This is a genomic window from Sphingobacterium sp. Lzh-3 (genome assembly GCF_046764375.1).
Classification (GTDB): Bacteria; Bacteroidota; Bacteroidia; order Sphingobacteriales; family Sphingobacteriaceae; genus Sphingobacterium.
Genome location: NZ_CP177226.1, coordinates 519,043 through 634,385 on the forward strand (window position 1 = coordinate 519,043; position 115,343 = coordinate 634,385).

The 115,343-nt window shown below is 39.5% G+C and carries 106 protein-coding genes, 1 pseudogene and 2 riboswitches (2 of these 109 only partly in view); of the genes and pseudogenes, 77 read left to right on the forward strand and 30 right to left on the reverse strand.

Features of this window, described 5'->3' with window-relative positions:
• From ureB to groL, 22 genes and pseudogenes are all read left to right on the forward strand, one after another.
• Positions 1-57 (forward strand): annotated as a pseudogene (gene ureB, locus ACLCDV_RS01995) (urease subunit beta) (its annotated part extends 240 nt beyond the left edge of the window); the annotation flags it as partial.
• A 77-nt stretch (positions 58-134) separates the two neighbouring features.
• A complete protein-coding gene (ureC, locus tag ACLCDV_RS02000; RefSeq protein ID WP_411972813.1) occupies positions 135-1,985 on the forward strand; it encodes an urease subunit alpha in 1,851 nt (616 codons plus the stop codon).
• A gap of 10 nt (positions 1,986-1,995) precedes the next feature.
• The gene (locus ACLCDV_RS02005) at positions 1,996-2,508 is read left to right on the forward strand and encodes an urease accessory protein UreE (RefSeq protein WP_317668631.1); all 513 of its coding nucleotides are present in this window, start codon (positions 1,996-1,998) and stop codon (positions 2,506-2,508) included.
• Positions 2,509-2,574: 66 nt separating this feature from the next.
• Positions 2,575-3,279: an urease accessory protein UreF gene (locus tag ACLCDV_RS02010; RefSeq protein WP_411972814.1), complete on the forward strand. Its 705-nt coding sequence runs from the start codon at positions 2,575-2,577 to the stop codon at positions 3,277-3,279.
• A gap of 17 nt (positions 3,280-3,296) precedes the next feature.
• The gene (ureG, locus tag ACLCDV_RS02015) at positions 3,297-3,917 is read left to right on the forward strand and encodes an urease accessory protein UreG (protein ID WP_317668629.1); all 621 of its coding nucleotides are present in this window, start codon (positions 3,297-3,299) and stop codon (positions 3,915-3,917) included.
• 12 nt (positions 3,918-3,929) lie between these two features.
• Positions 3,930-4,868, forward strand: a complete 939-nt coding sequence (locus ACLCDV_RS02020; protein WP_411972815.1) for an urease accessory protein UreD — start codon at positions 3,930-3,932, stop codon at positions 4,866-4,868.
• The gene (locus ACLCDV_RS02025) at positions 4,861-5,343 is read left to right on the forward strand and encodes an urease accessory protein UreE (RefSeq protein WP_317668627.1); all 483 of its coding nucleotides are present in this window, start codon (positions 4,861-4,863) and stop codon (positions 5,341-5,343) included. Before ACLCDV_RS02020 ends, ACLCDV_RS02025 begins: the two co-directional genes overlap by 8 nt.
• Before the next feature lie 42 nt (positions 5,344-5,385).
• A complete protein-coding gene (gene mutY, locus ACLCDV_RS02030; protein WP_411972816.1) occupies positions 5,386-6,435 on the forward strand; it encodes an A/G-specific adenine glycosylase in 1,050 nt (349 codons plus the stop codon).
• A 19-nt stretch (positions 6,436-6,454) separates the two neighbouring features.
• Positions 6,455-6,913 carry a single-stranded DNA-binding protein gene (locus tag ACLCDV_RS02035; RefSeq protein WP_046674796.1) on the forward strand — a complete coding sequence of 153 codons (459 nt, stop codon included), beginning with the start codon at positions 6,455-6,457 and terminating at the stop codon, positions 6,911-6,913.
• A 245-nt stretch (positions 6,914-7,158) separates the two neighbouring features.
• Positions 7,159-8,199: a phenylalanine--tRNA ligase subunit alpha gene (gene pheS / locus ACLCDV_RS02040; protein ID WP_333576911.1), complete on the forward strand. Its 1,041-nt coding sequence runs from the start codon at positions 7,159-7,161 to the stop codon at positions 8,197-8,199.
• 125 nt (positions 8,200-8,324) lie between these two features.
• Positions 8,325-8,900 carry a TetR/AcrR family transcriptional regulator gene (locus ACLCDV_RS02045; protein ID WP_317668625.1) on the forward strand — a complete coding sequence of 192 codons (576 nt, stop codon included), beginning with the start codon at positions 8,325-8,327 and terminating at the stop codon, positions 8,898-8,900.
• Positions 8,901-9,171: 271 nt separating this feature from the next.
• Positions 9,172-10,581: a 23S rRNA (uracil(1939)-C(5))-methyltransferase RlmD gene (gene rlmD, locus ACLCDV_RS02050; RefSeq protein WP_411972817.1), complete on the forward strand. Its 1,410-nt coding sequence runs from the start codon at positions 9,172-9,174 to the stop codon at positions 10,579-10,581.
• An 11-nt stretch (positions 10,582-10,592) separates the two neighbouring features.
• Positions 10,593-10,991 carry a hypothetical protein gene (locus ACLCDV_RS02055; RefSeq protein ID WP_317668623.1) on the forward strand — a complete coding sequence of 133 codons (399 nt, stop codon included), beginning with the start codon at positions 10,593-10,595 and terminating at the stop codon, positions 10,989-10,991.
• A gap of 205 nt (positions 10,992-11,196) precedes the next feature.
• The gene (locus ACLCDV_RS02060) at positions 11,197-11,949 is read left to right on the forward strand and encodes a hypothetical protein (RefSeq protein ID WP_317668622.1); all 753 of its coding nucleotides are present in this window, start codon (positions 11,197-11,199) and stop codon (positions 11,947-11,949) included.
• A gap of 201 nt (positions 11,950-12,150) precedes the next feature.
• A complete protein-coding gene (locus ACLCDV_RS02065; RefSeq protein WP_411972818.1) occupies positions 12,151-12,840 on the forward strand; it encodes an OmpA family protein in 690 nt (229 codons plus the stop codon).
• A gap of 314 nt (positions 12,841-13,154) precedes the next feature.
• Positions 13,155-14,591 (forward strand): tRNA (N6-isopentenyl adenosine(37)-C2)-methylthiotransferase MiaB, encoded by a 1,437-nt coding sequence (miaB, locus tag ACLCDV_RS02070; protein WP_317668620.1) that lies wholly within the window; start codon positions 13,155-13,157, stop codon positions 14,589-14,591.
• Between the two features lie 36 nt (positions 14,592-14,627).
• Positions 14,628-15,902, forward strand: coding sequence for a sigma-54 dependent transcriptional regulator (locus ACLCDV_RS02075; protein WP_317668619.1), 1,275 nt, complete (start codon positions 14,628-14,630; stop codon positions 15,900-15,902).
• Between the two features lie 63 nt (positions 15,903-15,965).
• Positions 15,966-16,427: an LptE family protein gene (locus ACLCDV_RS02080; RefSeq protein ID WP_317668618.1), complete on the forward strand. Its 462-nt coding sequence runs from the start codon at positions 15,966-15,968 to the stop codon at positions 16,425-16,427.
• Positions 16,428-16,440: 13 nt separating this feature from the next.
• Complete coding sequence (locus ACLCDV_RS02085; protein ID WP_411972819.1) at positions 16,441-17,511, forward strand: hypothetical protein; 1,071 nt, start codon at positions 16,441-16,443, stop codon at positions 17,509-17,511.
• Between the two features lie 12 nt (positions 17,512-17,523).
• Positions 17,524-17,937: a preprotein translocase subunit SecG gene (secG, locus tag ACLCDV_RS02090; RefSeq protein WP_120333071.1), complete on the forward strand. Its 414-nt coding sequence runs from the start codon at positions 17,524-17,526 to the stop codon at positions 17,935-17,937.
• A gap of 300 nt (positions 17,938-18,237) precedes the next feature.
• Entirely contained in the window at positions 18,238-18,513 is a 276-nt protein-coding gene (gene groES, locus ACLCDV_RS02095) for a co-chaperone GroES (protein WP_028070710.1), read from the forward strand.
• A 165-nt stretch (positions 18,514-18,678) separates the two neighbouring features.
• The gene (gene groL, locus ACLCDV_RS02100) at positions 18,679-20,316 is read left to right on the forward strand and encodes a chaperonin GroEL (RefSeq protein WP_070561631.1); all 1,638 of its coding nucleotides are present in this window, start codon (positions 18,679-18,681) and stop codon (positions 20,314-20,316) included.
• A 140-nt stretch (positions 20,317-20,456) separates the two neighbouring features.
• On the opposite strand, the gene ggt is transcribed toward groL, so the two are convergent.
• The 4 genes from ggt to ACLCDV_RS02120 all read right to left on the reverse strand — a co-directional run bounded on the left by ggt (position 20,457) and on the right by ACLCDV_RS02120 (position 25,596).
• Positions 20,457-22,157 carry a gamma-glutamyltransferase gene (gene ggt, locus ACLCDV_RS02105; RefSeq protein WP_317668616.1) on the reverse strand — a complete coding sequence of 567 codons (1,701 nt, stop codon included), beginning with the start codon at positions 22,155-22,157 and terminating at the stop codon, positions 20,457-20,459.
• Between the two features lie 61 nt (positions 22,158-22,218).
• Complete coding sequence (locus ACLCDV_RS02110; RefSeq protein WP_317668615.1) at positions 22,219-22,545, reverse strand: nucleotide pyrophosphohydrolase; 327 nt, start codon at positions 22,543-22,545, stop codon at positions 22,219-22,221.
• 16 nt (positions 22,546-22,561) lie between these two features.
• Positions 22,562-23,020, reverse strand: a complete 459-nt coding sequence (gene dtd / locus ACLCDV_RS02115; protein WP_120333195.1) for a D-aminoacyl-tRNA deacylase — start codon at positions 23,018-23,020, stop codon at positions 22,562-22,564.
• A 140-nt stretch (positions 23,021-23,160) separates the two neighbouring features.
• Positions 23,161-25,596 (reverse strand): TonB-dependent receptor, encoded by a 2,436-nt coding sequence (locus tag ACLCDV_RS02120; protein ID WP_317668614.1) that lies wholly within the window; start codon positions 25,594-25,596, stop codon positions 23,161-23,163.
• A gap of 54 nt (positions 25,597-25,650) precedes the next feature.
• Positions 25,651-25,776: riboswitch (TPP riboswitch) on the reverse strand.
• A 228-nt stretch (positions 25,777-26,004) separates the two neighbouring features.
• Between ACLCDV_RS02120 and ACLCDV_RS02125 the strand changes: the two genes are divergently transcribed.
• The 3 genes from ACLCDV_RS02125 (at position 26,005) to ACLCDV_RS02135 (ending at position 29,093) form a co-directional block, all read left to right on the forward strand.
• Positions 26,005-27,180, forward strand: a complete 1,176-nt coding sequence (locus tag ACLCDV_RS02125) for an amidohydrolase family protein (RefSeq protein WP_317668613.1) — start codon at positions 26,005-26,007, stop codon at positions 27,178-27,180.
• Positions 27,181-27,297: 117 nt separating this feature from the next.
• Positions 27,298-27,579, forward strand: a complete 282-nt coding sequence (locus ACLCDV_RS02130) for an acylphosphatase (RefSeq protein WP_317668612.1) — start codon at positions 27,298-27,300, stop codon at positions 27,577-27,579.
• A gap of 44 nt (positions 27,580-27,623) precedes the next feature.
• Positions 27,624-29,093 carry a lipopolysaccharide biosynthesis protein gene (locus ACLCDV_RS02135; protein WP_411973923.1) on the forward strand — a complete coding sequence of 490 codons (1,470 nt, stop codon included), beginning with the start codon at positions 27,624-27,626 and terminating at the stop codon, positions 29,091-29,093.
• Between the two features lie 67 nt (positions 29,094-29,160).
• Here ACLCDV_RS02135 and dusB read toward each other — a convergent pair whose 3' ends face one another.
• The 6 genes from dusB to trmD form a co-directional block, all read right to left on the reverse strand.
• Complete coding sequence (dusB, locus tag ACLCDV_RS02140) at positions 29,161-30,156, reverse strand: tRNA dihydrouridine synthase DusB (RefSeq protein ID WP_317668611.1); 996 nt, start codon at positions 30,154-30,156, stop codon at positions 29,161-29,163.
• 185 nt (positions 30,157-30,341) lie between these two features.
• Positions 30,342-31,124: an indole-3-glycerol phosphate synthase TrpC gene (trpC, locus tag ACLCDV_RS02145; RefSeq protein WP_411972820.1), complete on the reverse strand. Its 783-nt coding sequence runs from the start codon at positions 31,122-31,124 to the stop codon at positions 30,342-30,344.
• 11 nt (positions 31,125-31,135) lie between these two features.
• Positions 31,136-31,711, reverse strand: coding sequence for an anthranilate synthase component II (locus tag ACLCDV_RS02150; protein ID WP_070561612.1), 576 nt, complete (start codon positions 31,709-31,711; stop codon positions 31,136-31,138).
• Positions 31,698-31,991, reverse strand: coding sequence for a chorismate mutase (locus ACLCDV_RS02155; RefSeq protein WP_075990830.1), 294 nt, complete (start codon positions 31,989-31,991; stop codon positions 31,698-31,700). Before ACLCDV_RS02155 ends, ACLCDV_RS02150 begins: the two co-directional genes overlap by 14 nt.
• On the reverse strand, positions 31,988-33,391 hold the full coding sequence (locus ACLCDV_RS02160) for an anthranilate synthase component I family protein (protein ID WP_336835476.1): 1,404 nt from the start codon (positions 33,389-33,391) through the stop codon (positions 31,988-31,990). Before ACLCDV_RS02160 ends, ACLCDV_RS02155 begins: the two co-directional genes overlap by 4 nt.
• Before the next feature lie 258 nt (positions 33,392-33,649).
• Positions 33,650-34,327 carry a tRNA (guanosine(37)-N1)-methyltransferase TrmD gene (gene trmD / locus ACLCDV_RS02165; protein WP_088160046.1) on the reverse strand — a complete coding sequence of 226 codons (678 nt, stop codon included), beginning with the start codon at positions 34,325-34,327 and terminating at the stop codon, positions 33,650-33,652.
• An 84-nt stretch (positions 34,328-34,411) separates the two neighbouring features.
• Here trmD and ACLCDV_RS02170 point away from each other — a divergent pair, with 84 nt between their 5' ends.
• The gene (locus ACLCDV_RS02170) at positions 34,412-36,043 is read left to right on the forward strand and encodes an ABC-F family ATP-binding cassette domain-containing protein (RefSeq protein ID WP_075994613.1); all 1,632 of its coding nucleotides are present in this window, start codon (positions 34,412-34,414) and stop codon (positions 36,041-36,043) included.
• Between the two features lie 40 nt (positions 36,044-36,083).
• Here the strand turns inward: ACLCDV_RS02170 and ACLCDV_RS02175 are convergent, their stop codons facing one another.
• Entirely contained in the window at positions 36,084-36,263 is a 180-nt protein-coding gene (locus ACLCDV_RS02175) for a hypothetical protein (protein ID WP_343568525.1), read from the reverse strand.
• 180 nt (positions 36,264-36,443) lie between these two features.
• On the opposite strand from ACLCDV_RS02175, the gene ACLCDV_RS02180 reads away from it, so the two are divergent.
• The 9 genes from ACLCDV_RS02180 to ACLCDV_RS02220 all read left to right on the forward strand — a co-directional run bounded on the left by ACLCDV_RS02180 (position 36,444) and on the right by ACLCDV_RS02220 (position 47,563).
• Positions 36,444-37,955, forward strand: a complete 1,512-nt coding sequence (locus ACLCDV_RS02180) for a gluconokinase (protein ID WP_411972821.1) — start codon at positions 36,444-36,446, stop codon at positions 37,953-37,955.
• A gap of 16 nt (positions 37,956-37,971) precedes the next feature.
• Positions 37,972-39,294, forward strand: coding sequence for a gluconate:H+ symporter (locus ACLCDV_RS02185; RefSeq protein ID WP_411972822.1), 1,323 nt, complete (start codon positions 37,972-37,974; stop codon positions 39,292-39,294).
• A 180-nt stretch (positions 39,295-39,474) separates the two neighbouring features.
• Entirely contained in the window at positions 39,475-40,959 is a 1,485-nt protein-coding gene (locus ACLCDV_RS02190) for a TPM domain-containing protein (RefSeq protein ID WP_411972823.1), read from the forward strand.
• A 162-nt stretch (positions 40,960-41,121) separates the two neighbouring features.
• Positions 41,122-41,724: a CDP-alcohol phosphatidyltransferase family protein gene (locus ACLCDV_RS02195; RefSeq protein WP_317668604.1), complete on the forward strand. Its 603-nt coding sequence runs from the start codon at positions 41,122-41,124 to the stop codon at positions 41,722-41,724.
• The gene (locus ACLCDV_RS02200) at positions 41,717-42,547 is read left to right on the forward strand and encodes a phosphatidate cytidylyltransferase (protein ID WP_411972824.1); all 831 of its coding nucleotides are present in this window, start codon (positions 41,717-41,719) and stop codon (positions 42,545-42,547) included. The genes ACLCDV_RS02195 and ACLCDV_RS02200 overlap by 8 nt, the downstream gene beginning before the upstream one ends.
• A gap of 50 nt (positions 42,548-42,597) precedes the next feature.
• Complete coding sequence (locus ACLCDV_RS02205) at positions 42,598-43,626, forward strand: patatin-like phospholipase family protein (protein ID WP_411972825.1); 1,029 nt, start codon at positions 42,598-42,600, stop codon at positions 43,624-43,626.
• Positions 43,623-44,378 carry an SDR family NAD(P)-dependent oxidoreductase gene (locus ACLCDV_RS02210; RefSeq protein WP_411972826.1) on the forward strand — a complete coding sequence of 252 codons (756 nt, stop codon included), beginning with the start codon at positions 43,623-43,625 and terminating at the stop codon, positions 44,376-44,378. The genes ACLCDV_RS02205 and ACLCDV_RS02210 overlap by 4 nt, the downstream gene beginning before the upstream one ends.
• A complete protein-coding gene (locus ACLCDV_RS02215) occupies positions 44,360-45,796 on the forward strand; it encodes a hypothetical protein (RefSeq protein ID WP_411972827.1) in 1,437 nt (478 codons plus the stop codon). Before ACLCDV_RS02210 ends, ACLCDV_RS02215 begins: the two co-directional genes overlap by 19 nt.
• 63 nt (positions 45,797-45,859) lie before the next feature.
• Positions 45,860-47,563 (forward strand): bifunctional alpha/beta hydrolase/class I SAM-dependent methyltransferase, encoded by a 1,704-nt coding sequence (locus ACLCDV_RS02220; protein WP_411972828.1) that lies wholly within the window; start codon positions 45,860-45,862, stop codon positions 47,561-47,563.
• 104 nt (positions 47,564-47,667) lie between these two features.
• On the opposite strand, the gene ACLCDV_RS02225 is transcribed toward ACLCDV_RS02220, so the two are convergent.
• The 7 genes from ACLCDV_RS02225 to ACLCDV_RS02255 all read right to left on the reverse strand — a co-directional run bounded on the left by ACLCDV_RS02225 (position 47,668) and on the right by ACLCDV_RS02255 (position 58,302).
• Positions 47,668-52,512 (reverse strand): DNA repair ATPase, encoded by a 4,845-nt coding sequence (locus ACLCDV_RS02225; RefSeq protein ID WP_411972829.1) that lies wholly within the window; start codon positions 52,510-52,512, stop codon positions 47,668-47,670.
• Between the two features lie 22 nt (positions 52,513-52,534).
• Positions 52,535-53,968, reverse strand: coding sequence for a serine hydrolase domain-containing protein (locus ACLCDV_RS02230; protein WP_411972830.1), 1,434 nt, complete (start codon positions 53,966-53,968; stop codon positions 52,535-52,537).
• 84 nt (positions 53,969-54,052) lie between these two features.
• Complete coding sequence (locus ACLCDV_RS02235; RefSeq protein ID WP_317668596.1) at positions 54,053-56,167, reverse strand: flotillin family protein; 2,115 nt, start codon at positions 56,165-56,167, stop codon at positions 54,053-54,055.
• Between the two features lie 115 nt (positions 56,168-56,282).
• Complete coding sequence (locus ACLCDV_RS02240; RefSeq protein WP_411972831.1) at positions 56,283-57,008, reverse strand: hypothetical protein; 726 nt, start codon at positions 57,006-57,008, stop codon at positions 56,283-56,285.
• Between the two features lie 11 nt (positions 57,009-57,019).
• On the reverse strand, positions 57,020-57,214 hold the full coding sequence (locus ACLCDV_RS02245) for a DUF4177 domain-containing protein (RefSeq protein ID WP_088160062.1): 195 nt from the start codon (positions 57,212-57,214) through the stop codon (positions 57,020-57,022).
• The gene (locus ACLCDV_RS02250; RefSeq protein WP_411972832.1) at positions 57,201-57,908 is read right to left on the reverse strand and encodes a PspA/IM30 family protein; all 708 of its coding nucleotides are present in this window, start codon (positions 57,906-57,908) and stop codon (positions 57,201-57,203) included. Before ACLCDV_RS02250 ends, ACLCDV_RS02245 begins: the two co-directional genes overlap by 14 nt.
• 4 nt (positions 57,909-57,912) lie before the next feature.
• Positions 57,913-58,302 (reverse strand): YbjN domain-containing protein, encoded by a 390-nt coding sequence (locus ACLCDV_RS02255; RefSeq protein WP_411972833.1) that lies wholly within the window; start codon positions 58,300-58,302, stop codon positions 57,913-57,915.
• Between the two features lie 90 nt (positions 58,303-58,392).
• On the opposite strand from ACLCDV_RS02255, the gene ACLCDV_RS02260 reads away from it, so the two are divergent.
• Together ACLCDV_RS02260 and ACLCDV_RS02265 are read left to right on the forward strand one after the other, a co-directional pair.
• Positions 58,393-59,052, forward strand: a complete 660-nt coding sequence (locus tag ACLCDV_RS02260) for a helix-turn-helix transcriptional regulator (protein ID WP_333626846.1) — start codon at positions 58,393-58,395, stop codon at positions 59,050-59,052.
• 378 nt (positions 59,053-59,430) lie between these two features.
• Positions 59,431-59,838: a hypothetical protein gene (locus ACLCDV_RS02265; RefSeq protein WP_411972834.1), complete on the forward strand. Its 408-nt coding sequence runs from the start codon at positions 59,431-59,433 to the stop codon at positions 59,836-59,838.
• 55 nt (positions 59,839-59,893) lie between these two features.
• Here the strand turns inward: ACLCDV_RS02265 and ACLCDV_RS02270 are convergent, their stop codons facing one another.
• Complete coding sequence (locus ACLCDV_RS02270) at positions 59,894-60,289, reverse strand: single-stranded DNA-binding protein (protein ID WP_317668591.1); 396 nt, start codon at positions 60,287-60,289, stop codon at positions 59,894-59,896.
• 174 nt (positions 60,290-60,463) lie between these two features.
• Here ACLCDV_RS02270 and ACLCDV_RS02275 point away from each other — a divergent pair, with 174 nt between their 5' ends.
• Complete coding sequence (locus tag ACLCDV_RS02275) at positions 60,464-60,829, forward strand: hypothetical protein (RefSeq protein WP_317668590.1); 366 nt, start codon at positions 60,464-60,466, stop codon at positions 60,827-60,829.
• A gap of 31 nt (positions 60,830-60,860) precedes the next feature.
• On the opposite strand, the gene ACLCDV_RS02280 is transcribed toward ACLCDV_RS02275, so the two are convergent.
• The gene (locus tag ACLCDV_RS02280) at positions 60,861-61,451 is read right to left on the reverse strand and encodes a helix-turn-helix transcriptional regulator (RefSeq protein ID WP_317668589.1); all 591 of its coding nucleotides are present in this window, start codon (positions 61,449-61,451) and stop codon (positions 60,861-60,863) included.
• A gap of 422 nt (positions 61,452-61,873) precedes the next feature.
• Here ACLCDV_RS02280 and ACLCDV_RS02285 point away from each other — a divergent pair, with 422 nt between their 5' ends.
• Positions 61,874-62,404, forward strand: coding sequence for a hypothetical protein (locus tag ACLCDV_RS02285; RefSeq protein WP_333626844.1), 531 nt, complete (start codon positions 61,874-61,876; stop codon positions 62,402-62,404).
• Between the two features lie 100 nt (positions 62,405-62,504).
• Here ACLCDV_RS02285 and metE read toward each other — a convergent pair whose 3' ends face one another.
• From metE to ACLCDV_RS02300, 3 genes are all read right to left on the reverse strand, one after another.
• On the reverse strand, positions 62,505-64,817 hold the full coding sequence (metE, locus tag ACLCDV_RS02290; protein ID WP_411972835.1) for a 5-methyltetrahydropteroyltriglutamate--homocysteine S-methyltransferase: 2,313 nt from the start codon (positions 64,815-64,817) through the stop codon (positions 62,505-62,507).
• Between the two features lie 78 nt (positions 64,818-64,895).
• Positions 64,896-64,999: riboswitch (SAM riboswitch) on the reverse strand.
• 186 nt (positions 65,000-65,185) lie between these two features.
• On the reverse strand, positions 65,186-65,875 hold the full coding sequence (locus ACLCDV_RS02295; RefSeq protein WP_172840643.1) for a response regulator transcription factor: 690 nt from the start codon (positions 65,873-65,875) through the stop codon (positions 65,186-65,188).
• A 102-nt stretch (positions 65,876-65,977) separates the two neighbouring features.
• Positions 65,978-67,810 (reverse strand): sensor histidine kinase, encoded by a 1,833-nt coding sequence (locus tag ACLCDV_RS02300; RefSeq protein WP_411972836.1) that lies wholly within the window; start codon positions 67,808-67,810, stop codon positions 65,978-65,980.
• Positions 67,811-68,188: 378 nt separating this feature from the next.
• Here ACLCDV_RS02300 and ACLCDV_RS02305 point away from each other — a divergent pair, with 378 nt between their 5' ends.
• Positions 68,189-68,518, forward strand: a complete 330-nt coding sequence (locus ACLCDV_RS02305; protein WP_317668585.1) for a hypothetical protein — start codon at positions 68,189-68,191, stop codon at positions 68,516-68,518.
• A 48-nt stretch (positions 68,519-68,566) separates the two neighbouring features.
• On the opposite strand, the gene pyk is transcribed toward ACLCDV_RS02305, so the two are convergent.
• On the reverse strand, positions 68,567-69,994 hold the full coding sequence (gene pyk / locus ACLCDV_RS02310) for a pyruvate kinase (RefSeq protein ID WP_317668584.1): 1,428 nt from the start codon (positions 69,992-69,994) through the stop codon (positions 68,567-68,569).
• 134 nt (positions 69,995-70,128) lie between these two features.
• Positions 70,129-70,623, reverse strand: coding sequence for an IPExxxVDY family protein (locus ACLCDV_RS02315; RefSeq protein ID WP_317668583.1), 495 nt, complete (start codon positions 70,621-70,623; stop codon positions 70,129-70,131).
• Between the two features lie 287 nt (positions 70,624-70,910).
• On the opposite strand from ACLCDV_RS02315, the gene ACLCDV_RS02320 reads away from it, so the two are divergent.
• The 8 genes from ACLCDV_RS02320 to ACLCDV_RS02355 all read left to right on the forward strand — a co-directional run bounded on the left by ACLCDV_RS02320 (position 70,911) and on the right by ACLCDV_RS02355 (position 79,649).
• On the forward strand, positions 70,911-71,147 hold the full coding sequence (locus tag ACLCDV_RS02320) for an acyl carrier protein (RefSeq protein ID WP_028070665.1): 237 nt from the start codon (positions 70,911-70,913) through the stop codon (positions 71,145-71,147).
• A 27-nt stretch (positions 71,148-71,174) separates the two neighbouring features.
• Entirely contained in the window at positions 71,175-72,428 is a 1,254-nt protein-coding gene (gene fabF, locus ACLCDV_RS02325; protein ID WP_317668582.1) for a beta-ketoacyl-ACP synthase II, read from the forward strand.
• 84 nt (positions 72,429-72,512) lie between these two features.
• Positions 72,513-73,253 carry a ribonuclease III gene (rnc, locus tag ACLCDV_RS02330; RefSeq protein ID WP_317668581.1) on the forward strand — a complete coding sequence of 247 codons (741 nt, stop codon included), beginning with the start codon at positions 72,513-72,515 and terminating at the stop codon, positions 73,251-73,253.
• Between the two features lie 55 nt (positions 73,254-73,308).
• Positions 73,309-74,691: a histidine--tRNA ligase gene (gene hisS, locus ACLCDV_RS02335; RefSeq protein WP_317668580.1), complete on the forward strand. Its 1,383-nt coding sequence runs from the start codon at positions 73,309-73,311 to the stop codon at positions 74,689-74,691.
• Positions 74,692-74,934: 243 nt separating this feature from the next.
• The gene (gene pdhA, locus ACLCDV_RS02340; RefSeq protein WP_046674850.1) at positions 74,935-75,930 is read left to right on the forward strand and encodes a pyruvate dehydrogenase (acetyl-transferring) E1 component subunit alpha; all 996 of its coding nucleotides are present in this window, start codon (positions 74,935-74,937) and stop codon (positions 75,928-75,930) included.
• A gap of 29 nt (positions 75,931-75,959) precedes the next feature.
• Positions 75,960-77,597, forward strand: a complete 1,638-nt coding sequence (locus ACLCDV_RS02345; RefSeq protein ID WP_411972838.1) for a 2-oxo acid dehydrogenase subunit E2 — start codon at positions 75,960-75,962, stop codon at positions 77,595-77,597.
• A gap of 383 nt (positions 77,598-77,980) precedes the next feature.
• Complete coding sequence (locus tag ACLCDV_RS02350) at positions 77,981-79,171, forward strand: serine hydrolase domain-containing protein (RefSeq protein WP_411972839.1); 1,191 nt, start codon at positions 77,981-77,983, stop codon at positions 79,169-79,171.
• 118 nt (positions 79,172-79,289) lie between these two features.
• Positions 79,290-79,649, forward strand: a complete 360-nt coding sequence (locus ACLCDV_RS02355) for a CoA-binding protein (RefSeq protein WP_317668577.1) — start codon at positions 79,290-79,292, stop codon at positions 79,647-79,649.
• Here the strand turns inward: ACLCDV_RS02355 and ACLCDV_RS02360 are convergent.
• The 3 genes from ACLCDV_RS02360 to ACLCDV_RS02370 form a co-directional block, all read right to left on the reverse strand.
• Complete coding sequence (locus ACLCDV_RS02360; protein ID WP_317668576.1) at positions 79,646-80,896, reverse strand: ROK family transcriptional regulator; 1,251 nt, start codon at positions 80,894-80,896, stop codon at positions 79,646-79,648. The genes ACLCDV_RS02355 and ACLCDV_RS02360 overlap by 4 nt on opposite strands.
• Positions 80,897-81,047: 151 nt before the next feature.
• On the reverse strand, positions 81,048-84,449 hold the full coding sequence (locus ACLCDV_RS02365) for a DUF1080 domain-containing protein (protein ID WP_411972840.1): 3,402 nt from the start codon (positions 84,447-84,449) through the stop codon (positions 81,048-81,050).
• 12 nt (positions 84,450-84,461) lie between these two features.
• Positions 84,462-85,730: a Gfo/Idh/MocA family oxidoreductase gene (locus ACLCDV_RS02370; RefSeq protein ID WP_411972841.1), complete on the reverse strand. Its 1,269-nt coding sequence runs from the start codon at positions 85,728-85,730 to the stop codon at positions 84,462-84,464.
• A 384-nt stretch (positions 85,731-86,114) separates the two neighbouring features.
• Here ACLCDV_RS02370 and ACLCDV_RS02375 point away from each other — a divergent pair, with 384 nt between their 5' ends.
• Both ACLCDV_RS02375 and ACLCDV_RS02380 read left to right on the forward strand, forming a co-directional pair.
• A complete protein-coding gene (locus ACLCDV_RS02375; RefSeq protein ID WP_411972842.1) occupies positions 86,115-88,256 on the forward strand; it encodes a glycosyl hydrolase family 95 catalytic domain-containing protein in 2,142 nt (713 codons plus the stop codon).
• Between the two features lie 169 nt (positions 88,257-88,425).
• Positions 88,426-89,673 (forward strand): glycoside hydrolase family 88 protein, encoded by a 1,248-nt coding sequence (locus tag ACLCDV_RS02380; protein WP_411972843.1) that lies wholly within the window; start codon positions 88,426-88,428, stop codon positions 89,671-89,673.
• A 195-nt stretch (positions 89,674-89,868) separates the two neighbouring features.
• Here the strand turns inward: ACLCDV_RS02380 and ACLCDV_RS02385 are convergent, their stop codons facing one another.
• Positions 89,869-93,744: an ATP-binding protein gene (locus ACLCDV_RS02385; protein ID WP_317668572.1), complete on the reverse strand. Its 3,876-nt coding sequence runs from the start codon at positions 93,742-93,744 to the stop codon at positions 89,869-89,871.
• Between the two features lie 136 nt (positions 93,745-93,880).
• On the opposite strand from ACLCDV_RS02385, the gene ACLCDV_RS02390 reads away from it, so the two are divergent.
• From ACLCDV_RS02390 to ACLCDV_RS02410, 5 genes are all read left to right on the forward strand, one after another.
• Positions 93,881-97,153 carry a TonB-dependent receptor gene (locus tag ACLCDV_RS02390; protein ID WP_317668571.1) on the forward strand — a complete coding sequence of 1,091 codons (3,273 nt, stop codon included), beginning with the start codon at positions 93,881-93,883 and terminating at the stop codon, positions 97,151-97,153.
• 12 nt (positions 97,154-97,165) lie between these two features.
• Complete coding sequence (locus ACLCDV_RS02395; protein ID WP_317668570.1) at positions 97,166-99,010, forward strand: RagB/SusD family nutrient uptake outer membrane protein; 1,845 nt, start codon at positions 97,166-97,168, stop codon at positions 99,008-99,010.
• 162 nt (positions 99,011-99,172) lie between these two features.
• Positions 99,173-100,441: a DUF2264 domain-containing protein gene (locus tag ACLCDV_RS02400; RefSeq protein ID WP_411972844.1), complete on the forward strand. Its 1,269-nt coding sequence runs from the start codon at positions 99,173-99,175 to the stop codon at positions 100,439-100,441.
• A gap of 42 nt (positions 100,442-100,483) precedes the next feature.
• The gene (locus ACLCDV_RS02405; RefSeq protein ID WP_411972845.1) at positions 100,484-101,758 is read left to right on the forward strand and encodes a glycoside hydrolase family 88 protein; all 1,275 of its coding nucleotides are present in this window, start codon (positions 100,484-100,486) and stop codon (positions 101,756-101,758) included.
• Between the two features lie 533 nt (positions 101,759-102,291).
• Positions 102,292-103,245 (forward strand): helix-turn-helix transcriptional regulator, encoded by a 954-nt coding sequence (locus ACLCDV_RS02410; RefSeq protein WP_411972846.1) that lies wholly within the window; start codon positions 102,292-102,294, stop codon positions 103,243-103,245.
• Positions 103,246-103,397: 152 nt separating this feature from the next.
• Here ACLCDV_RS02410 and ACLCDV_RS02415 read toward each other — a convergent pair whose 3' ends face one another.
• Positions 103,398-103,868 carry a DinB family protein gene (locus tag ACLCDV_RS02415; RefSeq protein WP_411972847.1) on the reverse strand — a complete coding sequence of 157 codons (471 nt, stop codon included), beginning with the start codon at positions 103,866-103,868 and terminating at the stop codon, positions 103,398-103,400.
• Positions 103,869-104,205: 337 nt separating this feature from the next.
• Between ACLCDV_RS02415 and rplC the strand changes: the two genes are divergently transcribed.
• From rplC to map, 22 genes are all read left to right on the forward strand, one after another.
• Positions 104,206-104,823, forward strand: a complete 618-nt coding sequence (rplC, locus tag ACLCDV_RS02420; protein ID WP_046674864.1) for a 50S ribosomal protein L3 — start codon at positions 104,206-104,208, stop codon at positions 104,821-104,823.
• 5 nt (positions 104,824-104,828) lie between these two features.
• Positions 104,829-105,458, forward strand: a complete 630-nt coding sequence (gene rplD / locus ACLCDV_RS02425; RefSeq protein ID WP_070570413.1) for a 50S ribosomal protein L4 — start codon at positions 104,829-104,831, stop codon at positions 105,456-105,458.
• A gap of 1 nt (position 105,459) precedes the next feature.
• Positions 105,460-105,750: a 50S ribosomal protein L23 gene (gene rplW, locus ACLCDV_RS02430; RefSeq protein ID WP_046674866.1), complete on the forward strand. Its 291-nt coding sequence runs from the start codon at positions 105,460-105,462 to the stop codon at positions 105,748-105,750.
• Positions 105,751-105,756: 6 nt separating this feature from the next.
• Complete coding sequence (gene rplB, locus ACLCDV_RS02435) at positions 105,757-106,584, forward strand: 50S ribosomal protein L2 (RefSeq protein WP_070570410.1); 828 nt, start codon at positions 105,757-105,759, stop codon at positions 106,582-106,584.
• Positions 106,584-106,850: a 30S ribosomal protein S19 gene (gene rpsS / locus ACLCDV_RS02440; protein WP_002997495.1), complete on the forward strand. Its 267-nt coding sequence runs from the start codon at positions 106,584-106,586 to the stop codon at positions 106,848-106,850. The genes rplB and rpsS overlap by 1 nt, the downstream gene beginning before the upstream one ends.
• A gap of 6 nt (positions 106,851-106,856) precedes the next feature.
• Positions 106,857-107,291 (forward strand): 50S ribosomal protein L22, encoded by a 435-nt coding sequence (rplV, locus tag ACLCDV_RS02445; protein WP_070570408.1) that lies wholly within the window; start codon positions 106,857-106,859, stop codon positions 107,289-107,291.
• Positions 107,292-107,302: 11 nt separating this feature from the next.
• The gene (gene rpsC, locus ACLCDV_RS02450) at positions 107,303-108,097 is read left to right on the forward strand and encodes a 30S ribosomal protein S3 (protein WP_046674869.1); all 795 of its coding nucleotides are present in this window, start codon (positions 107,303-107,305) and stop codon (positions 108,095-108,097) included.
• A gap of 59 nt (positions 108,098-108,156) precedes the next feature.
• Positions 108,157-108,579, forward strand: coding sequence for a 50S ribosomal protein L16 (gene rplP / locus ACLCDV_RS02455; RefSeq protein WP_046674870.1), 423 nt, complete (start codon positions 108,157-108,159; stop codon positions 108,577-108,579).
• Positions 108,580-108,671: 92 nt separating this feature from the next.
• Entirely contained in the window at positions 108,672-108,890 is a 219-nt protein-coding gene (rpmC, locus tag ACLCDV_RS02460; protein ID WP_046674871.1) for a 50S ribosomal protein L29, read from the forward strand.
• A gap of 14 nt (positions 108,891-108,904) precedes the next feature.
• Positions 108,905-109,159 carry a 30S ribosomal protein S17 gene (rpsQ, locus tag ACLCDV_RS02465; RefSeq protein WP_046674872.1) on the forward strand — a complete coding sequence of 85 codons (255 nt, stop codon included), beginning with the start codon at positions 108,905-108,907 and terminating at the stop codon, positions 109,157-109,159.
• 1 nt (position 109,160) lies between these two features.
• Positions 109,161-109,529, forward strand: coding sequence for a 50S ribosomal protein L14 (gene rplN, locus ACLCDV_RS02470; protein ID WP_046674873.1), 369 nt, complete (start codon positions 109,161-109,163; stop codon positions 109,527-109,529).
• A gap of 2 nt (positions 109,530-109,531) precedes the next feature.
• Positions 109,532-109,876 (forward strand): 50S ribosomal protein L24, encoded by a 345-nt coding sequence (gene rplX, locus ACLCDV_RS02475; protein ID WP_070570406.1) that lies wholly within the window; start codon positions 109,532-109,534, stop codon positions 109,874-109,876.
• A complete protein-coding gene (gene rplE / locus ACLCDV_RS02480) occupies positions 109,876-110,445 on the forward strand; it encodes a 50S ribosomal protein L5 (protein ID WP_046674875.1) in 570 nt (189 codons plus the stop codon). Before rplX ends, rplE begins: the two co-directional genes overlap by 1 nt.
• On the forward strand, positions 110,438-110,707 hold the full coding sequence (rpsN, locus tag ACLCDV_RS02485) for a 30S ribosomal protein S14 (RefSeq protein ID WP_028071569.1): 270 nt from the start codon (positions 110,438-110,440) through the stop codon (positions 110,705-110,707). Before rplE ends, rpsN begins: the two co-directional genes overlap by 8 nt.
• A gap of 136 nt (positions 110,708-110,843) precedes the next feature.
• A complete protein-coding gene (gene rpsH, locus ACLCDV_RS02490; RefSeq protein WP_223584601.1) occupies positions 110,844-111,245 on the forward strand; it encodes a 30S ribosomal protein S8 in 402 nt (133 codons plus the stop codon).
• Between the two features lie 21 nt (positions 111,246-111,266).
• Positions 111,267-111,821 (forward strand): 50S ribosomal protein L6, encoded by a 555-nt coding sequence (rplF, locus tag ACLCDV_RS02495; RefSeq protein ID WP_070570404.1) that lies wholly within the window; start codon positions 111,267-111,269, stop codon positions 111,819-111,821.
• Positions 111,818-112,180 (forward strand): 50S ribosomal protein L18, encoded by a 363-nt coding sequence (rplR, locus tag ACLCDV_RS02500; RefSeq protein WP_172462327.1) that lies wholly within the window; start codon positions 111,818-111,820, stop codon positions 112,178-112,180. Before rplF ends, rplR begins: the two co-directional genes overlap by 4 nt.
• A 12-nt stretch (positions 112,181-112,192) precedes the next feature.
• Positions 112,193-112,711 carry a 30S ribosomal protein S5 gene (gene rpsE, locus ACLCDV_RS02505; RefSeq protein WP_070570402.1) on the forward strand — a complete coding sequence of 173 codons (519 nt, stop codon included), beginning with the start codon at positions 112,193-112,195 and terminating at the stop codon, positions 112,709-112,711.
• Positions 112,712-112,716: 5 nt separating this feature from the next.
• Positions 112,717-112,896 carry a 50S ribosomal protein L30 gene (gene rpmD / locus ACLCDV_RS02510; protein WP_046674880.1) on the forward strand — a complete coding sequence of 60 codons (180 nt, stop codon included), beginning with the start codon at positions 112,717-112,719 and terminating at the stop codon, positions 112,894-112,896.
• A gap of 118 nt (positions 112,897-113,014) precedes the next feature.
• Positions 113,015-113,461 (forward strand): 50S ribosomal protein L15, encoded by a 447-nt coding sequence (rplO, locus tag ACLCDV_RS02515; RefSeq protein WP_070570400.1) that lies wholly within the window; start codon positions 113,015-113,017, stop codon positions 113,459-113,461.
• Positions 113,462-113,464: 3 nt separating this feature from the next.
• Positions 113,465-114,802, forward strand: coding sequence for a preprotein translocase subunit SecY (gene secY / locus ACLCDV_RS02520; RefSeq protein ID WP_070570398.1), 1,338 nt, complete (start codon positions 113,465-113,467; stop codon positions 114,800-114,802).
• A gap of 9 nt (positions 114,803-114,811) precedes the next feature.
• Positions 114,812-115,343, forward strand: partial view of a type I methionyl aminopeptidase gene (gene map / locus ACLCDV_RS02525; protein WP_411972848.1) — the 5' portion only. The gene runs 251 nt beyond the window's last position; 532 of the gene's 783 nt are visible here — the first part of the coding sequence; its start codon is at positions 114,812-114,814; the stop codon falls past the right edge of the window.

A 115,343-nucleotide genomic window follows, 5' to 3' on the forward strand; every position in this document is an offset into this window, starting at 1 on the left:
CTGGTTGAATTTGGCGGAAGTAAGGAAATCCACGGTTTTAATGGATTGACAAATGGGAAGTATACAGATCAATCGGTGAAGACCAAAGCCATTGATAAAATGAAAAAATTGAAATTCAGACAATCTAAATAAATATGGGAGGATGGAATAGACGCGAATGGATTAAAGTTGTAGGGCTCACTACTTTGGGTACTACGGTTGGTCTACATGCGCTTGGTTTAGATAAACTAGGTTTAGATAAATCTTCAGTGAAATATATTGATGGAGAACTTTATATTCCCCGAGAAAAATATGCGGCTCTTTTTGGTCCCACTACAGGCGATAAAGTGCGTTTGGCCGATACGGAACTGTTTATCGAGATTGAGAAAGATTTCAATGTTTACGGTGAGGAGAATAAATTTGGCGGTGGGAAAACTATCCGCGATGGTATGGGCCAGTCTGCCCGTGCACTGCGCGATGAAGATGTGTTGGACTTCTGTATTACCAACGTCATTATCATTGACCACTGGGGTATTGTAAAAGGCGATATTGGTATTAAGGACGGTAAAATTGTCGGTATTGGTAAAGCTGGAAACCCAGATGTGCAGGATGGAGTAACCCAAGGTATGGTGATTGGTGCTTCTACAGAGGTGCACGGTGGTGCAGGCTATATCCTGACGGCAGGAGGTATTGATACGCACATTCACTTTATCTCGCCGCAACAGATTGAAACAGCGCTATATTCTGGTGTAACTACTTTTATTGGTGGCGGTGCGGGACCAGCAGATGGAACACTGGCAACGACAGTGACCTCAGGAAAGTGGTATATCGAGCGTATGTTTGAAGCTTTTGAAAATCTTCCGATCAATGTTGGTTTTTTTGGAAAAGGCAACGTTTCCACCACAAAACCAATCGAAGAGCAGATTGAAGCGGGTGCATTGGGCGTGAAAATCCATGAGGATTGGGGGGCAACTCCTGCTACTATTGATGCGGCATTGAAAGTTGCTGATAAATACGATGTACAGGTTGCTATTCATACAGATACACTTAACGAAGCTGGTTTCCTTGAAGATACAGTTGCAGCAATTGATGGTCGTGTCATCCATACCTTTCACACGGAAGGTGCAGGTGGTGGGCATGCGCCGGATATTATAAAGATTGCGATGTACCCTAATATCCTCCCTGCATCTACCAACCCAACAAAACCTTTTACGGTAAATACTGCTGAAGAACACTTAGACATGTTGATGGTCTGCCATCACTTGGATAAAAATGTAAAAGAAGACGTGGCATTTGCTGATTCACGTATCCGTCCACAGACAATCGCTGCCGAAGATATTTTACAGGATATGGGCGTATTCTCCATTATGAGTTCCGATAGCCAAGCAATGGGACGTGTGGGTGAGGTTATCTCCCGTACATTCCAAACGGCTCATAAGATGAAGATTCAACGCGGGCCCTTAACCGAGGATCAGGGAAAAGGAAATGACAACTTTCGTGTTAAACGCTATGTGTCCAAATTTACGATCAATCCAGCCAAAGCACATGGTATCGATCAGTATATCGGATCAATTGAGAAAGGGAAATATGCCGATCTGATTCTGTGGAAACCCGAACTATTTGGTGTTAAACCCGAACTTGTAATCAAAGGCGGGATGATCCTGGGAGCGAAAATGGGCGATGCCAATGCGTCTATTCCTACACCGCAACCAATTATCTATAGGCCGATGTTTGGAAATTATGGCAAAGCAGTATCAAAATTGTGCTTTAATTTCGTTTCTAAAGTGTCTTTAGAAAACGGAAATATTCAAAAATTGAACTTATCGCGTAAGTGCCTGCCGGTAGAAGGGTGCCGTACCGTGATGAAGAAAGATATGGTACACAATCATGCTACACCAAATATCGTAGTGAATCCAGAGACCTATGAGGTTACAGTAGATGGTGTATTGGCGACCTGTGAGCCGTTGAAAGAACTTCCAATGGCACAACGTTACTTTTTGTTCTAATTAGGTAGTTATGTTGTTAGCAAGAGACATTAAGGGAAATATTTGGGCCGATGGTACGGACAAAGAAGCTGTAGTACTTGACTTTTTGGAGCTCGAATGGTTTGATACCGAAAAACGTGTGATACGCGGCTTTACAGTCCAAGGTCGAGAAATTGGATTTAAAAATTTAAGGAAAGAGTCTTTGTTTGATGGAGATATTTTGTTCGAAACAGAGGCTGTGCGTATTGTTGTCCGAATATTACCCTGTCCTTGCCTTGTTGTGCGTCCGAAAAATAGACTGGATATGGCACGCATATGCCTGGAGATTGGTAATAAGCATATTCCAGTGTTTATTAATCCAGCAAATGAAATTATTGCTGCTTATGAAAACCCGCTATGGGAAACATTGGAGCGTGCGGGATTCAGGCCTACTAAAGAGTCGCGGGTTATCGAACGTACACATACCTTACGGATTCATCAGTATGCGGTGGTCCAAAATAAAATTGCATTGGCAGGGGTTCTAAGGAAAACAGCATCGCAGTAGACGGATTGGGCTTACGGGTTTATAAAATATATGTGATGGATGCCTGCATACCCTAAGAAAAACTAAATGAATAATAATTTGCTTATGAATCCATTGTTGACATTGATGCAGATCAATGACTCTGTATTCCCAATTGGAGGGTTTACACATTCCTATGGACTGGAAACTTATATCAATAAGGAGATTGTACATGATTCCAAGACTGCAAAGGAATATGCGCAAACGCTATTGGAGCATAGTTTCTATTACAACGATGCTGCTTTTTTTCATAAGGCTTGGCAACTTTGTGAATCGAGAGCGACAAAGAAGAAAATCGCTGAATTGGACGCTTTGATTTCAGCATTTAAGGCTCCTTATGAGATTCGGGATGCGAGTAAAAAATTGGGAATACGTTTCCTGAAATTGACGGAAAAGCTAAAGCCCGTCAAACGTTGTTCGGCATATCTGAAAGCGATTAATGCGCAGGAGCTTCATGGCCACTATGCGATGGCATTTGCCATGTTTGCCCATGCACAGGGAATTAGCTACACAGACGCTTTGAGTGCCTTTTATTACAATTCATTGAATGGGATTATGACAAACTGTGCAAAATTGGTCCCTATTAGCCAGATGGATGCGCAGCAGATCCTGTTTAAGCTGCAAACCTTAATTAATAAATTGGTGGCACTGCAGCCAGCGTTAGATGATGATCTGATTGGAAACTGTTGTATTGCCCAAGATATTCGGTGCATGCAGCATGAGAAATTATATACACGAATTTACATTTCGTAAAAAGGAGGAAAAAATAGATGTCAAAAAGAAATTATGTGAAAATTGGTGTTGCGGGTCCGGTGGGATCTGGTAAGACAGCACTTATTGAGCGTCTGACACGTTCAATGTCTGCAGATTATAGTATATGTGTAGTCACAAACGATATTTATACACGTGAGGATGCGATGTATCTGCAACAGAATTCGGCATTACCAGCTGAACGGATTATAGGTGTTGAAACTGGAGGTTGCCCACATACCGCTATTCGTGAAGATGCGTCGATGAATATTGAAGCTGTGGAAGAATTGGCCAATCGTTTTGAAGACGTTGAACTGATTTTTGTTGAGAGTGGTGGGGACAATCTGACGGCAACTTTCAGTCCAGATTTGGCTGATTTGACCATCTTTGTACTCGATGTTGCCGAAGGGGAGAAAATGCCTCGAAAAGGTGGTCCGGGTATTACGCGTTCCGATTTACTGTTAATCAATAAGATTGACCTTGCGCCGTATGTACATGCCGACCTGGAAGTCATGCGTCAGGACACCATTCGTATGCGTGGAGAACGGCCATTTATTTTTACTAATTTAATGTCTTTGGAGGGTCTGGAAGACGTAAAGGCGTGGATCAAAAAGTATGCTTTGTTGGAACCTGTTGGTTAAAATTTATCGTATATGGATAGTAAAATCGTATTAAACGTAGCCAAAGAAGAGGGTAGAAGCAGGTTGAAGGAAAGTTATCACAACGCACCGTATAAACTGACCCATTATGGTGCGGCAGGGCTAACGGATCATCTCGAGATGATTATTATGAGTGCGTCGCCGGGTATCATGGATTCCGATTACCTACATATTGATGTGCATGTAAAAGAAGACGCACAACTGAAACTTTTTACGCAGTCTTTCAATAAGCTGCACCCCATGAAAACTGGTGCTAAACAACATACTGATGTGCGTGTGGGGCTAGGAGGGATCATTCATTATATTCCACATCCTGTTACACCGTTTAAGGATTCTATTTTCAAAGCAACGAACCACATTCATTTAGCTGAAGATGCGGTTTTAATATGGGGCGATATCATCAGTGCAGGAAGGATCCACATGAAAGAAGCTTTTGAATTTGATAGGTTACATACACAGACAAAGATTTTTAGGGACGGTAAGCTGTCCTTTATTGACAATCAACTGATGACCCCCAAAAACCAGCCTATTCAGAAAATGCTGTTTTTTGAAGGTTATACCCATCAGGCGACTTTCTTATTCTCTTCTCTATTTGCGAAGGAACTCAAACAGGAGCTCGATGAAATCTTGACCGTTGAATACAGCGATATTTCTTATGGTTTCACTCAAGCATCAACGGATGTCGTTGTTTTGCGGGCACTGGGAACAGATGGAGAACTGCTGTATGACTTTTTACACATGTTGGGGCAATTGTGCTGGGATTTTACCCTGCACAAGCTTTCAGAAGGAAAAGATGATGCACGAGCGGGGCAAATAGTGTCGGTAGAGAAGAACCAAGAAGAAGCTACGGCTGTTACAGATAAAATAACTAGTCGTAAAAGGAGAAGAAAAATGGCTAGAGTCAAGGAAGAGGAGGAGTTGAACTATGCTTAGAAGAGATTCTTCCAGTGAAATATGGATTGATTTTATACCAAGCTTCGACAATGTTAAGTTGGGACGCGATTCGGATATTCTGGATCTCTCCTATTATGAGGTGAATAAGCGTGTTATTCAGCGAAAAACAAGAAAGGGTAATACTGTGCGAATCCAGCGTGATGATAGTACAGCATTGCATTCAGGTCAATGTATTTATCATGAGGGGGATTTATTTATACAGGTGAATATTTTACCTTGCCTGTGTGTGCTGTTGGATAGTCAGAGTCTGTCGGTAGTGGGAGAGTTCTGTTTTGATGTCGGAAATCGGCATTTACCTGTTTACCTGAAAGCGGATGGGCGACTTGCTGTTTCTTATGATGGACGACTTTATCAGGCATTAAAAGAAAAATACAATGGCTCGATCGCGTTAGAGAATACCGTTTTGGAACCGGATGAGCAGATTACATCTATTCTTCGTCCCATCCTAGGATGACGCGATGCTCGGAATAGGGAAAAATTATGCATTTTTGTTGCTATGATATTTGGTGAGGAACTGCAGGCATGGTATCAACTACATAAGCGAGATTTACCATGGAGAGAAACAAAAGATGCGTATAAAATATGGCTTTCGGAGATTATATTACAACAGACACGTGTAGAGCAGGGTTTGCCATACTACTTGCGTTTTGTCGAACGATTTAATACCGTTGTAGACTTTGCGAATGCCGATGAAGATGATATTCTTCACCTCTGGCAGGGGTTGGGGTATTATTCGAGGGGTAGGAATATGCATAAAGCCGCTCGAATTGTCCGAGATCAATATAATGGTGTTTTTCCTGTAGATTATAAGACTTTATTAAGTCTTCCAGGAATAGGGGAATATACGGCAGCAGCGATATCTTCTTTCGCTAATAATGAAGCTCAGGCTGTTTTGGACGGCAATGTTTTTCGGGTGCTCGCGCGATATTATGGGATAGAAACTCCGATAAATTCTACTGAAGGAAAGAAGATTTTTACGGCTGTGGCCAAAGAAAATTTAGATCAGAATCACCCAGCCCTTTACAATCAGGCTATCATGGATTTTGGAGCAATCCATTGCAAGCCGAAGCAACCTTTGTGCGAGCAATGTATGTTCCGACTTTCTTGTTATGCCTTAACACGGAATGAGGTGGATCAATTGCCTGTCAAGCTTAAAGGAAAGGCAAGCAAAGATAGATATTTCAATTATTTTATTCTGCGCGATAACGATAAGATTCTTATGTCTAAGCGAGGTGAGGGCGATGTTTGGCAAAATTTATACGAATTTCCACTGTTGGAGTCGAATCATACGATGGATATTCCAGAAATTCTTGATGATGATTGGTTTGTGTCATACTTTGGGCATGGTACTCATCTGAATATCTTGCAGAAGCAGACAAAACATATTTTAAGCCATCAGAATATCTATGCCACATTCTTTGAAGTGCGGTTAAAAGGCGATTTAATTCAAAAAAAATCCAATTGGGATTATGTAATTCTAAAAGATTTGGATAAATTAGCTAAACACAAGTTGATCTTTACTTTTTTGGAAAGGTCAAATTTTTAACCATTTATGCTTTTAAATTATGTCAGGAGTTAACAAAGTCATTTTAGTGGGACACCTTGGAAAAGATCCCGAAATTCGCTATTTAGAAGGCAATGTCTCTGTTGCCAGTTTTCCATTGGCAACATCAGAAACGTATAACAAAGACGGAAAAAGAGTAGAACAAACCGAATGGCATAATATTGTTATGTGGCGAGGTCTAGCTGACGTGGCTGTAAAATATCTAACAAAGGGGAAGTTAGTTTATATTGAAGGTCGACTGAGAACACGTACGTATGAGGATAAGGAAGGTATTAGGCGATATGCTACGGAGGTTGTTGCCGAAACTTTTACACTTTTGGGTCGTAAATCAGATTTCGAACCAAACGCAGGAGTAAGCGCTGGTAATACAGCGAATACGCAGGCGCAAAAGGTCGAAGATAAAGAGGTGGAAGTTGATTTCACTGAAAATGACCAGGAGGATAATCCATTACCATTTTAATTAGAAGAAAGTTCTAATGATGTAAAAACTTTACTTTGATAGTCAAATCGATGATATAACGAAGAGCAGACAAATGAGTTTGCTCTTTTTGTTTATTGTACATTTTTTGCTGCCATTATCGCTTAATGCACAAATGTTCGAAATGCGTTTCGTTTTTATTTATCTTTTATCTGAAGTTTTAGTACACATTGGGCAATAGCCAAAATTTCTTTTTCGCGGAAATTTTGGCTATGTTTGCTTTAATTATGTTGCAAGATAGAATTACGCAGTATACTGAAGAAATTAAGGCATTTGCGCCAACTTCTTCAGCCGATGTAGAAAATTTCAGATTGAAGTTTTTGGTTTCCAAAGGGATTGTGAAAAACCTTTTTGATGAATTCAAAACAGTTACGCCTGAAGAGAAACGTACTTTAGGAAAAGTGTTGAACGAATTTAAGCAATTGGCAGAAAATACGTTCAAGGAAGCGCAAGAAAAGTTTGGATCTGAAGAAAAGCAAAAATCACAACAACTTGAAGGCGATTTAACATTACCAGGACAGGGTTTTCAGTTAGGATCTAGACACCCAATCTCATTGGTTCGGAAAGAAATCGTTGAAATCTTCAAGAAGTTAGGTTTTATTGTTTCAGAAGGTCCTGAAATCGAAGATGACTGGCATAATTTCTCAGCTTTAAATTTCCCGCCTGAACATCCTGCACGTGATATGCAAGACACTTTCTTTATCAAAAAACAAGAGGGTAATGATATTACGTTAAGAACGCATACTTCTTCCGTTCAGGTTCGTTTAATGGAAGCCGGTCAGCCACCTTTCCGTGCGATTATGCCCGGACGTGTTTATAGAAATGAGGCTATTTCGGCCCGTGCACACTGTTTCTTTCATCAGGTGGAAGGTTTGTATGTAGATGAGAATGTCTCTTTTGCTGATTTGAAACAAACTTTATATCATTTTGTCCAAGAAATGTACGGTGAGGGTACTAAAGTACGTTTCCGTCCTTCATATTTCCCATTTACGGAGCCCTCGGCAGAAATGGATATCTCGTGTACTATCTGTAAAGGTGCTGGATGTAATTTGTGCAAATACTCTGGTTGGGTAGAAATTTTAGGCTGTGGTATGGTGGATCCGAACGTGCTTGATAATTGTGGTATTGATAGTAAAAAATACTCCGGTTTTGCTTTTGGTATGGGTATCGAGCGGATTACTAATCTGAAATATGTGATTAAAGATTTACGCCTTTTCTCTGAGAATGATACACGTTTCTTGTCTCAATTTGAGACGGAATTAATATAAATTAATATTCGTAAAGATTATGGCATCACATTATTCTCCATTATGACGAGGTATGAGAATAATGTGATGCTTTTTGGTCTTTCATCTTTATTGCTGACATTCAGTATCCGTATTATCAAAATTACATGGAACCAGATCATATCATTGAATCCATAAAAAGAACTGCACGAGAGCTTTTTCGCCAAAATGGTTATCATAAAACCAGTGTGAATACATTGGCAAAAAAAGCCAGAATAGCGAAAGCAACTGTGTACAAGTATTTTGAAAGTAAAGAGATGATTTTGCATGCCATTTTGATGGACTATCTTCGTGCAAGTTTGCAGGATATTTTGAAAACGACCAAATATGAAGATGATATGGCTTCCTTTTTGGCGTCGACTATTTTGCGTGTAAGCCGATTGACGTATACGGCGTGCAATGAGTTGATCGGATGGGAATTTATTCGTGAGTCTGCCAACGCACAAGAATACCTAAAAACACTTTCTGAGGATTTGGAATTTTTGCTCCTAAGTACATTCATTCAGAATGAGAAAATTAATGAAGCAATTAGTGAAGAAAAACTAACCTTTCTGATCAAATCCAGTAAAAGTATCGTGTTTTCTTTTGCATTTACGGCTGTCTCAGATGCCGACGTGCGTAAAAATTTTATTTCCTTTCAAAAGGAAATCCTTCCCTATCTTGTTCAGGCAACGGTTCAATAACGTATTCAATTCTTTCTCTGTTTTATTTCTGAGCCTTACATAAGTCAAGTTTGAAGTGCACTGACTGTTCTCCTATTGAGTTGTTTCCAGAAAGTAGTTTTATGTTGATCGGATCAATTGCTGGGCTTTGTCTGCTTTGGATAATCTTGGTCCCGCTTGTCATCATTAACAAAAAGGAGTGTAGCTGGCTTATTTATAGTTGTGATAATCAACGTGTGTAAATAATTTATGCAGATGAAAAATCATTATAAAAATTGTATTTTTGCAGCCTATGAGTAGAAGAATTCCGCAAGAGAAAAAGTTCTTGAAAGATATTGCCATCATTGATATTGCCGAAGAGGGTAGAGGTGTTGGAAAAACCGAAGATTTGGTTTTGTTTGTAGAAAAAGCTGTTCCGGGTGATGTTGTCGACGTGGAGCTTATGCGCAAGAAAAAGAATTTTGCTGAAGCTCGTGTGACTAGTTTAAAAGAGGCATCATCTTATCGGGTAGATCCATTTTGCGAGCATTTTGGTGTGTGTGGTGGATGTAAGTGGCAGCATATGACATATGATGCCCAATTAAAATTTAAACAACAATCTGTCGATAATGCCTTGTCGCGTATAGGGAAAGTAGATACTTCCACGATGGAAAGTATCTTGGGTTCGGCGCAAACTGAATACTACAGGAATAAATTAGAATATACTTTTTCCAACAAAAAATGGTTGACTTCTGTGGATGAAGATGCATCCAAATTGGAAATGAATGCGTTGGGCTTTCACGTACCGGGGCGTTTTGATAAAATCCTCGATATTGATCATTGCTTTCTTCAGGAAGATCCTTCGAATGAGGTGCGCAATGCTATTCGTGATTTTGCACTTAGTCAAGGTATGACTTTCTACGATTTGCGTGAACACACGGGCGTGTTGCGTAATTTGATAATTCGTATTTCTTCTACTGGAGAAATGATGGTGATCGTTGTTTTTGCTTATCCGGAGGATGGGCAAATAGAGGCACTGATGGATTTTGTGAAAGAGAAATTTCCTCAAGTCGCTTCCTTATTGTATATCGTAAATCAGAAACGCAATGATACGATCTTCGATCAAGATATTCACGTATATGCTGGCCGTGATTTTATTTACGAAGAGATGGAAGGCTTGCGCTATAAAGTCGGGCCAAAATCTTTCTATCAAACGAATTCTGCACAGGCGTATGAGTTGTATAAAATCACCCGTGATTTTGCTGATCTGAAGGGAGATGAATTGGTATATGATTTGTATACTGGTGCCGGTACGATAGCGAATTTTGTGGCCAAGAATGCAAAAGAAGTTGTTGGGGTAGAGTATGTTCCAACGGCTATTGAGGATGCAATAGTCAATTCGTCAATCAATGATATTACGAACACAAAGTTCTACGCTGGTGACATGAAGGATGTATTGACTCCTTCGTTTATTGCTGAGCACGGTAAGCCAGATGTTGTAATTACAGATCCTCCACGTGCAGGAATGCATGCAGATGTTGTGGCGCGTTTGTTGGAAATGGAATCACCTCGTATTGTCTACGTTAGCTGTAATGCGGCAACACAAGCGAGAGATCTTGTGTTATTGGCGGAGAAGTACGAAGTAAAACGTATCAAACCGGTAGATATGTTTCCACATACACAACACGTTGAGAATGTCGTTTTATTGGAATTAAAAAAGTAATCGTATACATTATGGAATTAGAAGATTTATTTGCGGGATCTGCAAGAGAAGAAAATACGACGTCTACAGCGCAAAGTCCATTGAAGAGTCTGCAGGTAGATCTCGATTTTTATAGTGAATCAATTCGCGAAGTAGCATTAGAGATTGTCGAAGAAGGCTATTCCGAATATCCCATTTTTGTAGCTCATCAACATGAGGTATCTGTGGGGGAGGTGATATTGGATCGCAAGGAACTGAATACAAAATGGACAATTAATGCTTCTACATTGGAGGAGTTTGTAGAGATGAATATAGTACAGGAGGATCGTAAATCGTCTTTTATTCAAAACTATAAACCAGCCAAAGACTTTATGTGTTTGTTTGTTGTCGTTGCGGAAGGTGCTAATTTTGTTTTTTATCCATACAAATAGCGGACTTAAGAATATTTAAACTTTTTTAACAGTACAAGTGTCAAACTATTATTATTTTTAGCAAATAGGTAACGTGTATAAAGCGAATCATAAGATTAAAAATAAGTGCACATGTTATCTTTAAAAGTTGTACTGTGGGCCCAATTAATGGCTGTGAACTGTAATCAATGTAAAGCAATTGGGATAATTGAAGTGAAATAATAGGATGAAAATATTACAAATACATATACTAGGGCTTTTTTTGCTGTTATTTACCGGTTTCGGCGCGACTGCACAACAACAGCAGAAGGTTTCGGGGATGGTATTGCAAAAGGGGAACGGAAATCGGATTGGGGATGCTGTGGTACTTAATATGCGTACGCACAGGTCGACATTAACCAATTCTTTTGGTGTTTTTACAATTGATGCATCGGTGGGGGATTCCCTGTCTTTTACCAAAGTTGGGTATTCGCCTGTTAAAACTGTGTTGACAAACCTAAACGAGTTTTATGTGGAATTGCAGGAGGGGATACGTTTGGAGACAGTCATTGTTGAGCGGAAGACGAAGGAAGCTGAGTTAAATGATGCCATGAATAATTACTCGAAAAAGGGTGTTTATAATGGAGGTAAAAATAAGTTTGGAACTTACCTAGGTAGTCCGGCAACTGCATTGTATAATCTTTTTGGACGGGAAGCAAAGAATGCGAAGCGTTTTGGACGGTTTATGGACCGAGAAAAAGAGGAGCTGCAAGTTGATCGTATTTTTTCTCGTGAAGCTGTTAAAAATCTGACGAAACTGGACAGTACGGAATTGGATGCTTTTATGATACGTTATCGTCCATCTTTTGATCTTGCTGAACATTGGGGGCAATATGATCTGATGCATTATGTACAACAGTCGATGGAAGATTTTAATGCTAAAGGGAGGCCAAAGGGTTCGCTATTGCCGGATATTGAAGTAAAGACGCAGGAGAAATAAAACAATTTGTTTCTGTAGCTGTTAGCTTGTTGTAAACAAAGATAGCAAAGTTTGTAGCGCATTGGCTGCATTTGGGAAGTTTCACTTACCTTTTTTTCTGTTTCGTAACAAAAAAGTTGAGAAAAATATCTTTTGGCACTTTGTTTGATTTTAGTAGAACGGTATTTAGTTTGAATATTAAAAGTCTTAGATAGCATACATATGAAAATGAATAGAAAATTGGCTGTATTTGGTTTGACTGTTGCAACCTCAGCTATGTTATTTGGAAGTTGTTCTACCATCCAAAATACGAACAATACAACTAAGGGTGGAGTAATCGGTGGTGTTGCCGGTGGTGCATTGGGTGCGTTGATCGGCGGTAAAGCTGGTAATACGGCTATCGGTACGTTGGCTGGTGCTGCGATCGGTGGTGCTGCGGGTGTATTGATTGGAAAAAAAATGGATAAGCAAGCTGCTGAGATTTCTAAAACTGTTGAAGGAGCGGAGGTTACGCAATCTGCAGAAGGTATCGTGGTTAAGTTTGATTCAGGTATTTTATTTGATTTTAATAAATCAGACTTAAAAGCATCGGCTAAGGATAATATTGCGAATTTAGTAACTACTTTGAATAAAGAACAGGGGACTGAAATCTTGGTTATCGGACATACAGATAATGTAGGTACACTTGCTGCAAATGAAAAAGTATCTTTGGATCGTGCGAATTCGGTACGCGCATTTGCCGTATCTAAAGGTTTAGCGTCATCGCGTATCAGAACAGAAGGTAGAAATTTCTCTGAACCAATTGCAAGCAATGATACTGAAGCGGGACGTGCACAAAATCGTCGTGTCGAAATTGTGATTGTAGCTGGTGATCAAATGAAGAAAGAAGCAAAACAACAAGCAGGTCAATAAATAGCTTTTCGGGACTATGGTCTTTCGGAATCTATTTTTTTGATTATAAATCATAGAAAAAGCGTTGATAAACTCAGCGCTTTTTTTTTGAATGCCTGAGATTAGAATTCTTCGAGTTATCCATTTACTCCTAAAATTTGACAAAGGATAAACCATATTTCTGTCTGACAAACTGTCATTTTATGGATTTAAATTTCTAACTTTGTAGTCTTTGAAATAACTAAGAGCATAAAATTAGATCAACAAAAGATTGGTCATTGCTTTGGTTACGCCATTGAAAATAATAAAAATTATATTCTATTGAATATCGAGCTATGCTAGATTTAACACATACCACTAAAGAACACGACGAATCTCGTCAGGGTGAGGCATTATTATTAGAACAGGATCCGACGTTAAGTAATGGACGTAAACTGTATATTGAAAGTTACGGTTGCCAGATGAATTTTTCGGATAGTGAGATTGTTGCTTCTATTTTGTTGGATAAGGGATTTGAAACAACCAAGAATTATCAGGAAGCTGATGTCGTTTTTATTAATACCTGTTCAATCCGCGAAAATGCAGAACAGCGTGTGCGTAACCGTCTAAAGGAATTTGAAGCTGCTAAAGCAAAAAATCCCGGAATGATTGTAGGTGTGTTAGGTTGTATGGCTGAGCGTTTAAAATCGAAATTCTTAGAGGAGGAAAAATTGGTTGATGTTGTTGTAGGGCCAGATGCTTATCGCGATCTACCAAATTTGATTGATAAGGTGGACGATGGCGCTAAAGCTGTAAACGTTTTATTATCTAGAGAGGAAACGTATGCTGATATTAATCCTGTCCGTTTGAATTCAAACGGTGTAACAGCTTTTATTTCAATTATGCGTGGTTGCGATAATATGTGTTCTTTCTGTGTTGTTCCTTTTACACGTGGTCGTGAACGTAGTCGTGACCCACAATCTATCGTGAAGGAGGCCCAAGATCTTTTTAATGCAGGCTATAAGGAGGTTACGTTGTTGGGACAAAATGTGGATTCTTATAAATATACTGTTCCAGTAGTTGAAGGGGAGGAACCGGGTGAAACGATCACATTTGCTAACTTGCTTACAATGGTTGCTGAAATCAGTCCGCTTTTACGTATTCGCTTTTCTACTTCCCATCCCAAAGATATTACAGATGAAGTTTTATATGCAATAGCTTCGCATGAAAACATCTGTAATTATATCCACTTGCCAGTTCAATCAGGGAACTCTAGAGTATTGGAATTGATGAACCGTACCTATGATCGTGAGTGGTATATGGAGCGAGTAGATGCCATTCGTCGTATTATACCGGATTGTGCTATTTCCACAGATGTTATTACAGGCTTCTGTACTGAAACAGAAGAGGAGCATCAGGAAACATTGTCTATGATGGATTATGTTAAGTACGATTTCGCCTATATGTTTGCTTATTCGGAAAGGCCAGGTACTTTGGCTGCGAAAAGATATGCAGACGATATTCCGGAGGAAGTGAAAAAACGTCGTTTAACAGAAGTGATCAATAAACAGCGTGATCATAGCTTATATCGTTATCAACATTTTGTTGGAAAGGTATGTAAAGTACTTATTGAAGGATTTTCGAAAAGATCTGAGTTCGATTTCTGTGGCCGTAATGACCAAAATGCATTGGTGGTCTTCCCAATAGATCCTCGATTTAAGCAAGGTGATTATGTGAATGTACTTGTTGAATCATGTACTTCTGCGACCCTTTTAGGGAAAATTGTTGATTAAGAGAACTTAGATTGTTGTATTTCCAACTGGAAATTTATGGATAACCAAGATATAAAGAATAGATTTGGAATTATCGGTAATTCGCCGTTGTTGAATCGTGCTATCGATATCGCACGACAAGTGGCGCCCACCGATATTTCTGTATTAATACAAGGTGAAAGTGGAAGTGGTAAAGAGGTTTTTTCGCATATTATCCATCAATTGAGCTCACGTAAGCATGGCCCTTTTATAGCTGTCAACTGTGGAGCGATACCGGAAGGAACCATTGACTCTGAGTTGTTTGGTCATGAGAAGGGCTCTTTTACTGGTGCTCATGAAGCCAGAAAAGGCTATTTTGAGGTCGTTGATGGCGGAACAATCTTTTTAGATGAAGTCGGTGAGCTACCTTTGGGTACGCAAGCGAGGTTGTTACGTGTGTTGGAGTCCGGTGAATACATAAGGGTGGGATCATCCAAGGTGCAAAAAACAAATGTACGTGTGGTTGCCGCAACAAATGTGAATGTTTTTGAAGCCGTACAAAAAGGTAAATTTCGCGAAGATCTTTATTATCGTTTAAATACTGTGCCGTTGCGTGTGCCGTCATTGCGTGAACGACCTGAAGATATCAACTTATTATTTCGTAAGTTTATTGTGGACTTTTCTGAAAAGTACCGTACACCCGGAGTTCAATTGACAGAGGATGCTCAGAATATGCTGCGCAACTATAGCTGGCCAGGAAACGTGCGTCAGCTGAAAAATGTTGCGGAACAAATTGCGGTTTTGGAGAAAGAACGTGTTGTGGATGCATATACACTTCAGAATTATTTACCCAATGAATCCCGAACGAGTTTACCGGCGGTAGTTCCTTCAAACAATGGTGGAAAAGAGGATTTTTCAGAAAGAGATTTGCTGTATAAAGTCCTATTTGATATGAAGAAGGATATGGTTGATCTGAAGAAACTGGTAGTTGAATTGATTCAGAAAGGAGTCGATTCCAGTACATTTGATCAAAATTCTCCTTACATTAATCAATTATATCAGGAGATCGAACCACAATTGAAATCAGAACCAGAAAACTATAATACAACACCAACTTTAACCATACATTCGCCGGCAAATACTGCAAATGTATTGAAAAGCCCTGTTTCACAAGATGAATATCTGCAGGATGCCCAAGAAGTCGAGGAATCGTTATCGCTTGTTGATAAAGAATCTGATCTGATCAAGAAAGCATTGAAAAAGCATCGTGGTAAGCGTAAGGCTGCTGCGCAAGAGCTGGGGATTTCTGAAAGAACTTTGTATAGAAAAATTAAAGACTTAAATTTAGATTAAGGTTTACAGATGTTGTCAAAAAAAATTTTATATACTTCTCTCACGACAATCTTTTTGTTTATAATGAATAGTTGTGGGGTAAAATATGGATTTACGGGTGGGTCCATTCCTGAGGGAATGAAAACAGTCAATATTCAATATTTCGAAAATATAGCTCCTTTGGTTTATCCGACATTAAGTCAGAATTTTACGGAGGCACTCAAAGAGCGTATCCGTAATCAATCTCGATTGAGTCAGGTGAATCAAGACGGTGACGCTACGTTTGAGGGGTTTATTACAGAGTATACGATAAGCCCTGCTGCTGTTGAAGCCGGTACAGATCGCGCAGCTATGAATAGATTGACTATTACGATTAAGGTTGCTTACCATAATAAAATTAATCCAAAGGATGATTTTGAACAACCTTTTACTCGGTTTAAGGAGTTTGCAGGAAATCTTCAGAGTTCACAAGAAGAGACCTTGGGTAAAGAAATCATTCAAATGTTAACTGAGGATATTTACAATAAAGCGTTTGCTAATTGGTAATTCTATTTATAAGATGAATCTTAATCTAACATTACCCAATAACGAGCTTTTTTTTCAAGCAATTAACCATCCAGATGCTGTCGAAGAAGACATCATTTTGGCCTTGATTGAAAAATACCCTTATGCCCAGAGCTTACGATTCGTCTATGAGCGTAAAGTTTTTGTAAAGCATCATGTTGTTCAGAATTTATCGACTACATTACTTTATGCTTCTTCTCCCAGTTGGCTGTATGAATTTATGCATAGTAAATCAGCGGTAGCTTCTTTGCCAGTAATACAATCGGATGAACTTCTAGGGGGAGAGGAACTTAGCGGCGATAGTGGATTTGTAGAAGTTGTAGATGAAGAAGAAATGGCGGCTGAGCCAGTTTTAACTAAAGTAGAGGTTGATGAATTGGATCGTTTAATCCAAGCGGGGGTTGCAAAAGATTATTTTCGGTCAAACGATCAGCAACAGGATGTTATTGTCGATTCAGAGGGATCATCAGTTGTAATATCTACCCCAGAGGAGTCTGTTATCGATGCAAAGAACGAAGGTCAAGAACGTATTTCGGTCTATGATGATGATACCATGCCATACAGTTTCTTATGGTGGTTGCATAAGACGAGATTAGAATATGCTGATACCTATCAGCCCTATGTTAAATCCCCATTAGGGCCAATGAAGCCCTCCAATGACGATATTGCTAAAATTCATGAGAAACTAGATACTCAGCTACTCGATCAACAGATCCGGGAGAATATTTTTCATTTACAATCGCCTGAAGCAAAGTTGAGTGATGAGGTTAAAACGACAATCTCTTTTCAAATACCGCGTAAAACTGATGAGGTGATCGAAAAGTTTATTCGTGAAGAGCCTATGATTCAGCCTTTACAAGCGGAAAAATTAGACTTGGAGAATAAAGCTAGGAAAAGTTCGGAAGATCAACATACACTTGTTACCGAAACGCTCGCAAAGATCTATGTGGAACAAGGCTTATATCCAAAAGCAATAGAGGTTTACAAAAAATTAGTTTTGAAATATCCAGAAAAAAATGCTTACTTTGCGGCACGCATAACAGAATTAGAAAAGAAATTAAATTAATAACATAAAGAGATGCAAGGATTATTAATCGGTCTAATCATATTAGCTAGTATTATTTTAGCGTTTTTGGTTTTAATCCAAAATCCAAAAGGAGGTGGTTTGTCATCTGGTTTTTCAGGTGGAACGAATCTTATGGGAGTAAAACGTACAGGTGACTTTTTGGAAAAAGGTACTTGGATCATGGTTATTGCCATTATGGTGTTTAGCTTAGGTGTAAATATTATTGGCACATCACCAAGTACATCTAAAGGTGGATTGGGCGGTCAAATTGAAGCGCCTAAACAACAAGGTCCATTGAATTTGGGTACTGGACAACAACCTGCTGGTACTCCTGCGGGACAAGGGCAAGCTGCTCCGGCTCAATCGCAAGAAAAGGCCCCAGTGACTACACCGGCAACAAAACCAGCAGAAGAAGCTAAGAAATAGTTATCAATAAAGAATTATGAGCCCCGTTTGTTTCACAGACGGGGCTTTTTTATGTTGGATATTTTGTTTATGGCAGGCCTTCGCTATTAAATTTATTAGCATGTCGGTCGACAAAGTAAGACTGGCAGATTTGGAATGACAGTGTGACAGCAAAATGAATTTTTGTCGATGTAGATATTAACTTTTCTGTGAAAAATTGTCTTATAAGCTGCTTTATTTACAATTGGCATAAAAGATGATGGGTTTATAACGATTATAACATAAAAATAAATTCAATAACAGATAAAAAGTAAATTAATTATGGCATTAAGTATCAAACCTATCGGAGACAGAGTAGTAGTAGAAGCTGCTCCAGCAGAAGAAAAAACAGCTTCAGGGTTGTATATCCCCGATACAGCAAAAGAAAAACCATCTCAAGGTACAGTAGTTGCTGTAGGTACAGGTAAAGTTGACGAACCGTTAACTGTGAAAGTTGGTGACAAAGTATTATACGGAAAATACGCAGGTACTGAAATTACTTACGAAGGAAAAGAGTACTTAATAATGCGTGAGTCTGATATTTACGCGGTTATCTAATTAATAAGAAGAGGTTATTTAAAAAGAGCTTACTGGCTCAATTAAGAATTCAATAGGTTATTTTAATGAAGCTTTAAAAATAGACGTATTAAAGATAGAATTTATTTACAGTTCAATACTAACGTCTGATGATGCTTCTTGGAAATACTAAATACTCATAAAAAAATGGCAAAACAAGTAAAATATAACGTTGAGGCTCGCGAGGCCCTTAAAAAAGGTGTAGATACTTTAGCGAATGCAGTTAAAGTAACATTGGGTCCTAAAGGACGTAACGTAATTATTGAGAAAAAATTTGGTGCTCCAGTAATTACTAAAGATGGTGTTTCGGTAGCGAAAGAAATCGAATTGAAAGACGCTTTAGAAAATATGGGTGCACAAATGGTAAAAGAAGTAGCTTCCAAAACGGCTGATCAAGCTGGTGACGGTACTACAACTGCTACTGTATTAGCACAAGCAATTGTTGCTCCAGGTATCAAATCTGTGGCTGCAGGAGCTAATCCAATGGATCTAAAACGTGGTATTGACAAAGCTGTTGCAACTGTGGTTGCTAACTTGAAATCTCAGTCTCAAGAAGTTGGTCAAGACAATAATAAAATTAAACAAGTTGCTACTATTTCAGCGAACAACGACGAAGTAATTGGTGCTTTGATTGCTCAGGCAATGGAAAAAGTAGGTAACGATGGTGTTATCACTGTTGAAGAGGCAAAAGGTACTGAAACAGAAGTAAAAACTGTAGAAGGTATGCAATTTGACCGTGGTTATTTGTCTCCATATTTTGTGACAAATTCTGACAAAATGGAAGCAGAATTAGATAACCCATACATCTTGATCTACGACAAGAAAATCAGCAATATGAAAGAATTGTTGCCTATCTTGGAGAAACAAGTTCAAACTGGCAAACCATTATTGATCATCGCTGAAGATTTAGATGGTGAGGCATTGGCGACATTAGTTGTTAATAAAATCCGTGGTTCATTGAAAGTTGCTGCTGTTAAAGCTCCAGGTTTCGGTGACCGTCGTAAAGCAATGTTAGAAGATATCGCTATTTTAACTGGCGGTACTGTTATCTCTGAAGAAAGAGGTTTCAAATTAGAGAATGCTGAATTATCTTACTTGGGTCAAGCTGAAAAAGTTCAAGTTGACAAAGATAACACAACTATTATCAATGGTTCTGGTAATGTAGAGGATATCAAAGCACGCGTTGCTCAAATCCGTTCACAGATCGAAACAACAACTTCTGATTACGATCGCGAAAAACTACAAGAACGTTTGGCAAAATTGTCAGGTGGTGTAGCTGTATTATATGTAGGTGCAACTACTGAGGTTGAAATGAAAGAGAAAAAAGACCGTGTTGATGATGCTTTACATGCAACTCGTGCAGCTGTTGAAGAAGGTATTATTGCTGGTGGTGGTGTTGCATTCATTCGCTCAACTGAAGCTTTGGTAAACCTTAAAGGTGATAACGAAGATGAGCAAATCGGTATTGACATTATTAAACGCGCTATCGAAGAACCATTACGTCAGATCTGTAATAACGCTGGTATCGAAGGTGCGGTAATCGTTCAAAAAGTGAAAGAAGGAACTGCAGATTTCGGTTACAACGCACGTACAGACCGTTACGAAAACTTAATCGCTGCTGGTGTAATCGATCCAACTAAAGTATCTCGTGTAGCATTGGAAAATGCAGCTTCAGTTGCTTCAATGTTATTGACTACCGAGTGTGTATTAGCTGACGAAGCTGAAGAAAACCCTGTAGGTGCTGGTGCTCCTCCAATGGGTGGCGGTATGGGTGGAATGATGTAAGATTCATCCTTATAAAAAAAAACCTGTTATCTTAGATAACAGGTTTTTTTTATGCCTTGTACTTAATGACGCCTTCTATATTTCTCGTAATAATGATCGTACTCTCGAGGTGAATAATTAATAGTTTAATCATTTTTAATCTAATAACCTTTCGCTGTATCGTCTCCACGTGGATCGGCTCCTGTCTGTAATTTACCATTTGGTAAGACAAGTATATTCTCCACACGGCCGATTGCCCCTCTCGGATTTATCGTATAGCCATCTTTTGTCAATTGGTCACGTAAATTGGCATTGATAGCGTTATTTTCGACATCAATGCGATCAGGAAGCCATTGATGATGAAATCTTGGCAGGCTCACTGCCGATTGTGCATTTTGTCGGAAGTCAATAACGTTGAGGATAGTCTGAAAAACAGAGGTAATGATGGTTGATCCCCCGGGGGTTCCCACAACCATGAATAGTTTGCCATCTTTTTCTACAATAGTGGGTGTCATTGAGCTGAGCATTCTTTTGCCGGGCTGAATCTCGTTCGCTTTTTCCCCTGTAAGCCCATACATGTTTGGGACACCGGTCTTCACAGAGAAATCATCCATTTCATTGTTTAGGAGAAAACCTGCGCCGGCCACAAATACTCCCGAGCCATAAGAATCATTGAGTGTTGTTGTAATGGATACTGCATTCCCTTGCTCGTCTACGATATTGAAATGTGTCGTTTGTTCACTTTCATAGCCAGGAATGACATCTGCATTGACATCTTTGCTTAATGTCGCTTTACGGAAATTGAATGAATTGAGTTTATGTGCATTTGAGCTGGAGTCAATAAGCTGTTGGACAGGTACCCTAATAAAATCAGGATCTCCTAAATATTTGGCCCGATTGGCATATACATAACGTTCAGCTTCGACCATGACACGAATGGTTGAATCGGTTTGAAAGCCCCAGCGTTGAAGTGGAAACTGTTCGACTGATTTGAGCAGGGCCAAAAGAGATGTTCCCCCACTCGAAGGCGGCGGCATGGAAATAACTTTGTGCCCCCTGTAATTTGTGGAAATTGGGGTACGCCAAAGTGCCTGATAATCCAGTAGATCTTGATGATTGATAATGCCTTTCCCTTTGTCCATTTCGGCAACAATTAAGTCGGCCGTTTTACCTTTATAGAAGCCGTCTCGCCCTTCTATTGCGATTCTTTCCAGCGTTTTCGCGAGTTCCTCCTGTATAAATAGGTCACCGGTTTTCCAAGCTGTGGTTTTGATAATTGCAGCACCAGAGGGATTCAGCTTGACAAAACGATCTTTATGGCTTTCAAACTCATTGGCTTGTCGTTGACTGATTTTAAAACCTGTTCTGGCGAGCTGTATTGCCGGGAGTACGAGATCCTTCCATTGCAACTTGCCATACTTTTTGTGTGCTTCCCACATACCGGCAACAGACCCAGGGATGCCTGAGGCCAATTGACTGTAAAGACTCAACTCAGGAATAACATTACCTTGGGCATCGAGATACATATCCCGGGATGCTTTTAGAGGGGCTTTCTCACGAAAATCTAAGGCATCTAAATTACCCCGATGATCGCGGTAGAGCATAAAGCCGCCACCACCAATATTTCCTGCATTTGGATAAACAACTGCAAGAGCAAATTGGACGGCAACTGCAGCATCTATTGCATTCCCACCTTGTTTTAAAATCTTTACGCCCACTTCTGAAGCCAAAGGATGCGCTGTGACTACGGCAGCCTTATTAAAAGTACTGGCCTGCTCGACCTTAGAATTTAGCTGTTGTTTCGTCGCACAAGAGGCAAGGCATATGCTCGCTATGAGCGAATAGGTTATGAATTTATACATCGTATTCGATTTAAACTTTAAATATTATCACAAAGAGTTGTACAAACAATACGATCTCCAATTATTTAAGTTTTTCGTTGTTTTTATGGCGGTCGGCATCGCGAATTGATTTCTTTTGAAGATTTTGTTCCAGAGCTTCTGTTAGATCAATTCCCGTTTGATTGGCAAGACATATCAAAACGAATAATACATCGGCCATTTCATCTGCTAAATTGACTTCTTTGTCTGATTTTTTGAAAGATTGCTCTCCGTATTGCCGAGCCATTATTCGGGCAACCTCACCGACTTCTTCCATGAGTATGGCGGTGTTTGTCAGTTCGTTGAAATAACGTACTCCGGTACTATTGATCCACTTGTCAATAACTTCTTGTGCTTCTTTAATTGTCATCTTGTTCAATAAAAAATTAAAAGTTGTCCTTATCTTTTGTATCCATGACGATGGTAACTGGGCCATCATTCAATAGGTCGATTTTCATGTCTGCTCCGAATATGCCAAGTTGAACCTCTTTTTGGAGCAATTGACTTAACAATAAAGCCATCTCTTCATACATTGGTTTGGCTTTATCCGGTTTTGCTGCTCTGATAAAAGAAGGTCTGTTTCCTTTTTTTGTTTGAGCAAAGAGGGTGAATTGTGAGATGAGTAAGATATTTCCGTCTATATCCTGTATCGATTTATTCATCAGGCCCTGTTCATCCTCGAAGATGCGTAAGTTGATGAATTTCTGTCCTAACCATTTCAGATCTTCTGTTGTGTCTGCTTCTTCAACTCCTAATAAAATCATTAAACCCTTCTGGATCTGGCCTGTAATCTGATTATCTACCGTACAAGAGGCGTTTTTCACTCGTTGTATAACTGCGCGCATAATGAAAAGTATAAAACCAAAGGTAAAAATTCCGATTGTTAAACACGATGTAATGTGCAATTTATCCGCCATATTAAATGAAAAACGTCTCTTGCTTCCTCAGGAAAAAAGAGACGTTTTTTTATTTAAATAAATTGTTTCTAAAATTTGAAATTCAAGCCCAATAGGAAATTTGTTGGTGCCTGAGGGAAATAGAAATTATAATATTTTCGGGTATCACCTTCCATCCAGCCAAAGGTGTAGCCATTGGCTTCGTACTTCTCGTTGAGTATGTTGTTGACCTGTAAAGTTGCACTGATGTTTTTGATACCTAAAGCTGTAAAGCTATAGTTTGCTAACAGATTGTTGACAAAATAAGAGGAAATGCTCCTCTCTTTCGCAGATGAATTATCTAGATATTGTCTTCCTACAAATTTGGATAGAAGAGAGAATGTAAGTGATGTTATCGGACTATAAGAAAAATTACTTGACAAAATCGTTCCCGGAGATAAAGCAATGTCTGTTTTTGAATAAAATATCCTTGTATTACCTATAACCTCTTCAAAATCTTTAATTTTATTTTGGCTGAAACTAGCTGTTGCTTTCCAGTTGAACTGTTTGCTGATGTTCCATGATCCATCGAATTCAAGCCCCATTCTATAGCTATCTTTGACATTTTGTCGAATTGGAGAGCCCGTATCACTGATTTCGCCTGTTGGGATCAATTGATCTTTGTAAAACATACCATATCCATTCAATCCGATGTTGAATTTTTCATTTGTAAAGCGATAGCCAAATTCGATGTCCTGCATTTTCTCTGGGCTAGGGTCTGGTAAGGCGCTATTTTTCTCTATAAAATCCTTGCGAACAGGTTCTTTTTGTGCAAAGGCATAAGAAGCGTATACATTTGAATGGTCATTTAGCAAATATGTTGCCCCAGCTTTAGGATTCAAGAAATTAAACTTAGGATGATAATTATAATTTTTTACCTTATCGTCATCACCATACATGTGGTAATCTACATTCCGATATTGAATATCGGCCATTAATATCCACTTGTCTAGTTTGTAATCGACCTTTAAGAAATTACTGAAATCATTTTTTTGTGATTTCCCGAAGTAATATTTGTCGTCGAGAAAACCGGTTGATGCATATTGTGCCCAAATCACCTGGCCATAATGTTTTCCTTTGTATTGATTATAAGCTCCACCCCAAGTAATTTCAAGCTGATCATTCGGTCTGTAATTTAGGGCATAGGTCATGCCATAAAAATAATTATCAAGCCATCTCCTACGGACGAGATCTGTTTTTTGTATGGTATCTTTACCAATGATGACGTTAGGCAGACCGTATTTACTTAGTTTATCTCCCGGTCTCATTTCTTCATAGTAACCATAACCTCTTGTATAGTGTAGGGCTGTATTGAGTGTCAATTTGTCGTTCAGGATATTGGTATAATGAAGTTGATGATGTTTCTGCGTATAATTATCTGTTTGATTCTGATACGTATATAGATTATAATTCCGGCCTGCGTTCATGAAACGATCCTTCTCTGCGCCCGAGATTTCGAGTGCATTATCTGCATAGTCATCCATGCGCGATCGATCGCCAGTAATCAATGGTTCAGGAACGCCATTCCAGGCTTGATATGTCTTTTCTTTTCCCCAGAATACAATCCCTTTTAAAATATGTTTTTTGCCATAATAGCCTCCGTCCACATAGAAAGACTGTAAGTCTGAACTACCTCTCTCGATATAACCGTCGCTGCTGATACGGGATAATCTAGCATTGAAGGCAAATTTGTCGTTGATTAGTCCGGTACCTACCTTGACTGTATTTTTCCAGGTATTGTAAGAGCCAAATGAATTGTTGAGTTCTGCGTAAGGGGTTTCGACTAACGTATTGGACTGAATATTTAATGAGGCTCCAAATGATCCGGCACCATTCGTCGAAGTCCCAATACCGCGCTGAACTTGGATGCTCTCGGTAGAAGAGGCAAAGTCGGGAAGGTTTACAAAAAATGAACCCATACTCTCCGCATCATTTAAAGGGATTCCATTTAATGTTACGTTGATTCGTTGATTATCCGATCCCCTGATTGTCATTCCGGTATAACCAATGCCTGCACCGGCATCGGAATTGACCTGCACGGATGGAGTCTGATTTAAAAGGAATGGGATATCCTGGCCGAGGTTGTTACGCGTTATTTCTTCTTTGGAGATGTTTTTAAAGGTTGTAGGAGCATTTCTTTTGGCACGGGTAGATTGAACAAGCACCTCTTCCATTTGAATAGTACTTGGTTCTAATGCTACCGTAAGCTCCAAATTGTCTTTAACATCCACATTTCGACTCCATGTCTTATAGCCAAGTGATGATACCTGGATCTGGTGCTTACCTGCATTGATACGATATAGTTTAATCAGTCCATTTTTGTCCGATTGGCCAGTGATGGGTGCCTGTCCATCTATGGACACCGAGACATTCTGTAAGGGATTTTGATTGCTCTTGTCTATAGTTCTAATTGTCAGATTTTGTTGCGCAATGGCAATTTGGCTTGAAATAGTAGCTAAGGAGCTACAAATCAAAAATTTGATCATGGTAATGTATTTTGTTTGAGTTAAACAAATCATAGCAAGGGGTTACTATGACCGCACTATTTAACTAACCTCTCCCTACGCCAGCATTATCTGGATCAGGTGCACAGAATTTAATCTGTTGGGTATAATCTCAGCCTTTATTTGTGTTCCTGACAAAACAAGGCACCCCTATTCGACGTTGCGAATATATAAATTTAAAATTGAAATGAAGTATAAAGAAGTAATTTATGACAAATGGAAAAGTGCGGATTTATGATATTATTTCCTTTTGGTTAAAAATTTATGGAAATTGTTGTTTTTGGTATATATTGTTCTTTTTAGGTACCTTGGCATGAATTTTTCTACTAGAGGTATGTATTTATACAGGTCAAAAAATTTTAGTTACTAAATTGATAGTGAGGAGATAAAATGTTAAAATATTTAAGCGCTAATTATATTCTACCGATTACTTCAATGCCGATAAAAGACGGTATTGTTTCGGTAGATGAGGAGGGAGTAATTCAAGGTATCTATGACCCAACTTCATTTACACCTGCAGATAAAGTTAAGGTTGAGAAATATGAAGGAGTGATAATTCCAGGTTTTATCAATTCACATTGCCACATTGAATTGTCGCATATGAAAGGTATTGTTCCTAAAGGGACAGGACTTCCAAGCTTTCTGAGTAAGGTGATGACTACGCGATCGGCATCGATGAAGAAAATCGACGATGCGATGGCTAAAGCCGATAGAGAGATGTACGAAAATGGTATTGTCGCAGTCGGAGATCACGCCAACACTGATAATTCATCAAAATTAAAGGAAGATTCTCAGATCCTGTATCACACGTTTGTGGAGGTGCTTGGAATTGAACCTGATGAAGCGGACTTTAAATTAAAGGAGGCTAAATCATTGACCCAGGAGTTTAGGAATGGCCATGTATCGATTACGCCACATGCCCCATACTCGTGTTCGAAGGTACTTTTCAAAAAGTTCAAGAAGATGGTTTCGGAAACAAATATTATCAGTATTCACAATCAAGAAAGTGAAGAGGAGAATAAACTGTTCCGTTATAAAATGGGTGAGTTCTTGGACTTTTATAAAAGTATAGGGAAAAATGCTGATGCGATTAAGGCGCAGGCAAGAAATTCGATTCAGTCTTATCTTCCTTATTTGCCTTATCCAAATAAATTATTGTTGGTTCATAACACCTATACCTCTCTTAAAGATTTGGATTTTGTAGAACGTATGGACCGTGATGTGATGTGGTGTCTCTGTCCAAAGGCCAACCTTTATATTGAGGGAACATTACCAAAGGTTCAGAATTTTATGAATGCCGGACAGCGTTTAGTCATCGGAACAGACAGTTTAGCTTCAAACGATACATTGTCCATTTTGGAGGAGCTAAAAGTGTTGCATGCGCACTTTGAGGATCTCGACTTCTTGCAGACCATTCAATGGGCCACAATCAATGGTGCTATCGCGTTGAACATTGAGGATGAATTTGGGTCACTCGAAGTGGGTAAAAAACCTGGGATTGTGTTGTTGGAAGGGATGGAACACATGCGCCTCAATGAAGATGTTAAGGTAAAACGTTTAGCGTAGTATTTAATTCCCCAAACTTCTGTACTTTTGCTCTTATTGAACCGTTCATGACTTTAATAACAACACTATAGTCATGGTAAATTCCATCTGACCGATGGAAGAAAAAATAAGTTACAGATGAAACATTTGAATATTTCAATAAGAGGTAAAGTACAGGGAGTCTTTTTTAGATTGACAGCCAAGGCGGTTGCAGATCAAGTGGGTGTTAGGGGCTTTGTTGTCAATTTAAAAGATGGTTCTGTTTATATCGAGGGCGAGGGCGACGATTTTGCACTAGATTCACTGTTGGAGTTCTGCCAAGAAGGGCCCGAGGGTGCAATCGTTGAAAGTGTTGAGGTAAAGGAAGGCGAAATGAAGGGCTTTTCCAATTTTGAAGTAGTTAAAAGAGTTCAATCTTAAGCCGTTTCGCCTTGTCAGTACTTAAAAAATTCGCCGGACAGACCATGATTTATGGACTGAGTACGATTATAGCCCGTATGCTGTATTTCGTCATGACGCCATTGTATGTCCTCAAATACCCACCTGCTTCTTACGGAATATTTACCAACATGTACGCCTGGGCATCCATGATCAATGCTGTTTTGGCATTTGGTATGGAAACTACTTTTTTTAGGTTTCTCCAAAAAGTCGAAGAAAAGGATAAAAAGCAGGTTTTCAATAATAGTTTTATCGTCATTGCCTTTTTGGCTACATTATTTTTTATAACGGCCATTGTCTTTGCGGGCACCATTGGTAGTTGGTTGAATAAGGGAACTTACAATGCCGATTACGAGAGTTATGTAAAATATTTCGCCCTCATATTGGCATTGGATGCATTAGCTATTGTTCCTTTTGCGAAATTGAGATCGGAGGGAAGGCCTATTCGATTTGGTACTATCAAATTGGCCAACATCGGTATTATGGTTCTTCTTAACCTATTCTTTATTGCGCTAGTTCCCTATCTGATAAAAGATGGTGGTACTTTGGGTACTTGGTGTTCCGGTTGGTATAGAAATGAATGGATAGGTTATGTATTTATTTCTAATATTGTGGCAAGTGCAGCAACCTTTCTATTGCTCCTTCCTGAAATGAGGGGTTTCTATTTTAAACCGGAAAAGCAGCTAATCTTAAAGATGCTATCGTATAGCTTTCCGATTTTAGTAGCTAATATTTCTTATATCATCAACGAAAATTTAGATAAAATTGTGTTGCCAATCTACCTGCCTAAGGATATTGGTGATCGCGATCTGGGGATCTATGGGGCCGTTGGGAAATTAGCAATGTTTCTGAGCATTTTTGTTCAGGCTTTTCGATTGGGCGCCGAACCATTTTTCTTTTCTTATGCAAAAAATGCTAATGCAAAGAAGACCTATGCGTTGATTATGGAATATTTCGTAATTGCCATGATGTTAGTTATGCTGGGGATTACAGCTAATATTGACTGGCTGAAGTATTTTATTAAAGGAAATGTGGAAACTCGTGACTTATATTGGTCTGGACTTTTCATCGTTCCGCTATTACTATTCAATTATGTGCTGTTGGGAATCTATATGAATCTTTCGGTCTGGTATAAGCTTTCTGACCAAACACGTTACGCTTTGTATATTTCATTGGTAGGCGCAGGAATTACCATCGTTGCAAATTATTATCTGATCCCAAGATACAGTTATGTGGGCGCATCAATAGTCACATTTCTGGCCTACTTTTCTATGGTTGTGCTATCTTATGTATGGGGGCAAAAACATTATCCTATACCTTATAAATTGGGCAAGATCCTGATGTATATATTCGCGGGAATATGTTTCTCCTACCTTTCTTACTTTGTGTTTAATCATAATGTCTTCGTTGGTAATGGGCTTTTAGTTGCTTACATTGGAGGTGTATTTTTGATGGAACGAAATCAGCTCAAGCGATTCGTAAATAAAGATGCTTAACAGAAAAAAGGTCGTGCTAATGTTAACTTAGCACGACCTTTTTCCTTATAAATTGTGGACTTCAGGATTATACCATTTCTGTTGAGAAATTGTGTTCAATTTCATGAAGTACCTCAAGAATCTCAGCTTGGCTTTGTAAGCTGACCAACTTCATTCGGTGTTCTTTAAAGTTAGGGATTCCTTTGAAGTAATTCGCATAATGCCTGCGCATTTCAAAAATACCCAATTTGTCACCTTTCCATTCAATGGATTTGTTCAGATGAGTTCTGCAAACCTCGACACGTTCGGCAATAGTTGGTCCTTCTAAACGCTCACCAGTATTGAAAAAATGTTTTATTTCTCTAAAGATCCAGGGGTATCCGATTGCTGCACGGCCAATCATAATGCCATCCACTTCAAACTCCTGCCGCCATGCCGCAGCTTTTTCGACAGAGTCTACATCGCCATTGCCAAAAATTGGAATCTTGATGCGCGGATTGCGTTTGATATCACGAATCATAGACCAGTCCGCCTGACCTTTATACAGCTGCGCGCGCGTACGTCCATGAATAGCAAGTGCTTTGATCCCCACATCTTGTAACCTTTCGGCAACTTCGTATACATTTTTTGTGTTGTCATCCCAGCCAAGACGTGTTTTCACCGTTACGGGTAAATCCGTAGCCTCAACGACAGCTTTTGTCATTGCAACCATTTTATCGATGTCCTGTAGTAAGGATGAACCAGCTCCTTTACAGACTACTTTTTTAACTGGACAGCCGTAATTGATGTCGATTAAATTAGGCCCTGCTTTTGTGCAGATCTCAGCAGACTGACGCATACTTTCAATATCTCCACCGAAGATCTGAATGCCAATAGGACGTTCATATTCAAAAATATCTAGTTTTTGAATTGACTTTGCAGCATCCCGAATTAAGCCTTCCGAAGAAATAAATTCAGTATACATTAAATCAACACCATTCTGTTTGCACACATAGCGAAACGGAGGATCACTTACATCCTCCATCGGAGCTAATAACAATGGGAATTTACCCAAATCAATATTTTCACCAATCTTGACCGACATCTTCGATAATTTTTTACAAAGGTACAAAATTTGGCATTAGTATAAAGTTAGCTAACTGTCACGAGTTTAGAGCCGATTTTTGATCTCTACAAATCCTGTCGAACGTTGACCGTTCGAATCGCCAACCCCACTAAATTCATAGTTATGTGAAAGTATAGTCTTCCTATCGTCAGGGTTTGATTTCCTTATATTTCTTTTACAAATTCTTTGATAGCTTGTCCAGGATCGGCTGTCTTCATGAAATTTTCACCAATTAAAAATCCTTGGAATCCAGCTTTTTTTAAGGCTTTAATTGTCGAAGGATCAGATATACCGCTCTCAGATACTTTAATATATTCTGTTGGTATTTTGTTCAGGAGATCATAAGAATGCTGAATGTCGACTGAAAAATCTTTAAGGTTTCTATTATTGACACCAATTGCATCAATGTCATCGAAAAGATTATCCAACAGTTCCTGTTCGTTGTGCACTTCAAGTAAAACATTTAAACCCAATTGGTGTGCATAGGCTGCAAATTCCTGTATTTCCTCCTTTTTCAGACATGCTGCAATTAAAAGGATGATATCTGCTCCATAAGCTTTCGCTTCGGTGATCTGATATTTATCCACGATGAATTCTTTTCTTAAGATAGGAATGCTAATAGCCTCACGTGCTTTCGATAGATCTTCTAAATTGCCTTTGAAAAATTCGCCATCAGTAAGAACCGAGACTGCCGAAGCACCTGCCTCCTCGTATGCCTTTACAACATCTTCCACTGCTGAAGTACTATTGATGTCTCCTTTTGATGGCGATGCCCTTTTGTATTCCGCTATAATTCCTGTTTTTTCAGGATCAAGAATAGATTCTCTCAACGATAGACAAGCCACACTGAAATAGGGATAGTTTAATAGTTCCTCAAAAGGAACTAAAGCTTTTGCTTTTTCTACTTCTATTTTTTTTCGTTCAATGATTTTATCAAGTATAGTCATTTTTTTAGATGTTAGATTCCCAACCAGTTTTCAATTAATTTTTTACCATTTGTGGTCAATACCGACTCTGGGTGGAACTGCATTCCCCTTACATCGTATTCGGTATGGGTTAAGGCCATAATGATGCCATTCTCGTCGATCGCTGTTACCTTTAGGCTAGCTGGTAGAGTGTCTTTGTTTACAGCCCAAGAATGGTAGCGTCCAATTTTGGAATCTTTTGGGAAGTCCCGAAACAATTTCTCTGACTCATCCACAACAGTAATATTTGTTGCTACGCCATGCAAAGGTTTTTCCATATTGAATAGTGTACCACCAAAGACTTCTGCAATAGCCTGTTGGCCTAAGCAAATACCTAATATACTTTTATGTGGAGCGTAGGTACGGATAACATCAAGTAATAATCCAGCTTCTTCTGGAATACCTGGACCTGGCGAAAGAAGTATTTTATCGAAAGCATCAATATCTTCCAGTTTAAATTTATCATTTCTCCATACAACATATTCTTGATCTAATTCCTGTAACAAATGGACCAAGTTGTAGGTGAACGAATCGTAGTTGTCTATAACGACTATTTTATTGTTGCTCATAACCTTTTGCTATAAAATCTTGATTAATATAATTTTCAATTTCCTGGAATATGGACTGAATAAATTCGATTGGCAAATGAAATCTTTTTGCCAGTAGGACATAATTACTGTCCAGGTTCCGAATGATATTCTGCTCTTCGTTTTGCTCATCCTCGAAGGACTTGCCTTTGCCGATATAGGTTTTTCGTAATGCCAATAGCTCAACGATGCGGTTGTCAATGGTGTCTACCGAATCATGGATATGTTGCTTGTTGACACAGTATTCCAATGGTCTGATCATAATGTTTCTGCTAATTGTAATGCTTTTCGTAGCGCAGCAATTTTGTTATTTACTTCTTGTAGCTCCATTTCGGGGTCTGAATCTAATACGATACCGCCACCGGCCTGATAATGTAAGGTGTTTTGTTTACTTAGGAAGGAACGAATCATAATGGCATGATTAAAGTCTCCGTTAAAACCCATGAATCCGATTGCACCCGAATAAAATGAGCGTTGTAATCCTTCGTAACGATCAATCAATGTCAACGCCATATGTTTTGGAGCTCCTGAAAGCGTACCTGCTGGATAAGTATCACCTACGATGTCAAATGGGTTGATATTATCTTTTAAGGTGCCCGTTACTTTGGAGACCAAGTGGATAATATGCGAGTAATATTGTGGTTCCATGTAGGACTCAACTTTAACTTGGGTGCAATGTCTACTTAAGTCATTGCGGGCAAGATCGACGAGCATAACATGTTCGGAAGTCTCTTTTGGGTCTTCTTTGAGCTTGGTGGCTATCTTTTGATCTTCCTCCATGTTACCTGTCCGTTTAAATGTTCCTGCAATAGGGAAAATCGTCGCTTGTTTCCCGTGGATACGCAGTTGAGCCTCAGGCGATGATCCGAAAAGTTTAAAGTCACCATAATCAAAATAGAAAAGATAGGGCGAAGGGTTGATGGAGCGGAGCGCACGATAGACATTGAATTCATCACCGGAGAACGGTGTCTTAAAGCCTCTGGATGGAACGATCTGGAATACATCACCACGTTGGATATGCTCTTTCATCTTCTTAACCAGCTGACGGTGTTCTTCATCGGTACGATTGGAGCTTTCCTCGCCAGCAAGTTTGAAGGTATATTCAGGAAAGTTTTTGTTCTGAATAAGGAACTGCATTCTTTCAAGCTCTGATTCTTCGTCATCCAGCAGATGTTCAAAAATATAGAGTTGATTACGGAAGTGGTCGATGGCAATGACATATTTGTAAACATGATATTGCATAAACGGTATTTTCCGTGCCGGATCTACCGTTGTTGTTAGTTTGATGTCCTCAAAGTGTTCAATACAATCGAAGGTGAAGTAACCAAATAGGCCATTGGAGATCAAGTTAAGTTCAGCAATTGTATGATCTTCGAAGGAATTTCTAAAATCGGAAACTTCTTGACGTAATTCGATTTCGTGCGCATTTTTTACGATACGTTCTCTACCCGGATAAGTGAGCGTCAGCTCTTTCTCATCGAGCTGGATTCCGGCAATTGGTTGACAACAGATGTAACTGATGTTGTTGTCGCGACTATGGTAGTCGGAGCTTTCCAGTAACAAGGAGTTTGGAAAGATATCTCTTAGGCGAAGATAGATGCTCACGGGTGTCGTTGTATCCGCAAGCAACTTTCTGGTTTGTGTTTTGAATGTATACTTCATTTTTTGTGTCTTATCTTCTTGTTGTAAACTATGCATAAAAAAACCCCGATACTGGTCAGCATCGGGGTTGGAATTTCCATAAATGGTTTTGGTTGATTATGAAATATTATGACAATACCAATTAGTTCCCGATGCTTATTGCTTCAGGCCACCACCAATTTGTATTTGTATATCTTCGTGTCATTATTACACAAATTTATAAAAAAAAATAAATAAGCAAACTTTTTGTGACAAAAAAACAAAAATTCACCTTATTTCTTAATCATTTAATAAATCAGGACGTCTTTCTTGCGTTCTTTTTAACTGTTGTTCATCTTTCCATGCAGCGATTTTTGCCTCATGACCACTAAGGAGAATATCAGGCACTTTGTGGCCTTTCCAGTCTGCAGGGCGTGTATAGATAGGCGCATCTAATAATCCATCCTGAAAAGAATCTGAAAGCGCGGATGTCTCATCCGACAAAACTCCGGGAATCAGACGGATAACAGCATCTGTAACAATCGCCGCTGGAAGCTCACCTCCGGACAGTACATAATCACCGACTGAGATCTCTTTTGTTACATAAATATCACGGATACGTTGATCTATTCCTTTGTAATGCCCACAGAGAATCATCATATTTCCTTTTGTAGATAAGCCATTCGCAATATCCTGATTGAATGTTTCACCGTCGGGAGTCATGTAAATGATCTCATCGTATTCCCGTTCAGCTTGCAATTGCTCTATACACTTGGCAAAGGGTTCTATTTGAAGGACCATGCCCGATCCGCCCCCGTACGGATAATCATCGACACTTTTGTGTTTATTTGTTGAATAGTCTCTCAAATTGTGGACATATATTTCAGCCAAGCCTTTGTTCTTTGCTCGTTGCAAAATAGAGTGTGCAAATGGACTTTCCAAGAGGTCAGGTAAGACCGTAATAATATCAAAACGCATGGGGCAAAGATACACAAAAATGCACCATTGTCTATTTATAAGATTGATTCGCTTATCTTTGTGCCAAAATTAAGTGTATATACAGTGATTGACGTAAATAATATTTCTGTTTCCTTTGGGGGAACAACTCTTTTTTCAGATGTATCTTTCTCCATCAATGAGAATGATAAGATCGCATTGATGGGTAAAAATGGTGCTGGTAAATCCACCTTACTGAAAATTATCGCTGGAGTGGGGAAACCTACTACAGGTAATGTTGCTGGTCCGAAAGATGCGATTATAGCCTATTTACCGCAACATTTGTTAACAGAGGATAACGTGACTGTTTTTGAAGAAACATCAAAGGCTTTCGAAGAAGTCTATGGTATGCGTGATGAGTTGGAAAACCTGAATGAGCAATTAAATATCCGAACAGACTATGAGTCTGACGATTATATGCAATTGATCGAACGCGTATCTGAATTAAGTGAAAAGTTCTATTCGATTGAGGAAGTTAACTATGATGCAGAAGTTGAAAAGGTCCTGAAGGGGCTCGGTTTTGAGCGTTCGGATTTTACAAGACAGACTTCTGAGTTTTCCGGTGGTTGGCGGATGCGTATCGAATTAGCTAAAATATTATTGAAAAAGCCGGATTTGATTCTATTGGATGAGCCAACCAACCACATGGATATCGAGAGTATCCAATGGCTGGAAGATTTCCTCGTCAATTCGGCTAAAGCAGTTATCGTTATTTCGCACGACAGAGCATTTGTCGACAATATCACCAATCGGACCATCGAGGTGACGATGGGAAGGATTTATGATTATCGTGCCAAGTATAGTCATTACTTGGAATTACGTCAGGAGCGTCGCCAGCATCAGCTAAAAGCGTACGAAGAGCAGCAACGCTTTATTGCGGACAATCAGGAGTTTATCGATCGTTTCAGAGGTACCTATTCTAAAACATTGCAGGTGCAATCGCGTGTTAAGATGTTGGAGAAATTGGAAATCATTGAGATCGACGAGGTAGATACTTCCGCACTGCGTCTTAAATTCCCACCATCCCCGCGCTCAGGTCAATATCCTGTTATCGTTGAGGATCTAACCAAGGTTTATGATGAACACGTCGTATTTCAAAAAGCAAATATGGTCATCGAACGTGGTGAAAAGGTCGCTTTTGTCGGGAAAAACGGTGAGGGTAAATCGACCATGATCAAAGCAATTATGGGGGAAATCGATTTCGAAGGCACGCTGAAAGTAGGGCACAATGCAAAAATTGGTTACTTTGCACAAAATCAGGCCGCATTGCTTGATGGAGAGATGACCGTTTTTGATACCATTGATCAAATTGCTGTAGGTGAAGTGCGTGTTAAAATGAAAGATCTTTTAGGAGCCTTTATGTTTAGTGGCGACGATACAACTAAAAAGGTGAAAGTGCTGTCCGGAGGAGAAAGAACACGTCTGGCAATGATAAAATTGTTGTTGGAACCGGTAAATGTATTGATTCTCGATGAGCCGACAAACCATTTGGACATGAAGACAAAGGACATTATCAAAGATGCTTTGAAAGATTTCGATGGTACGCTGATCCTTGTTTCACACGACCGTGACTTTTTGGATGGTTTGGCAGAGAAAGTCTTTGAATTCGGAAATAAACGCGTACGGGAGCATTTTGAAGACATTAAAGGTTTCTTGGAATACAAGAAGATGAGTAGCTTAAAGGATATTGAACGTTAGCATCTAAATAAACGTACTGTAAAACCCGATAGGGGCTTAGTTATAAAAAGCGGCTTTTTGATATAAAAGCCGCTTTTTTGCATTTTAAATTAAGATGAATCGAATCCTCAAGCTTTTTTTCCTTAATCCCAAAGTGTGTGAAAGATACCTTCCCGATCAATACCGCTACGCCGAGTCCAACTATTCCAAAATCGTAGTTATTCTTTTTATCTATACTCATCGTTTAATACCGTTTTTCTAAGTTGAAATTTACCATTTATGTTGATATTACGAAAGACAATTATCAGCAGATCGGTATATGGCGCTTCTCTCGCTCGAATTACTTCGCTGGTATTGAGCCTTTAGTTGTAAACTAACAGATAATCCGTATATTGAGTTCTCCTAAACATCAATTTTATTTATGATCATTGGATTAGACATTGGGACATCATCTGCGAAAGCTGTTGCATTTGACTACGAAGGTAACATCTTGTCGCAGCATAGTATATCTTATCCTATATTAAACCCGTCGGAAGGCTGGTACGAGCAAGATCCGGAGATTGTTTATGCAGCATGTATTGAGTCTATTCGGTATGTAATGATTAGCTTAAGGCAATCTCGTACTGAGATACCGAAACCCGTATGTATTTCGGTGAGCAGTGCTATGCACGGACTAATCGCTGTTGACTCGGCGGGACAGCCACTTAGCAACTGCATTATATGGGCAGATCGAAGAAGTGAGCATATTGCGGTTGCCTTGGAGGCAAGTGAGGTAGGCAGGCTGCTTTATCAGCAGACGGGTACACCAATACATCCCATGTCTTTGCTTTGCAAATTAATGTGGATAAAGTCCAACGATCAAAAATTATTTGCGCAGTCGCACAAGTTTATCGGTATCAAAGAATTTCTTTTTTACCGGCTCTTTGGAGTTTACGTGGTCGATCATTCCATCGCATCTGCAACAGGGCTTTTCGACATAAATCGCCTAACATGGTCTGATCAGGCGTTAAGCTTGGCAGGTATATCGGAAGAGCAACTAGCATCTCCAGTTCCGGTCGATTATATTTTAAATATGCCTAGCCCAAAAATTGCGGCCTTGATGCAGATCCCTGAAGATACCCCTTTTGTTATAGGTGGTAGCGATGGTTGTTTGGCTAATCTCGGGGTAGGGGCTATAAGTCCCGGAGTGGCTTCGGTAACAATCGGTACCAGTGGGGCTATTCGCGTAGCAAGTTCGCAGGCAAATCAAGAGAAAAAACAAAGACTATTTACATACCTGCTGAGACCAAATGAATATATAATTGGTGGTGCGGTTAACAATGGCGGTGTATTACGCAACTGGTTTCGAGACAACTTTTTGTGCGAAATTACCCAAATGGAAGCAGATGGAGATCCTTCTACGTCGTTAAATGCTTTGGTCGACTCCGTCGTTCCCGGGGCGGAGGGCTTGATATTCTTGCCCTATCTAACTGGTGAACGGGCACCACATTGGAATTCCAATGCAAAAGGCGTTTATTTTGGAATACAGTTGCATCACGGCAGGGCGCACTTTGCACGTGCCATGATGGAAGGGATGTTGTTTGCAATTTACAGTGTAGGACTCGCATTAGAGGAGAACACCGGTCCCATTCATACGATCTTTGCAAGCGGCGGCTTAGCGCGTTCATCGTTGTTGGTGCAGATGCTTGCAGACATCTTCAATAAACCTGTATTTACCAAAAATACAGTAGAAAGCTCTGCATGGGGAGCAGCATTGATAGGCTTGGAAGCCTTGGGCATACATGGAGGTGGTCCTACAATAAAAATCAAACAAACGGAAGGAAAGCAAGATACCGAGCACTGTTATAAACCGAGTGCGGAGAATCACGCTGTATATATTAGAAACTTCCAAAAATTTGAACGCCTGTACCATTTATTGGAAGGTGAGTTTTAACTAGATATAAATTATTATGCCTCTAATCATCGTTATTTTGGGAGTAGCTTTACTACTTCTTTTAGTCACTGTCGTCAGGTTAAACACGATCTTTTCATTACTGATAACCTCGGTTGCGGTCGGTTTTGCGATGAATATGAGTGCCGTCGATATCCTTAAATCTGTTGAAACTGGAGTGAGTACAACTATGGGCCAGTTGGCACTATTGTTGGCTTTCGGGTCTCTACTGGGGAAATTGATGGCGGAGGGTGGTGCTGCAGAAAAGATTACAACGGTGCTAACTGCTGTATTTGGCAAAAAGAACTTACCTTGGGCTATGGTTCTCACGGGCTTTTTAGTAGGTATTCCCTTATTCTACAATGTCGGTTTTATCGTCTTAGTACCATTCGTTTTCATGGTATGTGCATCCAATAAAATGCCCTTGCTTTACATAGCCATTCCGTTGCTGGCAGCGCTCTCCGTGACACACGGTTATTTGCCTCCACATCCGGGAGCTACGGCCATAGCGCTTACCTACAAAGCGGATATAGGTTTAACAATGGTGTATGGCATTGTTGTGGCAATTCCTGCCATAATTATCGGTGGACCGCTCTTTGGCAGGATGCTTAAGCGTATTCCGACCAACCCACCCACGGAGTTTTTTCCTGAACACAATCAAGCAGATCGAAAAGAGCTTCCCGGATTTGCAATTAGTATATTTACGGGGCTTTTTCCAATAATTTTAATTGCTTTTGGTTCATTTTCCCATCTAATATTTCCAGAAGGCTCCTCCTGGCTGAAGGCACTACGTTTCCTGGGTGACCCGGTGGTGGCTTTAATGATTGCATCGCTAATCGCGATGTACACAATGGGTATCCGCCAAGGCAAAAGTTTACGGGAGCAGTCAGCAAGTGTGGAAGAAGCAATCCGAGGGATAATGATGATCCTTTTTATTATTGCAGCATCAGGCGCTTTCAAGCAAATTTTGGTAGATAGTGGTGTAGCGAACTACATCGCTGATATAACCGCAGACCTGAGTTTGTCGCCTCTTGTGCTTGCATGGTTAATAGCCGGTATCATTCGCCTAGTTATCGGTTCGGCTAGTGTTGCTGGGCTCACGGCAGCGGGCATTATGCTTCCCATTGTGCAGGCAGGAGAGGTTACTCCTGAATTAATGGTGCTAGCGACGGGAGCGGGTAGTCTCATGTTCTCACACGTCAACGATCCGGGGTTTTGGATGTTTAAATCTTATTTTGGAGTGAGCATAAAGGATACGTTTCGCTCATGGACGGTGATGGAAACGCTCGTTTCTGTTATTGGATTGATCGGTGTCTTGATTTTACACTGGCTTGGTCATTGACAGCGAATGGGAAAGTTTCATATTGCTAGGACACATTAATAGGACAGCGCGTGTTAAACGAATATTGAATTATATAGGCCCATAATCGCTTGATTATGGGCTTTTTTTTGATGAAAACCTTTGTTTGATTTTTTTTTCTTAATATCGTGACAATGAGCCAAATTTTGTTGTTCTAAAACTATGCAGAGATTACATCGTTTTTCTATTTTTTTATTGATTTGGGTAGGAAGCTGCCTCCCTGGGCTGTCAGCTTTCGGGCAATTTATCGCCTATACCGTCGACAATTTGCCAAGCCCCAAATTAAAGGGACAGGATTATTTTGTCTCCAATCCGGATGGGATTCTATCCTCGGGTACAGTGGCCGAATTAGATGGCTTATCGACGCAGATTGAGGCTGCTACAAAAGGTGAATTTGCCATCGTTGTCGTGAATGATTATGTTGGTGACAGTGATTTCGAATTTGCCTTAAAATTATTCAATACCTGGGGTATCGGTAAGAAGGAAAGTAACAATGGGCTTTTGTTGTTTATTGCTAAAGACCGGCATGAATACCGTTTTATTACAGGGTATGGTATGGAAAGTATTTTGCCCGATGCCTATTTAAAACGTATTGGCGAAAAATATCTCGTACCCAATTTTAGGAATGAAGATTACGACCGCGGTGTTACGGAGGCTGCAGAATTTATTAAGACAATACTTACCTCACCGGATAGTAAGGCTGAGCTGGAACGCTTGATGCCAGAGGCAACGCCGGTCTGGAGCTTTAAAAGTCCTATCCTGCGAAATTCACTATTGGTTTTAGGTTTATTTGCGATCTGTTATATCTGGTTGGGCGAGGTGACGCGAGCGATCAAAGGAAAGTTGACCAAAAAAAGTAAATATTTTCCGCCTTTAGTCAGTGGATGCGGCTGTATGGGGATATTAATGTTTATCTCGGTGTTTATCTGTGCATTTGCCCTCAATAATTTTGAGGAGGTCTATCAGTGGAAAAATCTACCTTATTTTATAGTTGTTTTTGGTAGTATTACCCTGGCCATGAAATACAATGCAAGCCGCACGCAAATTGTTAATTCCTATCAGGATGAGGAAAATATTCAAAAGGCCCTACGTAAATTTCGTGTCTGGGGTTTGGTTCCGCTATTACTGAGTCCATTGGCACTATTTGATCTCATTGGGTTAAACAAGCGTATTCGGAAGAATGAACTTCGATTGATTCCGCCGGATCAATCTGGTCGCTGGTTGCGCATGAATAAGGACGATGTATCTACCCGTGAAAGTGCGTACCTGGATAAGGGGCAGCTTTTGGAGGAAAAAATCGGTAGCCGTTCGTACGAAATCTGGATAGATCAGGTGAACAATGAAACAAAGCTGGTTCCCTGGGACGAGAATGTTGGGTTCAGTGAATGTCCTGCATGTCATTATAGAACGTTTGAAACTGGACGTACCAAGACGATACGTGCAGCAACTTATAGTTCGCAGGGATTAGAGGAACGCTTTGACTTGTGTAAGAATTGTGGACATCGGGTATCTCATGGTGAACACTCGACTCCAGTTAAAGTGCGCTCAACATCGAGTAGCTCTGGCGGAGGATCTAGTAGTAGTGGTGGCGGTGGAAGCTTTGGTGGCGGATCTTCTGGTGGGGGTGGTGCCGGTGGAAGATGGTAGTCGGTAATTTAGGGCAAAAAAAAGGTTTTCAAACGGGGAGAATGAAAACCTTAAATAACCAATTATAAACCTAAATTATGATGACACAAATATAGTGTATATATTACACTATGCAAAATTTTTTTTAAAAAAAATGAAAAAATAAATTACAGCTAGCGCGAGATGATTTCTGTTTATAAATTAAAACCAAAATTTCAGCAGTTGCTGATGCCGATCTTGAACTTTTTACATAGAAAAAAGGTAACGGCAAACCAGATCACGATCGGATCTATTGTATTGTCTTTGATCATTGCTTCACTGTTTTGGTATGCTGATCGTTTCCCGATTTTCTTTTTGGCCCTGCCAATCGGATTGTTATTACGAATGGCCTTGAATGCCTTAGATGGCATGATGGCACGACTTTTTAATCAGACTAGCAAGACGGGCGAAGTTTTGAACGAAGTCGGAGATATTGTTTCGGATGTCGTGCTATTTTTTCCTTTGCTGAAGTTTCATCCGGAAAGCGTATATCTGATCGTCGCTTTTATCGTATTAAGTGTTGTGAATGAATTTTGTGGATTGATCGGGAAGGTGATTGCCAATGATCGTCGTTACGATGGGCCGATGGGTAAAAGTGATCGTGCTTTGCTGTTGGGGGTATATGGAATTTTAGCATTATTGCATATTTCCATAGTTACTGTTTCAAGTTATATTTTTGGTGTTTTGTGCTTACTCTTACTTTTGAGTTCGGTAACTCGATTGAGAAAGGCTTTGGCACATGGCTGATGCCAACGGCAAATTCGCAGATGTTCCTGTTCGTGTTAGAAGCTGGGGATATATTGTCTTGGTACTGGCGGTTGCCTTCGTTCCTGCAACATTATCACCCTTGTTTGTGGCCTGGATAACCTTTCAAGGGATGCGCGAGTTTGCTTGTATGTTTATCCCTGAAGGTAAGATGCAACCACTGGTGTTTCTTTGCATGGCATTGTTGCAAGCATTGCTCCTATACTTTTGTTCCTATCAAGCATATCTATTGTTGGCTAGCGTCTTGTGTTTGGGGACTGCTTTGTTTTTCAAATATGGTTTAAAGGTTAAGAAGGGAGCTGTATTTGGGCTGTTTTTGGGCGCGGTAGCTTGTTTGCTATCATTTAGCCATTTAGCTTTTATCCGATCCATTAAAATGGATGGCAACGCGTTCCTAGGATTAAAATTAATCGGATATATTGTTGTGCTAACGGAACTGAATGACGTCTTTCAATACCTGATGGGCAAGTTTTTTGGCAAACGTAAAATCGTTCCGCGTATTAGTCCAAATAAGACAATTGCGGGATGTGTGGGCGGTATCAGCATAACAATTATATTGAGTAATTTATTGGGCTATTTTTTACTGCCATTTCAGAATTTTCTATACTTTTCGTTGTTCGGTTTGTTTTTCGGTATTTTGGGATTCTGGGGAGATGTCCTTTTTTCCTATCTGAAAAGAAAGACAGGAGTAAAAGATACTGGGACATTAATTCCTGGGCATGGTGGTTTATTGGATCGTATCGATAGTCTGATCTTCAATGCGCCACTGTTTTATGCTTTGATTATCCTGTTGTTGGGGAATTAATAGAATTTGATGAATGTGGTAGTGAGAAGGCTAACTAAAATTTCAATCTGATGGCTTATCAACGTGCTGTTTTATTTTCGGGGGGAGGAACCCGGTTCAGTCTATATCTTGGTATGTATGCTGCGTTAGATGAGCTGGGTTTAAAACCAGATCTGCTCATCGCAAGCTGTGGTGGTTCAATGGCAGTGGCTGTTATACAGGCCTTTGATACACATGAAGCGCGCAAGTACTATCTGCAATCAGACGAGTTTTATCAGTTTTTCCTGCATCATCGGCTTACAGAACAGCGTCGTTTGGGGAGGCTGGGCGTGTATGTTTTGAAAAAACAGTTTAACAGAAAACGGGCACCCTTTATTGAGGACGTTTTTAATCGCTTTCTCGTTCATATGGAACAGGATCTTTCCTTACTATTGCCGACATTGGATAGACCATTCTCAGCAGCAATTCCAGCACTTGTGGTCGGCGCTAAAATGCTATTCAGTCCGTCTGAAGTTGGGCAGCGGCGTGGGGACCGGAAACTCTATCAAAAGATATTGATGGGAACTCAGGATGTATTAGCAAACGTGCCTGTTGAGGCAATAAGAATTTTGGATGATAATTACGAGCATAGTGCAGTGGCTAAGGCAGTTCATTTGAGCGCTGAATTTTCTATGCTACAGGCGGCCCGTATTTCGATGTCCGATATGTTTTATATTGAACCTGTATGCTCCAATAAAACCTATTACGCTGGTGGAGCAATTGATCTTGTTCCAATGGAGCTAGCAAAGGTGCTTGCTCAAAACATTATATGTGAGCGTAAACAACCTTATAAACCACAAGAAGAAGCGTTGGTTCGGGCGGTATTAGGCTTTAGCGGAAATAAACGATTAACAGATTTGGAACAGCAGTTTCCGTGTGCACATTGGATTGATACATGGGATGCCGCGGAACAATTAGCTGGGAAATACTGTAAAAAAGGAATTGATTGGTCTAGATTTGAAGTTACGCTATCTTTCCCGATTGATCAACAAGAATTTGCTGAAGCGATGGAAGCGCAATGGAACTATGGCTATGAGGTGACATTAAATTCATTGAAATGAAAGTATTTATTGCCGGTGGTACAAGTGGAATAGGCCTTGCTTTGGCCAAGCGTTATCTTGAGCGAGGAGCCGAGGTAGCGGTATGTGGACGTGATCTGACGAAAATGTCAGCCTATCCTTGGGGACATAGCATCAGAAGTTTTGAAGTCGATGTATGTCAATTGAGCAGCCTGCAAAATGCGGTCAGTTCATTTTGTGCGCATATGCCTTTAGACCTCTTTATCAATTGTACAGGGAGTTACGCGGATGACGTTGCTCAACAAATAAGCTATCAGGAAGCGGTGGCTATGCTCCAGGTCAATATGATGGGCACTTTGAATTGTTTTGAAGCGGCTAGAACTGCTATGCAAGGTCAGTCGGGAGGACAAATTGCAATCGTTGCATCAGTTTCGGGAACGCTCCATTTTCCCAATTCAAGCCTATATAGTAAGACAAAGCGTGCTGCAATCCAAGTGGCTGATGCGTATCGTAGGGCACTCTATCCGTATGGAATCGGGGTTACTGTTATTGCTCCGGGCTATGTTGATACGGAAAAATTGAGAGCGCTCAATAAGCAAGATTTGTCTAAAAAGCCATTCTTAATCCCTGTAAACGATGCAGCACAGCGTATAATGACAGCTATCGAACAGAAGAAGAAGCAAGTCGTTTTTCCGAAGCGTATGAAGTGGTTGATGGCATCTCTGGGACTACTTCCAAATATTGTGTTGAATAAAATTATGTCAAGGAAGGCCAAATGGATGAAAAACGACTGAAAAATAGGGGGCTGCAATTTGCTGTTTTCCTTTATTGTGCGCTATTTTTTCAGTTGACTTATTCTGCTGCTGCGGTCCATGCTGCAAATCAGGCTACTGTATCTTCGTTTGTGTTTCCTTTTGAACACTTTATGCCGTTCGTTTCTTGGATGATTATCCCCTACATGAGTAGCGGTTTGTTCTTCGCTTTGGTTCCTTTCTGTTGTCGAAGTCGAGAAGAGCTTTGTGTCTATACGAAGCGTTTCAGTTTCATTACCATCGTCTCTATTTGTTGTTTTTTGATTTTTCCCTTGCGATTTTCCTTTGATAGGCCTAACGTTGAGCATCCTGTTTTTAAATTCTTCTTCACCTTTTTGAGTAAGCATGACTCTCCATTTAATCAAGCCCCTTCGCTGCATGTGGCGTATGCATGTCTGTTTTGGTCTGTGCTCGGTAGGCAGCTAAAAGGCTGGACACGCTGGATAGTGGGGATTTGGTTGCTATTCATGGGAATTGCTACACTCACTGTTTATCAGCACCATCTGGTGGATGTGTTGACCGCGATGATTCTGGCTCATGTCGGATTTGTCCTATTCCCATCTCCATCGGGATTCCTTCATGACAGCGCTTTATCGAGGCTAAAGGCGGTGGATTTGCCCTTTTTGGCCGGTACCGAAAAGATGAAATTAGCCGAAAAGGCGAAATTAGACTTGGGGGCTGAGGTTTGTCGTAGAAACCAAGAAATTGGCAACGTTTACTACGCCATCGGCTGGTGTTTACTGTTACTGGCATTGTGGGGCGGGACTCATGCATTTGGATTATATCTTTTGTGTTGGCCATCCTTAGTCTGTATTGCGGTAGGAAGAAATTATGTTATCAATAATCCAAAGTTTCTGAAAAATGAAGAAGGTTGGATACCCGGCTTTAAGAAATTGTTTTATAGCCCATACCAATGGATTTATTGGTTGTTGTGGCGATTTGTAAGACGTCGTAATAAATCATCATTGCTTGAGATTTTACCACGTTGTTATGTAGGCCCGAGGACGACAGCAGAAGATCTCCGTGTGCTTGGTCTGAAAAAGCATCTGGTTGTTTTTGACCTGGCTGCAGAATTGGAAGAAATAGCGATCCTACATGTACAGGAAAACTATCATTCATTTCCATTGTTGGATATAGCGGCAATTACGCTGGCTGATGCCGAAAGGATATTGGCTGCGCTCGTCATCCGTTATCAGCAATTGAAGCGAGGTGAAAATATGATTATACATTGTACAATGGGCTACAACAGGAGTATGATTTTTGCTGTTCTATTGTCACAAAAAATATTATATTTAGATTTAATGGATGCTATAGATTTGGTTAAATCTTATAATAAGCATCTTGTGTTGCATAAACATACACTTCAGTTGATGGAGGTGCTAGTCGAGAGAAATAGCTAGACAGTCATTTGCATGATCTTTGTTGTTAAATATGCTATTTGATATTAGTCAATAAAATTATACATGAAATCAGGTTACTTCAAGAGTTTTGATCAAGGGGAGTTATTATATCGCGTTTGGAATTATCAGGCCGGACAGCGGGCATTGATCGTACTGCACCGTGGGCATGAGCATTCGGAACGTCTGCAGGAGATGGCTACGGATCCACAGTTTGCCGATCATTCAATCTTTGCATTTGATTTGCGCGGACATGGTTATACGAAAGAACCAGTTTCACCAATCTTTATGGATTATGTACGGGATTTAGATAGTTTCGTTCATTATATAGGCCGTGAATATTTAGTTGATCCGAAAGACATTTTCGTTATCGCCAATAGTATTGCAGGAGTTGTTGTCAGTGCCTGGGTACATGATTTTGCTCCTAAAGTCGCAGGTATTGCATTGTTGGCACCTGCATTTGAAATTAAATTATATGTGCCCTTGGCAAATCAGATGATTGCTTTGGGAACAAAGCTAAAAAAAGATCTGATTATCCAGAGTTATGTCAAATCTAAGGTGTTGACTCACGATATCGATCAGCAGAAGGCTTACGATGCCGATCCTTTGATTTCCAAATCTATCAATGGCGCTTTGTTGGTTGATCTATTAAAAGCTGGCGAGCGTATCGTTGAAGACGCTGCGGCGATTGATATTCCTGTGATTGTCCTTTCTGCTGAAAAAGATTATGTGGTCAAAAATTCGGTACAGAAAAAATTCTTTGTGACAATCGCCTCAAAGTTGAAGACCTTTATTACATTACGTAATTTCTACCATGGGATTCTATTTGAAACAAACCGGCAAAAGGTGTATCAGTATCTGCGAAACTTTATCGACAAGGCCTATGCCCGACAACGTCCTGAGCTGACGCTGGAACCCGATGAGTTTTCGGTGAAAGAGTATGAACAATTATACCATAAGTTACTTCCTGCGGGTGAAAAATTGAATTATGCGGTCCAGAAATGGGCATTGGGTAAAATAGGTTCCTTAAGTAAAGGAATGAATTTAGGCCTGCAGTTTGGATTTGATTCTGGGATATCGCTGGACTACGTCTATCGCAATGAATCGCAGGGTAAAAATCGCTTTGGGCGCATCCTCGATCGTGGTTATCTGGAGGCGATCGGCTGGAAAGGAATTCGCATTCGAAAACAACACTTGTTACAGTTGCTGGAAGAGCATATAACGAAAGTTAAAGCTGCTGGAAAAACCGTTAAGATATTGGACATTGCGGGTGGGACCGGAAATTACTTATTTGATATTAAAGAAAAATATCCCGAAGCCGAAATCGTGATTAATGAATTCCTGTTGTCAAATATTGCAGTAGGAGAGAAGATTATCCGTAGAAACGGATTGCAGGGAATACGATTTACCAACTACGATTGTTTTGATCCAGCTACCTATTCCAAACTGGAATTTGAGCCTAACATTGTTATTATCTCAGGTATCTTTGAACTTTTTGGTGACAATGAAATGGCAAGTAAGGCTGTAAAAGGTGCAACTTCGATTTGTGAAGAAAGTAGTCATTTGGTTTATACTGGACAGCCATGGCATCCACAGTTAAAGATGATTGCTTACGTGTTAAACAGTCATCAGAAAAAAGACTGGGTGATGCGCCGTCGTTCGCAGAAAGAACTAGACCGGCTGATGGCCTACAATGGAGTCGTTAAGGAACGTATGCTAATCGACGACTTTGGCATATTTACAGTCTCTTCGGGCGCGGTAAATAAGTAGTCCGCAATCGCTATTTCTAGAAAAGCACGGTTGTGCGTCTATTTAGGATAGTTTTTTCCAGCTGACTCATCTTTTGTCGTCAGCTGGAAAAATCATGAAAAATGCTAATTCTTATAAGCACGAATGGCCTGTATGATACCCTCTAGATTTTCGTTAAAGTCCTGCATTTGTGCAAACACCTTATCATCTTTGGCCAAACCACCATGTTTATTGTTTTTGCGGAAGATTTGTTTGATGTGTTCCCAGCGCTCTTGTTCCACATTGTTTATCAATCCGGCGAGTTCTTTCAATTTTAGAAGATTACTTTCTGTATCGGCAGTAAGGGTTTGTGACTCGCTTTCATAATGTGCGAGGAGAACCTGATCAATCTCCTCATCGTTCATCATGGGCACAACTTGCGCAACGAGCTTGCTCATATTCCGGTAGGATCCTTGCATTTTGAACGGCGGTTCTGTTCGGTAATTGTCCTGCATGGCCGCACTTTGAATATAATTTTGATTGACCTTGATAACAACATTTCTGATCTTTAAAACATGTTTTAATACCGTTATAAAATCATCGATATCTTGCTTCAGGTAATTGCCTTCTAAATCGGGAAGTTGATCTACCACCGATTGCGCATAGTTCACTAAAGCATAGAAGTCGTTGAAGGATTTGCTTGCTATTTTCTCTAGGTAGCTGTTTTCAATTGCCGCATTTTCGATCAAGCTTAGATTGAATAGTGCTTCGGTATCACCGATCACATCCCCTAGATTGTAGACATCGGCACGGTTGGCAAGCATATCTGGAATCTGAAATTTGGACCCGCTTTCTGTATAGGGGTTTCCAGCCATTACGATGCAGAATCTTTTCCCACGCAAATCATATGTTTTACTCTCGCCTTCAAAAATACCATCGATCTTACGTTGCCCGTCAGCCAATGAAATAAATTTCTGTAGGAATTCCGGATTCAAATGTTGGATATCATCGAGGTAGAGCATCACATTGTCGGCCATTTCGAAAGCAAGATTAATCTTCTTAAGTTCCTCGCGTTCGCCGGAAGTTTTGGCCTCCACAGGATCAATCGAAGTAATGGAATGTCCAATTGTAGGTCCGTTGATTTTCACAAAATGTAATCCCATGGTTTTCGCGAGGTATTCCATCAATGTTGTCTTTCCGTAACCTGGCGGAGAAATGAGGAGAAGCATGCCCATTCTGGCAGTACGTTTATTGTCGCCAGCTGCCCCAAGTTGTTTAGCCAGATTATTTCCGATCAATGGAAAGTAAACCTCGTTGATCAACTTATTTCGGACAAAGGATGTTAAGACTTTTGGTTCAAATTCTCCGATTTTCAGCTCCTTGGCATATGTTTTTCCAAGCTGCTCCTTCAAAGAAGCGAATTCTTGAAAACGAGGGGCATTCAATTCGGCAAATGTCTTCAACCTACGCAGAAATTGATGGTATTGAATCTGTTCTTCTCCATTGTTCAAGATCGGATGATTTCCCTTTAATCCCTGGATGAGGGCATTGTCTTTGGCGATGATCAATTGGTATTCATCTTTTGGATAAAGAAGTGTGACTGCAGTTTCCTCAATGTACTTGTGGAAAGCCTGGTAGTCACTGTTCTCGTCGATAAAAGAATTTAGCCAATTTAAAGTCAAATAGAAACGGTCTACGAGACTAAATTGTGTATGCTGAATATCTGCTTCAAAGAGTTTGAAACTCTTTTTGTTTTCCAATAACCTGATGAAAGCCTTCTTCAGTTCATCCGATTGCTCACTGACGACAAACTTGCTGTAGCTTGTGAAAGTCTGGAAAAGATAGCTCGCGATCTCCTCTCCATTAATTGTCGAGCGATCCAAATGAGTGTCCCAATTGTTGAATAATTTTGTGAGTTCGTCAACGACAGATTGGTAGCGTGTGGAATTTGGAAATGCTTTTAATACGGCGTGTGTAGACTGGATCAACGCTTGCTGTTTTTCCTGTTGGTCTTGGGCCAGTGAATGCCAAAACAACTGCGCCATAGCACGCAAATGAGGATCGTAACGTAAAAGATCAAGCTTGCTGTCTAGTTGTTTGATGGTATCATAGATTACCAGGGCATCAAAATTATGCACTCCTTTGACATAACCTTCCGAATAACTTTGCTCGACAGTCTGATTGATAAACAGGTTGGCATCAAAATCGTGCTGTCCTTTAGAAGCAAGGAATGTTTTATAAGCGAGATATTCAGCTCGGTATACATCTTTGTTTTCGGAAATCAGTTCCTGATCCCAAATATCTCTAAAGTTTTCAATTTCGGAACCTTTGACTTTTTGATAGAAGCTCGTTCCGGTAAGATGAAAGTATATTTCGTCATTTTTGCGCAAGAGCGTTAAACTGAGTGACTGATTATTGACGGCAAATTTATGCTTACCAAGAGCAATAATGTTCTCTCCATCTACAAAAAGATCATTCTTGTCACGTAAAACGCGTAATGCATCCTCTTGAGATTTTTTGAGTAGGTTTTCAAGATTTTCAGCTTTTGAAACATCACTGAGCGTTTTCAGTTCTTGCACAAGTTGTCTGATTTTGTCAATCATCAAATCTGAAGCAAAGAAACTTAGGATTTCCTCACGCGTTGCAAATGTCTTTGACTTGTTTTCGATATTCTTTAATACACGAAGGCCAATTTGTTCGAGTGAAGAGCTTCGTTTGTTGATCTGTTCAACGATTTGCTCTCTGCGGGAATTAAATGCTTTGATGATTTCATCACGCTTATCTGCTATCTTCAGGGCGAAGTCCTCAAATTCTGAGAACTTACTTTCAAGTTCTTCCAGTTGAACAATGACCTTGGTATAATACTCGTCTACTTTTTCTGTTGTCGTAGAGAGTTCAAGGTAGTTGGTGACAGACTGCTCCAGTAACGTAAGTTGGGCAGAAAATTCTGCAATGGCTTCCGTACTTTTTAATGAATTGAGTTTGCGTGTAAGCTGCGACCGGACTTCATTCAATGAAGAGAAAATAACAGCTATCTTTTCGATGATTTTGGTGGTTTGAGTGGAGTCGTCGATTTTTAAACTGTTTAGAATATCGATCAACAGCTCCAGCTCGCTCGATATAGCCGAATTGGCTTCCTCGATCGCCTTGGCGTCATAGACTTTGATAATTGCAGCAACATTGTTTTTCTGTTGCTCCACTTTCTGCTCATAGGGGTGTAAAGCCTCGTCGCGAAGCAAGAAGGCAATTGTCTTTTCGGCGAGTTCGGTGGTGATTGACTGTAGTTTATCGAGTAAAGCATCGATGCGGACTACATCAATATATTTGACATTTTTGAGGTCAATGATTTCGCCCTGTAAACGACGTGAATCTGCCAGTTGATGAACAAGTTGATCAAGCTTCTCGACTACTGTACTATTGATGGAAAAGGTAAGCTCCTCCATTTTCTTCTCGGCACTGCTATTGAGCTCTGTGGCGTATTTACGTTGGGCTTGGACCTTAACAAATTCATCAATTGCTGTATTGGCGACCTCCTTGATCTGTGCGAGTGGCTGCCCAAGATTTGACAAGGCTTCATCCTTTATCCAAAAATAGGAGTCAAGTAGGACAGTCGATTTTTTGAGTATATCCTCGTAAAGACCTTCATAACTGTCTTCTTTGTTGATGAGCTGTATGACTTCTTGTGCCTCGGCCATGGCTTGTACGATCTGTTTATTACCGACCTTATAAAGCGGATCTTCTTTTTTTAGCTCATTTTCTTTGAGTACCGCCATGTAAGGGGTTTCCCAGATCTGAACCTGATGATGTCGTGTTGCTTCAGCCTCTGTGCGGAAGTAAATTAAACTACCGTCTTTGAAAAGCGTGAAGCCATTGCAGATGATCGGAGTTTCGACATGCTGCTGAATGATGTTATAAGACAGTAAGATGTAGGTATTCGTTTCCTCCTGACAAAAGATATAGAGAAAGTCTTCGCCGTTTGGTGATGCTATGCGCCTAAGAAAACTAACCTGGTCAAACTGGACGTCAAAGATTTTATGGGTGCCATTCTGCAGGTAGTATCCGTTAGAAAAAATGATTCCTTGATTATCGGGTAGTAGAATGGCCGATTCATTCAGTGATTTAAGGTTTACTACTTGCTTTGTCCGCTGGTTAAAGACAAATGCACGGAAATCTTCTTGATACGGTTTAATACGAACGGCAATCAAATTGCCAAGGTCTGCATAGTAGTAATCCGCATCATCCAGTTGTTGGTCTGCGTTTGAAACTTTTTCGGAGAAGATTCCTTTTCCCGTATCGGTATTGTTTTCAATTTTAAAAGTAATATCGCCATTGATCGCTTCTATAAAGATCTTGTCCTTAATGGAAATGTGCGGGTGTTTTCCGAGGCGACGGTCTTCTAAGGTTGTTTTCGTCCAGTCAAACTCAAACTGATTAGGCAATTTAACCTCATGAATGCTGCGGTCGTCCTGATATTGGAGCGTTCCGTCTTTAATCAACCACTTGAATGCCTTCAGGTCAGCAGGATTTTTGCTGGTCTGAAAGATCATATAAAGATAGTTTTCCGTACGTCGAAACTTGGAAAAGATCGAGTCGCGATAGTATTTATATAAATTTTGGTAATCGCCAATGAAATTAGGATCATTGATCAGATCGAGCGATTGTGGGATAAATTGATTGTTTTCGAATGTATATACACTGAAAACATCTTCGAGTTTAATTTCGGTACGTAACCCAAAATGGACGTTATAACCGAATATACATAGATTATCCAGGGCTAAAATACCGCGAGCAACACAGTTATTTTCTGTAGTGATCCGTTGGTTGGCCTTGAGTATAAAACTTGTCGCATTAAAGACTTCCTTGCGGGCATTATTTAGTTGCTGGAGTTTGATAGAAAGCTCTTCTTTTTTTGTAAGAAGTCGCTTCCGAATAATCTCGTATGCACCTTGATCAAGGGAGTCGTTCTGATTTGTTACGTTTTCTTCTGGCATAAGTTTCAGCTTGTTCTTTCGCTTATTTCACTTTATTGAATGTTAACTCTCGACCATTTTGATATAAGGTCACTGATAAAATCTGATCATTTTCCTTCAGGAATTTTAATTCGGCTTTTACCTCGGTATAAAATAGCTCAAGTTCATTTTTGGGATAGACCTCAATGGCTGACTGTCCAGATAACTGGGCAAATAGACTGCCTTTGTCGTCAACTGTAATTTTAAATTTCAATTCGGGTTGTTTCGTGTATTCATATGTTCCTAATAGCTGTTTTATTTGGAACTCAACGAGCGTGAGTGCACCTGTAAGTTTCTCTCGCTCGACTAAAGGAAGAGCTTCATTTTTTTCCAGAATCGCTGCTACTGCCATAGTTAAAGGAAAGACTCCTATGGTGTTTGATTTATTAATCAAAGCTACAAAGTACCATTGATTTTCCGGGTTTCGCACAAGGATAGTTTGATAACCAGGGTAACCTCCCGTGTGAAAATGCATTTTGTTCTCATTATTGGTGCTATCCATAAATACCCAACCTAAACCTTCATACATATGATGCCGACTAATCAGCTTCCCATTATTAAGGGTATCGCTAGAAATAGCTTTTATAAAATTATCACGTTTTAGTAGTGTGAAGTTCTGAAGGGCTCGATCCCATTTTAGTAGATCCTCAGCTGTACTACTTATTCCATATGGTCCACTGACACCATCAAAATAGGTGGCATATTTATAAGTTTCAAAATCATCAACATTTATAAAATTTTTATTTTGAATATTATAGGTTATCCCCTTTGCATAGTTTTTTAGATCTGCGTGTGGTGAATGTGCAGAGAACACCGATGTATTTCGCATTTCAGCGGGTTTGAATATAAATTTCTGCATATATACAGCGAACGGTTGACCAGATACTTTCTCTACAATCAAAGCCAAGAGCAGGTAATTTGTGTTCGAATACGAACATTGTTCACCTGGTTTGAAAAGAACAGAATCTACATGTTCTTCTAGTATTTTGAGTATATCACTATTTTTATTTATTTTCTTTGTGTCAACCCATTTTTCTGGAAAACTAAAAAAATCAGGTATTCCAGAAGTATGGCGCAACAAATTTTTGACGCGAACATTTTTAAACTTTAAACGAGGGAAATATTTGACGATATCGTCGTCGTAAGAAATCTTACCTTGCTCTTCCAGCTGCATAATGGCCATTGCCGTAAACTGTTTACTGACTGAAGCTAACTCAAATCGACTATTGCTCGTTATTCTTTTTGTTTTGGAAGCATCCTGAAAACCTAGATATTTTTCAAACACAACTTGACCACTATCGACGATCAAGAACGCACCACTTAATTCTCCATCTGTATTGAGCGATTGGAACAATGAATCTAATCTTTCCTGAACAGTCTGTGCTGTTACAACTCGTGTGTTTAAGAATATAAAAACAGAAAATAGGATAAAACGCATCTTACTGCTTGTCTAAATTTTTCAGAAAATATCTTGAGCCTGTCGCGATTAAATTCTTTGGCAGGCTCAAGATGATGGATATTCTTATAGTTTCTTGTTTGATATGCCCAAGTTTTTCGCCAATCCGAACAAAGAATTGATAAAGCTTTTGTCTTCGCCATTTTCAGCGTCAGTCGCCGCTTGTTGAAGTTTAATCAATGCTGCTGAAACTGTGAGGTTCTTTATATCGTTTGTGGAAATTCCATATTTATCGGCTAATCCACGCACCTTCTCTGCAAGGTCTCCTTGTCCATCTGGACCTATCAGTGAATTCTTAATAGCTGTGGCATGTTTAGAGTTGTCAATCAAGTGATCAAAACCTTTGGAATTGGAAACTTGACGGACGATATTCTCAAAGAACATGGTTTCGCCACCAACGATATCTATTTTTGCAGTTTTAAGTGCTTCCGACAATACGCCAGCTTGTGCTTGAGCAATGTCTTTTTGGATATTGATGTGTGCGAGTTCAATATCACGTTCTTTTTGCAATTGCAATTTGAACTCTTCGTGATCTCTGCCCACACCATCCAATTTCTTCATCGCCTCAGCTTTCTCTTCGATACCTTTTGCTTCAGCAAGTGCTTTCTCACGAACAACTTCTGCTTGTGCTAAGCCCTCTTTACGCATTGCTTCAGCTTTCTTCTCGATCACATTAGCTTCAACGGTACCTTGTTTTTCTTCGGCTTCGGCTTTTGCAACCATTACTTCAGCTTCGGATAAGCCAAGCGCAGCTTCTTCTTTGGCTTGTGCTTCAGCAATAATCTTACGACTTTCGGCTTCCTTCAGCGATGCTTCTTTTTTCGCTTCCGCATCGATCAATAATTCCTGAGCACGTTTTTCGGCAATTTTACGAGCCGCCTCTGCATCGATAACTTTTTTCTCCGCTTCCTGCTCTGCTGCGATTTTTGCAGCTTCGGCCGCCTTAACAGTGGATATTAATTTTTCTTCTGCTTCTTGTGATGCCGCAATAACACCCGCTTGTTTCTTTCGTTCTACTTCACGGAATACTTCGATGTCTCGGACGCCTTGTTGCTCTTCAATAACCCCTTTCTCCAATTGTACGCGTTCCTTGATAACCCCTTGGATACTTTTCTTCTCCGTCTCGATAGAGCGTTCTTTGTCGATCTGAGCCAAGGTAACAATGCGCTCACGTTCTGTTTGTTCCAAAGCACGGTCTTTCTCTACGCGCTCTGCTTCAACAGCATCTGTGCGCTGCTTGTTTTTCTCAGCAATGATGATCTGGCGCAGCTTATTTTCTTCCTGTACTGCCAGTTGCTCTTCGGTAGAAATACGGACACTTTCATATTTTAAGCGCTCTTCTTCACGTACCTTTGCTATTTCTGCTTCTTCACGTGCTTTGATGTTATCAATTTCCCGTTTTTGCTTTTCTTCTTTTTCGGCAAGCTGACGGTCTAGTTCTAGAATAGCTTCCCGTGCTTCCACGTTTTGTTTTTTGATTAATTTCTCCTCATCACGACGGATAAAATTGGCATTGATATTTTGTTTTGCCGTTAGCTCCGTTATTTTTTTAATGCCCTCACTGTCTAAGATATTGTTTGGGTTGAGATGCTCAATATCGGTCTGCTCAAGATAGTCGATTGCACAGTCATCTAGAATATAACCGTTCAGGTCAGTTCCGATGATATCCAAAATTTCGTCGCGAAATTCCCGACGGGCTTCATACAATTCGATGAAATCAAATTTCTTACCGACTGTTTTTAGGGCCTCGGAGAATTTAGATTCAAAAATGCTTTTTAATGTTTCCGGCTCACTTGCACGATCACAACCTAAATTTTGGGCAACATTGATCACATCATCCACACTTTTATTAACGCGAACGAAGAAAGCAACTTTGATATCTGCACGAATATTATCCTTGCAGATCAAACCTTCACCCTGCATTCGGGCGATTTCAATTTTTTTGATTGAGATGTCCATGATCTCCATCTTGTGAAATACAGGTACAACATACATTCCTTTGTTGAATGCTACCTTTGTACCACCAACACCAGTACGGACAATTGCTTTCCCTTGTGGAATTTTCTTATAGAATGCACTCAATACAACAAAGAATGCAAAAATTAAAAAGACAGCCAATCCGACAATTAAAAGTATAATTCCGTTTAAGCCACTTAAAAATAAAAGAGGTTGATATAGCATATGATTTGTATTTATTTAGATTTTAATAGTTGGGTTTACGATTAGGATTTAAAGGAATAAAGACCCGTTCTTTTCGGACAGTTGTTTAGGTGTCGAGTCTTTTCTTCTTTTTTTATTAAATATTGTCTATCGTGATTTCTTTGGTCACATAATAATATTTCTTGTCCTTGGATTCGTCAACAATAATGACATCGTCTCCGTAGCCTATTTTCTCCCCATTGTGGCTGACAACATTGAGGCGAATCGGGTCCTGTTGGATGATAAATTCGGCAGAACCTATTTTCTTGCCTTCAATACTGGCTCTCATTTTACCCATGCGACCAAGAAAATCGTGACTTTCTTCGCCATTGTAACCTATAGTTTTAAACATTTTAGCTAAGGGTTTGGTCAGAAAATGCATTAATATAAAAGTAACAATGAAAACGGGGATTAGGATTAATACAGACTTTATTCCCCATGAAGCAACGTCGATAAAGAGCGAAGAAACAATGGTAATTATCCAGCCTATAAATTTGAATAGTGTTACAATAAGCATGATGGGTACTTTGCCAACATTGATGTAATCCATTGCTTTTGCAAAGAAACCAGGTTCTGTATTAGCGTCCGTATCCGTATAATGATGGTGAGCATGGTCGGCCCCCTCAGTTGCGATATCATGTGATCCATCAACGTCCGTGACATCAGGTGTGGGATGGAGGTCTATATCTGCATCGGCATCAAAGAGATGTACTCCATCACCCATCAGAAACATAAATAACCAATACACTACAGACATGCCCGTTAAGACTGTCATAATTCCATTGGATAATGGATTAAATAAGATATTGATTAGTTCTGTCATCGTGTTATTGTTTAAATTTTCTCCCTTTTGAATGTGTAATGGAACGACCAGGAACTGCCATTGACCTCAAGGTCCTGCATGGTTACCAATTCCCAGCCTTGATTTCCAAGATCATTTAAGATTTCATCAATTTTTTCGGGATCCAACTTTGTTCCCCAGAAACCCTTAGGTTCAATTTTTAGCGTTTTATACTCAAATCTTTTCATCACTATTTAATTTTCTTTTTAGTTCTTCTAATTCGTTGTTGACAGCTTCAGACCCGCCGATGGTCTCGTTAATCTCATCAACTTTACTTTTGTTGCCTAGTGCAATCTCGCCATAGGCCTTCGCTAGGGCCTCGTCTTCCTCGACTTTCTCTTTCATACGTTCTAACATGGAAATCGTACTATTTGAATCGATATTCGCGAGCTGCCGATTGACCATTTTAGCTGCGTTAGAGACCTTTACACGTGCCTTTAATGTGGAGAGTTCACCTTCCCATTTCGATATATTGAATTTGAGAATGTCTACATTTTTGTGTAGCTCATCGGCTGAACTTTGATGAATCACGGCTTGTTTCTCCAATTCACTAGCTTCGATTAATAACTGTTTTTTCAGCAACAGCGCTTCCTTTGCCAGACCTTCGGCCTTTTCTGCCGTTAGCTCTCCCTTTTGTGCCTTTTGGAGTAATAGAATAGCTTTGTTCTCAAATTCATTGGCTTCTTCTTTTTTCTTTCCACAATTGTTTTGGGTACGTATGGCTAAGGCCTTCACTTTAGCATAGGCTTCCAACGATTGTTCCAGGTCCTCTTTCATCTCACGGATACCCTGTTCCGTCATTTTGATGGGGTCTTCCATTTTGTCCACGACTGCGTGGATCTCTGCTTGACCGATTCTGAAAATTCTCTTAAAAATATTCATTATTCTATAATTTTGAAAAACTTATTAACTGATTATAATATTCACTCATCAACAGACTCAGCGAGTTGATGGCTGCATCGAATTCGTTCTGGTCGAGATTATGTATTTGTAATGTATACCGAAATATAACTTTGGTACCATCTTCCGTTAACGCAAATCCGCCGTGGATAATATCTCTATTTTTTATCAATAGTGATTTGAACATATCCATGGTTTCATTGCTGATTGTAAAAAGGTATTGCTCAAAAATCAGGATGGGTTGGGCAATGCCTACAATGAGGTTACGAATTCCGTCGTCTTCATTTTCGATGACAAAGACTCCTTCTTTTGTATCCTTATGGGTAATGGTGTAACCGATGTTGGCGATATAATTTTCAATTTTTGAGAAGTACATAATCAAGTTTTTTATATATTGCACATATTCTTTGCATAAAGGTAATAAAAATGCAAAAATATTTTGCAATAAAAATTCAATTTTTTTAAAATGAGTAACGTAGGGAACAATATTAAGAAACTAAGAAAAGTAAAAGGAATGAGTCAACAGGCATTTGGGGATATTTTTAATCTTACTAGAGGTAATATTTCGTCTTACGAAGAAATGCGTGCGGAACCAAAAATTGAGATTGTTCTTAAAATTGCAAATTATTTTGGCATTCCTGTGCAGCATCTTATTGAAAAAAATCTATCTGTCAATGAAATTCTTAATTTCAATGATTATTTTGAGCCAAATGTTTCTAGTATTGGACGTAAAAGATTGTTACAAATCCCGCTACTGGAACGGGATGCTATTTTTGAAGCGAGTAGTCATTTTTCGAAATTAGATGAGCTTCCAATAATTGAATTTCCTTTGCAAAGTAGGAACCGTCTCATCGCAATCGAATATGCTGACGCTATTCCGGTACCGAGCGATTTTTTGGCTAGTCCGCAATCCATTTTGTTTTTTGAAGAAGTTGATGTTCAGAGCTTACATACTTTGGATAAGGCCTTTGGTTTGTATTTTTCCGAGGAAGAGTTCTTTATTGGAAAATACAGTTTGCAGGAAAAGGAGATTAGTTTAGCCTTAAATGTCTGGAAGAAGGTTGATTTCACTTTGGGAGAGAAAGCCTATTTCTGGAAATTGTATGCCAAGTTTGAGCGAATCTAATCGCATGGAACTTTTTCCTGCTGTTTATTTGGTATTGCCGGTATCGGGCGTATTTATATATTGTTACCATATTCGAGGTTAATGGTGTCATTGTACTCTACTTACAGGGGGGTAACAAGGGGTTAGCAGGGATTTACCCCTGTTATACCCCTGTTAACCCCCTGCTAACCCCCTGTTATACCCCTGCTAAATGCGGCTTTGAAGTTGATCTGATGCTGACTTCCCTGCAAGAAAAGAAGGCTACAAAATCAGGTCTGCAGATGTGAATGCCCACAAAAAGATTTTGTGAAGTCGGGCATTGTAATTAAATTAGTTTAGTTTCAGTAAAACATGCCAAAACGGCTAAATTACCATGGCTAAAAAACTAAATTTAAATAGATGAAGAAAATAACTTTATTAGCATTAATTGCTGGATTTTTTGTTGTTTCCTGTAATAATTCCACGACTAAAAAAATCGAAGTAAAAGATACGACTGCTGCAATTGACATAAAAAAAGATACGGCCAAAACGCTGTCGGAGAATAGAGGGGGAGAAGTGCCAATACCTAAATTTAGTTCTGCTGAGACACAAAAATTGGCGGAAGATTACACAAAATATATTAAGGAATTTATCGCTGTTGCTAAAAGTGGCGATGTTGTTAAGCTGAAGGAGCTTGCGTCCAAGCGACAGGAATGGGCTACCAAAGAAACTGAAGCTGTTTCTAAGTTTACACCGGAAGATGCCAAATTGTGGAAGGCTTATGCGGAAAATCTAGGAAAGGCGCTAACGGCTAGTTTGACAAAGTAAGCTGAGAACAGTAAAATAGGTAGGGCAGTAAAAATGCCCTACCTGTTCGGTCATACTAGAAGGGTAAATCATCCTCGTTCTCATCAGGAGGAATAGATATCTCTTCTTTACTATTGTTAGGATCTGATAATACCAAGAAATTATCTACTTTAATTTCTGTAACATATTGTTTTACCCCATCTGCATTCTCATAGTTACGATAGGTAAGTTTGCCCTCGACCATGAGTTTGGTTCCACGTTTGCATTTCTTTTCAATGGTGTTGTTTTGGTTACCCCAAACCACGAGTGTGTGCCATTGGACCTCTTCAACCCACTCGCCGGCTTTGTTCTTGAAAAGATCATTGGTGGCGAGACGTAATATGGAATAATTTGTGCCGGTGGAAGTTGTTTTGATTAATGGATCGTTTCCTAAGTGCCCAACCAATTGTACTTTGTTACGTAATGTGCTCATGTGTCTAATTTTTAAATGTTTTTAATAATTCTTATTTTAGTTGACGGTCATTGGCTATCGATGCCAAATGATCTTAAGCAAAGGTGGGGCGGGGAAAAGAATATAGTCGTCTATTTACCATTTGTATTCGACTATAGTCGATTGTAACCGTTTGTTGTCGTTTAATCTTCCGTTATGAGTTCTGTCGAGAAAGTCTGCCTTGAATGTGGCAAGGGTGTATATGGCCGTTCTGACAAGCGATTTTGTGATGATGCTTGCCGGAACGCCTATAACAACAAATTAAATAGCGACCAGACCAATATGGTGCGCAATGTGAATAATATCTTACGAAAAAACCGCCGCATTTTATTGGATGCGTTGAGTGGGGAGGGGATGGTCAAGATACAACGGGAAAAGTTAAAGCGGTTGGGATTTGATTTTAAGTTCCATACACATACTTTTTCCAATAACAAGGGCCAGACCTATAACTTTATTTATGAAACAGGCTATCTGTTGCTGGAGAATGATTGGGTATTGATCGTTCAAAAGAAACCACTGTGATTTTAATCGCAACAGATTCCTTAGTATTGGTCTAGTTTGCTGAACTGAGCTTGGCCTTCCTTATTGCGATATAATTAAAAATAGTGAAGGTTAGAATCAATAGGTAATAGCATACTGGGATGAGTAAAAAGTAGGCGCTATTAAAGATATCGCTTAAAAAAGACGGTAGCGAAATCTTAAAAAAATCTGCAATAATGATATAGCCTATGAAACTTCCGAGAAAAAATAGTCCAACAGCATGTATTACAATTATTTTTTTTAGGTGCTTACTGTATAAGGCATCTTTGTTTTGCTTCGTATAGCCCATAATCGCTGGGACCAGTAATCCTAATAATGGATTGACCAGAAAGGTGAGCGATGCTAAATATAGCGCTTTAATACTTCCTGTTTGATTGTTGTCGATACTGATTTGATTTACATTTGGCATAATGAGTTGTTCTAAAGGTATTTCCAAGATTTGACTGATCTGTTTGAGACTAAATCCACTGATTTCTTCAGTGCCTTTTTCGATGCGTTGCACTGTTCTTAGCGATACACCCGCCTGATCGGCGAGTTCCTGCTGCGTTAGTCCCTTACGTTTTCTTGATAGTTTGATTAATTGATTAGCTGATTGACTTTCCATAGTCCAAAGATGGGGAAATAGTCGTTGAATTTCAGCGAAATTGATGCGACAATAATATGCCAATATCGTGCTGTAAGATATAACGGATTAATAATCAAAAGTTTTTGGGGATTTGATAAATATTTTGAATCTTTGCAATTTAACAGAGTAATTAATAAAAACGGAAGAATATGTTTGCAATATTAGAAAATCCCGCTTCGTCCACAGAGAAGATTCTCGGGAATATTCTTCGGAATACGGCCCTTTCCTAATCTTCTTTCTTAATACGTTAAGTAATCTACGTTGATATTGGCTAAAAATTGGCGCTCTAAATGGTGGCCCACTGTTCCAATATGCTTAGCTTATGATGGAGTTTTAAAAATCCAGCTGCTTTCGAGGGTATTGTGAAAGCTGGATATGAATGTTATGTTTTAGAAAATTTTATGAATTCAGTAAATAAATATGTCCTTCAGGCACTGGATAACTATCCTATGTATTTGGAGGAGACCATGGAATCCTTATCCTATGCCCTGTCTTATGATGAGTCCAATACAATGGCGCTGTGTTTGATGGGAAGAGTTCATGCCGAACAGCTATTGGATTATGAGCAGGCAAAAAGATATTTCCAGGAAGCTTTGGTGCATAATGTGCAGGCATTGGAAGTATATCCTTATTTCATTCAGACGCTGATTGATATGGGGGAGTATGAAGCTGCAAAAAAGACGATTAAATTTGCTTTGACACTTCCGGCGATGCCCTTGACAGGGATATGGATCAAGAAAGCACTTCTATTTGAAAAATTGAGAAAATACAAAAAGGCATTGAAGGCGTTAAAGATGGCAAAACTTGAAAATGTTGATCTTGATTTTTCGTCAAGCCTGAAGTCGATTGAAGATCGGATTAAGGGGAAACAGGAAATTAACAACGGGAGAGAAAAGGAAAACAAGAAAGAAAAGAAGAACACCCGAAAATAGGCTCACATTATCCGGATGACGGTTTTTGTTTCGAACCAAGGTCCAATAAAAAAGCCCTAGATGAAATTTCATCTAGGGCTTTATCAATATAGTTTAAGAATTATTCTGCTCTTAAGATTTTCGCAGCCTCAACCATCGACTCTAAAGCCGCTTTGGTTTCTGGCCAAGCACGAGTTTTTAAACCACAGTCAGGGTTAACCCAAAGTTGTGCTGCTGGAACTACTGCTTTTGCTTTACGCAATAGATCTACCATCTCATCTTTGCTTGGAACACGAGGTGAGTGAATGTCATAAACACCTGGACCAATATCGTTTGGATATTTGAAATCACCAGCGAAAGCATTCAACAATTTCATTTGAGAGCGTGAAGTCTCAATCGTGATGACGTCAGCATCCATTGCAGCGATGTCTTCGATGACATTATTGAACTCAGAGTAACACATGTGTGTGTGAATCTGTGTATCGTCTTCTACATTTGATGAAGAAACACGGAAAGCACGTACTGCCCAGTTCAAGTAATCTTTTTGATCAGCTTTACGAAGCGGTAATCCTTCGCGGATTGCTGGTTCATCGATTTGTATGATTTTGATACCTGCTTTTTCCAACGCTTGTACTTCATCCAAGATCGCCAATGCAATTTGGTAAGTGGTTGTTGAACGCGGTTGATCATTACGTACGAAAGACCATTGTAAGATAGTAACCGGACCAGTCAACATACCTTTAACCGGACGGTTAGTCAATGATTGAGCGTATGAAGACCAACGGACAGTCATATCTTCAGGACGGTATACATCACCATAGATAATCGGAGGTTTTACACAACGTGAACCGTAAGATTGTACCCAGCCGTTTTGTGTGAAAGCGTAACCAGCCAATTGTTCACCGAAGTATTCAACCATGTCGTTACGTTCGAATTCGCCATGTACTAATACGTCGATATCCAATTGCTCTTGAAGACGGATTGTGTTTTCAGTTTCTTCTGCGATTGCTTTATCGTACTCTGCCTGCGTGATAGCACCTTTTTTCAGGTCTGCTCTCCATTTACGAACATCTTTCGTTTGTGGGAATGAACCAATAGTTGTGGTAGGGAATGCCGGCAAGTTGAACTTCGCTTGTTGCGCTGCTTTACGGTCAGCAAATGCTGAAGTACGTTTCGCATCGTCATCAGTGATATTGCTTGTACGTGTTTTAACCTCAGGTTTGTGGATCAGTGGAGAAGTACGACGGCTTTCAGCTGCAGCTTTGTTCGCTTCGAAGCGTTTTGCTGTTTCAGCATCAACTTCACCTTCTGCTAATACGGCTAAGTCTTTTACCTCAGCTAATTTTTGTTTAGCAAATGCTAACCAGTTTTTTACTTCAGCTGGTAGCGATTGCTCATTGTGTTCATTGTCTAAGTCAAAAGGAACGTGCAACAATGATGAAGAAGGAGCTACCCATACACGGTCTTTTCCTAATGCATCAACAGCTTGTTTGATTTTAACCAATGATTTTTCGTAATCATTTTTCCAGATGTTACGGCCTTCTACAATACCCAAAGATAATGTTAATGAAGCAGGAACTTTAGCTAGTACCGTATCCAATTGGTTTTCACCGCGTACCAAATCCAAATGTAAAGCATGGATAGGTAGGTTAACTGCGATATCTTCGTTATCTTTTAAAGCTTCGAAGTAAGTCGTCGCGATTAATTTGATATTTTTTGCTGCTGCAGCTAATTTTTCGAAAGTAGGTTGATATAAAGCTTTTACTTTAGCATCTAAATCCAATGCTAAGAAAGGCTCGTCAATCTGAACATATTGCGCACCGGCCTCAGATAGTTTAGCTAATATTTGCTCATATACTGGAACAAGTTTATCCAATAAATCGATGCGGTCGAAGCCAGCTTCTTTTTCTTTACCGATCAAAAGGTAAGTGATAGGACCTAATAGAACTGGTTTAGTATCGATGCCCAATGATTTTGCTTCGTTATATTCATTTAAGAATTTTTCGGACGTCAATTTGAATTCTTGATCTTTTGTGAATTCTGGCACCATATAGTGGTAGTTCGTATCCAACCACTTGGTCATTTCCATTGCCGTCACGTCGATTCCTTCTTGTTGGAAACCACGCGCCATGGCAAAATATAGATCTAAGCTGTAATTGTTGTCTACTTTATTCAATAAAGAATGGTAACGAGCAGGAATTGCACCAACAGTAAGGGTTAAATCCAATACTTGATCGTAAAAAGAGAAATCATTGGAAGGGATCAAATCTATTCCAGCATCTTTTTGTGTTTTCCAATTGCCTTCACGAATTTTTTTTGCTGTGTCCAATAATTCCTCAACAGAAGATTTTTTAGCCCAATAGGCCTCATTGGCTTTTTTCAATTCGCGGAACGCGCCCACACGAGGGTAACCTAAATTGTTAGTCAATAACATAATGAATGTTTTTAATATTTCTTTTTCAACTATATTTCTTGCTAGAGAGAGAAGGACACACTAGAATTTGGTGACTTCGGCTTATCATTCCCATATCAAGTAGGGTAGAATTTAGCACCTTGTCAAGGGACAGGTTGCTAAGGCTTCATCGGGTCTATTCCCTCTGCCTTTCTCTATAAGCGACGCTAAGTTAGAACATTTCTTTTTGAAATGCAAATTTTTTATAAAAGTGCGTCAATTTTTTATATTCTACTAAGGATAAAATTGTTTTGTTCTTTTCTTTTCATCCATGATTTAGTGTATGCCCTGTTTCAATACGCCGTGTAGCATAAAAAATGGGGAATGACTGTTTCTCATTCCCCATGCTTTTAGCTTACCAAAAGTTTGTAACCTTTTCCGTGTACATTGACAATTTCAACTTTACTATCTTCTTTTAGATATTTACGAAGTTTACTGAGAAATACATCCATACTTCTACCCGTAAAGTAGTTGTCATCATGCCATATTTTTAATAAAGCTTCTTCCCGGGTCAGCACATCATTTTTCTTTAAACAAAGCAAGCGTAGTAGTTCCGCTTCTTTAGTGGATAGTTTTTGCATCTGTCCTTTGTAAGAAATTTGCTGACTTGTATAATCAAAGAAATAATCGCCAATTTCAAATTTATCAGCAACCACTTCCTCTTCTTTGTCTCGAACACTGCGTTTCAGCAAAGCATTGATGCGGAGCAATAATTCCTCTACTCGAAAAGGTTTTGTGATATAATCATCTCCCCCTAATTCGAAGGCTTCGGTTTTATCTTCCATCATCCCCTTTGCTGTGGCAAAGATAATAGGAACTGTATTGTTTGTTTTTCTGATTTCACGCCCCACTGTAAATCCGTCCTTTTTTGGCATCATGACATCGAAAATACAGAGGTCGTAGTTATTTTTTTTGAATTGAGAAATCGCTTCATCTCCATCCGTGCATAATGTGACGTCAAATTTTCCCTTTAATTCGAGATAGTCTTTTAAAAGATCCCCCAAATTAGGATCATCTTCTGCTAATAATATCTTTTGCATAATGATTATATTAATTTTCACCAATGTCCCTTGATGCTGATAAATCAGCTTTCCTCAACCTTTGAAATTTTTTAAAGAGGAAATATACAAAAAAGGAACGTTTTATTTTTTAATAGGCAAAATTACTTCAAAGGTCGTGCCCTTATCTTTTTCACTTTTAACTGTAATTTTTCCGTTCAGCCTTCTCAGGATGTCCTGTACATAACTTAAGCCAAGACCAAATCCTTTGACATTATGAACATTTCCTGTTGGAATACGGTAGAACTGGTCGAAAATCTTTTGCAGGTGATCCCGGCTCATCCCAATACCGTTGTCGGCAATGGTGACGACAATGGTATCACCGACATTTTTTGATTGTATATTCACATGCAGATCTCCTTTGTTGTACTTAATCGCATTATCCAGTAGATTATAAAATACATTTGAAAAATGCAGCTCGTCACCAACAACTACATCTTTCGTTGCCGCTAGATCTACGGAAAATTTTCCGCCTATATTTTGCATCCTTAACTGCATACTGTCGGTAACTGCTGAAACAAGATCATTAATTTGCACATCTACCTGGTCTAACTTTAATGTTTCCTTTTCCAGTCGAGCTAGATCAAGTACACGTTCGATGTGATTTCCTAGCCTAACATTTTCGTCATAGATGATATTGGCTAATTTTTGAACACGTTTATGGTCTGCATTGATGTCGGGGTCTTTCAGCGATTCACTGGCAATCATGATGGTCGCAACAGGTGTTTTAAATTCGTGCGTCATGTTGTTGATGAAATCTGTTTTCATTTCCGAAACTTTCTTTTGTCTGAAGATGATAATCAATGTATATGCAAAACAACCCACCAATAAGAATAGGAGTGCAAGCATAGGCAGAAGCAGATAGCCCATATTATCTGCGATTATTGCCTTTTTATTGGGAAAGTAGATTGTTAATTTTCCTGGTGCAGCACCGATATCACCTTTAAATAGAGCAGTAGAGTATTTCGTTGTATTAGTAGGGTTGTTTAAAGCAGCCTCGTTTAGGATATTATTTAGCAATATATTGTTTGTACTCCATATTTCAATATTAAAAGGAGCTTTAATATCGCGTTGAGCCAACTCATCTTTGATCAGTTCCTGGACAATGATGACATTCAACCGATCCTTTAACGGACGCTTTGCTAGCTCCATTCCAATAGCAACATCTTCGATGTAATCTGCCTTTTTACCACCGAGCATAGCAACGGAGTCGTAAACGTTGAAACCGGACCAAGAATTCTTTCTGTTTAGCACATCGAGCCTTTTTTCCAAATCAGAGATGGTTTTTGCAAGTTTTGCATTCTCTCTTGGTGGTAACGTGGCTACCCTAAATTTTGTCTGTTGATTGACCAATGGGTCCATTAGTGGGATAACAAACCGCGTGCTGTCATCTTTCCCATTCACCTGATCATCTACTTTTGACGCATTTAACATGATAAAAGCCTGTACTAGATTATCGTCTGTAAGCTCATTTGAAACAGAAAATTTGATGTATTTCTGGTACTCTGGTCTTTTGATGTATGTTTCGTAAAAAGAATTTTTGATTTCAATTACATTTGGATACAATGCACGTAATTGGTCTTCTTGCTCTTTAAAGTTTGAGAAAATAACATGTTGTTTGTTTTTTAATTCTTCAACTCTATACTGTATTTCGAGTTGCTCGGCCAAAAGACGTTGTTTGGCTTGTTCCTGCTTGGATTTTTCAATGTTACGTTCCTGTTGAACTTTAGCAAAGTCAACAACTTCCCGTCTTTCAAGCTTTCCGGCAACTGCGGTAATCGCAGCATTGACAGACTCATCAAATAATTGGGATTTTTGACGATAAGAATCTCTCAAAAAATAGAATTGCATGGCCAATACACCGATAAGGGCTAGTGACATTAGTCCAATAATTAATACAATGCTATTTTTCTTCATTCGAATAGGGTATTTAATAAATGTATTTTAATTGTATCACAAAGTTTATAACATTTAGTTTGCTCACTATTTGCGTATTCAGCCCTGATGTTATTTTTTGTGTTCATGAGGGTTCGATAGCTCATTTTCTTAAATTGTTACAAATATAAAGATGCTAATGTGTTTTGAAGCTGTTTTAACAATGTTTAACAGCAACTTGTTTAAATATAGCTGTTGTTGTTTGTAAATTAGTGAATAGAAATAAATTATGTGCTGAATTGGTCTACTGATAAATTTAGTCTACGCGGTTAAGTCTGGCTGCTATAGAAGTGAATAAGCCGAGTATAACATATTCATTGGTGCAATTGAGTGCAGATACTCTTTAACAACTATATAGCGATGAAAAGTTATGTATTATTATTGGCATTATCTTCCATAGGAACAATTGCTTTGGGGCAGGTGAAGGTAAAGCCGCAGATTCCTTTGATGGAGAAAAAGGAAGCAAAGATGCCCGTCCTAAAATTGGACTCTTCTAATGAGAAGTACAATATGCCTATCAAGAACCTGAAGCGTGTGGATGGTTTAGCTCCGATGCCAGGAACAGAAAAAATGCCCAAAGAGGATGGAGAAATAGATAAGCCTCCGTTTAGACGATTGGAGGATTCACTCAAAATGAAGGACTTTAAATTAAAAATAGACTCCTTATATCCAAACAGACAAAAAAAATAGCGTTCTATTTAGAACGCTATTTTTTTTGCTTTTAATCCTTAATCTCCGCTATAGTTGGGAAACACGGATTGTATTTGTTTTTCCTTTTTCGATCAACGGTGTCGAAGCAGTGTTGATAATGATAGATCCAGGTTTAACGTAGTTATTTTTTACAATAAATTTGTTAACATCATGGATAGATCCATCCGTGCTTTCAAACTTGTCGTAGATGAAGGTTTTAACTCCCCAAAGCAGGCTGAGTTGTTTCAGCAATTTTTGTGTTCCTGTGAAAACTAAGATATCTACATTTGGTCTATAACTTGTAATTTCAAACGCTGTTGCTCCAGAAGATGTCAATACTGCAATCGCTGACGCATTTGTTTTTTGAGCAAGATAAACCGAAGAAGCACAAATCGCATCTGGAATAAGCGTTCCGTCGTGGATTTCACTAACCTTCTCATTATAATAAGGATAAGAAGTTTGTTCCACGTGAATAATGATTTTGCTCATTGTTTCAATAACGATTTCAGGGAATTCACCAACTGAAGTCTCGCCACTTAACATCACAGCATCCGCTCCATCCAATACAGAGTTGGCTACGTCATTTACTTCAGCACGTGTAGGACGTGGGGTAGTAATCATACTTTCCAACATCTGTGTTGCAATGATCACTGGTTTTGAAAGATCTCTACATTTCTGTACGATAATCTTTTGAAGCCCTGGCACCTCTTCCATTGGAAGCTCAACGCCTAGGTCACCACGAGCAACCATAATAGCATCTGTCGCTTCGATAATTGCGTCAATATTTTCAATCGCTTCTGGTTTTTCCACTTTTGCGATTACGCGTGCGTGGCTTCCTTTTGCTTCAATGATTTTTTTACATTGAAAAATATCTTCTGCCGAACGTACAAATGACATCGCAATCCAGTCTGCACCATGATCTAGCGCAAAGTTCAAGTTGTCTAAATCCTCCTCTGTCAACGACGGGATAGATACTTTTGTATTTGGTAAATTAACCCCTTTACGTGAAGTAAGGACACCTCCGTGTACAACTTCACAGGTAACTGTATCTTTATGGTTGGTCTCTAAAACACGAAGTTGAAGTTTTCCGTCGTCAAGTAAAATGATTTCGTTGGCTTCAACATCGTTTGGAAAGTTTTCGTATGTAATGTAGATTCTGTTTTCGTCTCCGATAAGTTCATGTGTGGTGATTTCAACTTTTGAACCATTAGTGAGAACAGCGCCACCTTCTTTCATTTTTCCGATCCGAATTTTTGGACCTTGTAAATCGGCTAAGATGGCAACATTGAATCCTGTTTCATTGTTTATTGCATTTATAGTTTCGATTACCTTAAGGTGATCTTCCTGGCTGCCATGAGAGAAATTCAACCGGCACACATCAACCCCTTTGGCAATCATGTTGGTCAAAACTTGTTTGTCTGCCGAGGCAGGGCCTAATGTTGCGACAATTTTAGTCCTTTTTTGAACTTTTTCCATCTGATATTTTGTATTTTAAATGTTCTTCATTAATCACAACAAATAGCTCGCTATATTGTTGCGTTTTGTCAAAACTAAATCGAATTAATTTAGATCTAAACCGGGGTGTATTTGCTACACTAACCTACAGTTTGCTAAAATATGAGATTTTCTTTAGATTTCAATATTTTTGGTGATATTTCTTTTGCAATGACGACTTCCGGTAATTTACTGATCCTTTTGATAATAAGTTCCACATCATCCTCACAGATGTAATTTTTGATGATGATAAAAAAATCGAAGTGGGGGTTTTCTGGAATTAAATAAGTTCCTTCGATGCTCTTGTTGTTGATCAGGAAATATTCTGTGTCCGCATCGGGAATCAGGTAATGAAAAGCAGTGAAGTGATAGCTTGTTTTTTTCTTTGAGTCAAAGATAATGTGGTATTCAAGTTCTTCTTCGGTTTTATTTTTTTGTCGACCATCATGATCGTATTTGCTTTCTTTTCCTCTGGAAAAATTGAGGTTAGTCTCCTTGTTGATGAAATGGCAAAGTCGGTAATCTTTCAACGAACAGGTGATGGCGAGTAGGGTAAAATCCAACTCTTCATCCATGTCCATATCCAATCTTGCTACTAACTTATTGACCACTTTAATGTTTAAATATATGTTCCTCGGTTAACGAAGGTACTAATAATTTTAAGGTAGGAATATACTTTTTGTGTAAAATTTGAGTTAATTAGCTGAGCGTTTGGAATACAAAATATTTTTTGTTATACTTGAACTAAGTTAATATAGAGTGGGTTAGCTAGTATAAGACGCGAATAAGTTCGGTCGCCTAACATGGTGACTTTCATCTAAATATCAATTTAGGTTTGAATTTTGATGAAATTTATTTTTCTTTGCACAGATTTATTAAACAATTAAACTATAAAATCATGTCAGATATCGCTTCAAGAGTAAAAGCAATTATCGTTGAAAAATTAGGTGTAGACGAAAACGAAGTAACACCAGAAGCTTCATTCACTAATGATTTAGGTGCTGATTCACTTGACACTGTTGAGTTGATCATGGAGTTTGAAAAAGAATTCAACGTTGCTATTCCTGATGATCAAGCAGAGACTATTGGTACTGTTGGTCAAGCAATCGCTTATTTAGAAAAAAACGTTAACTAACTAATTTAATTAGGCTAATCGTAATAAATGGAGCTTAAAAGAGTAGTAGTAACAGGATTAGGCGCCCTTACACCAATTGGTAATACCGTCTCAGCTTACTGGGAGGCATTAATAAATGGTGTAAGCGGAGCTGCTCCTATTACGCATTTTGATGCGTCAAAATTCAAGACTCAGTTTGCATGTGAGGTAAAGGGGTTTGATCCACATGAATTTATGGATCGTAAGGAAGCTCGTAAAGTCGATCCTTTTGTCCAGTATGCTATTGCGTCAACGGATGAGGCAATTAAAGATGCTGGCTTAGATTTTGAAAAATTAGATACGAATCGTATCGGAGTAATTTGGGGATCAGGAATTGGAGGTTTGACAACGTTCACTGAAGAAGTTGCAAACTTTGCAAAAGGAGATGGAACACCTCGTTTCAACCCTTTCTTCATTCCTAAGATGCTCGTTGATATTGCTCCAGGACATATTTCAATGCGTCATGGCCTTCGTGGTCCCAACTTTTCTGCCGTATCGGCTTGTGCGTCGGCTACCAATGCAATGATAGATGCTTTTAACTATATTCGTATGGGAAAAGCAGATGTGATTGTTACGGGTGGATCAGAAGCGACAGTCAATGAAGCTGGAATTGGTGGGTTCAATGCTATGCATGCTTTGTCAACTAGAAATGACGATCCGAAGACGGCCTCACGCCCTTTTGACAAGGATAGAGATGGTTTTGTTTCGGGGGAAGGTTCAGGTGCCTTGATCTTAGAAAGCTTAGAGCATGCCTTGGCACGTGGAGCAAAAATCTATGCAGAGATTGCTGGTGGTGGAATGAGTGCTGATGCACACCATATCACAGCGTCACATCCTGAGGGCTTGGGCGCTAAACTAGCTATGACAATGGCTGTCAATGATGCAGAGATGGATTTTTCAGATATTGATTATATCAATGTCCATGGAACTTCTACACCTGTTGGTGATATTAGTGAAACTAAAGCTATTGTTGACCTGTTTGGTGAACACGCCTATAAATTGAATATCAGCTCAACGAAATCAATGACTGGACACCTTTTGGGGGCGGCAGGGGCTATAGAAACTATTGCTTCTATTTTGGCTGTCCAAAATGATATTGTCCCTCCGACAATCAATCACTTTACAGATGATCCGGAAATTGATAATAGGTTGAACTTTACATTCAACAAAGCGCAAAAACGTACTGTTAACGCAGCGTTGAGTAACACATTTGGTTTCGGTGGGCATAATGCTACCGTTATTGTGAAAAAATATAAACCTTAATGTTTGATCCTTCAAACATGGTTTGGTAATATGAGCTAGCGACAGGTTCTTTAATTAGGACTTGTCGCCTTATTTTTAGAAGAGATGCCTTTTGCAAGGATATATAAATTATATTTTTCACCAGATCGGGAATACGTTAGAAAACTAAAAAACCTGCTGGGATTTGTTCCCGGAAATGTACATCTGTATAAGATGGCCTTTCGACATAAGTCTGTCGCCGTTACAATTAAAGAGGGGGCAAAGAATAGCAACGAACGTTTAGAATTCTTAGGTGATGCTGTTTTGGGTTCGGTCGTGGCTGAACTGTTATTTAAGAAATACCCTTATAAAGATGAAGGGTTCTTGACTGAAATGCGTTCCAAAATTGTCAGTAGAGCAAACCTGAACCAACTTTCCCGAAAGTTAGGCTTTAATGAGCTTATTCAGTTTGATGCGCGAATGATCAGTTTTCCGAATAAACAAGGATCTTTGTTGGGCGATGCTTTCGAGGCATTGGTTGGTGCAGTCTATCTGGATAAGGGCTATGTCTTTACAAAAAGCTTTTTACTTCAGCGAATTATTAAACCGCACGTCGATATCCATCTTCTTGAACAGACAGAAACAAACTTTAAGAGTAGATTAATTGAGTGGTGTCAACATACCGGCAAAGAAATCGTATTTAGGCAAACAGACAACCCGGAAGGGGAGTCTTCTAAAATGTTTAGTATTGAAGCGGTTGTTGATGGTGTTGTATGTGGACTTGGACGTGATTTCAATAAGAAGTCCGCCGAGAAATCTGCCGCAGAGAAAGCCTGTGAATTCCTTAAAATTCTTGAAGTAGAATAGATGATTTTTATTCTTTAATTTATTTAGTCCCCACTAAATATTAACTTTGCCGGATATGGCAATAGTAAAACCTTCTTTGGCAAAAGGGACGCGTGATTTTTCGCCTTCCGAAATGATCAAACGCAATTATATTTTCGATACATTGAAAACGGTATTTAGAAAATATGGTTATAATGAAATACAGACACCTTCATTTGAAAATTTGACAACCCTCACCGGTAAATACGGGGATGAGGGGGATAAGTTGATCTTTAAGATTCTTAATTCGGGTGATTATTTGGCGAAAACGCCTGATAGCCTGCTTCACGATAAAAATTCCAATAAACTTATTCCGCATATTTCAGAGAAAGCACTAAGATATGATCTTACTGTGCCCTTTGCACGCTATGTTGTGATGCACCAAAATGATATTGCTTTACCATTTAAACGTTTTCAGGTACAACCTGTGTGGCGCGCAGATCGTCCGCAGCGTGGAAGATACCGTGAGTTTTATCAATGTGATGTTGACGTTGTTGGTTCAGAAAGTCTATTGAATGAAGCTGAGTTTATTTTGATTTATCAAGAAGCTTTTGAACGATTTGGGCTTAAGGATTTTAATATTAAAATCAACAATAGAAAGATTCTTTCTGGGATTGCTGAAATCATCGGAAAACCAGAACTGATTGTCGATATGACTGTCGCTATTGATAAATTGGATAAGATTGGACTCGATGGTGTGAACAAAGAATTGTTAGAGAGAGGTTTCGTGGAAGCAGATCTTGCTATTTTGAAACCTATTATTTTGTTGGAGGGATCCAATGCGGAGAAACTGTCTGCATTAAAAGCAATTTTATCAACTTCTACTGTTGGTTTAAATGGTATTGCTGAGATTGAGGAAGTATTTGACTATGTAGCCAAACTAGGTGCTGAAGAAAAATTGCTTCACACAATCATAGATCTGGATATTACATTGGCGCGCGGTCTCAATTATTATACAGGTTGTATTTTTGAAGTCAAGACGAATGAAGTTGCCATGGGAAGTATCGGCGGCGGTGGTCGATATGATGACCTTACAGGTATGTTTGGGCTAAAGGGGCTGACCGGAGTCGGTGTTTCCTTTGGTGCGGATCGTATCTATGATGTGTTGGAAGAGTTGGACTTATTTCCTATTGGTAAGGCCGACTCTACCAAACTCCTGATTATAAATTTTGATAAGCAACTGGAAGGTTATACCCTGAATTTACTCAATAAGCTTCGGAAGGAAAATATCGCTTCGGAACTCTATGCTTCTCCTGTGAAATTGAAAAAACAAATGGGTTATGCGGATGGGAAAGGAATCCCCTACGTATTATTAGTGGGTGACGAAGAGGCTGCTTCTGGGCAATTATCTTTAAAAGATATGGAAAGCGGGGAGCAGATAAAGGTAACCGAAACCGAGTTGATCCAAAAACTCCGATAACAAACAGTTTGTGTAAAATAGAATAAGCCAAATGATTATTAAGTCCTTTGGCTTTTTTATTTTCATAAGTTTTTGATTTATTTGATCGTGCCGTTCATTTATTTGTAATCAATTGCTATATACTTTAAATCAAATGTCTTAGAAGTGTCTTAAAGTATAAATAAAATTGATTTTTGAACAAGGAAATTCGTGCAAAATTATTAGATTTGTAGTCTAGAATAGTAAGAAAATCAAAACTTTGAAATGAGTTCAACACCTATAACAAAAGAGACATATTTGGAGTGGTATAAGTCTATGTTACTTATGCGTAAGTTTGAAGAAAAAGCAGGTCAACTTTACGGACAGCAAAAGATTCGTGGTTTCTGTCACTTGTACATAGGACAAGAGGCTGTAGTCGCTGGAACGATGTCGGTAATTAAACCTGAGGATTCTTTAATCACTGCTTATCGTGATCACGCCCACGCTTTGGCTAAAGGCGTTTCTGCAAATGCTTGTATGGCTGAATTATATGGAAAGATCACAGGTTGTTCAAAAGGTAAAGGAGGTTCTATGCACTTCTTCTCTAAAGAACATAAATTCATGGGTGGCCATGGTATTGTTGGTGGTCAGATTCCTTTAGGTGCTGGTATCGCATTTGCTGAGAAATATCTTGGTACAGATAATGTAAATATCTGTTATATGGGCGATGGAGCTGTACGTCAAGGTGCGTTCAACGAAACATTAAACATGGCAATGTTGTGGAAACTTCCTGTTATCTTCGTGTGTGAAAACAACGGTTATGCAATGGGTACTTCTGTACAACGTACAACGAACATGCAGGATATTTACAAAATGGGCTTAGGTTTCGATATGCCTTCTGCTCCGGTTGATGGAATGGATGTTGTTGCTGTACACAATGCGATGGACGAAGCTGTTCAACGTGCTCGTGCAGGTGAAGGTCCAACATTCCTAGAAATTCGTACATATCGTTACAAAGGACACTCAATGTCTGATCCAGCTAAATATCGTACGAAAGAAGAATTAGAAGCGTATAAAGACCGTGACCCATTGTTGTCTACTAAACATGCTATTTTAGAAAACAACTATGCAGATGACGCTTGGTTTGCAGAAGTTGAGGCTGATGTGAAAAAGGTCGTTGAGGAGTCGGTAAAATTTGCAGAGGAATCTCCTTATCCAACTGCAGATGAATTGTACAAAGATGTATATGTACAACAAGACTATCCATTTATTTTAGATTAATACTCTTTAACTTGATAATATAATAAAGAATGGCTGAAGTAGTAAGAATGCCGAAAATGAGCGATACAATGACCGAAGGGGTCATCGCGAAATGGCACAAAAAAGTTGGTGATAAAGTAAATTCTGGTGATTTAGTAGCTGAGATTGAAACAGATAAAGCTACGATGGACTTTGAGTCTTACCAAGAAGGAACTCTTTTATATATTGGTCCCAAAGAAGGCGAAGCAGTAGCTATTGATGCTGTTATTGCTGTTTTAGGAGAACCGGGTGAAGATTTTCAAGCATTGTTGAGTGGTGATGCACCTGCTGCTGAAAAAGCACCAGAAAAAACCGAAGAAAAAAAAGCAGAAGAAGTTTCTGGTACAGAATCTTCAGCTAGTACTGTAACTCCTGAAGAATTGGGATGTACTGTTATTACAATGCCATTGTTGAGTGATACCATGAAAGAGGGGGTCATTGCGCAATGGAACTTTAAAGTTGGTGATACGATTAAATCTGACGATGCTATTGCTGATGTAGAAACTGATAAAGCGACTATGGAGGTTACAGCGTATGCTGATGGCACCTTGTTATATGTTGGTCTTGAAGCTGGACAAGCTGCAAAGGTAAACGACATCATCGCGATCGTTGGTCCTGCTGGAACTGATATCACACCTTTGTTAAATCAAAAATCTGCACCTGCAAAGGCGGAAACTGCTGAAGCTCCTAAAGCTGATTCAGCTGCTGCTCCTGCTGTCACTGCTGCACCGGTAGCATCGTCTTCAAGCGATGATTCTCGTGTGAAAGCTTCTCCTTTAGCACGTAAAATTGCACAAGAAAAAGGGATCAATTTAAGTGATATCAAAGGTTCTGCAGATGGCGGCCGTATTGTGAAGAAAGACGTTGAATCGTTTGTTCCTGTTGCTGCACAACCTGCGGAGACAAAAGCTGCAGCTGCTCCTGCAACAGAAGCAAAAGCAATCACTTTGCCTACATTTGTTGGTGAAGAGCGCTATACTGAAAAACCAGTTAACCAAATGCGTAAAACTATTGCGCGTCGTCTAGCAGAGTCATTGTTTACAGCTCCACACTTCTATTTGACTGTATCGATTGACATGGACAATGCAATGGCTGCTCGTGCGCAGATCAATGAGGTTGCTCCAGTAAAAGTTTCTTTCAATGATATCGTTGTAAAAGCTGTTGCTGTTGCTTTGAAAAAACATCCTGCTGTAAACTCTTCATGGCAAGGCGATAAAATCCGTTTCAATGAGCATACCAACATTGGTGTTGCAATGGCTGTTGAAGATGGTTTATTAGTTCCTGTTGTGCGTTTTGCAGATGGTAAATCATTGTCGCATATCTCTGCAGAGGTGAAAGATTTCGCTCAAAAAGCGAAAGCTAAAAAATTACAGCCTGCTGATTGGGAAGGATCTACATTTACAGTGTCCAACTTAGGTATGTTTGGCATTGACGAATTTACATCCATTATCAACTCACCAGATGGAGCTATCCTTTCTGTTGGTGCTATTCAAGCAGTTCCTGTTGTTAAGAATGGTGCTGTAGTTCCTGGTAATGTAATGAAAGTGACTTTGGGTTGTGATCACCGCGTGGTTGATGGTGCAACTGGAGCTGCATTTTTGCAAACATTAAAATCTTTGGTTGAAAATCCAGTAAGATTATTAGCATAATCCTTTAATAGAGGAATTAAAAGCCACTTTAGTAATAAAGTGGCTTTTTTATTGCCTTGTTTGATAAGTACTTTGTATTGAAAAGCTTATTCCTGAAATCCAGTTTTCTTCATTGCGAATTTGTTTGAGGTGCTGTGTGCTTTGTTCAACGTGATAAGAAAAGAGACTGCACTAAAAAAACGGTAACATATACGATAAATAACAATTATTGTAGGGGAAAAATTCGTTTTTTTATACTAAAATCTTCATTTTAGCATTATTATCAGTATGCGGGTCCTTCTATTACGAGCTTCAATAATTTGATATTATTTAGAACAAAGGAAACAGGAGGTATTTATTGATATATAATATATAAAACACAAAAATCCGGGAGACTTAGTATAGTGAAATTATTTTTTTTAAAGGGAATGGTTGCTCTTTTGTTTGTATCTACAGTGGCTTGTAGTTCAAAAGAGAAAAAACAGAAGGAAGCAGCGATAGCGCAGGCAAAAGTGGATAGTACAAGACTGGTCTATAATTCAAATAATGCAGATCAGAAGATTGACGCTTTTATGAAAAATCTACATTCAAAAGCTGCATTCAATGGGAATGTTCTTGTTGCTAAAGATGGTAAAATCTTATATCAGAATACATTCGGCTGGGCCAATTACTTAAAACGGGATAGTTTAAAAATTGATGATAAATTTGAACTCGCTTCCGTTTCTAAACCGCTTACAGCTGTCGGAATTTTAAAGTTAGTGGAGGCAGGAAAGCTGCGTCTTGACCAAACAATCAACGACTTCTATCCGGATTTTCCTTATCCAGGTATTACTATAAAGATGTTATTGACACACCGTTCGGGGTTGCCCAATTACGTTTATTTTTCAGAGGAACACTGGCCTGATCGTAAGAAAGGAATGACGAATCAGGATGTGATGAAAATGCTAACTGAATTTAAGCCCAATCGTTATGGTGCACCTGGAGGACGTTTCTTTTACAATAACTCTAATTTTATGGTCTTAGGGGCCATTATTGAAAAGATATCAAAACAAGATTATGCTACGTATATGAAAGATAGCGTATTCAATGTTGCTGGAATGGTAAATACAGCTGCACTTTCTAAGGCAGTGTATGATAAAATTCCTACCAATGTTATTGGGCATGATAAGGTATGGCGAAGATCGGTGGTGCAAAACTTTCAGGACGGACCGCTTGGTGACAAAGGAATTTATAGTACTGTGCGTGACCTTTATCGTTTTGATCTGGCCCTGAGAGATGGACGATTGTTGAAGCAATCAACATTGGATTCGGCATATAGAGGATATCCGGATGCGAAAAAAGGAATTTTTAGCTATGGCTATGGTTGGCGTACGTTTGAGCATGGAAACGACCATATCGTATATCATACAGGTTGGTGGCACGGTTTTAGACATATTTATGTGAGAGATTTAAAGAGAAACATTGTTATTGTTTTACTTTCTAATATGACAAATGGAAGCCTGGTCAAACTGGACGAGCTTTATAAGATTATGGGAATGCCGGTATTACGTAAAAATGCGTATAGCAACCATGGCGATTTTATCATTGATGAGTAGTTTCTAAGTAATATTATTTTGATAAAATCATAGTCATCTTCGCTCTTTAGTTACAATAGGGCGTAAGTTGACTGTGGGTAGTGGGCGAGCAAGAGGTAGATATAAAAGGAATAAAAAGATGAAAAAAACATTGATTTTGGGTGCCAGCACCAATCCTTCGCGTTATTCGAATAAAGCTGCAAATATGCTGCATAAGCACGGGCATGATATCGTCAATATTGGCTTGAGTGGAGGTGAAGCAGCTGGAGTTCCTGTTGAAAAAAAAGGTGAGATATACACCGATATTGACACTGTGACGATGTATCTTGGTGAGCCTAATCAGAAGGAGTATTACGATTATATATTAGCGACGAAGCCCAAAAGAATTATATTTAATCCTGGTGCGGAAAATGCTGAATTAGAGCAGCTTGCCATGGAGCACGGTATTAAGACTGAAAGAGCCTGTACTCTTGTTTTATTGAGTACAGGGCAATTTTAGATTTTGGATTTCCGAAGTAGTTCAACGGATAGGTATTTTGTGATGAAATAGTTTGTAAGGCCTACAGTATTGCTGTCGAGATTTAGGCTTGAAACTTTTATGTCACAATGTTCCTTCAATATCGCCATGGTATAAGAATTTATGGCTTGCTGTATCGGAATAGTGATCAATTCATTTGCTTTTGCAATTTTTCCACCCAACACGATCAATTCGGGGTTGAGCAGTTGTATTAGCGATGCAAATGCCTTGCCTAGATTTGTTCCCAGTTTTGAAATCTGATTTATTGCAAATTGATCCCCTTTATTTGCAGCTTCAATAATATGTGTCGGTGTTAAATGTTGTAATTCATCGGGTTGTAATTCATTTAATTTAGTCAGCTCTCCTTTTTTTATTTCCTGCTTGGCATTGTTAACCAGTGCAATTCCAGAAGCGACAGTCTCTAGGCAGCCTCTTTTGCCACAATAGCAAAGTTCACCGTTGTCGATAAAGGGCATATGTCCTACTTCGCCGGAGTAGCCATCACGGCCTAGATAGACTTCGCCATTGGACACGATTCCCAAACCTATCCCCCAATCCATTAGGATAATTAAACTGTTTTTTGTGTTTTTTGCCAATCCAAATTTCAATTCTGCATAAGCTGCACCTTTGACGTCATTCAGAATGAAGACCGGTTTTTTATATATGTGCTCAAAATAGTTTGTTATGGATTGATTATCGTCATGTAAAAAAGTCTCGTTGGTACCTTCTTCAGCGTTGATCAAGCCCGGCATACCAATGATAAGCCCCGTTAGGTTTTCGACATCAACTGATTTGTCGACCAGATATTGATCTATAATTTGTGTAATGCTGGCGAGATTTTCTGCATCGCGGGATAGTTCGTTGTCCAGCTCGATCGTTTCAGCAATTATGTTCTGGTTATTGTCCATGATGCTCATTGTAATAGAGAAACGTTGAAGTTCAATCGACAGCACTTGAAACAATCCATCACATAATTTATATAAATTGGGTTTGCGACCACCAATAGATTCTCCTTTGTCAAATTGACGGATAAAATCATCTTCCAGCAATTCTGCAATCAGGCTATTTACCGTAGGCAGGCTTAAATAGAGGTTTTTTACAATGTCATTTACCGATACAGATCCTAATTCGGCTATTAATTTTATAATGGAGAGTTTATTGAACAGATTTTTCTTTTCAGGTTTACTCTCCAATTTTTTGTTAATCAGTAAGTTTACGGCTTTAGTCATAAAACATCATATTTTGAAATAGAATCCTCAGGGCTTTAATTTAGCAAAAGTTTTGGAATCATTTGGTTATTTTTCTCACTTGACAAGCAAGTGGGCTAATTAGCAAAAAGGGGATAAGATTCCTTATCCCCTCTCTACGTATAAGTTTAGACTATTTGAGTTTTTTTACTCGAATATCTTTAAAGAATACTTCGGTACCGTGTCCTAAAAATCCGATATGACCAGAGGTTCGTTTAAGCCCAGGATGTTGTTTGCCATCCAGGGTTCCATTTTTGCTTGCCTCGGCGATATCCGCATCCACGATAACCGCGCCATTCAGTGTAACTTTGATGCGATTTCCTTTCACCACGATTTCCTCGGAGTTCCATTCACCTACAGGTTTTAAATGACCTTTTTTGGCAGGAACAACTCCATAAATTGAACCGTGATATTGGTATTGCTTCAAGTCTTTATAAACATCTGCACCATCATCAAGTACCTGGATTTCCATGGCCTCATATGCGGCATCTCCCTCCAGAGGAGCGCGTATTCCCACACCATTGTTGGCTCCAGGAGTTAATTTGAAGTCGAAGCGATAAATGAAGTCTGCATATTCTTCTTTTGTGTAAAGGTTTCCACCAAATTTTGCATTTGGATACACCCAGATATAACCTTCGTCATTGACGACATAAGCTTGGTTTTCTGTCCACTTGTCGAGGTTTGTTCCATCAAAAAGTACTTCAAAACCTTCTTTTTTCTCTTGATCGCTCAATTTAAAGATTTGTTTTCTTGGGAATTCCTTGATAAAAAGATCTCTGTAATAAACAACTGAACCATGCGCTTGTAACTCAATTTGTTCGGTAGGGAAAATTGATTGGTTTCTATCCCAATAGTTTTCAAGCGGAATATTATCGGTTACTAACTGTCCATTTAACCAAACTGTGACTTTATCGTCTACCATTTTGATTTTAAATGTATTCCATTCGCCAGTAGCGTTGTCGGCAACCTTCAATGGTTTGCTTTCATTTTTCTGGTTATTGTATAATCCGCCGGAGCCAACTTGGGCGCCAACTCTTGTATTTGCGATATCCCAAATTTGTACTTGTGGAGTACCTCTTAAGTAAATACCGGCATCACCTTCTATACCACCGTAGTTCTCCAATTTCCAGTCTACGAGCATTTCGAAGTCGCCGTATTGTTTTACAGTAGCGAGATTGTCGCCTTTACCACTAAATACGATTTCACCATTAGATACAGACCAGCCTTTACGCATGATATCGTCGGCTTTAGCTTGTTCTGCTGCTAAAGTTTTCTCGTTCATTTTACTGCGTTTGATCGGATCCGCTACCAAACCTTTCCAGCCACTTAGGTCTTTACCGTTGAACATCGAAACATAGCCTTCTTTGATTGGCATTTCAGCAAGATAGCGAACAACAGCTTCTTTAAGGTATCCACTTTCACTACCCGACAATTTACCGATTACTTGTTCAAGAACCTCTCTAACCTTTTTGCCATAGAACTTGTTGTCCATTGCAATGTTCATCGCTACATTGGCCGCAGTTCCGCCAAGTTGAGCGTCGTTCATTAAATCGGCGGCAAAAACTAAAGACTGGTATGTTCCTGTAGGTTGTAACGCCGATAATGCTGCTTTTTTCTGATCGGCTGTTTTGGCAACGTTAAATGCATCTCTTAATAACAAAGTTTTCTGTTCAGGCGTATTAGAAGAAGAAGAAATTGATTTAATTAATCCTTTGTAGACCGTATTGAAAAGATTGTCATCTTTTTCTGTTCGGGACAGCGATACTAATTCTGGCAGTGCGTTGGAGGTAGACCAACCAGCCAAAGACTCAATTGCTGCAGACCGTAGACCTGAATTAGTGTTGTTAAGGTAGGCAGTTACAGCTTTCAATGACTGGGTATCACCAAGTCCAGCAAAAATAGGGAAATACTTAGCGGTATTAGGTGCTGCAGACTTCGATATATTTGCAGCTAGTTTTTCTGTCAATCCTTTTGAATTTGTGCTTGACTGAACCACATTGACAATGGCACGTTGCAATAGCACGGCAGATTTATTGTCTGTCGTATTGTTTAACCTACTGAATAGTTCTTCTAAATCCGATTCTTGAGCTACATTTGGGAGTGCTTTGTTGATCGCTTCTTCGACAGCAGGGTTTGAACTCTTTATGGCTAATACAGCTTTGGATGATGCATTGTTGGAACGTTTACTTAAAATATCCAGCAATTGAATCTTTTTGTCGTCGTCTACAGTGGCAAGTGCATTGTTGACGTCAGTAACGACATTTGCATCTTTCGATGAAAGGATCAATGCTTTTACCGAATTATTGAATTGTTGATCAGCGTTGAGCGCCTGGATTAAGGTATTGGTTTCTTTACCCTGAGATAGTGTGTTTAGCGCACTTAATCCAGCTAATTTAGTTACTGGAGACTGCGTTTTATTTACTAATGCCTGGATTAGTTTTAAGCTGCTTGCCGAACCATTGTGGGCTAAGTAGTTCAATACACTTTCTTGCACTTCAGGCGTGCCCTTGCTTGCTAAAGCAAGCAAGCTTTTTGCGTCGGCGCCTTTTCCGTATTTTCCGAGTAATTGTAATGCAATGTTACGGTAAGCACCGTTATCGCTCTTAACAGCTGCTAACAAATTCTTTTGTTGTTTCGCTGGGTCGATGGTTGTCAATAATTTAAGCGATGCAATTTGGCCGTTGATCGATTTTACTTTTTGAGATTCCTGGAAAAACTTGTTTAGGAACTTAACCGCATCTTGGTCGTGTTTATTGTCGATCAATGCTTGAGCATAGTCAATACCAAGTCCTACTGCATCCAATTTGTCATAGCTATAGCCGGCAGTATTTAGTTTTTCCTGGAATAGCGGTTCTGAGGCTGTACCTCCGATTTTGCTCAACGCAATTAATGCCGTCCGCTGGAAGCTATCCGAATTATATTTTTGCGTTAATCCTAAAATGGCACTTTCAGCATTTTTATCTTTTAGATCTCCGAGTGCTGTAACCAGGGCAATGGCAGTTTTCTCTGTTGTGGATGCTGCTAAAGCTTTTTCTAAGGCTGCTGTTGATTCAGGGGTACGAATAGATACTAGGGTTCTCGCTGCGGCATCTGCAAGATAATCGTTTGTCAAACAATTTGCGACAGCAGGTATAGCTGTATTATCTGCACATTGGCGTAACAGGCGTAAGGCAAAGACTTGATTTGTTGGTTCACTCAATTGCGCTATGGATTTTGCCAATCCTTCAACAAACACTCTTTTCTGCTGTTCTTTGCCTGGTTGGTTTACATAAAACGAATAGCTGTTCGCCGCAAATTCTATCGGAGCATTGTTGCTACCTGGTGCTTTAAGTCCTTTGAGGAACGTAACGACGTCATCAGAAGAAAAACCTTCCAGCTCATGCATGGCAAGTAAAAACTTTTCTTTTTCTTCGGCAGGCTGTTGTGCCAATACGTCTGCTATTTTAGTTGCAGTCGTTCTATTTTGTGGTTGCTGAGCGTAGGTTGCACTAGATATAAGAAGCAATACGGTCAGCGAATTGAATATTCTTTTCATTGGGATATCTTTTTAAATAGACCAAGGGCCTCTCATTGGTTGGTGAATTAATCTATTTGCGGCGTCGTCATTAATAAATTGCTCATTTTGGGAGTCATATTTTAGTGATCTGTTCAGTCGCAATGCTGCTAATCCCATGTTGACCAATGTACAAGAACGGTGTCCATTGATTTCATTCAGTGCAAACTTTTCTCTTGTGCGAACGGATTCCAAGAAGTCAGTAATCTGTGGTGCAGGTTCAGGATACTGTGCAAGTTTTCTCTCCAAATCTGGTATATCTGATTGAAACCCTCTATATAATTTACCTTTTGGACCTTCAATATAGGCTGCCTTTTCATCTTTCGCTTCACCGTCTAAAATGATCTGACAACCATCGGCATAGGTAAATGTAATTCGTCTCCATGTGCCCACGGCATCCGGATGTTGCTGCGGAGCATCAACGTCGACGGTAATCGGGCTTTCGTTGTCTTTGCCTAAGAAGTATTGAACAGGATCCATATAATGTTGCCCCATATCTCCTAGACCACCACCATCATAATCCCAATATCCTCTAAAAGTGGTATGTACGCGGTGTTTATTGTAAGGCTTGTATGGCGCCGGACCTAACCAAAAATCGTAGTCAAGTTCAGCCGGTACTTTCTCCTCTGGTAAATTTTCCTTTCCTACCCAATAGAACTTCCAGTCAAAGCCGGTATGTTTGCTTATCGTAACTTTCAAAGGCCAACCTAACATGCCAGTATCAACTAATTTTTTGATTTTGCTTACTGGAACATTCATTCCATAAAAATCATCCTTGAAACGAAACCAGGTATTTAAACGGAAGATATTGCCATGTTGTGCAATGGCTTCTTTCACTTTTTTACCTTCACCGATAGTACGTGTCATTGGTTTTTCACACCAGATATCTTTTCCTGCTTTTGCCGCTTCGATGGACATTAGTCCATGCCAATGTGGCGGAGTAGCAATATGCACAATATCTACTTCCGGAGATTTAATCAACTCCCTAAAGTCATGGTATTCCTTCACACCACCGCCTAAGTCTGCTTGTGCTGCCGCTAGATGGGTTTTGTCCACATCACAAATGGCTACTGTTTTAGTCCCGGCGTAGCCAAAGTGTCCACGGCCCATATTGCCGACACCAATTACACCTTTGGTTAGATGGTCGCTCGGAGCAAGATAGCCCTGTCCTCCGAGTACAAAGCGTGGTACAATAGAAAATGCCGCAGCACCGACCACGGATTTTTTTATGAAATCACGCCTTGATGAATTCTGTTCTTTCATTTTGGTTGGATTAGTTGTTTTATAATTGATCCACTATTAGGCTGTTAAAAATAACGGCATTGGATATTTAATCTTAAAAATAGATAAAAAACTGATAAATGTAAACTGATAACTAAAATTTTACGTATTGTTTATTTGTGTTTTGTTAAAAAATAACAAAAGAGCACTATTGAATTCATTTCTTTCATATATAGCTATCCCAATATTGCCTATGCTGTGTTGTTTTATCTACTAAATTGTTACATTTCAGTGTGGTAGCTATTCGATGTGGTGGACAGAAAAGGACTCGAATCTCGATTTTCCTCAATCGTTTTCGTAAAAGAGGCTTGATTTCAGGAGAATAATCCAGCATCTTTATGGTCGCTCTGATAGCATTGAATCCTAATGATGAATCTAAGAATACTGTTTTTACTCGTTTGCATCCTATGCCAGCCATTTGGAGGATCAGCTCAATATAGAATTCCAGTGTTGGGCCATACGATTTATGAAGGTGTGTTTACTGGAAATGGTCTCCTGGGAACGATGACCTACTTAGCTGGTAAGAATTCGATGCGTGTGGATATTGGAAGAACTGATATTTATGACCATCGAGCGAATTCGGCCGATAAATTGTTTGATCAGGCGCGTATGTCGTTAGGTCATTTTGAATTGGCATTAGAAAGCCCGATTGTGCAGGCACAAGGAGAAATTCATTTAAAAGACGCCTATGCTGAGGCGAAAGTCGGCACAGACCAAGGGATGGTGAGAATTCGGACGACCACCTTATCAAATGACAACATTATTTTGCTAGAGGTATTTAAAAAAGATTTTAACGGGAATTACCAGCTTACATGGAAGCCCGACGAAGCCATCAGTCCAAGGATGGGATTCAGCTATACGCAAAAACCGAAAAACTATCCGACAAATCCAAAAGGAAGTTTTGGCACGCAAGGCGAAACAAAATATTTTGATCAGCCTCTTCTAGCTGGTGGAGGGTATGTGACGGCTTATTGTGGCCGATCCACCAAAGAAGTGGATACCTATTTAATTACCGTAGATTATAACCAGCAGGGAACCGCTTACGTCAAAAAGGCGATCAATTATGTTCAGAATTTTAATGAACAAAAGTTAACGAAGGGACTGGCATCCCATCGTAAGTGGTGGACAGACTATTTTGCAGCATCTACACTGGAGCTGCCAGATACGGTTTACCAGCAGTTTTATGATATGCAACTGTATAAGCTTGCCAGTGCAACAAGGTCAGATAAACCCGCTATGGATTTACAGGGACCCTGGACAAGTCCAACTCCTTGGCCAGCGTACTGGCTTAATCTTAATATGCAACTTGCTTATTCTCCTGTTTTCAAAGCGAACCAGCTCGGTATTGCAAACTCGTTGATTCAGATGATTGATCGGAATAAAGATAATTTAAGACAAAATGTTCCCGAGCCTTATCGCTATAACAGTTTGGCTGTAGGCCGCTCCTCGGGGCCAAGCTTATGGAGTCCTGTTCTTCTGGCAAAAAATGTTTCATTGGATGCGGCTTCCGATGGAGAAAAGGAGCTAGGGAATCTCGTATGGCTGTTGTATAGTTATTATCAATATTATCGAGCGACCCTGTCGCAGGAAGTATATGATCGTTTATTTCCGCTACTGAAGGAAGCGATAAATTATCATTTGCACTTATTGGAAAAAAATCAAGCAGGAAAATACCATATCGGTGTGAAAACCTATTCACCAGAATATTCAAAAGGGTATGCTTATGATACAAATTATGATCTTTCTATTTTCAAATGGGGGCTCAAGACGCTTATTGAGCTGGATCAAGAAAGAGGCGGCAAGGATAAACTTCACGCTGTCTGGAAAGACGTATTGGCCAACTTGATTGATTATCCACAAGATGTCGATGGCTTTATGATCGCAAAAGATCTTCCCTATGGCGAATCGCATCGTCACTATTCGCATCTAATGATGATTTATCCTTTTTACGATATAAACTGGGATCAGGTAAATAATCAATCTCTTATTGAGCGCTCTATTGCACATTGGCAGGGCAAAAAGCAATTGTTGCAGGGCTATTCATTTACGGGGGCTGCCTCTATGTATGCCATGATGGGAAGAGGAGACTCGGCTTTGGCTTCGCTGGATGTGCTATTGCAGAAATATATTAAAGCCAATACACTATATGCTGAAAGCGGTCCGGTGATAGAAACCCCACTGGCAGCGATGGCCAGTATTCAAGAATTGTGTATGCAGTATTGGAATGGTGTATTACGCGTGTTTCCTGCTATTCCTCATAAATGGAAGAATGTTTCCTTTACCAATTTTTTGACAGATGGTGGAAATCTCGTATCAGCAGAGCGGAAAGATGGAAAAACAGCCAGCATCCGGATCAAAAGTCAATATGGAGGTCGTCTACGTCTAAAATCCGATATCGGAATACCAGAGGTAGAGATACAAGGAAAAGGTACGTTTGATATAAGGAAAGACGGAATAATTGATCTGAATCTTGATAAGGGGGCAATCGCTTTGATTAGTGTACATTGATAAAAGGTAAGTTAAAGAAACTACGGTGAGGAAACTGAATATTTAAGCTCCGTGAGTCAATTGATTAATATTCCTCGATCAATTGAAATAAAGAAAAAGAGCGGATTATTTAGGTATAGAATTAAAGCGCTAATGCGCTGACCAAATAAAAATAAAAGACTAGAAAATAATGAAATTAAAACAACTTTCCGTGTTATTATTGGCCATTTTGGGTACTTCGACTGTCGTTCAGGCGCAAACGGCAAAACCGAATCTATCCAAAGCGTTTATTCAGCAGCAGCTAGATGCTGCAGCGAAGCAAATCAAAGTCCTGGTAAACGAAACTCCGACAGAAAAGTTTCCAAAAACTTTCGAAAATGGCAAAGAGGTATTTTCTTCGTCGAGCTGGTGGTGCTCGGGGTTTTATCCAGGAACATTGTTGTATTTATATGAAGGTACCAAAGATGAAGGGCTATTAAAGAAAGCAACCGAGAAATTGACCTATCTAGAAAAAGAAAAGAACAACAAGGGTACACATGATTTAGGGTTTATGTTATTCTGTAGTTTTGGAAACGCACTGCGTCTCACGGGTGATAACCAAAAGTATGGTCCAGTACTCAGCACCGGCGCCAATTCCCTGGCATCTCGCTATAGTCCAACTACCAAAACGATCCGTTCTTGGGATCACGGATCATGGCAGTATCCGGTTATAATCGATAATATGATGAACCTGGAGTTTTTGACACAGGTGTCTAAAATGACTGGAGATAAGAAATTCTATGATATTGCGGTATCGCACGCTGAAACAACCTTGAAAAATCACTTTAGAAAAGATTATAGTTCATACCATGTAATCGATTATGATAAAAACACAGGTAAGGCCATTGGTAAAAAGACCCACCAAGGCGCATTTGATGAATCGGCATGGTCAAGAGGACAAGGATGGGCGCTGTATGGTTATACCATGATGTATCGCGAGACAAAGAAGAAAGACTTTTTGAAGCAGGCCCAGCAAATCGCGAAATATATCTTAAACAATCCGAATCTGCCTGCTGATCTGGTTCCCTACTGGGATTTTGATAAAGATAAAATTGCGCAGTCAGATAAAATGTATCCGAATAAGGATCTACGAGATGTGTCTGCGGCGGCACTATATGCATCAGCTTTGTTAGAGCTCTCACAATATACAAAAGGAAGCGAAGCCCTAAATTATTTTGAAAAAGCAGAAACGATTCTTAAAAACCTGTCCAAGGCCCCTTATCTGGCACCTTATGGTCAAAATGGAGGTTATATCTTACAACATAGCGTTGGAGCGCTACCGTTAAATTCGGAAATCGATGTGCCGTTGACCTATGCCGATTACTATTATGTGGAGGCCCTGGTCCGATACCAACGCTTATTGGCGGGCGAACCAATGATTAAAGAGATTGCTAAATAAGGTTGTCAATAGTTAAAAGCTTATTTTAGCGGGACCAGATCGTTTAAAAAATGATTTGTTTTAAGTAAGACTCAAACTTGATTAAAAACGTTGTTAAAACTAAAAGACAGAGGTGGCATAGCCACCTCTGTCTTTTCATTGGGGCTTACGGAGTTTATTGGGTCTTATAGAGACCACAATTCGATATAGCAGGGTTTAGCTACTTTGATTAGGCGTCGCGATCTGTTCCGATGGGTTGTATCCAAACTGTTTTTTAAATTCCTTACTGAAGTATTTCCTGTCAGAAAAGCCCACTGCATAAGCAACTTCACTGATATTCATGGTCGATGTCAGTAATTCTCTTGCTTTGTTTAACCTATACGTTTTGACATAATTATTGAGTGATAAATTGGATATGGCCTTCAGTTTACGATAGAGAATTGGAGCGCTCATTCCCATTGTTCGCGCTATAAAATTGACATCAAAGCCATCTGACTGAATATTTTCTTCGATCAACTCATTTAGGGATGAGATAAATTGCGCATCAAGTTCATTGTCGAATGAAGCTGTTTTGACCTGAAATTCTCTACTTTTTTTCTGGCTGATAGCCAAGAGATTTTGAGCAGACAGGAATAATTGTTTATTGTCGAAGGGTTTTGTCAAATAGATATTGGCGCCCAGTTCTAGTGCTAAGGTTTGTGAATGGCTATCGGTTATGGCCGTCAGCAAAATGAATGGAATGTGGCTTGTTACCATATTTGTTTTAATGGCCTGACACAATTGAGCACCGTCCATGTAAGGCATCATGAGGTCTGAAATAATCAGATCAGGGATATATTCCAATGCCTTGGAAAGAGCCTCTTCACCATTGTTTGCTGTAATGATCGTGTAGGTATCATGAAACAGATTGACAACTGTTGCTAATAATTCTTTATTGTCTTCTACAATTAAAATCGTCTGTTGCAAGGAGCTGTCGAATGTGCCTGGTCTGGATATGCTAATGTCTTCTGTTTCCTTTCCAAGGAGGCCTATTGCTTGCGGTTCTACTTTCTCGCCAGCTTGTTTCGGTAAGGTTACCGTAAATACCGTCCATTTTCCTTTTTCATCGTCCTGTGAAAAACAACGAATGTCTCCCTTGTGTTGCAGTACAATTTGTTTGGTAAGTGCCAATCCAATGCCTGTGCCGATCGCATCATTAGCTTGTTCTTCACGATAGTATTCTTCAAATATTTTAAACTGATTGTCTGTAGCAATGCCAATGCCGTTATCAACTATGTTTATGGAAAACGAGTCATCGCTTTCGATCAACTCCAGGTAAACTGTACCATAATCTGGTGTGTATTTGATAGCATTGGACAGTAGATTAAACATCACTTTATCAAATTGCACGGTATCGATGGATTGTAATCCTACTGCATCCAACTGACGTATATAATAGTTGAGATGTTTTGTTTTGGCAAGGTCATTCAGTAAGTAGAACGTATCTTCTATGTATTCCCTAAAAGAGATGTCGGTTTTCTTCAGTACAAAGTGTTTATCATCGAATTTTTTAAAGTCCAGCAACTCGTTGATTACACCAAGCAGTTTACTGGCATTCTTTTTTATCCGTTTTACTTTGTTTTGTGTAGAAGTCAGATTGGCCGTTTCGGAGATAATTTCGTCTAATGGAGCTGTAATCAACGTCAACGGTGTGCGAATTTCGTGCGATATCTGTGTGAAGAATTTTATTTTCTTTTCCTGTTCCCGTTCTGAATTGATCAACATCTCACGTTCGACAACAAACTTGATGACAAAATGTACACCCAAGGTGAACAAGCCCGCATACAACAGATAGGCCCACCAGGTTCTCCAAAAGGGAGGTTTAATATCGATATTGATCCGTAGGGGGATACTGCTCCAAATGCCATCGTTGTTACTGGCGAATATGGTCAAAGTATGCATTCCGACCGGAATATTGGTATAGCGTATTGAGGGAGTACTAGTTTCAACCCAATCCTTGTCAAAACCATCGAGCTTGTATCGGTATCTATTCTTTTGTGGTTTGATGAAATTAGAACCTGAGAAATTAATCGTAACAAAGTTTTCATCATGTCGGAGTTTGAGCTGATAGCTATTGGGATCTGTTGTTTTCTGAAGCCGTCCGTAGTTCAATGGTGACTCTTCGAGAAAGATATTTCGGAAGAGTACCTCGGGTATAGTCTGATTGAAGATTATTTTTCGGGTATCTAGGGCAACTACACCATTGAGTGTCGTGACGAACAGTGTTCCCGTTTGGCTGGCAAAGACTTTGGCTCCAAGTAGATTTTTGACCGGTAAACCGTCATATTGATTCAGGAGGTAACTATGTTTTGTTTTGGGATTATAGCATATTAGTCCATTTTTACTGGTAAGCCATACCTGATTGTTCACAAAGATGGGCCAGCCTAATGAGTTGTTTGGAAAGCGAGATACCTTGGTTAATTGATCATGCTGGTCAAAATGATATAAGTATTCTTTGGATGTCAGCCAGATGTCCCCATTCGGCTGAACATAAAACCCACCTAGCGTCAATGTGTCCAGTTGTTTTAATGGTTTTATGTTTGATTCATTCGGTTTTTTGCGAAAAAGTGTACCTCCGCTGAGAAAATAAGTATGCTGTTTATTATCGGCTTGGATATCATCAATTGTACCTGTTTTTAAGGCAGCGTTATATGCTGCAGGCTTTCCGGGATCGACGATGTAAAGCCCTTTATTGGTTCCGAGGTAAATGCGATGTACGGGATCTACGTAAATGCTATAAATATTGTTTTTGAGATTCAGGAGATCTTTTTCAAGGTAAAAGTGTTGTGTGTTTCCAGATTGTGCATCGATAATGGAATAACCACCGCCATACTGTGCTGCATAAATTTTGTTATCTCTAACGTATAGATCCTTGATCAGATTTGACTGGGTTAATTTAGACAAAGGAGAGGTCGTTTCTGTTCTTTTGTCAATTTTGTTGATTCCTTCTTCTTCTGTTCCAATCCAAAACGCATTTTCTGACTCTGCAAAACTGCCAGTGATATCGCTATTGAGGCTGAGACCTGGACGCGAACGCGTTGAATAATGCTGTATGGGGATCAGATCGGGGTAGATGGCATTGATTCCTCCAAAATAAGTTCCTATCCAGGTGATCTGTTGTCGATCAATAAAAATATCATAGATGGAGTTTTGACTCAATGAGTTTTTGACGGAGGTATTATGTTTATAGTTTAAGAAATGTGGTGCCCCATTAAAGATGGAGAGCCCTTTTAGTGTACCAATCAGTAGGTCTCCTTGTTTAGTTGGGACAATTTTCCGGATGTTATTGCTGAGCAGATTACTATTTGTTTCTGTTAGGTTATTCCATTTTTTATCAACGAAGTTGTATTGGAATATTCCATGCAATTTTGTGCCAACCCACAGGATATTTTTATGAAGATACATTGTGCTGAAAATCTGCTCTTTTAAAGGCAGGGGAGATGCTATAAGATTCTGGTTCGTAGAAATTTGATTATTTTTCAATGAAAAAGACGTTATGCCATCCATGCTCGCCATGATATAGGTTTCAGGTCCTGTCTGAATAATCGATTGTACCCGGGATTGGTTAATGAGTTTTTTGAGATTGTAGGTACCCGCTGTGGGGATAGCCTGATAGAGCCCTTTGTCGGTGCACAGAAATATTTTGTCTGAAAGGAACTGAATGTCGGCGACAGCAATTTTTTCTTGAAAAGGTTTTCCCTGTTTAAATACCGCTTTGCGTTTGTCGATATCGAAAATGAATAATTGCGTTGCTGTAGCAATAAAAAGGTCATTGTTTGCGTTGATGGCAATCTTGTTAATGTAATCTACCTTTTTAAATACCGTATCCTGTACGAGAATATTAGTGATATTCTGGGAGTCGTATACAAAAAGGTTGGCTCCGCCGCCGAACCAAAGTTTACCTTGTTTATCCTGAGCAATTGTTAATACCGCCTGTTTATCCAATACGTTCTCCTGGCTTAATGTCTCAAATTTTAAATTCTGGGCATGACAAAGGGAAATGATGGATATCAACAGCAGAAATTGTCGCGATAAAATAGGTAGTATGCTCATGGTTATGGGGTATTTGTGTCAAATTTAAGATTTTACCCCCAAATATTTATGAATTTCACCCCTCTTAATTTGCTCATAAACTCATCTTTGACCTATTAAACAACCAATTTTTATTATAAAACTAATTTCCTAAAGTATGGCAAAGTTTTACAAAGTTGGACTGTCTGCTATGATGATGTTTACTGTGGGTGCGGGTATGGCACAACAGAAAATTTCAATTACGGGGCGGATTACAGACAGTCAGGGAGCACCTTTATCGGGTGTAACGATTCGAGAAAAGGGCGGAAGTGTTTCTACTTCTACAAATGCTAATGGTACCTATTCATTGTCTGTTGGCTCCAATGCGACTATCGTAGTTTCTTACATCGGTTATCAAAATCAAGAAGTTGTTGTCAATGGGCGTAGTGTCGTCAATGTAACTATGGACGGTACAAGTTCGGTAATTGATGAGGTTGTTGTGGTGGGGTACGGAAAGCAGAAAAAGGAAAAGCTTTTGGGGTCTGTCAGTACAATTGATGCAAAGCAAATTGAAAATAGACCTGTCACAAATGTTTCTACGGCATTAAGTGGTGTTGCTGCTGGTGTACAGGTAAAACAAGGGACTGGTCGACCAGGCGCCGATGGCGCTACTATTCGCGTACGTGGTATCGGTACAATGAACAATGCTGAAGCATTGGTTGTTATTGATGGAATTGTTGGAACAATGGATGCGGTAAATCCAAATGACATTGAAACAATTTCTGTTTTGAAAGATGCGTCTTCTGCTTCAATCTATGGTACACGTGCGGCAAACGGGGTTATATTAATCACAACTAAAAAAGGTAAGGCAAATCAAAAGACTCAATTGACTTATTCAGGAATTCTTTCCAAGACCAAACCGATGGGAACACCTGAGTTTGTGTCGGATTACGTACGTCACATGGAGTTAATGAATGAAGGAACCTTCAATCTGGGAAAACCGAATAAGTATGCTGAATCTACCATAGAGCAGTGGCGAAAAGCAAATGTGGATCCAAATGGTGTTATGGCTCCTTCGGGTTTGCCAAATTATATTGCTTATCCAAATACAGATTGGACAGATTGGATCTATAATTCGAGCTGGCTTCAGAGTCATAATATATCCGCAACTGGGGGATCGGAGTCTACCAATTATATGATTTCCGGACGGATTTTGGACAATCCAGGTATTATGCAAAACACTGGCGCCAAAAAGTATGAATTAAGAACGAATCTGAGCACTAAAATTGGAGACCGTTTAACAATTGGGACAAACACTTTTGCATCAACAGAAGATCGGAAAAAAGCAAACGTTGATAATCTGTATAATTTCTTAAGGCAGTCAACCCCGGGTGTATATCCGATGTATGATGGGAAATTTGGAGGAGCGGTAGCCGCTGAAGAGTCCGTTCAATTGAACAATCTGATGCAGTATCTTTATGAACCTCAGGGAATGGATAAAGTATCAAATTTTAACTCCACTATTTTTGCCAATGTTAAAATTATTAAAGGATTAACTTTTGAAACCAAATTCAACTATCTGACACGCTTCAGAGAGCAGACCGGCAGCAGTATTCCTGTAGATAAGTATAATTTTGCGACTGGTGCAATTGTTTTCCCTGCCGGTGTGGCAGCTAATCTTACGCTTTCTCAAAGCTATGAAAATCTTCGTACGTTGACTTTTGACAATGTGCTCCGTTATGAAACAACTATAGGTAAGCATAATATAGGCGCATTATTGGGGCATAATGAGTTCCAAACCAAATGGTACACGTTCTCTGCATCAAAAAGAGGAGTTATCGATCCAACAATTTCTAATATCAGTACAGCAAATGAAATGAATAGCATTGATGGTAACGAATATGAAACCAGTATGCGGTCTTTCTTTGGACGGGTGAATTATGACTTTGATGGAAAATATCTGGTAGAATTCAATTTGCGTCGAGATGCATCCTCCAAATTCGGAAAAGATAAACAGGTCGGTTATTTTCCTTCTGTAGGTTTGGGCTGGTTGCTTTCTAAAGAATCGTTTATGAAAGGTTTAGATCCTTATGTTCAGAACGTTAAGTTGCGCGGATCTTGGGGTAAATTGGGGAATGACCGAAATAACGGGGATCCAAACAGTGAGAATTATTTCCCGGCACTTGCTTTTTATGGAAATGTAGGTTATTCCTACGGCGGGTCACAAGTGAGTGGTTTGGAACGGAGCAAATTTGGAAATAGGATGTTAGCTTGGGAAGAAAGTGAAAATAAAGAGGTGGGACTTGAATTCTCTACTTTCAAGAATAAGGCTTATGTCGAGGTGAATTACTATAACAAACTAACCTCCGGAATATTGGTTCCTGAACAATTGCCGCTAACAACCGGCAATACTTCGGCTCCAATTGTCAACTCGGCGGCTATGCGTAATAGTGGTATAGAACTCAATCTGACTTGGAAGGATAAAATAGGTGAAGTGAGCTACAATATCGGTGGTAATTTTGCTTACAATAAAAGCCGGGTGACCAAACTTAAAGGCCAGTTGGTAAGAGGTTGGAATGATGTCAATGGTACGAATAGCTACAGTACCAATATTGGACAGGTATCCAATGCTGTTGGTACAAACCAACGTAATTTGGAAGGACATACATATAGAGAGTTTTATGTAAGACAGCGCTATAAAGGGGATGGTAGTTACTATTCTAGTGATGGATCTGTGAACCCGAATGGTGGACCACGGGATGGTATGATCCGTACCGAAGCGGATTATAAATGGGCTCAGGATATGAAAACGGCTGGTTATAGTTTTTCTCCAGTAAATACTTTGGGTAAAGAACAACTTTATTATGGTGATTTTCTTTATGCAGATTTAAATGGAGATAAGATCTATGGCAATGAGAACGATCTTGATTTCACAGGAACCTCCGATATTCCGAAATATATTTATGGATTTAATCTGGGATTTTCCTATAAAGGGTTTGATCTGCAAATGCTGTGGTCTGGTGAAGGTAAATTGCAATACTATTGGAATGATGAAGGTTATAGCAACAACATTGTTCGTGACGGAAATGGTATTTCAAAACGTGTGGCAGATGACCATTATTTTTATGATCCTGCTAATCCGAGCGACTCCCGTACAAATCTGACCGGATCTTATGCGCGCTTAAAATATAACGGCGAAACTATCAATAACGTAGCGAACAACTATTACCTCTATGATGCAGACTTCATTAAATTGAGGAATTTGCAAATCGGTTATACATTTAATAATAGGCTTACCGAACGTCTGCATGTACGTAATCTACGCGTATACTTCTCTGGTGAGAATCTATTGATGTTTACAAAATTCCCTGGAGCTGATCCAGAAATCGGAGCTGGAGCTAAGTATCCAACGATGAAACAATATGCATTCGGTTTGAATTTTGGATTCTAATACTAAGAACAAATGAAGAAAATAATAACTATAGGTATGCGAAGATTATTTACGCATTACAAACAATATAATAAGTGCTTGGGGCGCATATCCATGTTGGCTATCGTTTTAGGGACAATGGGCTCCTGTAAAAAGGATTTATTGGATATCACATCAAACACGCAAGTCCCTGAGGATAAAATGTGGACAACAGATAACTACACCGATCTTGGTGTAAATGGAGTTTATCAGGCATTGCGTTTTGGATATTCAACCGGCGGAACAAATAATCGTGAACTTTACCAATATGATCGTCTATCCAATACGCTGATACCTAGGGGAGGTGATCCCTTGTTGAATGCTACCGCCAATACTTCAACAGGACTTTTTGCCGATGTCTGGAAGGAGTTATATGAAAGTGTACATCGTTCAAATGATGCCATTTATGGAATAAGTAACATTTCTCCTTCTGCACCTGAGAAGAAAGCACGTCTGTTGGCGGAAGTGAAATTTTTAAGAGCATTTTATTACTACAGATTAAATCAACTGTATAGAGGGGTGCCTATATATGACGCTCCGATAAATTACAATGAGGCTACTAAACCTAGAAATACTGAAAAAGAGGTTTGGGATTTTATACTAAAAGATCTGAGTGATTGTATTGCAGAAACTAATTTGCCAACTAAATTTCCGGCTGGAAGTAAAGATTTTGGCCGTATCACGAAGTCTGCTGCCTATGCGTTGCGTGGTAAAGTGTATATGTATCTGCAGGACTGGGATAAGGCGATAGCAGATTTTCAGGCGGTTAAAGATGCAGGTCATCAACTATTTTCAGATTATAAGACCCTGTTCACCGCCGCCAACGAAAAATCTGACGAGATGATTTTTTCCATTCAGAACATTGCATTAGATAATTATGGATCGACCATGCAATTCTATTTTGGTAGCCGTTCAGCGTTTGGTTCCAATTGGGATAGCTATTTGGTTAGTCCGGATTTTGTGGACTTATACGAGAACAAAGATGGCAGTAAATTTAACTGGGATGATGTAATCCCGGGCTATAACGCTATGGCACCAGCGAAGAGAGAAATCTATTTCATACGTGACAATGTACAGCAAGTAGCGCAGGCCAATAACAAACCCGCTAAATACACAGATTTGATCGATCCAAAACGAGGACTTGATTTTGGGCTGTATCTGCCAAATGGAAATGAGGCCCGGTTAAAGAAAGCCTTCGAAAACCGAGATCCACGATTAAGTGCCAATGTCATTTTACCCTACTCTACTTTTGTAGGAATGAATGGTACGTCAGATCAAACGTTCACGTCTAGATGGCCACATATTGAGCAATTAAACAATGTTTTTGACCTAAGGACGGATATTGAAAGTCAGTTTTTCTACCTGCCGCGTAAATTTGTATATGAAGGCGGGAAACCTCCTATTCCAAGCAGGGTTGCAGGTGATATTGATTATCCGGTGATACGTTACGCAGATGTGTTATTATTATGGGCCGAAGCTTTAAATGAAAAAGGACAGACAGGACCTGCCGTCGATAAAGTGAATGAGGTTCGCGCTCGTGCTAAAGTAGGGCTGTTGAATAGCTCTGCAGCGACGACTGTGAGCGGTAAGGCCGATCTAACTAGCCGAATTCGTAACGAACGTAGGAGAGAGCTATTTGGAGAAGGTGTTATCTATTTTGATGAGTTAAGGTGGAGATCCTGGAAGGAGCAGGTATTTAGTGGTAACGCTGGGAACAAACAACCTTGGGGTGCTATTGTAGATAAATATACCTATTTAGGAGATCAGCTTTATACATGGCCTATCCCTGAATTGGAAAGACAACGAAATACCAGTTTAACACAAAATACAGGTTGGTAAAAGAAAACTAAATGACTTCCCACGTAAAGAAGTTGTTATCAATCGCTCACGCAATCGTTTGCTAGAGCGATTGATTTTTTTTGATTTGTTTTTTTAGCGTAAAATAAAGATTTTTAATGTTTTGTGTAACACTTCGATTGTGTTCGTTATAAACCAATGTCAATGAAAAGAAGACTCTTATTAAAACTATTGGGCGGTGCCGGAATGGGCGCACTGGCGACATCTTTTGCTGGTGAAGCGAAAGCCAATGTTGCCGCGTCGGAAAGAAATAATTACAGCGAGAACGATCGTGCCTATTGGGTATCTATTTTATATAAGATGGCTGCTCCAATATTAAGCAATATCAGTAAGCAACAATGGCGTAAAAATATGCCGATGGAAGTGAGTCCTACTTTCGATAGTAGAGACCCTGGAGTCGGATACCTGGAAGCTTTCGGTCGTTTGTTGGCAGGTATGGCTCCTTGGTTGGCCTTACCAGATGACGCAACTGAAGAAGGTCAATTGCGTAAAAAATTACGTGACCAAGCATTACTGGGTATACAATATGGTGTAGATCCTAAATCGCCGGATTATTTTACCTGGCGAGGTCCTTCATCCCAAACACTCGTCGATGCGGCGCATCTTGCATTAGCCTTTTTGAGAGCTCCTCAAGCTTTATGGCAGCCTTTGGACCAAGTGACTAAAAAAAGAGTAGTTGAAGAATTCAAATTGCTGCGGAAGATCAAGCCGAATGAGAGTAATTGGTTGCTGTTTGCCGCGATGACAGAGACATTTCTCTATAGCATCGGGGAGGAGTGTGCTCGTGAGAAGATCGATTATGCGGTCAATAAATTTGATCAAGAATGGTATGTCGGAGACGGTTGGTACAGCGACGGAGCCCGTTTTAGTTTTGATCATTACAATGGGTATGTGATTCACTGTATGCAGGTGGAGTCGCTACGCCATAATATTACCGCCGGCGGAAAATACAAAGAAATGTATGATAGAGCGTATAAACGAATGCAGCGCTATGCACATCATTTGGAACGTATGATCTCTCCAGAAGGTCATTATGTTGTTGTTGGCCGTTCCTCAACTTATAAGAATGCAGCGTTCCAGCCTTTGGCGACAGTTGCTTTAGAAAACAAGCTCCCCGAGGATATCTCAAAAGGACAAGTCCGGGCAGCTCTTACAGCGATATTAAGGCATATTTATATAGACAAAACCTTTGCACCTTCAGGATGGCTGCGTATGGGAGTGGTAGGTGACAAACAATCCAATCTCGCAGATTACTATACAAATGCAGGGTCTATGTATGTGGCCTCCCTATCATTCTTGCCATTGGGGTTACCGGCAGACGATGAGTTCTGGACCTGTGCTCCACAACCCTGGACTTCCCAAAAATGCTGGAATGCAGAGCAATTTCCCAAAGACTATTATGTAAGTTATTAAACAAAAAAGAATAAAAAAGCAAAAGATTAAGGACTGGATAAAATGAAGATACAACACTATATTACGGGGGCTTTAATGATCGGACTAGGAATGCAGGGAATTTCCTGTTCCAGTCAGCGAAACTTAGGGACAGCAAAATTGGGGCTTGACAAAGAATTTGTCCGTGCCAATTTAGAAGATGCACATAAACAAATCGCTTACCTCGCAGCATCGATCAATGAATCCGATATGCCCACGACTTATAAAGATGGTAAATATGTGAGTTGGGGTTCAAGCTGGTGGTGCTCTGGATTTTATCCCGGTACAGTGCTTTATCTATATGAGTATACCAAGGATGAAAAACTTTTGACGGAGGCTAAACGTAAATTGAAGCAGCTGGAAAAAGAAAAAAATAACAAAGGAACACATGATTTGGGCTTTATGTTATACTGCAGCTTTGGGAATGCATTACGTTTGACGGGAGATTCGGCTGCTTATAAGGAAATTTTAAGTACTGGAGCAGCATCGCTGGCAACACGTTTCCATGAAGCACCGAAAACAATTCGTTCATGGGACGGTGGAAAAAACTGGGATGGTCAGCCTTGGACCTATCCAGTAATCATCGATAATATGATGAACTTGGAGTTTTTGACGGAAGTTTCCAAAATGACAGGTGATAAGCGTTATCGTGATATTGCGGTACAACATGCCAATACAACGATGATCAATCATTACCGAAAAGATTATAGTTCCTACCATGTGGTGGATTACAATCCGAAGGATGGAAGTATTATTTCGAGAAAAACTGCCCAAGGAGCTTTTGATGAGTCTGTATGGGCTAGGGGACAGTCTTGGGGACTTTATGGGTATACGATGATGTATCGTGAGACTGGCGACAAGAAATATTTGGAGCAGGCTAGGCATATTGCACAGTTTTATCTGAATCATCCTAATCTTCCAAAAGACCTGATTCCTTATTGGGATATGGACCAGAACAAGCTTACTCCGGATAGTAAATATTATAGCCAGAAAGATCTTCGTGATGTGTCGACAGCTTCAGTAACTGCTTCGGCTTTGCTGGAATTGGCGCAATATACAAGGGGCAGCGAAAGCCAGCTGTATATTTCTAAAGCTGAACAAATGCTGCGGTCGCTTTCTTCTAAACCCTACAAGGCAGATTACAAGGAAGCCGGTGGCTACGTCTTGAAACATAGTGTCGGTTCAATCCCACATAAAACAGAAGTAGATGTGCCCTTGACCTATGCCGATTACTACTATGTGGAGGCATTGGTGCGATACGACCGGTTGCTTCGCGGAGAAAAGGTCATCAAGCAATAACAGTAGCTTTTTTTAGTTTTCAACAAAGTTATTAACACGATGTGGAAAAGTGAAGTATATTACATACTTCACTTTTTTGTTTTATTGGATTTAATTCGCTCAATTGGAACCAAGTTTCTTTATGCTGTATCTGATGCTGTTCTCTGTCAAATACAGCCTTTCTCATTTATTGCACATTGGTATAACAAGTTTACATCAGATTTTATATTAGCAGGGGTTTTATAGGGGGATAACAGGGGGTTAGCAGGGGGTTAACAGGGGTGTTACCCCTGTTAACCCCCTGCTAACCCCTCATAAAAATAGTGTTACTCCTTTTTTAATTCGGAATCTGATGTTAACTTGTTAATTATTTACTCCTGAAGAAGCAAGTTACAAGTAGGTTTTATATTTGATACACATGTCCGATAAAGATAGGCGAGCAGAATTAAATACGTTTATGCAATGTATCTGTCGTGTTCATTATTTAAAATGATACCTTTTTTGTGACTAAAATTCATTCCTAAATCATTTGGTCTTTTCGTACCTTTATCCCAATGACCGATATTCAAAAGAGATTCGACCGTATACTTGCTATTTACATGCATCTACAGGCAAAACCTGTGGTCACTGCCGCCGCTTTGGCAGAACGTTATGAAGTTAGTCAGCGTACGATTTATCGTGATATCAGATCCCTGCTGCAAGCTGGAATTCCGATTTATGGTGAAGCGGGAAGCGGTTATTCTTTGGTGGAGGGATATAAGATGCCGCCCCTACAATTTACCCGAGAGGAGGCATTGAGTTTTGTGGCAGCGGAGAAACTGGTGGAAAAGTATACAGATCGGAATCTTGCGCATCATTTTACCACGGCATTACTGAAGATGAAAGCCATATTACGGGGTAATGAAAAGGAACAGGTGGCCTTAGTAGGGGATAACTTTCTGGTGCGCGGTGGGCGTCATCAATTCAATGAGAAGCTAACCCATGGCACGAATATATTGATTGAAAGTATCGCTGCAAAGAAATGTGTGGAAATCTATTATTCCAAACCTTCCGATAAAACTCCAGAAAGGCGTGAAATCGAAGCTGTGGGTATTTTTGTGGAGAGCAAATTTTGGTATGTCCTTGCTTTTTGTAGATTACGGAAAGATTATAGGCAATTCCGTTTGGATAGAATAAACAATATTAGAATACTTGCCGATGACTTTGCAAAGGAGCATCCTGAACTTTCATCTTTTCTGAATAAACGTCATGACGTTCCCACGACAAAAGTTGTCGTGCAAGTGGACAAGGATATGGCCCGCTATATGGAATGGGATCGTCACTATTTTGGTTTCCAAAAAGAAACGGTCACCGATGATTATGTAGAGATGCATTTCGAATGCATTAATATGGAGAACGGCTTTGCGCGCTGGTATCTGATGTTTGCCGATAAAGGAACAATTATTGAACCCGAATCGTTAAAAGAGGTGGTAAAGCGGCTGCTCTCAACTGCATTGGAGCAGATTTAGTCAAAAACGACCAAATCAAGCTTTCAGCTATTGTACGCAAAAAAACTTGTTCGGCTGAAAGGACAGGTACCGAACAAGTCATTTGTAGGCTGTACTAAAAATAAGCTTCAGCGCACTGTTAAGAAGGAATTTTCATTGCAGACATGATCTATTTAACCTCTTTCCCAAAAAAATGGAGGTTCTATTCCAAGTAATCTTAGATAAACAAATCCCTGACCGCGGTGGTGGATCTCATTGTCGATAAAGTAAAATATGCTGTGGATAATGGGCGATTTGTATTGGCCGAATAGGTTGAACTCTTCGGCAAAGCGCTCTTCAGAGATTTGATTGAACAGTTCACTGATCTGAGTTGTAGCTTCATCCCAGGCCTGAAGCAATTGTGCTTTGGTCGAATAACTGAAATTTTCGTTCAGTTCACCACTTTTATTATTCACAATCTCCCGGAGACCTGGTACAGCAATACCTAATAGTTCTTTAATGATATCTGCAAAAGTGCGCATGCCTTCTACTTTATAATTGAACAATTCCTGTTCTGGAAATTTTTCAATAGTCTGTCTCGTTAGATTTCTGTGACCTAACCAATGCTGAAGTAGCTCGTTCTTGGAAATGATTTCTGTTTTCATGATGCTCGTATTTAAAGTTTTTAGTAAGCAATACATCGCCTTCTGCGTTGTATGACAGTTCAAAATTACTGCAGCTTGTGACAGCTGTATGGCAGTATAAATTCGGAATACTAATTTTATTTTTTTGGAGCAGCATTTATTTGATGTTGGGAATGTTGTGCGGATAAATCGCAAAATAGGAGGGTGGGATAAAAAGAAGTAGAAAATAAAAAAAATAATTCACTAATTATTTGACAGTTATAAAAATGTTTGTAACTTTGCAGTCCCTTAATGGGGATAGTATGTCTTGAGCGAAGCCCTACTGCTTCGAAGGACTTTTAATTAATTAATTTACAACATGTCAGGTATTATTGGAAAAAAAGTAGGAATGACGAGCCTGTTTAACGCTGATGGGAAAAATATTCCTTGTACAGTGATTCAGGCCGGGCCGTGCGTGGTTACGCAGATACGTACGGAAGAAAAGGATGGCTACTCGGCAATTCAACTTGGTTTCGACGAAGCTAAGGAGAAAAACACGACAGCTCCTTTGAAAGGGCACTTTGCGAAAGCAAACACAACGCCTAAGCGTAAGTTGGTAGAGTTTAAAACTTTCCCAGATGCAAAACAACTTGGTGACGTAGTTGACGTTACTCTTTTTGAAGAAGGTGAGTACGTAGATGTAGTTGGTACTTCAAAAGGTAAAGGTTTCCAAGGTGTAATGAAACGTCATGGATTTGGTGGTGTAGGTGGTGCGACTCACGGTCAGCACAACAGATTACGCGCTCCAGGTTCATTAGGTGCTTCATCATGGCCTTCACGCGTATTCAAAGGTATGCGCATGGCTGGTCGTACAGGTGGTGACAGAGTTAAAGTTCAAAACTTACAGGTGTTGAAAGTTTACGCTGAGCAAAACCTTATCGTTGTTAGTGGTTCCATTCCAGGAGCTAAAGGTTCTTATGTAATCGTAGACAAATAGTAGAGATGGAAGTTAAAGTTTTAAATTTATCAGGTAAAGAAACAGGTGCCAAGGTGCAACTTCCTGAGTCGGTATTTGGGTTAGAGCCTAACGATCATGCGATCTATTTGGATGTGAAACAATACTTAGCGAACCAACGCCAAGGAACTCACAAATCTAAACAACGTAACGAAATCGCGGGTTCTACTCGTAAATTACACAAACAAAAAGGTACTGGTGGTGCTCGTGCGGGTTCTATCAAATCTCCATTGTTTAATGGTGGTGGTCGTGTATTCGGTCCTCAACCTCGTGACTACTCGTTCAAATTGAACAAAAAATTGAAACAAGTGGCACGTAAATCAGCGTTATCTTACAAAGCAAAAGATAATAACATTGTGGTATTGGATGAAGTAAAATTCGATGCTATCAAAACTAAAAATTATGTTGCTTTAATAAATGCGTTGAACGTAGCTGATGAGAAAACATTGTTGGTATTGCCAGCTTACGATGAAATTGTTTATAAATCAAGCAGAAACTTGAAAAAAGCAAAAGTTATTGTTGCATCTGACTTAAATACATATGATGTATTAAATGCAACAAAATTATTGTTGACTACAGATTCTGTTAAAACTTTGGAGGAAGCATTAGCTAAGTAATATGGAAATTATTAAAAAACCTATCTTGACTGAGAAAGCTTCTTTGTTAACGGAAAAATTAAACCGTTACGCTTTCAAAGTAGATCACAGAGCAAACAAAATCCAGATTAAAGCAGCTGTTGAGGCTATGTTTGGTGTTACAGTTCTTGCTGTAAACACTGCAGTAGTAGCTGGTAAAGCAAAAAGCCGTTACACAAAAGCAGGTTTCGTATCTGGTAGAGCTCCTAAGTATAAAAAGGCTGTCATTACTATTAAAGACGGCGAAACTATTGACTTTTACAGTACTATATAATAAAAAATGGCAGTTAAAAGATTCAAACCGGTAACCCCTGGTACTCGTTTTAGAGTAGGCGCTGACTACTCTGATGTTACTACAAACGTTCCTGAAAAATCGTTAGTAGTAAAAATCAACAAGAAATCAGGCGGTCGTAATAACTCCGGTAAAATGACTATGCGTTATCTCGGTGGGGGACATAAAAAAGTATACCGATTAATTGATTTCAAACGCGATAAAAAAGATATCCCTGCAAAAGTAGCTACTATCGAGTACGATCCAAATCGTACTGCTCGTATTGCCTTGTTGCATTACGCTGATGGTGAAAAACGTTACATCCTTGCTCCAGCTGGTTTAGTAGTTGGTCAAACTGTAATCGCAGGTGATAAAGTTGCCCCAGAAGTTGGTAATACATTACCATTAGCAAACATTCCATTGGGTTCTATCATCCACAACATTGAATTAAATCCTGGTCAAGGTGGTTCAATTGCTCGTTCGGCTGGTACTTATGCTCAATTGTCTGCTCGTGATGGTAAATATGCCATCATCAAATTACCTTCAGGCGAAACACGTATGATCTTATTGACTTGTGTTGCTACAATTGGTTCGGTATCGAACCATGAAAGATCTAACCAAGTGTTAGGTAAAGCAGGTCGCAAACGTTGGTTAGGTCGTCGTCCAAGAGTTCGTGGTGTTGCGATGAACCCAGTAGATCACCCTATGGGTGGTGGTGAAGGCCGTACTTCAGGAGGTCACCCACGCTCACGTACAGGTGTATTAGCTAAAGGCTTCAAAACACGTTACAAGAAGAAAACATCGAATCGTTACATCATTGAGAGAAGGAAAAAATAATGGCTCGTTCAATTAAAAAAGGTCCTTATATCGATCACAACTTAGAAAGAAAAGTTCTTTCTATGAATGAAACTAACAAAAAGTCAGTTATCAAAACATGGTCTCGTAGATCAATGATTTCACCTGATTTTGTTGGCCATACCTTCGCAGTGCACAACGGGAACAAATTTATCCCTGTTTATGTAACAGAAAATATGGTAGGTCACAAGCTTGGTGAATTCGCGCCTACGCGTACATTCAGAGGCCACGCAGAAAAGAAAAAATAATAGGTAATGGAAGCAACAAAAAAACTTAAAAAGTCTGTCTTAATTAGACAACGCAAAGAGCAAGAGAAAGCTCAAAAAGGAGGAGCTTCGGATGCCAAATTATTGAACTGCCCTACTTCGCCTCGTAAGATGCGTTTAGTGGTAGACTTAATTCGCGGTCAACGTGTGGAAAATGCATTATACATTTTGAAACACTCAAGTAAAGAAGCTGCTGCTCGTGTAGAAAAATTATTATTATCTGCAATCAAAAACTGGGAAGCCAAAAACGAAGGTAAATCAGTGGAAGAAAGCGAACTAATTGTAAAAGAAGTATCAGTAGGTGGTGGTCGTCAGTTGAAAAGATTGCGTCCGGCTCCTCAAGGTCGCGGATACAGAGTTCGTAAACGTTCAAATCACGTTACGTTGGTAGTTGATAGCAAATTAAACGTTGAACAAAACTAATTTATTGAGAAATGGGACAAAAAGCAAATCCAATAGGTAGCAGATTAGGAATCATCAAAGGTTGGGATTCTAACTGGTTCGGAGGTAAAAACTATTCCGATAAATTAGTTGAAGACGAAAAAATCAGAAAATATCTTTCTGTTCGTATTGCAAAAGGTGGTGTAGCTAAAGTTGTTATCGAAAGAACTTTAAAACGTATCACTGTTACAATTCACACTGCTCGTCCAGGTATCGTTATCGGTAAAGGTGGTCAAGAAGTTGACAAGATCAAAGAAGAGTTGAAAAAACTGACTAAAAAGGATGTTCAAATCAACATTTTCGAGATCAAACGCCCTGAGTTAGATGCGAAGTTAGTAGCTGAAGGTGTCGCTAAACAATTAGAGGCACGTATTTCATTCCGTCGTGCAATGAAAACTTCAATCGCTTCTACAATGCGTATGGGTGCAGAAGGTATCAAAATCATGTGTTCTGGTCGTTTAGGTGGTGCTGAAATGGCGCGTACTGAACAATACAAAGAAGGAAGAACTCCTTTACACACATTGCGTGCTGATATCGACTACGCTTTAGCTGAAGCATTGACTACATACGGTAAAATTGGTATCAAAGTTTGGATCTGTAAAGGTGAGGTTTACGGTAAACGTGACTTATCTCCAAACATTGGTCAAGCATCTGGTGTAAAATCACGTGGCAACCACGAAGGTGGTGGCGAACGTCGTGACAACCGTAACAACAAAGGTGGTCGCGGTGGAAATAACCGTGGTGGAAACAACCGTGGTGGAAGCAACCGTGGTCCGAAAAAAGATTAATAGTTATTTAGATTACAACAAAAACCTGCTGAAAAAGCAGATTTAAAAAGTATACGAACATGTTACAGCCAAAAAGAACGAAGTTCAGAAAGATGCAGAAAGGCCGCATGAAAGGTAACGCTTCTCGTGGAGCGGAGTTAGCTTTCGGTTCTTTCGGTATCAAAACAATGGAGCAAGCATGGATCACTAGTCGTCAAATCGAGGCAGCTCGTATTGCGGTTACACGTTATATGAAACGTGAAGGTCAAGTTTGGATTCGTATTTTCCCTGACAAACCTGTTACGAAAAAACCTGCAGAGGTACGTATGGGTAAAGGTAAGGGTGCTCCAGAATACTGGGTAGCAGTAGTACGCCCAGGCCGTATGTTATTTGAAGCAGAAGGTGTGCCTTTGGAAATTGCCAAAGAAGCTTTACGCCTTGCAGCTCAAAAACTTCCGGTTCAAACTAAGTTTGTGATTCGTAGAGACTACGTTGAAGCATAAAAATCTTGGTAATGTCATCATTTAAGCGTTAGGGCCGTTACCCCTAACGCTATATATAAAACGATGATAACCCAAATAACAACTGAAAAAACATGAAAAATTCAGAAATTTTAGAATTATCTAATGAGGACTTAAAAGCTCGTCTTGTAGAAGAGAAAACAGCCCTTACAAAATTGAAATTTGCACATGCTGTTTCAGCTATTGAGAACCCTAACGTGATCAAAGCAGCACGCAAAACTATCGCTCGTATCAGTACAGAGATCAGTGCACGCAAAGCTGCAGCTAAAAATGAAACAGCCTCTGAGGCGTAAAATTTAAAGTCGAAATGGAAAGAAATTTAAGAAAAACAAGAATCGGCTTAGTAGTTAGCAACAAGATGGACAAATCTATCGTGGTATCAGTGGAACGTAAAGTGAAACACCCGATCTATGGTAAGTTCGTTAAAAAAACTACTAAATTTAAAGCTCATGACGAAACTAATACCTGCGGTATCGGCGATACGGTATTAATCATGGAAACTCGTCCGCTGAGTAAAACAAAAAACTGGAGATTAGTAGAAATTATAGAAAGAGCTAAATAACATGGTACAACAAGAATCAAGACTTAATGTAGCTGACAATAGCGGTGCTAAACAAGTTTTAGTAATCCGTGTATTGGGCGGTACGCGCAAGCGTTATGCATCAATCGGAGATAAGATTGTTGTATCGGTGAAAAGCGCTATGCCTTCAGGAAACGTGAAAAAAGGTTCCGTTTCTAAAGCAGTAGTCGTTAGAACGAAAAAGGAAATCCGTCGTAAAGATGGTTCATATATCCGTTTCGATGACAACGCCGCTGTATTATTAAATAATAATGATGAACCACGTGGTACACGTATCTTTGGCCCTGTTGCTAGAGAGTTGCGTGAGAAACAGTTCATGAAAATTGTATCATTAGCACCGGAGGTTTTATAATTATGGCACAGAAAACAAAAACAACTACGCACAAAATCAAAATTAAAAAAGGTGATTTAGTGAAAGTTATCGCTGGTAACTCTAAAGGTGTTCAAGGAAAAGTATTAACTGTTTTAGTGGATAAAAATAGAGCTATCGTTGAGGGCGCTAACATCGTAAAAAAACACACTAAACCAAGTGCAGCTAATCCTAATGGTGGTATCATTGAGAAAGAAGCTGGTATTCACATCTCTAATTTAGCTGTTATCGATCCTAAAACAGGTGCAACTACACGTGTAGGTCGTAAGTTAAACGCAGATGGTAAATTAGTTCGTTACGCTAAAAAATCAGGGGAGGAAATTAAATAATGACTTACGTACCAAGATTAAAAGTGAAATATGCGGAGGAAATCCGTAAAGCACTTCAAGAAAAATTTCAGTATAAAAGTATTATGCAGGTTCCTAAACTTGAGAAAATTGTTGTTTCACAAGGTGTAGGAGCTGCAACAGCTGATAAAAAATTAATCGATAACGCTATTGCTGAGTTGACTTTAATCACAGGTCAACAAGCTGTTGCTACAAAATCGAAAAAAGATATTTCAAACTTTAAATTACGTAAAGGTATGCCTGTAGGGGCACGTGTTACTTTGCGTGACAATAATATGTTTGAATTCTTGGATCGTTTAGTAGCTGTATCGCTTCCACGTATTCGTGACTTCCGCGGTATCAACGATAAAGGCTTTGACGGACGTGGTAACTATAACTTAGGTATCACTGAGCAAATCATTTTCCCTGAGATCAACATTGATAAAATCAACAAGATCCAAGGTATGGATATCACTTTCGTGACTTCTGCTCAAAATGATGTTGAAGCTTTAGAATTGTTGAAACAATTCGGTTTACCATTTAAAAATCAAAATACTAATAACAATGGCTAAAGAAGGATTAAAAGCACGCGAAGTAAAACGCGCTAAATTGGTAGCTAAATATGCAGCAAAACGTGCAGAATTAAAAGCTGCTGGCGATTACGTTGCATTAGATAAATTGCCTAAAAATGCTTCTCCAGTACGTTTACACAACCGTTGTAAATTGACTGGCCGTCCTAAAGGATATATGCGTCAATTCGGTATCTCTCGTGTAACATTCCGTGAGATGGCTTTAGATGGCAAAATCCCAGGGGTGAAAAAAGCTTCTTGGTAATTAAAAAAAAATACTTAATTTTGCCCGGGCAATTCAATTTAGGATTGCCGGGGTTTTTGCATTTTAAAATTGTTTAACAGATAGAAGGTCCCATACCAATGGTTGGGAGGGAAACCGCTGTCACAAATTTTCATATATAATGACTACAGATCCAATTGCGGATTACCTTACACGAGTAAGGAATGCCATCAAGGCCAACCACAGGGTTGTTGAAATTCCTGCATCGAACCTTAAAAAAGAGATCACGAAAGTTCTTTTTGACAAAGGTTACATTGCTAATTACAAATTCGATGAGAATGGCGTACAGGGTACGATCAAAATCGCATTGAAATATAATCCAATTAGCAAAATTCCGGCTATTCGTACGTTGACACGTGTGAGTAAACCTGGTTTAAGAAAGTATGCAAGCGTTGATACTATGCCTCGTGTTTTGAACGGTTTAGGTATTGCTATCTTGTCAACATCTAAAGGTGTAATGACAGATAAGGAAGCTAGACTTCAAAATGTTGGTGGTGAAGTTTTATGTTACGTTTATTAATCTAGGTAAAAGCACAAAGAAATGTCAAGAATTGGAAAAGCGCCTATCGCTATCCCTGCTGGGGTAACTGTTACTATTTCGGACAAAAACTTAGTTTCAGTAAAAGGTCCTAAAGGCGAATTAACACAACAAGTTGATCGTGACATCACGATTGCTCAAGAAGAGGGCAATATCGTTGTAACACGTCCAACTGATCAAAAGAAACACAAAGCATTACACGGTCTATACCGTTCCCTGTTGGCTAACATGGTTCACGGTGTGACTGAAGGTTACAAAACTACGCAAGAGTTAGTCGGTGTAGGTTACCGTGCTTCAAGTACTGGTAATGTATTAGAGTTAACTTTAGGTTTCTCTCACCAGATTGTTTTTGTATTGCCAAAAGAGGTTAAAGTATCAACTACTGCTGATAAAGGTAAAAACCCTACAATCACTTTGGAGTGTGCTGACAAACAATTGATCGGACAGGTAGCGGCAAAAATCCGTGGCTTCCGTAAACCAGAACCTTACAAAGGAAAAGGTGTTAAGTTTGCAGGTGAAGTATTGAGAAGAAAAGCAGGTAAATCAGCTAAAAAATAATAATCATGGCAGGACAAAAAGCATCTCGTAGAGAGAGAATCAAAAAAGGAATCAGAAAAAACCTTGCTGGAACGTCTGAACGTCCACGTTTATCGGTTTTTAGAAGTAACAAAGGTATCTATGCGCAAATCATTGACGACAATGCAGGTAAAACATTAGTTGCTGCATCTAGCTTGTCAAAAGAGTTTGTTGCATCTGGTAACAAGGTTGATCAATCTAAAGCTGTAGGTAAATTAGTGGCTGAAAAAGCATTAGCAGCAGGTATTAATAAAGTAGTTTTTGACCGTAATGGGTACTTATACCATGGCCGTATCAAATCTTTGGCTGAAGGTGCTCGCGAAGGCGGTTTAGACTTTTAATCATAGAAAGAAATGGCATTAAGCAATATAAAAAGAGTAAAATCAAGCGAAATTGAATTAAAAGATCGCTTAGTAAGTATCCAACGTGTAGCTAAAGTTACTAAAGGTGGTCGTACTTTCAGCTTCTCTGCAATTGTTGTAGTAGGTGATGAAAACGGTATTGTTGGTTACGGTTTAGGTAAAGCTAAAGAGGTAACAGAAGCAATCACGAAAGGTATTGACGACGCGAAGAAAAATTTGGTGAAAGTTCCTATTATCAAAGGTACTGTTCCACATGAGCAATATGGTAAATATTCTGGTGGTTCAGTTTTGGTTAAACCAGCTATCGCAGGTACAGGAGTTTTAGCCGGTGGTGCAATGCGCGCAGTATTGGAGTCTGCTGGTATCAAAGACGTATTGGCTAAATCATTAGGTTCTTCCAACCCACACAACGTGGTAAAAGCAACTGTAACAGCTTTAGCAAGCATGCGCGATGCATATACAGTAGCCCAACACCGCGGTGTCGATTTAAATAAAGTATTTAACGGTTAATTATCATGGCAAAAATTAAAATCACCCAGATAAAGAGCGTTATCGACAGAAGCGAGCGCCAAAAGAAAACTATTGAGGCATTGGGTTTGAAAAGAATCAACCACTCAGTAGAAGTTGAAGCTACTCCATCAATTATTGGAATGGTACGTAAAGTAAACCATTTAGTAGCTATCGAAACTATTTAATATTAGCATATGGAAGAGGTCTTTGGGCTTCTTCCATTACTTGTTATTAATAATCATTATTTTTTAATCGCTAGTACCTGTTTAGTGAGAGCGAAGGGCTAGCACAATTTAGTTTAAAATGAACTTAAGTAATTTAAAACCTGCAAAAGGTGCAGTAAAAAGTAGCAAACGTATTGGCCGTGGTACTGGTTCTGGTCGTGGTGGTACTTCAACACGTGGTCACAAAGGTGCTGGTTCTCGTTCAGGTCACTCTACGAAAATCGGTTTCGAAGGTGGTCAAATGCCTTTGCAACGTCGTGTGCCTAAATTTGGTTTCAAAAACATCAACCGTGTTGAGTATAATGGTGTAAACTTAGATACTTTACAAGCGTTGATCGAGAAACACAATTTAACAGCTGTAGATTTCGACGCATTGAAAGCTCATGGTTTAGTGTCTAAAAATGACAAAGTTAAAATCTTGGGTCGCGGTGAGTTGAAAGCTAAAGTTGAAGTAACAGCGCACGCGTTTACTGCTTCTGCTCAAAAAGCGATTGAAGCTGCAGGCGGTTCTATCGTTAAAATTTAATAAATGAAGAAACTAATCACAACCTTAACCAATATTTGGAAAATCGATGATTTACGTACGCGTATTTTAAATACCTTACTTTTTCTTTTGATTTACCGTATTGGATGTCACGTGGTATTACCAGGTGTAAATCCTCATGCTTTGGCTTCTGGTCAAAAAGAGGGTTTATTGGGCTTATTGGATATGTTTGCGGGGGGATCTTTCTCTCGTTCGGCTATCTTTGCTTTAGGGGTAATGCCATATATCTCGGCATCCATTGTTGTTCAATTGCTGGGCATCGCGGTTCCTTACTTCCAAAAGATGCAGAAAGAAGGGGAAAGTGGTCGTCAAAAAATGAATCAGATTACTCGCTATTTAACTTTAGGGATTACTTTGCTTCAGGCTTTTGCTTATGTACGTACTCAAATCGAGCCAAGTGCTAAGACAATCGCAGACCCATTATTCACTATTCTAACTGCCATAGTTTTGACAGGCGGTACTTTATTTGTGATGTGGTTAGGGGAAAAAATTACGGATAAAGGTATCGGTAATGGTATTTCTTTGATCATCATGACAGGTATTATCGCTCAATTGCCAAGTGGTATCACTGCGGAATGGGTTTCTAGAATGGCGAAAGGTGGTGGTGGTCCAATTCCATTGTTGCTTGAATTTGTGGCGTTATTCTTTGTTGTGATCTTTACGATCTTGATCGTACAGGGTGTTCGTAAGATTCCTGTACAATACGCGAAGAAAATCGTTGGAAACAAGCAAGTCGGTGGAGTACGTCAGTATATACCCTTAAAGGTAAATGCTGCAGGTGTAATGCCTATCATTTTTGCACAGGCAATTATGTTTGTGCCGATGAGTTTAGGACAATTCTTCCCAAATATTCAGTCGGAATTTTTGACTTCGTTGAGTAACTATACTTCTGTTGCATACAACGTAACATTTGCGGTGTTAATTATCGCATTTACGTTTTTCTATACAGCAATTATGGTGAATCCGCAACAGATGTCGGATGACATGAAGAAAAATGGAGGTTTTGTTCCAGGTATTAAACCCGGATTGGAAACTAGTAATTTTATAGACCGCGTAATATCAAATATTACATTTCCAGGTGCAATTTTCTTAGCGATTATCGCTATTCTACCTGCTATTGCAAGTTTGTTTGGTATTAATAATCAATTTGCGCACTTCTACGGTGGTACGTCATTATTGATTTTAGTAGGTGTGGTGTTGGATACTTTGCAACAGATCGAATCTCATTTGTTGATGCGTCATTACGATGGATTAATGAAAACAGGTCGTATTAAAGGTCGTTCGGCCGCGTCTGTTGAGGGAATGGATCATTCGGCAATTTAATTTCTTTAGATGTCTAAAGTATTTTATAAGTCAGCAGAAGATATAGAGCAATTGCGGAAGTCAGCAGATGTGCTTTCGCAATTGCTTGGTGAAATCGCAAAAGTGATTAAGCCTGGGGTAAAGACTATATCTCTTGATAAATTAGCTTATGAGTATATCCATGATAACGGTGGAACGCCTGCGTTCCTAAATTATCACGGATTTCCATATTCTTTGTGTATATCTGTTAACGATCAAATTGTACACGGTTTTCCAAGCGATTATGAAATTAAAGATGGAGATCTTGTTTCGGTCGATGGTGGTGTCAATTTGAATGGGTTTATCAGTGATTCAGCGTATACCTTTGGTGTAGGCGAGATATCTGAGGAAGCTCAGTTGTTATTGGATGTAACAAAAGAATCATTGTACAAAGGTGTTGAACAGGCTGTGGCTGGTAAACGTGTTGGAGATATTTCTTCGGCTGTTCAGGAGTACGTAAACAAATTCGGATTCGGAATTGTTCGCGAGCTAGTTGGACACGGAGTAGGGTACCACTTACATG

Coding starts and splice junctions, on each gene's coding strand:
- dusB (WP_317668611.1), bottom strand. CDS start 30,156: ATGTCGGTCAAGATTGGTGAAAATATTGATTTGGGTAAATTCCCATTG.
- ACLCDV_RS02190 (WP_411972823.1), top strand. CDS start 39,475: ATGCAGAGATTACATCGTTTTTCTATTTTTTTATTGATTTGGGTAGGA.
- ACLCDV_RS02075 (WP_317668619.1), top strand. CDS start 14,628: ATGGATAACCAAGATATAAAGAATAGATTTGGAATTATCGGTAATTCG.
- rplO (WP_070570400.1), top strand. CDS start 113,015: ATGAACTTAAGTAATTTAAAACCTGCAAAAGGTGCAGTAAAAAGTAGC.
- ACLCDV_RS02405 (WP_411972845.1), top strand. CDS start 100,484: ATGAAGATACAACACTATATTACGGGGGCTTTAATGATCGGACTAGGA.
- ACLCDV_RS02280 (WP_317668589.1), bottom strand. CDS start 61,451: ATGGAAAGTCAATCAGCTAATCAATTAATCAAACTATCAAGAAAACGT.
- ACLCDV_RS02355 (WP_317668577.1), top strand. CDS start 79,290: ATGAAAAAAACATTGATTTTGGGTGCCAGCACCAATCCTTCGCGTTAT.
- ACLCDV_RS02395 (WP_317668570.1), top strand. CDS start 97,166: ATGAAGAAAATAATAACTATAGGTATGCGAAGATTATTTACGCATTAC.
- rlmD (WP_411972817.1), top strand. CDS start 9,172: ATGAGTAGAAGAATTCCGCAAGAGAAAAAGTTCTTGAAAGATATTGCC.
- ACLCDV_RS02275 (WP_317668590.1), top strand. CDS start 60,464: ATGAGTTCTGTCGAGAAAGTCTGCCTTGAATGTGGCAAGGGTGTATAT.
- ACLCDV_RS02215 (WP_411972827.1), top strand. CDS start 44,360: ATGGATGAAAAACGACTGAAAAATAGGGGGCTGCAATTTGCTGTTTTC.
- rpsQ (WP_046674872.1), top strand. CDS start 108,905: ATGGAAAGAAATTTAAGAAAAACAAGAATCGGCTTAGTAGTTAGCAAC.
- ureC (WP_411972813.1), top strand. CDS start 135: ATGGGAGGATGGAATAGACGCGAATGGATTAAAGTTGTAGGGCTCACT.
- ACLCDV_RS02180 (WP_411972821.1), top strand. CDS start 36,444: ATGATCATTGGATTAGACATTGGGACATCATCTGCGAAAGCTGTTGCA.
- ACLCDV_RS02150 (WP_070561612.1), bottom strand. CDS start 31,711: ATGAGCAACAATAAAATAGTCGTTATAGACAACTACGATTCGTTCACC.
- ACLCDV_RS02175 (WP_343568525.1), bottom strand. CDS start 36,263: ATGAGTATAGATAAAAAGAATAACTACGATTTTGGAATAGTTGGACTC.
- rpsS (WP_002997495.1), top strand. CDS start 106,584: ATGGCTCGTTCAATTAAAAAAGGTCCTTATATCGATCACAACTTAGAA.
- rpsN (WP_028071569.1), top strand. CDS start 110,438: ATGGCTAAAGAAGGATTAAAAGCACGCGAAGTAAAACGCGCTAAATTG.
- rplN (WP_046674873.1), top strand. CDS start 109,161: ATGGTACAACAAGAATCAAGACTTAATGTAGCTGACAATAGCGGTGCT.
- ACLCDV_RS02230 (WP_411972830.1), bottom strand. CDS start 53,968: ATGCGTTTTATCCTATTTTCTGTTTTTATATTCTTAAACACACGAGTT.
- ACLCDV_RS02210 (WP_411972826.1), top strand. CDS start 43,623: ATGAAAGTATTTATTGCCGGTGGTACAAGTGGAATAGGCCTTGCTTTG.
- ACLCDV_RS02365 (WP_411972840.1), bottom strand. CDS start 84,449: ATGAAAAGAATATTCAATTCGCTGACCGTATTGCTTCTTATATCTAGT.
- ACLCDV_RS02085 (WP_411972819.1), top strand. CDS start 16,441: ATGAATCTTAATCTAACATTACCCAATAACGAGCTTTTTTTTCAAGCA.
- ACLCDV_RS02345 (WP_411972838.1), top strand. CDS start 75,960: ATGGCTGAAGTAGTAAGAATGCCGAAAATGAGCGATACAATGACCGAA.
- ACLCDV_RS02060 (WP_317668622.1), top strand. CDS start 11,197: ATGAAAATATTACAAATACATATACTAGGGCTTTTTTTGCTGTTATTT.
- ACLCDV_RS02320 (WP_028070665.1), top strand. CDS start 70,911: ATGTCAGATATCGCTTCAAGAGTAAAAGCAATTATCGTTGAAAAATTA.
- ACLCDV_RS02160 (WP_336835476.1), bottom strand. CDS start 33,391: ATGAAGTATACATTCAAAACACAAACCAGAAAGTTGCTTGCGGATACA.
- pheS (WP_333576911.1), top strand. CDS start 7,159: ATGTTGCAAGATAGAATTACGCAGTATACTGAAGAAATTAAGGCATTT.
- ACLCDV_RS02385 (WP_317668572.1), bottom strand. CDS start 93,744: ATGAGCATACTACCTATTTTATCGCGACAATTTCTGCTGTTGATATCC.
- rpmD (WP_046674880.1), top strand. CDS start 112,717: ATGGCAAAAATTAAAATCACCCAGATAAAGAGCGTTATCGACAGAAGC.
- ACLCDV_RS02250 (WP_411972832.1), bottom strand. CDS start 57,908: ATGAATATTTTTAAGAGAATTTTCAGAATCGGTCAAGCAGAGATCCAC.
- ACLCDV_RS02240 (WP_411972831.1), bottom strand. CDS start 57,008: ATGACAGAACTAATCAATATCTTATTTAATCCATTATCCAATGGAATT.
- ggt (WP_317668616.1), bottom strand. CDS start 22,157: ATGTATAAATTCATAACCTATTCGCTCATAGCGAGCATATGCCTTGCC.
- ACLCDV_RS02195 (WP_317668604.1), top strand. CDS start 41,122: ATGATTTCTGTTTATAAATTAAAACCAAAATTTCAGCAGTTGCTGATG.
- ACLCDV_RS02390 (WP_317668571.1), top strand. CDS start 93,881: ATGGCAAAGTTTTACAAAGTTGGACTGTCTGCTATGATGATGTTTACT.
- trmD (WP_088160046.1), bottom strand. CDS start 34,327: ATGCGTTTTGATATTATTACGGTCTTACCTGACCTCTTGGAAAGTCCA.
- ACLCDV_RS02220 (WP_411972828.1), top strand. CDS start 45,860: ATGAAATCAGGTTACTTCAAGAGTTTTGATCAAGGGGAGTTATTATAT.
- ACLCDV_RS02125 (WP_317668613.1), top strand. CDS start 26,005: ATGTTAAAATATTTAAGCGCTAATTATATTCTACCGATTACTTCAATG.
- trpC (WP_411972820.1), bottom strand. CDS start 31,124: ATGACTATACTTGATAAAATCATTGAACGAAAAAAAATAGAAGTAGAA.
- rplW (WP_046674866.1), top strand. CDS start 105,460: ATGGAAATTATTAAAAAACCTATCTTGACTGAGAAAGCTTCTTTGTTA.
- groES (WP_028070710.1), top strand. CDS start 18,238: ATGGCATTAAGTATCAAACCTATCGGAGACAGAGTAGTAGTAGAAGCT.
- ACLCDV_RS02295 (WP_172840643.1), bottom strand. CDS start 65,875: ATGCAAAAGATATTATTAGCAGAAGATGATCCTAATTTGGGGGATCTT.
- ACLCDV_RS02270 (WP_317668591.1), bottom strand. CDS start 60,289: ATGAGCACATTACGTAACAAAGTACAATTGGTTGGGCACTTAGGAAAC.
- rpmC (WP_046674871.1), top strand. CDS start 108,672: ATGAAAAATTCAGAAATTTTAGAATTATCTAATGAGGACTTAAAAGCT.
- fabF (WP_317668582.1), top strand. CDS start 71,175: ATGGAGCTTAAAAGAGTAGTAGTAACAGGATTAGGCGCCCTTACACCA.
- ACLCDV_RS02400 (WP_411972844.1), top strand. CDS start 99,173: ATGAAAAGAAGACTCTTATTAAAACTATTGGGCGGTGCCGGAATGGGC.
- ACLCDV_RS02025 (WP_317668627.1), top strand. CDS start 4,861: ATGCTTAGAAGAGATTCTTCCAGTGAAATATGGATTGATTTTATACCA.
- ACLCDV_RS02410 (WP_411972846.1), top strand. CDS start 102,292: ATGACCGATATTCAAAAGAGATTCGACCGTATACTTGCTATTTACATG.
- rpsC (WP_046674869.1), top strand. CDS start 107,303: ATGGGACAAAAAGCAAATCCAATAGGTAGCAGATTAGGAATCATCAAA.
- rplB (WP_070570410.1), top strand. CDS start 105,757: ATGGCAGTTAAAAGATTCAAACCGGTAACCCCTGGTACTCGTTTTAGA.
- ACLCDV_RS02110 (WP_317668615.1), bottom strand. CDS start 22,545: ATGACAATTAAAGAAGCACAAGAAGTTATTGACAAGTGGATCAATAGT.
- ACLCDV_RS02225 (WP_411972829.1), bottom strand. CDS start 52,512: ATGCCAGAAGAAAACGTAACAAATCAGAACGACTCCCTTGATCAAGGT.
- rplX (WP_070570406.1), top strand. CDS start 109,532: ATGGCACAGAAAACAAAAACAACTACGCACAAAATCAAAATTAAAAAA.
- ACLCDV_RS02200 (WP_411972824.1), top strand. CDS start 41,717: ATGGCTGATGCCAACGGCAAATTCGCAGATGTTCCTGTTCGTGTTAGA.
- ACLCDV_RS02415 (WP_411972847.1), bottom strand. CDS start 103,868: ATGAAAACAGAAATCATTTCCAAGAACGAGCTACTTCAGCATTGGTTA.
- ACLCDV_RS02005 (WP_317668631.1), top strand. CDS start 1,996: ATGTTGTTAGCAAGAGACATTAAGGGAAATATTTGGGCCGATGGTACG.
- ACLCDV_RS02375 (WP_411972842.1), top strand. CDS start 86,115: ATGATGAATCTAAGAATACTGTTTTTACTCGTTTGCATCCTATGCCAG.
- groL (WP_070561631.1), top strand. CDS start 18,679: ATGGCAAAACAAGTAAAATATAACGTTGAGGCTCGCGAGGCCCTTAAA.
- ACLCDV_RS02205 (WP_411972825.1), top strand. CDS start 42,598: ATGGCTTATCAACGTGCTGTTTTATTTTCGGGGGGAGGAACCCGGTTC.
- hisS (WP_317668580.1), top strand. CDS start 73,309: ATGGCAATAGTAAAACCTTCTTTGGCAAAAGGGACGCGTGATTTTTCG.
- rnc (WP_317668581.1), top strand. CDS start 72,513: ATGCCTTTTGCAAGGATATATAAATTATATTTTTCACCAGATCGGGAA.
- ACLCDV_RS02080 (WP_317668618.1), top strand. CDS start 15,966: ATGAATAGTTGTGGGGTAAAATATGGATTTACGGGTGGGTCCATTCCT.
- ACLCDV_RS02185 (WP_411972822.1), top strand. CDS start 37,972: ATGCCTCTAATCATCGTTATTTTGGGAGTAGCTTTACTACTTCTTTTA.
- pyk (WP_317668584.1), bottom strand. CDS start 69,994: ATGGAAAAAGTTCAAAAAAGGACTAAAATTGTCGCAACATTAGGCCCT.
- ACLCDV_RS02065 (WP_411972818.1), top strand. CDS start 12,151: ATGAAAATGAATAGAAAATTGGCTGTATTTGGTTTGACTGTTGCAACC.
- secG (WP_120333071.1), top strand. CDS start 17,524: ATGCAAGGATTATTAATCGGTCTAATCATATTAGCTAGTATTATTTTA.
- ACLCDV_RS02255 (WP_411972833.1), bottom strand. CDS start 58,302: ATGTACTTCTCAAAAATTGAAAATTATATCGCCAACATCGGTTACACC.
- ACLCDV_RS02055 (WP_317668623.1), top strand. CDS start 10,593: ATGGAATTAGAAGATTTATTTGCGGGATCTGCAAGAGAAGAAAATACG.
- ACLCDV_RS02265 (WP_411972834.1), top strand. CDS start 59,431: ATGAAGAAAATAACTTTATTAGCATTAATTGCTGGATTTTTTGTTGTT.
- rplD (WP_070570413.1), top strand. CDS start 104,829: ATGGAAGTTAAAGTTTTAAATTTATCAGGTAAAGAAACAGGTGCCAAG.
- rplF (WP_070570404.1), top strand. CDS start 111,267: ATGTCAAGAATTGGAAAAGCGCCTATCGCTATCCCTGCTGGGGTAACT.
- ACLCDV_RS02135 (WP_411973923.1), top strand. CDS start 27,624: ATGATTTATGGACTGAGTACGATTATAGCCCGTATGCTGTATTTCGTC.
- ACLCDV_RS02130 (WP_317668612.1), top strand. CDS start 27,298: ATGAAACATTTGAATATTTCAATAAGAGGTAAAGTACAGGGAGTCTTT.
- pdhA (WP_046674850.1), top strand. CDS start 74,935: ATGAGTTCAACACCTATAACAAAAGAGACATATTTGGAGTGGTATAAG.
- ACLCDV_RS02360 (WP_317668576.1), bottom strand. CDS start 80,896: ATGACTAAAGCCGTAAACTTACTGATTAACAAAAAATTGGAGAGTAAA.
- rplV (WP_070570408.1), top strand. CDS start 106,857: ATGGAAGCAACAAAAAAACTTAAAAAGTCTGTCTTAATTAGACAACGC.
- miaB (WP_317668620.1), top strand. CDS start 13,155: ATGCTAGATTTAACACATACCACTAAAGAACACGACGAATCTCGTCAG.
- rplC (WP_046674864.1), top strand. CDS start 104,206: ATGTCAGGTATTATTGGAAAAAAAGTAGGAATGACGAGCCTGTTTAAC.
- dtd (WP_120333195.1), bottom strand. CDS start 23,020: ATGCGCGCAGTTATACAACGAGTGAAAAACGCCTCTTGTACGGTAGAT.
- metE (WP_411972835.1), bottom strand. CDS start 64,817: ATGTTATTGACTAACAATTTAGGTTACCCTCGTGTGGGCGCGTTCCGC.
- ACLCDV_RS02305 (WP_317668585.1), top strand. CDS start 68,189: ATGAAAAGTTATGTATTATTATTGGCATTATCTTCCATAGGAACAATT.
- ACLCDV_RS02235 (WP_317668596.1), bottom strand. CDS start 56,167: ATGCTATATCAACCTCTTTTATTTTTAAGTGGCTTAAACGGAATTATA.
- ACLCDV_RS02370 (WP_411972841.1), bottom strand. CDS start 85,730: ATGAAAGAACAGAATTCATCAAGGCGTGATTTCATAAAAAAATCCGTG.
- rplE (WP_046674875.1), top strand. CDS start 109,876: ATGACTTACGTACCAAGATTAAAAGTGAAATATGCGGAGGAAATCCGT.
- ACLCDV_RS02245 (WP_088160062.1), bottom strand. CDS start 57,214: ATGAAAAGATTTGAGTATAAAACGCTAAAAATTGAACCTAAGGGTTTC.
- ACLCDV_RS02045 (WP_317668625.1), top strand. CDS start 8,325: ATGGAACCAGATCATATCATTGAATCCATAAAAAGAACTGCACGAGAG.
- rpsE (WP_070570402.1), top strand. CDS start 112,193: ATGGCATTAAGCAATATAAAAAGAGTAAAATCAAGCGAAATTGAATTA.
- ACLCDV_RS02020 (WP_411972815.1), top strand. CDS start 3,930: ATGGATAGTAAAATCGTATTAAACGTAGCCAAAGAAGAGGGTAGAAGC.
- ACLCDV_RS02120 (WP_317668614.1), bottom strand. CDS start 25,596: ATGATCAAATTTTTGATTTGTAGCTCCTTAGCTACTATTTCAAGCCAA.
- ACLCDV_RS02035 (WP_046674796.1), top strand. CDS start 6,455: ATGTCAGGAGTTAACAAAGTCATTTTAGTGGGACACCTTGGAAAAGAT.
- ACLCDV_RS02155 (WP_075990830.1), bottom strand. CDS start 31,991: ATGATCAGACCATTGGAATACTGTGTCAACAAGCAACATATCCATGAT.
- ACLCDV_RS02285 (WP_333626844.1), top strand. CDS start 61,874: ATGAATTCAGTAAATAAATATGTCCTTCAGGCACTGGATAACTATCCT.
- mutY (WP_411972816.1), top strand. CDS start 5,386: ATGATATTTGGTGAGGAACTGCAGGCATGGTATCAACTACATAAGCGA.
- rplP (WP_046674870.1), top strand. CDS start 108,157: ATGTTACAGCCAAAAAGAACGAAGTTCAGAAAGATGCAGAAAGGCCGC.
- ACLCDV_RS02300 (WP_411972836.1), bottom strand. CDS start 67,810: ATGAAGAAAAATAGCATTGTATTAATTATTGGACTAATGTCACTAGCC.
- secY (WP_070570398.1), top strand. CDS start 113,465: ATGAAGAAACTAATCACAACCTTAACCAATATTTGGAAAATCGATGAT.
- ACLCDV_RS02010 (WP_411972814.1), top strand. CDS start 2,575: ATGAATAATAATTTGCTTATGAATCCATTGTTGACATTGATGCAGATC.
- ACLCDV_RS02260 (WP_333626846.1), top strand. CDS start 58,393: ATGAGTAACGTAGGGAACAATATTAAGAAACTAAGAAAAGTAAAAGGA.
- ureG (WP_317668629.1), top strand. CDS start 3,297: ATGTCAAAAAGAAATTATGTGAAAATTGGTGTTGCGGGTCCGGTGGGA.
- ACLCDV_RS02380 (WP_411972843.1), top strand. CDS start 88,426: ATGAAATTAAAACAACTTTCCGTGTTATTATTGGCCATTTTGGGTACT.